Raw genomic sequence first — 115,343 nt, forward strand, 5'->3', positions numbered from 1 at the left:
CCAACGCAAACTCCTTTTTGCTCTTGCCCGATAGCAGCCACTCTTCGTAATGCTCTTGCATCTTTGAAGCGTCGTGTCTTTTCATCACGCAAGATTACAGGGTTTAGGCCAACTTTGAAATATGCGGTTCTTCGGATGGATACGTTTGTCTGAACACATTTCAGTTAAAGCTGATTTCCAGGTGCCAGATGATCTCTATCCCTGGGTTTGGAACCCTGAAACAGGAGAAAAGATGCTTTACCCAACCAGTGGAGGCAGAAGTGAACTTGATTTAGCACTTCCCCGGGCTACTTCAATAGTAATTGTTTTTGAAAGTAGCTCAATAGGAGAAAAATTTCAACCATTCGATTTCAAAAGGGAAGGAAAAGAATTATCAGGAGTATGGAAATTGCAACTTAATCATATCAACGGGGAGACAGAGCAAATAAAATTAGAAACTTTAACCGACCTGATCGAAAATAGCAAGACCAGGGATTTTGCCGGCGAGGTTATTTATGAAAAAACGCTAACCATTGACTCAAACAAATACCAATACCTCAATTTAGGAGATGTTCAAGGCATTTCAGAGCTTACTATAAATGGAGAGCACATTGGAACCAAATGGTATGGTGCACATATTTTTAATATTAAAAAGGCGCTGAAAGAAGGAGAAAACAAGCTTACCATCAAATTGACAACTATCACCGGTAATTATCTTAAAAGCCTGTCAGATAATAAGGTGGCACAAAATTGGACCCGACATCAGAAATATAATTCCATGGGAATTATCGGACCTGTCACAGTTATTTAAGATGGGTTTTAATGGCTGGCTTACATAAAAAAGGCATGGTAAACTGTCGAATATTAGTAGACTTCAATCACGGACTGAAATCCGGTCAAATGCCTACTCATTCATAATGCTTTCCATCCAGCCACCTTTTGAAAGCGGGAGATTTGGCCTTACTTATAATAACCTCTTCATTAAATGCCGGGTTCAGCTCTACTTTTAGCCGCTTGTTGAAGTACAAATGTATGGCCTGAATTGCATCGAGGTGTACCATTAATTGACGGTTAAGTCTAAAGAACACGGTAGGGTCAAGATTGCCTTCCAATTCTTCCAGGGTGTAATCGATCAGATATTGTCCACCGTCGTATTTCTGAAGCAGTACCATCTCATTGGTAGTATAAAAATAGGCGATCTCTTCTGTTCTAACTTTGAGCAGTTGGTCATTGTATTTCACCAGGAACCTGTCCTTATACTGTTTTTTCCCATCTTGCCTGAAGTTTTCAATTAAATCCTGCATACGAAAAAACTGGTCTTGAAGAGAAAAATCGGGGCGTAAGGTCTTATATTTTTCTATCGCAGTGCGCAGTTCCACCTGCTTGATAGGTTTCAGCAAATAATCCATTCCATTCAGCTTAAAGGCCCTGATGGCATATTGATCAAAAGAGGTGGTAAAAATGACAGGGGTCTTAATGCTGTTTTTTTCCAGTACTTCAAAGACCAATCCATCTGAAAGTTGTATGTCAGAGAAAATAAGATCGGGCATGGGATGGGTTTCAAACCATTGATTTGCTGCCGTGACAGAGCCGAGGATGGCTACCACATCAGATTCGGGAGCTACCAGTTCAACCAATTCCTGTAATCGCTCAGCAGCGGGATATTCGTCTTCAATGATCACGGTGCGCATATTTGTAAGTAGTTAGGGTGTTAAGGTAGAGACATCGGGTAATGGTGCAGGAAAAGCATCCCTATGAACAAAAGGCACTTTTACGGTAAAAGAATCTTCGGACTCTATTACCTGCAGAGGTTTACCGGTGGCCATTATACAGCGACGCTTGAGGTTTTTTAACCCCATACCCGTAGAAGGTTCTAATACAGATTTAGCCCTTTTGTTATTGGTGATCACCAAATGATCCGGGGTATCAGTCACCACGATCACCAAAGGGTTACCCGGAGAAATGGCGTTATGTTTAATTGCATTTTCAAGCATTAACTGGAGCGCGTATGGTGGTAGTTGCACATCATCATCCTTAGTGTTCAACATCACTTTATAAGCCAGATCGTCTCGAAACCTGCTTTTATTTAATGAAATATAAGCTTGTGCAAAGGTGAGTTCTTCCTTCAAAGAAATGAGATGTCTGGCACGGTGCTCCAACAAGTACCTGTAAACGTCAGCCAGTTGCTCTAAATAGGTGATAGCTTTCTTATTTTTCAGATCAATTAATGAGGAGAGTGTATTCAAACTGTTAAAAAGGAAATGTGGGTTAAGCTGGTCCCGCAAAGCGGATAGTTGTGCATCTACCAGTGCCAGCTGTATTTCTGACTTTTCCCTTGCCAGTTTTTCTGCCTTGGTAAGGTGTACTTTCCATCCCTGATAAAAATCAACCCCCTCATAAACAGCGATAATAAGATAGCTTACAAGAAGGCCGTATAAGAAATTGTCTTTGAATACACGGAATGAAATAGAAGGCATAACTTCAAAAAACCTAAAACCACCTAAGAATAACAGGCAAAATAGTAAGATAAATAAAGTGCAACTCAGCATCTGCCAAACTAACCGTCGAATGGTGAATTCAAACCCGGGTAGTCTTTTATTCCAAAAAGAACCTACATATCGATTACCTTCCCAAAGGATATAAATATATCCCATGGCAATCCAGGGCTCCCAATCAACAAAATCCGGATTCCAGTTCTGCAAACTCTTCTCATCCCGAAAAAGCAGGTATAATAACGGGATAAAGAACCATTGAGGGATGCGCTCACGCACATAGGAAATAATATACTTCAGTTTTGGTGTCATAAACCGACCGTCTTTGGTTATTGAAGTTAGCTCCGGCGGCTTTGGGAACCAACATTAAGGCTGGCTAATTGACCCCATTTGAGCTTGAAGAAGTCCCAAAGAGGTTTTAACTGACCCACCTTTGTTTCTACCCTTATCATACTTTTGAATTCCAGCTTGTTACAACCATTTCTCCTTGGTTTAGGCCCTCTTCACCCCATGTTTGGCCCCGGCTCGGTACCATCAGCTTTCTACGTACAGTTGTACTCTCCAAATTTGGCACATCAAACAACAAAAAACATATCAAACTCAATCATTTACATCTACTAATGTATTATTATATAAAAATCATATATACGACCATCTTACTTGGCTTTTCCTTTTGTATTCATGCTCAAACGGATTCTACCAAACAATATAATTGGGAAATAATTCCTTTGATCAGTGTAAGCCCTGAAGTAGGTTTGTTATTAGGGGTCAATCCTATATTCAACTTCAAGACAACCCCTGAAGACACACTATTACGCTCTTCTTTTCTCAGTCCGCAGGTGTTTGGTACGTTCCGCGAACAATATGGCATACAAATACCAGGCAACCTGTTTTTTAAACAAAACGACTATTCGCTTGACCTGATGATCAGCGGTGTTAACAGTGAATGGAGGTATTATGGAACAGGCAATAATGTGGACCTTGATAAATACGACAGATACCGCTTCCGGGCACTCTCCATCGATATAGCATTGCTGCGAAAAGTAATGAAGAACGTGTACGCAGGCGCCGGTTACCGGTTCAATCACCAGGACATTTTCACTCCTCCGGAAGGAGGTATTCTGGAGACGGACAGGCCGGTGGGCTACAGGGGTTTTACTGCGTCAGCGCCGGCACTGCTGTTAAGGTGGGAAAGCCGTGACAACATTTTAAATGCCTATCGGGGCACCTTTCTTAATTTGCGAGGAGAATTACACAGGAACGCCACCGGAAGCACCCACTCTTTTGAAGTTCTAACCGTAGATTTTCGTCATTATATACCCCTTTCAAAACGGCCTTATCATGTATTGGCCTTTCAACTGCTACACCAGGCCACCTTTGGGCGTGTTCCTTTTGCAGAGCTAGGTATGCAGGGGGGAAGTGCCATACAAAGAGGCTATTTTGCAGGAGCCTATCGTGACCGGTATTCATTGGCGTTTCAAATGGAATACCGTCAGATGCTGGGGGGAAAATTGGGAGCTGTATTCTTTGTCAGCACTGGAAATGTAATGCCGGCATATGACCGGTTAGACCTGAACGAAACTACATTTGCCGCTGGCATTGGATTGAGGTTTGCGTTGATCTCACAAAATCGGATTAACCTCCGGTACGATCATGCTTTCGGAAATAACAGCCAAGGGCAGTATTTCGGGATTGGCGAAGCTTTCTGAATAATTAATGAAACGGCAGTAACCAGTCATGCAAGCACATTGGACCTTATCTTCATGCGACATTTTTTTAGCGAATGCCCCATACAGGAAGTAATCTTCCCTTTCAATCTAAGAGATACTGGCTGAGGTTATTATTAAATACCATCGATCATTCCTGAAATATGTTCTTGCTGTCCTTCTCAAATCGTACAAATATGCTGATCCACAAAACTCTGGACCATCTGAAAGTCAAAGGCAGAAGTCCCACTACCACCAAAATGATCGCTACCATCATTTCCAATGCACCGACTTCATCAAAGAATATATAGGACAGCATCCAGACCCCCAAAAAGTAGGCCGCACTGAACCCGTAACTAATGAACATAGCGCCAAAATAATACCCGGGTTCCGGTTCAAAGGTCTGCCCGCAACAGGGACAGTTTTTATTCATATCCATGAACTTTTTAGGGTGATATAATGTGCCCCTGGCAAACATTCTGCCCTCACGGCATCGGGGACATCTAACGGTTAATATACTTTGCAGCAAGGAATTCATAATGCGCTTATCAATGGTATCCACAAAGAAACGTAACCGATAAAAGCAAAACTGAGACAAATCATCCTTTATATAGCACGATTTAGTGTTTGCTTAAACTGTTCCGGGTTTTCGCCTACATGCTTTTTAAAAAAACGAATGAAATAGGAAGCGGAAGAGAATTTTAATTGTTCGGAAACCTGGCTTACCGTTAGATCTGAATGTGCAAACAGACGCTTTGCCTCTAATATTAATCGGTCGGATATGAGATTAGTTAACGTTTGCCCCACATGCTTCTTGCATATACTATTTAAATAGGAAGGGGATATATGCAACAGGTCCGCATATTCGTTGGGTTTCTTCAGTTCAATGTAGTACTGATCGATCAACTGTTCCAGCTTTCTTAACTTTTGCGTAGACGCATTGGCAAACCTCTCCTGACCGTCCTTTGGGTAATACCGGGCCAACTTCAATAGAAGAAGATCCAGGTAACTTCTCAAAATTCGCAAATCGATAGCCCTGTCCGATTTTCTAAATTCTTCATGCATCTCCGTGACTATAAAATCAATGGCATGCAATTCGGAAGGTAATTGGATCAAAGGATTGGCATTTAGCGTATGAAAAAAAGGAAATTCGATCAGGTTATTACAGTTCAGGTTCATTTGATAAAATTCCCGAAGAAAAAAAATAATGTATCCATCTGTATCCGGTTCCAAACGCCATGAATGCACCTGGCCCGGGGTCATTAGAAAAAAACTTCCCGGTTTTACCGAATAATTTCTAAAGTCAATATTATGGGTTCCGCCTCCACTAGTAACATACAAAAGCAGGTAAAAATCATGGTTATGGGGTCGGCTGACAAATTTGTGTTTTGCAAGATGCGGCTTGAACTGTTCAATGTAAAATGAGTTGTTGGTTGCCTTCAGGCTAAAACTGTCCAGTTTATAGAGAGGTGGAAGGTCTGAGGAGAACGATTTTTTCATATACACTATGCTTACTTCCGGAATGGATATTTAACGTTAATCTAACTGGAATAAAAACAAAAGATAGTATTCAATGAAGTAAGAAGATCCCTTTTCAAGAAGTTGTTTTACTCATTTCACCTTTATCGAGCCCATTGAGATGTCATGCCGCAAATCCAGTTCAACATACCTAATGAACAACTAAAAGTTATAAAGAGGCAAAAAGGGTAATCAAAACATCACCTTTATAGTAGTCGAGGTGTCATCAGCAAATATGAAGCTGAAAAGAGAATAACATTGATCTTACGACAAATATTTCGCCTTATTTTTTATTCACCAGTACAACCCAGTCAGATTGCGGACTATGAGGCGGCGTTCCCAAAGCATGCTTATCTCCACCTTTAAGGGTTTTGATCTCCCCTTTTTGAAGTGCTCCTCCCTTTCGGGGATCGTACCAGCTTACCGAGTATTTACCATTGATCCCGGTAAGGTCCAGTGTGGTTTCACCCCCGGATTTCAGATATATAACATAAGTGTTACCGGGATACGTAAGGCAATAAGCATCCCCATAGGAAAGCAGACTGTTGTTAGGAGTCATCTGTGCTAAAGGAAGTTTTTGGAAGAACTCTGTAGCATAGGAAGTCATTCTCCAGATGCGGTCACGACTGTGCCAGTCTTCACAACTCAAGTCACTATGAGGGTATTTATATCCAAAGTAATGTTCTACTCCCGAACCTCCCGCCATGAGGTTGCCCCAGATCACCTCGCGTCGCACAGTATCCTGCTGGTCCGGATAATCATCAGGTAACACACCTCTTTGAGCAGGGCCAATCTCATCTACCCATATTACCCAGGGGCGCCCGGATTCTATAGATCTTTTGCGCCACTTCCTGGTCGTTTCGTAAGCCCACTCCAGCTTGTGTACCTGGAAAGATACCCCTTGTAACGGACTTTTACTCCCTAGCAGAGGAGCCATAGTGTTCTCGTGGTCTTCCAGCGAGGGTAACGTGTGGATCACAACAGGGTTTCCATAGGGTTCATGTTGTACCATATAGTCGATCATTTCCTTTCTAAGCTTATCGGTTTGACCGATAGGGCTCCATTTAGCAATCCCGTTTTCTTCTCCCATATTCCATACTATACCCGGGTGGTGCGCAAAGCGTGCCATCAGTTCTCTGTAGTAAAGCTTGCGTTGAATGCCCGTTTGCCCTATGTCCAGCAAGCATTCATTTTCCGTTTCCTGTGTGATCACGTGCTTTACAAGTCCTAACTTATCCAGATGAGTAAATACAATCTCCCACTGGTCAAGTTTGCTCACATCAAACCGGTAACGCTCATGTTCATCAGTCCAGGGCCATACGTTTTTACCATCTCCCATAACGTTCATAGTCAGGAAATAAACCGCATTGATACCTGTGGAAGCTAAGTAGTTAAGCGCTCCAACAATATTTTTACCCTTTCCACCTTTCCAGGTAGGGTCTCCGGGTTTCCATTCCATGGCGTGGGGTTCAAAACGATGTTTCAACGGTGTATCGTCAAATTCATAGTACCCAAGCAAATCTTCGGGGCTGTTGGCTCCCCCTTTGATAAACAACTCATCAGTACCGGTGAATTTAAAGTAAGGGCCGTTGTTATATGCCAGACGGCCTTTATATCGTAAGTCCCGCCCTTTTTTATCCGTTTTTTGGATAGAGAGCGATCCACTGGTTCCGTCCGGATTCATGGGTATTCCAGCATTTGGGTCATCACTAATAGAAATATTCTTACCCTTTCTAAAAGATACCTTATAATGCCATTCCCCGGCCGAAGGAGCTGCAAAACGTGCCTGCCATTTGTTCCCTGAACGACTGCCGGTTTCAGCTGCATTGCCATCCGCTGCATAGTACCCGGGTACAGTGAGTTGCGTATCCTCTTTCGTAAAAGTCACCTGTAGCCTGTAATTCAGAAATGGATTTAGCGTATCGTACTCACTGGTTTCCGGCCCATCTAAGGTTAACGTAACTGAATGCCAGGTTTTAAGCTCTCCGGTGATTTGCTGTGCAGACACAGCGTACATCGACATCGGCCCGATAAAAAGAGCCAGGTAAAGAATTCTATGCATATCCGTAATTTAGATCAAAAGATAAGATAGCAAATTGATTTAACAGATTGAAAAGGTTTGCCCAGGGTATAAAGTATTGTATTATTCCATCAGGCTTCATACTCACCACTTTACTTTCCTAAAGTTACTGAAGGCTTACTTCTTTCCAGTACAAAATCTGATCGTTACATCAACCTTTCGGACCAGATTGAAGGGTATATCATTATTCAATACCGGCGTGATGATATCCGGCTTGTCCATGTTCAAACTTTACAAATACCTGATACATGTGTCTTACCTTCTGGCCATTTGTATCATTTTTCACGCGTGGGAGCGCTTAATATCTTGTTTAGATGCTCTTCCATCTCTTTTACCAACGCTACATTTTCTTCAGCGATGTTATTTGTTTCTCCCGGATCTTTTTCCAGGTCGAATAACATCGGAATTGTACTAAAACCAGGATCTACAAATTTATTTTTGAGCCATCCGGGTATTTCATCTCGTTGTTTTGGTTGAATGTATTTGTACTTATCTTTCCTGAGTCCGTAAGCATAAGCCTGTTCAAAAAGCACTTTCCTACCTTCTTGCTCTTTCCCCAGCCAGGCATCCAAATGATCTTCACTGTCAGGTGCATCTCCCTTATTTAATTTTTCACCTACCAGGCGGGCCAAAGATGCATACAAATCAACTTGTGAAAGAAGGGCATGGCTGGTCCCCGGCCTGATTTCTCCGGGCCATGAAACAATGGTTGGCATCCGGGTCCCTGCTTCGTAAATGGAATATTTAGAACCCCTGTAAGGTCCGCCTGGTGTATGCCTTCCTACCAGTTCACGGGCGTAATCCAGATAGCCATCGTCAAGTATCGGACCATTATCACTGGTAAAGATCACTATGGTATTGTCTTCTATAGCCAGACTCTTTAATTTATTAGTTATCTCACCCACACACCAGTCCATTTGGGCTATAACGTCCCCCCTGGGGCCCATAGTACTGGTTTCAATGAACCTGACGTTTGCAATGCGTGGCTGGTGAATATCATGTAAAGAAAAGAAAAGGAAAAAAGGCTGCTGTTTGCTGGCCTCAATAAAGCGGACTGCCTTTTCTGAAAGTACAAATGGAATTTTTTCGTCTACCCACAGAGCGCTTTCCCCTCCTTTCATATAGCCTATCCTGCTGATTCCATTGGTCACTGCGCCAAGGTGTTGACCGTCCGCATATTGCTTTAATAATTCCGGGTGGTCCCGGCCCAAAGGGTAGCCATTATCAACAGGCGTTTTGTAATTGACTGAAATGGGGTCTTCAGTATCTAATCCGACCACCTTTTGATCTTCCAAAAAAACGGTAGGCACCCGGTCTCCCGTCGCCGGGATCAAAAAGCTGTAGTCAAAGCCCACCTCTTTTGGGCCCGGCTCTACTCTACCATTCCAATCCGTATTTCCATCGCCAAGACCCAAATGCCATTTGCCCACTACCCCAGTTGTATACCCTGCATCTTTCAACATATCCGGAAGTGTGCGCATTTCCGTGTCAATGATGAGCGGAGCATTCCCGTTTAAAATTCCGGCCCGGTTCCTAAAGGCATAACTTCCTGTAATAAGAGAATATCGGGAAGGTGTACAGGTAGCGGCAGAAGCATGGGCATCGGTAAAATTGATCCCATTGGAAGCCAACTTATCTACGTAGGGGGTTTTTACTCCTATTGCCCCATTAACCCCTATGTCACCATATCCCAGATCATCCACATAAATAATGATAATGTTAGGGTAGGTTTTTTGAGCTTTTGAATGGGTATAAAAGCAGAAAGTTATCAATGCAACCAGATAGAGAAATTGTCTTGTCCTTTTCATGCGTTCTATATTTTAGTTTTTGCAGGAATAGAGATCGTTATATGGAGGTGTCTTTCCAGCATCCGGTTACAAAATATCTAAACTGATCTATTTCTACATCCTGTATGTTATATCCGTTCAGCCGCCCCTCAACATTGGTGCGGCACCTTGCTTAATACTCGACATACATTGTTTTTAAGCCCATCGTATTCACCTGCTTAAAGAACATCTGTAAAAATAATACCTCAAACCCATAGGAATATAGACAAATTATACTCAAGTATGGATAATATTACTATCTAACAGGTTTTAAAAAGGTAAATAGAATAAGGGATTTGAACGCTTCTTTGTCCTTAATTCGAGTTCCTAAGACCACTGCTAATTAAAAATCAAATGCTTAACATCTCACATCGGCAAGTAACACGCCGAATAACTCAGAAATCAATATTTAATTAAAATTTCGCTTTAAGACAAAGGTACAATTTTAAAATTCAATTTCAAAAATGTACCTTTAAAAAATGATTAGTAGGAACCTCAAAGAGAAACTGCTTCAGCTCATTGAATTATTCCCCATTGTTTCGGTTACGGGACCTAGACAATCAGGGAAAACCACTTTGGTACGGAATACGTTTTCGCATCTGCCCTATGTTTCTTTGGAAAACCCGGATCACATGCAATTTGCACAGGATGATCCCAGAAAATTTCTAGCTAATTATCCTGAAGGGGCTGTTTTTGACGAAGTACAAAGGGTTCCGGAGATATTTTCCTATTTACAGGGAATTGTAGATGAGGAACAGTCAAAAAAATATGTTCTTTCCGGCTCACAGAATTTTTTACTTGCAGAACAAATCAGTCAGAGTCTTGCAGGAAGGGTTGGTATTCTAAAATTATTACCTTTTAGTATGGCCGAATTGAAGGATGCAGAGTTACTCGACCCATCATTTGAAAAAGTGGCCTATACTGGATTCTACCCCAGAATATTCGATCAAAATATTCAACCGAATGATTTTTATCCAAATTATGTTCAAACCTATGTTGAACGTGATGTTCGACAACTCACCCAGGTAAGTAATTTGAATACTTTTTCCACATTTTTAAAATTATGTGCCGGACGAGCAGGACAGTTACTCAACCTGTCTGAATTGTCTAACGATGTTGGTATATCTGTTAATACGGTAAAGTCATGGATCAACATACTGGAATCGAGCTATATCGTATTCAGGCTATACCCCCACTACAAAAACTTCAATAAGCGGCTAATAAAAATGCCCAAGCTGTACTTTTATGATACCGGATTGCTCAATTATTTATTAGGCATCCGGGAATATGCTCAAATACAAACTCATTTTGCAAAAGGGGCTATTTTTGAAAACCTGATCATTGCAGAATTATTTAAACAAAAGTATCACAGCGGAAAAGAGCCTAATCTATATTTCTGGCGAGATAATAAAGGAAAGGAAATTGATTTATTAATCGAACATGACCTGCAATTATTAATTCCTGTTGAAATCAAATCAGGTGCTACAAAATCAATGAGCTTTTTTGAAGGGTTAAAATATTGGAATCGGTTATCCGGAAATGAACCGGAAAATGCTTATGTCGTATACGGAGGTGACGAAGATCAATTGACTGGTCATGGCCACCTAATAGGTTGGAAGTCATTTATTGATCATTCATTTTAAACTGCTATTTTCTATCTCAGATCGTTTCCTGTACTTATTAAATAACGTGGGTTTCTCGTTTGAATAATTATAAAAATATTTCCCATTTGTCCATCGGAAATGAACATGACTAACATCTGGACCCATCCAAAGAATTGTATCAAATCATCGCAGATACTTTAAAAAAGGCAAAAAAATCTCCTTCCCTTGTTTGGGAATGGGCCATACATTATGAGTTAATGCAGAGATAGCACCAGCATTTCTGTTTCTGATAATGTGTAACTTAAGGCTATGGAATTAATCAGTGAACCTCAAGTAGCGGATGTTTTTAAAGGCTACGCTCCGGACATTCGCCAAAAAATACAGCATCTTCGTCAGGTCATTATTGACACCGCTTCTGAAACGGAAGGGTTGAAAAAACTAACAGAAACGTTAAAATGGGGAGAACCCAGTTATGTTACCAAAAGAGGCAGTCCCATTCGAATAGATTGGAAAAGGTCCAACCCTCAGTACTACGCCATGTACTTTATTTGCACCACTACCCTGGTGGAAACATTCAGGATGGTTTATGGAGATCTTTTCCAATACCAGGGTAATAGAGCGATCCTTTTCCACCTTGATGACAAGATTCCTGTTACGGAATTAAAACATTGCATTTCCCTGGCCTTAACGTATCGGCAAATCAAGCACCTTCCTATGTTGGGGGTTTAGGTAGGTCAATTTTGTATACCCGAAACATTGGAAAATCTATCCTTACTTCCTGATAAAAGTTTACCGCCACATCAGTACACCCCCTATCTCTTCAGAACTGAAAGAGTTGTACTTTAAAGTATTAGGTCGTGACAAAGCATAAAGCCAATCTTAATAACCGACCGTAGAGAAGCCATCTAAAACAGACTTAGCTAAAAGACAGACTTTCTTTGGCCCTCAAAAAAATTTGTATTTCTATTGTAGCATAATTTCTACATGTTTTAAGAAAAGGAATGCTGTAAAGTAGCTTAAACCTCGTCTCGGTGGGTAAAATCAACCTGGATCGATTTTTTAACTAGTGCTTAAGTAAAATAAACACTATGAATATGAAGGCTAAAAAATCATGGCTATATAGTATTTACACTTTGATCTTCCTCATCATTCTTTCAGGATGTTTCTCTAACGAAGAAAAAAGTCAAGATGAACCTCTCACGAAAACGGTCATACCTCAACAGCCGGACCACCTGACCATAACACAGTATGTAAAAGATGGTGTACGTTATGACAATAAGGATACTGTGGTTGCAAAAGAATTACCGGTGGACACAGCCCTCATTTTAAAATAATGCAACTAAAAGATCAGAAGTGTTGCTTATTGCTCGTCTATTCCCATTAACTTTCATCCAACAAACTAATCCATAGATGCTCAATTTCCCCCGTCGAAAAAAAGACGTTAATGTAGCTTCAGACAAACCCAAAGAAGTTCGTCAAATTTTAGATGAGCAAATAGAAGCGGGTCTCAATGAATTTAATCGCTCCAATCTGGGCTTGTTTATATCGGCTTTTGCAGCCGGATTGGAAGTAGGCTTTAGTGTTTTATTTATGTGTACTTTATATAGCCTGTTTGGTGGTACCATTAGCACTGAATCATTACATCTCTATCTCGCTCTGAGCTATCCTATCGGCTTCATTTTCGTAATTATAGGCCGTTCTGAGCTTTTTACTGAACACACTGCGTTGGCTATATTACCCGTATTGAGTGGATCTGTACGTTTGAAACAGCTATTCAAATTGTGGGGCACGGTTTACTCAGGTAATCTTATAGGTGGATACGTCTTTAGTTTCCTTATTTCGGAGATAGGCAATCAGGTTGGTTTTATAGAACCCTCTTCTTATGCTTACCTGGCCCATCATATGGTAGATTACGACTGGAAAACCATCTTACTGAGCGCACTATTGGCCGGATGGATGATGGGGCTGTTGGGATGGCTGGTAACCTCTGCACAGGAAACTCTCAGCCGTATTTTTGTAATCATACTTGTCACTTTTATCATTGGCGTGGCAGGCCTGCACCATTGCATTGTAGGTTCAATAGAAGTATTCCTTGGTGTGATCACAAGTGACGAGATAACGTTTACGGATTATTTGCGTTTCCAGGTTTGGGCTACCATTGGAAATGCCATTGGCGGCGCCGTCTTTGTGGCCATTTTAAAATACAGCCACGTTCGTCTGAACAAATAACCTCAGGGTATTATAAAGCTATATTTTCAGGAGGTTTTGTTTTCCCGTAACCTTCTTCCGTATGGAGTAAACTTAGGCCAAAGGTCAGGGCACCAATACGGCCTAAAAACATGAGCAAGATCACTACCAATTTCCCCATTACAGAAAGATCTCCGGTGATACCGGCGCTTAAACCCACCGTACCCAGCGCTGAAATAGCTTCAAAAATCAGGTGATATGCGTTACCGGTTTCTGTTAAAAGTAATAGAAAAATACCAACGCCTACAATAGCAAAATAAAAAAAGAAATTAGCCACAGCCATCCTGAGTCGTATGATAGGAATGCGTACTCCCATAAATGTAACATCGTTCTGGCCCTTTAATGTGCAACGCGTGATCGCAAACATCGCTGATATGGTGGTAGATTTAATTCCTCCTCCAGTACCGGCAGGTGAAGCGCCGGATAGCATCAGTATAGTAATAAAAAAGAGTGAAGCATTGGCCAGTTCGTCTATCGGCACTGTATTAAAACCGACCGTGGTCACTGCTGTCATAGTTTGAAAAAAAGCGAGTAGCCATTGTTGCTGGGTAGGATAATCGGACCAAGATGACTCTGAGATGAATAGAATGAACGTGGCAATTGTCAATATCCAAAAGGTGAACCGGAAAATGATCTTACTTGTAAACGTGATCGCTTTTGTGTTTTTAACTATTCTCTTATAAAGGTCCACAAATACAATAAATCCAATACACCCTGCCATAGATAATACAGTTATCGTGGCATTAAAAGCCAGATTATCTGAATACCGTACAAACCCATTAGTAAATAAGCTAAAACCCGCTGTACAATAAGCCGAGATACTATGAAAAAGGGAAAACCAAACCGGTTGGTCCAGGCCTGAGCTTTTAAAAATGAAATAGAGTACCAAAGCGCCAAGGACTTCTATGATCAGTGAAAACCAGAATACTATCCTCACAAAACTTCTGAGGTCATACTTTTCAGAAAGGTCAAACTCCGTTTTTAAGAGCCGTGTATTAAACTCGGAAAGTTTTTTCCTACCTCCTATTACAATAAATGAAGCTATCGACATATACCCTATGCCTCCAACCTGCATCATTACCATAATAATGAGCTGGCCAAACCAATTGTAATGATCAACAATACTAAAAGACGTCAGACCCGTTGTGGAAGTTGCAGACGTCACGATAAATAATGTATCAATTCCTGCCACATTTTCTTTCTGGGTAATGGATAGCGACAACAGGACAGATCCTATCAGCATAATACAGAGATACCCCAGGATCAGGATGGTAGAAGGCTGAAAACCCGAAATAGTGTTTTTGACTGCGGCTTTCATATTACGGAACTTATGGTCAGTTTTTCACTGTTGAAGCAGGTCACAATTTTAATTTCCGTTGCCTTCATAGGTTTGTTTTCTTTGCCTGTATAAAGCGTGTACTGGCTAGTTAAATGTCAGGATCAATCTGTAGTTTTTGTTATCATATTCCAAACATGGACGTAAAAGAGCTTGAATGTAGAGTTTATTCTACATTCTGTTTCCTGATTTACTCATAAACCTTTGTCCGTTTTCCCATCTTGAACAATGCAAGTATTGGAATGTTTTATGCTTATTCCAAGGTAACTAAAAAGATAATATAATATGGAAAACGCAACAGTAGAGAAAGCAATTGAGAAAAAAACCAAACCGTTTGTTAAACTTGGGTATTCAAAACTGGAAACTGCCGAGTTAGTCACCGTTATGAATGAATTACTGGCTAACTATAGTGTACATTATCAAAAACTCAGGAATTTTCATTGGAACGTCAAGGGCCCGGATTTTTTCGACATACATGAAAAGTTTGAGGACCAATATAATAAAGCAAAAGTAGCTATCGATGACATAGCCGAGCGTATCCGGGTGTTTGGTCAAACACCGTTGAGTACTATGAAAGACTACCTGGAAGTAGCTGTTATTAAAGAGTCAGACACTAACCTGCCGGCCATGGATATGGTAGCGGAAATACTAAACGACTACACGATTCTATTAGAACATATGTTTAACACAGTAGAAATGGCTATTGAACATGGCGACAGTGGCACCGAAGATATGGTGAAAGGTTTTATTAAAGAAATGGAAAAAGACCATTGGATGTTCACAGCCTTTTCTTCCAAGCAATAGACCCATTAGAACATTTGATAAAATCCTTGTAGGCGTCCCTGCAATCTACAAGGATTTTATTTTTACCTTTATGCTGCTTATATACTTAATACTATTTTTCGCACACTGTGGACATCATTGTTAACTACCTTCAACCACACATTATCCAGTTGTCTATTACCATAGGCCTGGTGTTATTCCTGATATTGGTTCGCTCGCTTACCCTTCGGCTGGTAAGAAAACATGGGAACAAGAACAGCGTAGCGGTATCACGTGAAGTATACGTTCGAAAACTCATTACCATTACACTTATTTTGCTTTTCGCCACCTTGATCGGAACGGTTTGGGAAGTATCGGTGAAAGGGTTATCTGTTTATTTTGCCTCCATTTTCACCATCGTAGGTGTGGCATTATTTGCTACCTGGTCTGTACTCAGTAATATGACCGCTTCCGTTATTTTGTTTTTCTTTTTCCCTTATCGTATTGGAAACACCATCAAAATAATCGACGGTGATAATTCTGTCGAAGGTATTATTTCAGATATCACCTTATTTTACATTGTAATTACCGACGAAGAAGGCAAGTCATATTCCTATCCTAATAACCTGGTCATTCAAAAACCAGTGAAGTTCGCATAAGTTTTATTTTCTCCCGCTCAATCGGGACGTAAGGACATTTACCACTTTAATCCAGACAGGACTCAATAGTAAAGTGAGTGATATAACGCATACGATCATCTGGTAGCCATATTCGTTGATGATCTGGTTAAAATAAGCCAGGTTTCCAAGTACAAAACTGAATTCTCCAATTTGAGAAAGTAGTGCTCCGGCATAAATGCTATCTCCCCAACTCATTTTAAAGCTTTTCATTATAGCCGAATTGATCAGATTATTCGCCAGAAAAATGACCAGAACCAGTGCAGCAATCAGTGCCCAGTTCTCTATCAGGAAATTCACATCGATCAACATGCCCACAGAGATAAAAAACAAGGCGACAAAGATGACTTTCAAGCTATAAAGACTATCATGAAACCATTCCGTAGATTTAGAAGTAGCTACCAGGATACCGGCGATGAATGACCCTAAAGCGGTCGACAACCCAAAAAAACCGGTAATCGCAGAAAAACCAAAACATAAACCAAAGGCAAAGAATACCTGTATTTCATGGTCTTTATTCAACAGGCGATGAAAAGGCATTTTAACTTCCTTTTTATACAATAAGTAGATGACAAACGCAGTGATAAGGACAGCGCCTACTACTTGCAAAATTACTTCTGAAGATGAGGTTGGGGCGCCCGAGATATAGCCCAACGTAATCAACATAGGGACAATCAGTATATCCTGGACGAGTAACACGCCCAATACATTTTGTCCCACCCGGTTTTCCATTTGTTGACTATCTTGTAATAACCTGACAATAACCGCCGTACTACTAATGCTGATTACAAAGCCTAAGGTTAAAACCCTGGTTAGTGGCCAGTCAAAAAACTGACCTATTACCCACACTACTAAAACACTCAATATGACCTGAAAAATAGTACCGATCACAGATACTCTCCAATTAGCCACCAATGATTGCAGGGAAATTTCCATCCCAATAAAAAACAGCAACAGGATAAGCCCTAAAGAACCCAAAGAACTGATCAATTCAGTATCCGGAACCAATTCTAAAACATACGGACCGATCAATACTCCTGTTAGAATATAAATAATGACGTGTGTCTGACGGATCATCCGAAGTAAAAACCCCATGATCACCACCCCAAAGGCTATGATCAGAAACTTCAGTAATATTGGGTTACTCTCAATAGCAGCTAGAATCATTTTAGTATTTAGTGTTAAAATGGTACGTCAGCACAGGACGATAGGTATGTTCATTCACTTCTTCTACTATAGACCCGCCACTTATCAATCTTCTAAAACCACTTTTTTCATTGATTCCCATGGCAATGAGGTCAGCATTTTTTTTATCTGCAAAGTAGACAATGCCATATTCCTCATCTTCATGGCTATAGCTATTCAGGGTATACCCTTTTAAATGGAATTTTTCTACCAGTTGCAACAGCTCTTCCTCAACGTCCAGGTCATTTTTAAAATTCTTCCTGGTATTGATCTTCACCAAATGGATAGTAGCATCAAATAATGTTTGAAAAGTAACCAGCAACGAAAGCAGTTGTTTGTGGTCTTTTTTTAAGTCTGTCGCATATACTATATGAGCAAACTGATCTTCACTTACTAATTCCTTGACCGTAATAACCGGCACAGGGACAGCTCTGACAATTTTATCCGTTAAGGATCCTAAAAAGAATTCTTCGGCATCCGTAATGCCTTTGGCTCCAATAATGACAAGGTCAGCCTGCACATGCCGGATGGCCTTTTTAATTTCTCTGTAAGCTACTCCTACTTTCAGGTCTGTTTTTACCTCGATTTGCCGGTCTTCACTCTCCCGCTTCAAATCCGCCATCTTACTATTAAGCAATTTTACCAGGTCCTCCATGTATCTTTTGTTAAGAGGATCATCCATGTCTTCCATGAAGTTATAGTTATTCCGGGGAGTTTCTATCACATGAATGATATGCAACGTGCTTCCGGCTTTTTTCGCAATGGTCCTGGCAAGCGCAAGGGCATTAAGTGACTTAATGGAAAAGTCTACCGGAACTAAAATATTCTGCATATACGGATGATGGTTTTGGCGGACGGAAAGTTCTTACAGATATCGATTTCATGGATTTCTTACAATGTGCTATCTTACCTTTCCAAAGCTTTAATATAGCAATTTCAAATACAAAAAACCCGCTATGAATAGTAATGACTTTACGCGGCCGGATAAACTGCTTCTGAAAAGCCTTCGTGCTTTAACAGGATTAAGCACTGACTTATTTGCCAATGAAAAAGCAGCTGCCAAAGCAAAGGCTGAACTCATCTACATCGGAGAAGAGAAAACGACTGAAGTGAGCAGCCAATGGCATCGTTATAATCAAACAGAATGCGCCGTAGAGGAAGAGATGGAAAACTTCCAGTTTTTAAGAAAGCTGGAACCGACTACCAATCATTGGGTTAACCTGCACGGTGTTCATGACGTAGAGCTCATCAGGGAAATTTCTGAAGCGGTGGATCTGGACCGAATGACCGTAAGGCAAGTATTAGATACCACCCAACGTCCACGCGTACAGGATTTCGATCATTATTTATTTTTTAATACCAGGTCAATCCTCAAAAAGGCTTTAGGTGACATAACCATTGAGCAGATCAGCTTTGTTTTAGGACCTAACTACATTTTATCCTTCCAGGAAGAACGTGGCGATCACTTTGACGGCATCCGGCATAAGTTAAGTGAAGGCATCGGATTTCTGAGGAAAAGGGGTAGTGACTATCTTTTATCTCAGCTCATAGATTCCATCCTGGATAACTACTTTGAATCGATCGATAACATAAACAAAGAAATTTCGGTAATAGAATCTAACGTGTTATCTAACCCTGACAAATCTGCACTCCTGCTGCTGGAAACCCAAAAACGTTCGGCGCAGTTAATAAAAAAATCGCTGAATCCGCTCAAAGAAGGTCTTCAAAGTGTTAATAATGGTCATTCACCTCTTATTGGTAAGCGTAACCTGAAATACTTCAAAGACCTCCTCAATTCCGTAATGGCCGCACTGGAAGAGGTGGATAGCACACTAAAAACACTGGAAGGCCTTACCAATATTTATTTTGCATCTCTGAGTCAAAAAATGAATGAAACCATGAAAGTTTTGACCACAGTGGCCACCATTTTTATACCCTTAACTTTTATCGCTGGCATTTATGGAATGAACTTCACTTATATGCCTGAATTACAATACAGGTATGGATATTACGCCATATGGGGTGTGATGCTTCTCATCGGGCTGATCATGCTGATATATTTTAAAAGAAAAAAATGGATCTAGCATTTGTCAATATACCGCTGAGTTATACTGATTTCTTTAACACTAGCATTGGATGAGTAAATGAGGTTGGTTATTATATATATGCTGTGGCGTTTGTTCTACACTTATTAAAAATAAACCGGGCTAAACATCATGCTGATGGCGCTTCTTCAGGTTGTTTAAGTTGGTAGCATATTTGATAAATGTGTGTTTGTCACACATTTTAAAATTTTAACTTTTATGCTAAAATCCAATACGCTCGGCAATCTCCTGCTTTTAAGTATCGCATTTATAGTAATGAATGCCTGCTCTCCTGATTATGGCCGACACTTCCCTTCTTCGGGCAAGTTTTATGAAAGCCATCCGTCACCTATTGACAAGGGTACCACGACTCTGACAGACACCTATGTGGCAATACCTACCCCAATAGTAACTGAAACCACATCGATAACAGGTAAACCTCGGCCTGAAAACTTGCTCGCAAGCAATGAAGAAAAATCAATACCAACTGTAAGGCCACCGGTGGCAGAGTTAATAGAGAAACATCGGGTCAGACTAGCGGATATGGAAGTTAAGCTGGCAGATAGCAAGGAAAAAGAGCGGACGATTAAACGTGAAACAAAACAAGCCAGGGAAGAAATACGAAAGCAGCTAAAAAAGGACGTCAAGGCACTGAAAAAAGCCAATGAAAGTGATGAATACATTCTGATGATGATACTGGCATTTATCATACCTCCCCTGGGTGTAGGACTAACATACGGCCTCACAAGTGAATTTTGGATTAGCCTGTTATTAACGATTTTATTCTGGTTACCCGGAGCTATTTATTCTCTGTTTGTAGTACACCAGCATTATAAAGGGTAATTCAACTATATTTTCCCAAGAAAACAGAGTGCCTTTACAGCAAACAGTAATTGCACTCTGTTTTTATATACTCAATTATCAAAATGAAAATTTTACCTTCCTGCTGCTGCAGGCTACTCCTGGTTGGTTGGTTATGTACGTTTACTACACCGGGAGAAGCGCAAAAGTCGTCCGGTTACAATCATGAAATACAATTTTCCAAGGACAATGATTTCTTTGTTTGGTATGCGAATTCTGATCGCTATTATACTTATGGAATGGAATTGACCTACCGTCATAATCCTAATGAAAGGGTCCGGCAAAAACACTTCATTAAAAAGCTGTTTAATAATTTAAAGGAGCTTCTGATCGATTACTCGATACAGATTCAGGCATTCACTCCAAGTAATTATGATTCCACGGACAGCAGATTTCGTTACGACAGGCCATTCGCCGGCTATCTTAACGGTCAATACAGTGTAAACGGCCGGCTTAAGGATGCTAACCTTAACATTGAATTTAATGCGGGTATTCTCGGCCCTGCCGTAAGAGCAGGTGAATTACAAAACGAGTTTCACAAAATCATTGGTGATGAAAAGATCGATGGCTGGGAAAATCAAATTGAGAACCAGGTGGGGCTTCACCTGGTCGTGGATTGGCGCAAACCGGTTCTTTCGTCAAAACTCTTCGGACTAATTTTAGAAAGTCGGGGATCGTTAGGTAATGTGTTTCTGGAAGGGTCACAATCCGCCCGATTGATCATAGGCAGGCATGCAACCGTCAATCACACCATTCTTTATGGTAATAGTTTACGATACACTTCATCGCCCGAATACTTCATTACCGTAGCAGGTGGCGCATCACTTGTAGGTTATAATGCCACTATTCAGGGTGGTATTTTCCAAGATCAGGTTTTACCTGCCCGCGATGTAAACCGTATCATTGGACACCTTCAATTTGGCGCCTGTTTTAGTTATCATTCCGTTGCTTTAACCTATCGTATTAATCATGTCAGAGGCGCTGTGGAACAGGCTTTTGATCATAAATATGGTCAGTTGATGTTTGTAAAAAGGTTTTAACATATTGCATCCCATCATCCTCTTAAAGCCCAGGCTCACTCCACTCCTATCGGGCTCGTGGTACGATGGGTCATCACTCATACCGCATTGGATTTCGCCTTCACAATGTCTCTCATCTTTATATTGAAATGGTTAAATGTGTAAAAACCATTTCCAATTAAGAAACAAAAAAAGCTGTTCCAACATACGAAACAGCTTATGGTGCTTTATTCTCTCTAAGTTATAAAGTTTAGGTCTTTCTAAAGACACTCATTACCAGCGAAATAACAAGCAGTACCAGGAAGATGAAGAAAATAATTTTAGCAATGGCAGCCGCTCCGGCAGCTATGCCTCCAAATCCAAAAAGAGCTGCTATTAAGGCGATTACAAGAAAAGTGATGGTCCAACGTAACATATATATAAGATTTTAATTAAACATTTTTATATTTTATTAATGAAAAACCTTGCCAAAGTCATATCGGGTCATATTACGAGTATAACTATGTTTGACAGTACATACTGTAGAATTATTTACCCTATTATGGGGGCTTAGATGCTCATAATATTACGTGTATCGCCGACAGTGGAAGTCGCCTTTTTAACCTGTCATTATTATCGTGGAGTCCCTTTCTTCGGCGTGCGCCCTGACTGGCGTATATGGCTCCCTGCAACAGAAAGCCGGCTATAAGCCCTTTAGAAGACCGTCTATTGAGTAAATAACTAGGTGTCATTAAGGTAATAGATAACATGAACATACTGCTTAAAAGAAGATAAACATCCGTTAAGATCAATCTTAGAAAATTCGAAGAACGACTTCAGATCAAAACAATCATTGAGCTCTGTATGTATGCCTCCAAACAATTGGTCGTAATTACTATCAGGGGAGTTTGACAGGGTGCCGTCAAATATGGAATAAGCATAGTACCATGTTTCTTATCAGCACGGAAGCGAATACATTCATGCTTAAAGCACTTCAAAATAAATAAAATTATCTATTAATTAATGACCTACTGAGAGTGAAATAAAATTTCGGTGTATTATGGTTTTATAGGAATTTACCCAGGGGCATCAAATAAACTTGTTACCGATATAGAATCCGATGTATCCTCAGATCATCAATTTTATTTTACAAACTATAAAGCCTGAGACTATTAACACAAAAGGAAAGGTAGCTTGACCGTAAACGTAGTTCCTTCACCTTCTTCACTTTCAACGTCTACCTGCCCGCCTAACTTACCTACGTTCCTTTTGATCAGATACAAACCGAATCCGTGACTGTTATTGCTGTTACTGAAATTCGCCTGGAAAGATCTATTAAAGATATTGGGCAGATCTTCTTTTCTTATGCCCAGTCCATTGTCGCTGACGGTTAAGGTAAGAACATTACCTGTTGCATGAACACTTACAATAATAATATTCATTGACACTTCAGTACGACGGTACTTTATAGCATTCTCAATTAAGTTATGCAACACAGAGTATAATACGATCGGATCTCCCTGATAATCGTCTTCCTGATTAATATTAATAATGAATTTGGTCCTGTCGAAACTGTCTAATGCCGAAAGAGATACTTTAATATCTTTTAGCATAGCATGGAAATCGATTTTTTCATAAGGAGCTGTGGTCTTGTCCATGGCTGAATTAAGGATTTGATCTACCTTTTTCCCCAAATCATCGCTGGACTGTAGCGCCATATCAATGATATTCAGCAGTTCCGGATCTAACCCTTTCAACTTGGCCAGTTGCAATAATGCATTGACCCTGCTTAAAGGACTTTTAATATCATGTGCCAATAGATGTATATCATCTGACGGATCATGAGAACTTTGGTTAGTCGAAGTTAATGGTGTGGTGTATGCTAACATATAGTCATCGTTTTGTACTACTATGTCAATTGCCATGCCATTTTGATAAACCTTTAACCTATAGAACCTTACAATATCAAAAAACTTATGGGTGTGTATTTTTTTTCTCAATCGCAGGAATAAAAATACACTACTGCGATACAACGCTATTCCGGGGGCAGTAAAAATACAAAGCTGGTACCTGTTCCTACCTGACTGGTGGCATGGATTGTTCCGCCATGACTGTTAATGATATTTTGTGCGGAGGTCAAACCCAGGCCCATTCCACCTTGTTTATTGGTAAAAAACGGATCGAAAAGCGTATGCAGGTGTTCTTCAGGTATTCCACTACCGTTATCGGTGATGGTCAGCTGGATCATACCCTTATAAAGCGAACTCTCAACGGTCAGTTCACCTTTACTCTCATCCATGGCCTCCACGGCATTCACCAGCACATTAATGATGGCTATTTTGAGTTTCTCAGCATCTACCCATACCGGCTCCAAACGCTCGTCATACTGTTTATGTAATTTCATTCCCTTGAGGGTAATACGGTCCCGTATGAGGTTGACTGCGTCGTCCAGCACTTCATTGATATTATACTTCTCCTTGTGTAACTCTTTCGGTTTGGAGGAGTTAAGCATTTCGGTAATCAGTTGACCAATACGCTTTGCATTCCTCTCAATGATTCCCATAAACATAGAAATGTCTTTATCACCTTTTGGCAGTTCGTCTTCAAGCTGGTCCAACGCCAAACCCAGGTTGGTAAGAGGATTACGTACTTCATGTGCAATACTCCTGGCAATTTTACCGGTCATAGCCAGTTTTTCCGCCATCAGCAACTCCCTTTCAGCTTTTATATGCAAGGTCATATCTCGTATAATTCCCTGATAACCAATTATTTTTCCACTAAAGTCGGTTCGTACGACCGAAGTTAGCTGGCATGCAAATGGTTGCTGATCATCCGGTTTAAGTGATGCCTGAAAATCTTTGACCTGACCATGCTCTTTTAAATCCTCTGAAAATCTTTCAAACTCATCGGCTTTCTCAAAATACTCTTTAAGACTTTTTAAACTTGTACGCTCTGAAGTGACTCCAAACAATTGACAAAAAGAAAGGTTGACATCCTTAAGTTCGTGATTTAAATCCGATATGTATATGGCATCAATTGAGCGTTGGAACAGCTGCCGAAATTTGTCCTCCCCTTCTTTCACCATTTGAAGCGCTCTACTGTGCTTGAGGGCATAACGAATACATCGTTCCATCATTTGGGGAGTCAACTCCGATTTGACAAGAAAATCGGCAGCACCCTGCTCCATGGCCTGTCGGTCTACTTTTCTATTTCCTTTACCCGTAAGCAAAACCATAGGCGCTGAAACACCTGCAGCGACCGACTCTTTTATAAGATCTATGCCATCCGCTTCTCCCAACCGATAATCAACAAAATAAATATCATGGTCCTGCTGCTTAATGCGGTCCAGGGCTGAGGAGAAACTTTTTTGCCATTCCAATTCAAATTCAAACTCTTCAATATCGTCCAAGATGTCCCTGGTGAGCACAAAATCATCTTCATCATCGTCTACAAGTAATATCTTAATTGATTTATTCACCATTTTTTTAGATCCTGTTATTTTTCATAGGACGGTAAAGCCACAATACCAAACCAATACCTACCAATCTCCCTGGTCACCTCAATAAGTTCATTAAAGCTCACCGGTTTGGAAATAAAAGAAGAAACCCCTAAATCATAACTCTTTATGATATCCTCTTCTGACTTACTTGTAGTTAAAATCACCACCGGGATACGCTTAAGCTCCGGGTCACTTTTTATTTCCTTCAAAGCGGACCGTCCGTCTTTTTTGGGCATATTCAAGTCTAATAGTATGAGTCCGGGTTTTGGCGCATTGTCTTTATTATACCCTTTTTCATGTCTAAGGTATTGCATGAGTTGTTCACCATCATTGACAAAAACCAAATGGTTTGCCATACGATTTTCTTCAAATGCCTCTTTGGCCATTAATTGATCATCAGGGTCATCATCGGCCATTAATATGGTGATAGGTTTTATTACTTGTGCATTCATTTCTTAAACTTTAGGTAAATAAAAAGTGACAGATGCTCCCTGGCCCGGTGTTCCTTCCGCTTCTATACTGCCATTGTGATTAGCCACTATCTTTTCACATATTGCCAGGCCTATGCCGGTGCCTGAATATTCGGTACGGCCATGTAATCGTTGAAACAGGTCAAAAATTTGTTCTTTGTATTTGGGATCAAAACCAATACCGTTGTCACTGATCGTAATTTTATGATATATTGCCTTCACCCCTAAATTAGGTTTTTCTATGGCATCTACAGAAATTATGATCTCAGGTTTTCGATCTTTTTTGGCATATTTCAAAGCATTGGAGATCAGATTTTGTAACAATTGAATCAGTTGTATTTCATCCCCCCAAATATGGGGCAACTCGGCCGTATGAAAGAACGCTTCTTTCTTTTTTATTTCTATCTCCAGGTTATCCAGTGCTTGAAGAAGGACCGCATTAAGGTCCACGTTTTTAAAAGTACGTTCTACTCTTGAAACACGTGAAAATTCCAGTAGATCATCAATCAATATCTGCATCCTCGAAGCTGCATTTTGCATCCTAACAATATAATCCTTCCCTCTTTCGCCCAGTTCTGAGCTATACAAAGCAGATAACCGATCTCCGAACGCGCGTACTTTACGTAGTGGTTCCTGTAAATCATGTGATGCGATGTAGGCGAACTGCTCGAGCTCAAAATTACTGGCCTTTAATTCCTCTTGTTTAGCTATAAGTTTTTTCTCATAACGCTTATTGGTGGTAACATCAGAAAATGTAACTACCAGACCATCCTCGTTTTTCACGGCACTGACATCGAACCAGGCGTCAATATCATCATAATTGTAATATAATGTTTTATGATAAGCTACTCCGGTTTCCACCACTTTTCTATAGGCATCAAAGAGACCTGCATCCCGGGTGCCGGGAACTATGTCCAACAACTTTTTACCTTCAAGATCACGTACATCCTGATTAAATACTTTGGAGCCTTCTTCATTGATAAGCTTAAAAACAAAGTTCTCAATACTGCCATTCCCATCCCGAAGTGCATCAAAAGCAATGATACCATGCTGCGAACTTTCAAAAATACTTTTTAACAACCTTTCCAATGTAGCCCTCTCATTGATCTCATAATTAAGCTCTTCCACTTTGACAGATTGGTCAAATGCCTTCTTCTTGTTTTGCCGGTATAGGCTGAATGTATTAATGAATAAAAAACAGATGATGCTCAAAGCGATAATAACCAGAGAAACCAGTGTGACAGGCGCCCACAGCTTTGACTTATTTACTTCCATCGACCAAGTCAGTAACAATTCGTTTTCATGCTCCCTCATACGTCTCATTTGCGTCACTATATCATCCACGAGGTATTCCTCCGTCAGCAAGACCTCTCTGGTTCGTTCCGAAAAGGCGTTTTCCACGGCCAACAAGTTCATCAATTCCAGGGCAATGATATTATGCTTTTCTAAAAGCGCCTTAAGTTCATTGAATGAAGCCTTTCTCGATGGGTCTTCACCAATCAGACTATCTAATTTGTGATTATGTCTTTGTATTCCTGTTTGTAACTGAGTTATTAGTGTCGTGTCACCGGGGCTATTGAGTACTACGGCATTTTGAATTTGTCTTGAAAAATTTCTGGGCTGGTCTGTTAAGTTCACCAACTCATTTTTGATATTTTGTATATATCCTATTTTCTGCGCGTTGACAGAAAAATCCTGTAAAGTATGATATGACACAAACCCCACAATGAGTAAAATAAGTATAGACGTAATGAAGGCAAGCTGAAAAGTTATCCTGTTCATTAAGAGAATGACTAAATACTTATGTCGTAAGCTTTCAGTTTATTGTATAAGGTTTTCCTATCGATGTTCAGCGCTTTGGCTGCTTTTGTCTTATTATAGCCTGCTTTTTTAAGCGCATCCAGGATCACCGCTCTCTGTGCATTTTTTGCGGCACCTTTCAGATTTTCATCTCCCTCATTTCTAACTGAGTCAGACACCGACATCTGCATGAATTCAGGATGCACTAATTCTTCCGGCAAATGCTCAGGTTTTATCACATCCTGGTCACAAAGTAACACCGCTCTTTTTATTACATTTTGTAGTTCCCTTAAGTTTCCATGCCAATAATACGAGGTCAGCTTATCCTGAGTTGCCTTACTAAAAGATTGAACATTTTTGTCCAATGAGTCATTAGCCACTTTCAAGAAATGTTCTGCAAAAACAAGGACATCCTCCGGGCGCTCTCTTAATGGGCTAAGTTCAATTTTAAACTCGTTCAGTCGATGATAAATATCTTCTCTGAATTTATGATCGCGTACCGCCTCCCGAAGATTTTCATTAGTAGCGACAATGACACGCACATCAATGGATATATCTTTATTACTTCCCAGTCTTTTAATTTTTCTTTCCTGTAAAACTCGTAATAATTTTATCTGATTGTCATAAGACAAATTACCGATCTCATCCAAAAATAAAGTGCCGCCATCAGCTACTTCAAAACTACCTTGTTTATCCGCCAGCGCACCGGTAAAGGCACCTTTCATATGCCCAAATAACTCAGACCCCGCCAGGTCTTTGGGGATGGCCCCACAATCAATCGCGACAAAAGGTTTGTCGGAACGTTTGCTCTTTTCATGGACTGCCTTGGCTATAAATTCCTTTCCCGTACCTGTTTCACCCATTATGATCACTGACATATCAGTAGGTGCGATCAGGTCCACATGTTTTTGAACCTGTTCAGCCTGAGGACTATGACCGTAGATAAATTTCTTTCTATTTGCCGTGTTTGGCCTTTTCTTTGTCTCTTTCGATTTGGCGATAATTACCTGCTCCGAATTAATGGCCTCTTTAATTTTCAAAAGAATTTCATCAGGATACAATGGCTTGGTTACGTAGTCATATGCTCCGTGGCGAAGCGCTTCAACGGCAATTTTAATATCGGAATATCCTGTAATGATAATGACCGCAGTATTGGGATTTAGGATTTTGATCTTACGCAAGAGCTCCACACCATTGGCATCCGGAAGCTTATAATCGGACAACACGAGATCATACTGATTCACCTTCAATAATTTTAAGGCTTCATCACCAGTAATGGCTGATTCCGCCTCAAAGCCGTTTTTGGTGAGAAATCTTACCAGTAAACGACATATATCCTTGTCATCGTCTATAATCAAAATTTTATTCATGCCGCTCAATTATCGTTAATTTAGATGTCCGTATCCATACTGTCTATTATCTCCTTGATCATTTTCTTGGAAAAAGGCTTTCCCAGAAATTGAAAGACCCCTAATTCGAAGGCCTTTTTATGCTCTGACTTAGTATCATAGGCACTAATCACCACTATTTTGACATGTTCATTTTTGGCCTTTAAAGTAGGAATGATCTCCAACCCGTTGCCATCAGGCAGATTGATATCTAAAAACACTATATTATGCTCATCCGGATTGAACATGTTCAATCCTTCGTAAAGCGAATGTGCTTTAAAAGATCTAATGCCTAATTTCTCCAATTGATAACTCAGCAACAAACAAATTTCTTTCTCATCGTCCACTATCAAGGCCTTCATAAACACTGGTTGTTTAGGTTTAACGGATTATGCGTTTCTTTCTAAGTTTATCATAGCGTTGCATAAATTGGGCAAGCCTTTCATCGTACATCTCGGAATCCACTTTAGTAAAGAAAAGTCCAAACAATATTCTTATTGTTAATAGGAAAACCATAAAAACAGTTATGGTGGTCGCACTCATTTTAAGTAAAGTTATTAATAAGTCCATGTGTTAATGTTTTACCTCTATCTATGGCATAATCATGCCAATACCCGTTTGTAGTCTTAAAAGTTACAAGATCTGAAAAAGTGTGGATTTTTTTCTACAATAATGTAGAATACTTAAAATATCAATCAACAATATTTTATGAGCAAAAGGCATTTAATGACGAATATTGAACGTTTTTGACTCAAAACCAAGCATCATCTACTGTTGGAGACTTCTTTGATATACTGGTGTAAAAAAACATGATACTATGAGCAATTTACTTTACTTGATCGCAGTAATATTAGTTATTGGCTGGTTACTTGGTTTCTTCTATTTCAGTGTGGGTGGAATTATACACGTGTTGTTGGTTATCGCTGTTATCGCTATCTTATTTCGCTTGATAAGTGGTAGAAAGATTTAGCGTACCTTATCAACCTTCCGCTAATCACCTGCCTGATGCACTTTGCGCCGGCAGGTTTTTTATTCCATTATCTTATCCAGTTTCTCTTCTGCTTCACGCTTATCTTCCTCCGAAAAATCATCGGTCTCTCCATTAGTCAGGTGACCAATTACCGGCTCAAGGCTTAACTCTATATACATTGGAAAATGGTCTGACCCAACATGTTGGGCGCGTTCAATGCGCTTGATCAAAAAGTGTGACGAATGGAACACATGGTCCAATGGCCATCGGAACAACCTGTATTTTGCATGAAAGGTATTAAAAAAACCACGACCTATACGCGGATCCAGCAATCCGCTTAATCGTTGAAAAAGTCGTGTAGTATGCGACCAGGCCACGTCATTCAGGTCTCCCGCCACGATCACCGGATAATTGGATTTGGCAGCTTCTTTTCCGATTAAGATCAACTCAACGTCCCTTTCGGTAGACCGGTGGTTTTCCGTGGGGCTTGGAGGTTCAGGGTGGACCACGTAGAGATGGATAAGTTGTCCATTTCGTAGTTTTAACTTCGCACTGATCGAAGGTATCTCGTCTGAGACTAAAAAGTCAATGGAATGCTCCACGATTTCCAGCCGGGTATAAAGCAACATTCCATAAGTATTATCTAAAGGATGTTTTATGGCATATGGATACATCTTTTCCAAAGATGACAGACCGTCCTCCCACTTCTTATCTGTTTCTAATGCAATCAGCACATCAGGATTATATTTTTTAACCTCTCGTATAAGACGGTCATATTCGGTATTATACATGTAAACATTAGCCTCCATAATGGCAATATGTTGCTCATTCTCCACACCTGACCAACTTTTCGACTGCTTCGCTGCCCATTTGGTGTAGGGATAAATGATAACGGCCTGATATATCAAGGTGATCATACCTAATACGGCTATAAACCATTCCTGCCATACTGACCAGGAATTGGTGGCTAATGTGCCCAACAAAAAGCATAAAGTAACTGCTGTCGTCTGAATGTGGGGAAAATCCGACATCCTTATCCACCAGTCGTCTTTGCGTATGAGCTGAAGCCCGGTAAAGGCTATAGCCACGATTAACCCACTCTGAAAAACAATATTAAGTACAAACATAACGGGGCATTATTATTGGGTAGGTATCATTATGAAATCGAAATTTAATATAGCCATTACATTGATAATAAGTCTTGTTTTAATAGGTCTTATTGCCTCTCTAAAGGCAGAATCGTTTTTAAAAGGTTATTTGTCTTCTCATATTCAAAAGCTGAGCCAGGATCATTATGAGTTGACCATCGACAAGCTTGACATCTCCCTGGTCCCATTAGGATTTAAAGCACATAATCTGATCCTTAGCTCAACAGACAGCACGTACCTATCATTAGACAGTGGCCTGCATGTAATGCCCACTATTGCATTTGGGGCGCTACATTTAAACAGGTTAAATTTATACGATATTTTATTCAGGAAAAAACTTACTGCTTCTGTACATGTAGCTCAAGCCCATTTCAATTTAGTAACTAGAAATCATGCTGAAAAAACCGTTTCGCTTCAAAAAAAAGACAATGATACACAGTTCCTCTTCCGCGTACTAACCATTGAAGATGCTGAAGTGGAATATCGTGATACTTCAGCCTTACTATCCGCAAAATTCGATCTGGATATCACGGATATTTCATCAAAGTATATCAACAGATCACTCAGAAGATCCCTGGCTCTTAAAGCCCGGCAGGTGGTCTATCACACCGGTAACGAGCTTTACAAAATCACTTGTGATACGATGACAGTGGATGCATACAAACGCACCATTGCGTTGAACCATTTCAGTCTGAAAAATAAGGCTGATAAATATGAGTTGGGTCAATTACTAGGACATGAGGCCGACTGGTATGACCTGAAAGTCGACAAAATAAGTATCACGAATGACAAGCCTTTTTTTCAAAAAGACTCCTTGCAAATTGACAGCCTCACCATTAAAGGATTATCAGCCAATATATTCAGAGATAAAAGACTGCAGTTCCCTTCAATACCAAACAAAGCGCTTCCGCATGAATTGATTGAAAATATTTCGATGCCTTTGATGGTGAACTCCGTTTTGATGTCGGAGAGTGATATTACCTATGAAGAACATGTCAAAGGTTCCCCTAAAGCAGGTAGCGTCAGCTTTAGTGATCTGTCTGTTAAAGGAGAAGGTATTACCAATTTTTACCCGGACTCCACTATTACATTAAATGCCTCCGCACTGCTAATGGGCAAAGGTTTGCTGGAGCTCCGTGTCAATATTCCCCAGGCCGGCGCCGGTCTGCCTTACGTTTTGTCCGGTTATATCCATGAACAACAAATGACTGCCCTGAACCCTATGCTGAATTACGTGGCTAAAGTAACATTGATTTCCGGCCAGCTTAAAACATCGAGGTTCAACTTTACCCATGATGCACATACCTCCTCAGGAGAAATGCACCTGTTATACGATAATTTAAAAATGAAATTCATCAACCCTGCAGGTAGTTCGACTTTGGGGAAGCTGGATGAATCCATCAAAACATTTGTTGCCAATACATTGATCATCAAAAAATCCAACCTCGATGATAAGGACATGCGGGTCGGGATCATTGAATACGAAAGGGACCCGAAAAAATCTCTTTTCAACTTTTGGTGGAAATCATTATTAAGCGGTATCAAATCAAGTACCGGAATAAAAGAAGCACAATAACTTTATTCTTTTTCTTCCAAACTAAAATTTAATGTGTCATCCGTTTTTTTATCGAAAGCCTGGATGAAAGCATTGGAAAAGATATTCCAAAGGGCAGGAAAAACCTTTGTTTTAGGGTCTGTCAAATCGCCTTTAAAAGGCACTTTAGTAGCGAACTGATCGTTTTTCTGATTCTCAAAGATTTCCAATATTAATCCCGCTACTGACTCCCAGATTAATTGCAAAGGTTCGTCTTTATCTTCTTTCCATTTTACTATTTTCAGATTACGGATAAGTGGTTTTACATACCCCGTTAACTGACTACTGTCTATAACGATCTCACTGTACAAATTAAACATACCCCTTTCCGCATCTAACTTACCATAAACCTGCAGGAAATCATTTAGAGCAGTAAGGTCAACCTGCTCAAATTTAACGTCAATGTCCATATCCGGCACTTTTTTTAATAGGTTCATTCGACCTTCGGCTGTAAGTTTTCCACTGCCAATAGAAGTAGCAGAAACTGTTAATTGAGAGGGTAAAGTTTCCTGATCAGCACTGGCATTGGTTAGGTTAGTCGCTTGCAACGCTAAGTTATTAAGGTACAAATCGACTTTCGGCCTGCTTTGAAAATTTTTGAAGAAAATTTCCCCATTATCAATTCCTAATCTGTTGATCTGTACCGGAATAAGCTCCTTGAGTGGTTTAGTCCAATCCACATCTTCTCCGTATTGAGATTGCGTCGTATCTTCTGCTTCAACAAAATTCAGTTGGGGATGGATCATGTCGATTTCTCCTACAATAGCACCATCAAATAATGCACTCCACTGGAGGGACAGATCGATTCTATCCGCAGCAAAAAAAGGGACCTGAACTGAACTGTCAGCTTTGATAATGTATAAACTATCAATGGAGTAAGCTCCTTTATATAAATGAAGATCAACATCCGTTATTGCACCGTTGTATTCGGGAAGGTCTTTAAGAACCTGGTTCACATATCTAATAATACCATACGGCAAATAGATCCGGATGGCAATCAAAAGCAGTATCACCCCAAGTATAATTTTATATGGTTTTTTCATTGTTATTCTATCTTAGTAACAGACTCATGTCCTTTTTCAATCTCCTGCACTTTTACAGCTACCGCACCGTCGTTTGGACGGATGCTTCTACCTTTCAACTGGTTATAAGTAAAGGTGAATTGAGCGCCATACAGCACTATAAGTACCGAATAATATACCCACGCCAATAAAGCTACCAACGAACCTGCCGCACCATAAGCATCTCCGAGATTGCTGGTGCTTAAATAGTAGCCGATCAGGTATTTTCCGGTTATAAATAAGGCAGTGGTGACAATAGCCCCTGTCCAAACATGCTTCCACCTCACTTCTGCATCCGGCAGCACTTTAAAGATCAATGCAAACACCAATGTGATCAAAACAAGTGAAATTCCTACGTTTATAATCCATACCAGGTAGTAGGATGACCCGGCCAGTATGCCGGACATCGCTTCTTTTAAAATAGCGATCATCGTGTCCGCCATGAGGGAAACCAATAACAAAAAACCAATGGAGGCCACCATGGCCAGTGAAAGCAATCGGTTGGTCACAAATTTTAGGATCTCTTTATCGGGCTTGGGTTTTATATTCCAAATGGTATTAACACTTTGCTGTAACGAAGCAAAAACGGTAGTAGCGCTGACCAGGAGTGTAACCACCCCTACCATTTTCATTACAAACGACTCTGCTGAGAAAAATGCTTTATTCATGAGCGTCTCGATCTGAGTAGCGCTGTTACTCCCCATCAGAAGCGTTACCTGGTTAAGTAACTCTGTTCTGACCGCCTCCCGCTCATAAAAACTCCCGGCTACCATTACTGCGATAATTGCAATGCCGGGCATTGAAAAAATAGTATAATATGCAATTGCTGCGCTATGCCTGAAGGGGTTGTTTTCAAAAAAAGCCTCAAATGACTTCCTGATAAGCTGCCAAACTTGTTTTATTGATAATTCCATACACGTTACCTCTTTCTACAGTTGCTTTTACATGACCTAATTCTTCGACTTACCCTGTGTCAGGCCATCCTGTTCATACAGGCTATTGCCCAGCAACATACTGACCGGTTTTAAGTCATCAAAATAGCCACAGATCACTTTGAGGATGGCCGTCATGGGCAGAAAAAGTATCATGCCTGCCACACCCCATAAGTAGCCACCTACAATCAGTGAAATAATAGCTGCCAATGCATTTATGTTCAGGTTGCCCCCCACTATTTTGGGGCTTAGATAATTACTTTCAATCAACTGTATGAACCAGAAAGCCAGCATTACTCCCAGCGGGATCCAATATGAACTATGTGTCATTAATGCATAAAGTACGGGTATAAGAGCCCCCAGTGTAGTTCCCACATAAGGTATAATAGCCAGCAATGCGGCCAAAAAGCCGAAAAAGAAGGCATGATCAATACCGAAAACAAGTAAAATAAGACTGTTAGCGGTGCCTAAAATACCGATCATTATGCTCATACCGACTAAATAATGTTGCCCCACCTTTTGGATCTCTCCCAGCATTTTAGCTGTTTTCTCCTGGTTTGGAAGACTCGCAGCACTGACAGCAACGTTTTTCAAACCACTCCGGTAAATTAATAGTAGAAAAGTATAGACCGTCACAGCCAGCACGCCGGATAGCAAGGCGGCAGTCCTGTTGAATGTGTTGGTCATGATATCCCCACCGGATTCTTCCACCCACTCCTGTGTACTATCTATGATGTCTGTGCTGTTTATATCAGGCACCAACGCTACCCTGTTATTAATAAAGTTGACAACACTCTCAAACAAGGTAACGAGCTTATGTTCAAAATCCGTAAACTCGCTCATCAGGGATATAATCTGAGTTGAGAATAAATAAAAGACCCCAAGAGTCAGCCCTATTATGGTTATCAAAGTAGCAAGAGCTGCCACTACACGGGACAGCCCCCACCTTTCCAGCCTGGAACAGATCGGGTATAAAATAAATGACGATAACAGCGCCATCGTCATGGTTATTAGTATAGGCTTACCCAGGTAGATCAGCGCCAACAAAGCCGCTACGCAGGCGAAGATATAAAAGGTTTTACGGAAGTGAATTTGCATGTGGTTATAAATAAAACTAAGAGCTGTAAGGAAAAAATCGATCCAAATCGAAAGTATTCTCAATTTGAGTATTCAGAGCATTTTCCATCAGGCAAGCCTGAGATTGTGGGGAATATTTTCTACACTTTTTATTATACAACTGTTGCTTTCCATTGTTGCTATGCTTGTTAGCTGGTTTTTTCCTCTGGCACAATGTTTATCTTTAAACCCATAATGAAAATGAGTCCGCGAGCCAGAGCTATTCTCAAATCCACTTTGAAAGTTTTCGCATGGGCCCTCGGAATTCCGCTGGCCTTGTTGGTCGTGGCTATCATTTTAATTCGGGTACCATTCATCCAGGATAAGATCATTGATCAAACCGAACATTACCTTGAGAATACACTCGATGCAGAGGTGAACATAGGTGGTGTATTTCTCAACTTTCCCAAAACGATTGAAATCTCTGACTTCTACCTGGAAGATCAAAAGGAAGACACTTTACTCTACTTCCGGTCTCTCCAGGTTGACGCGGATATGTGGGCCCTGACTGACAATACTGTAGAAATAAACGATTTAAAACTTATTGGAGCCATCGGTCGTGTACATCGTAAGGTAAACCGGTCAGATTTCAATTATCAGTTTATTATAGATGCTTTTGCACCTGCCGACACAACAATCCAGGAACGTTCCGATGCAAAACCCTGGACATTCAACCTGGAAGCCATCCAGGTAGGTCCTTTTGACTTCAGAATGGATGACGCGCAGAATACCTCTTCACTTTACGCTTACTGGAGTGACCTTCAACTGGATTTCAATGCATTTGACCTCGACCAATCCCGTATGGACATCAAAAGAATTGACCTGTCTTCTGCTAATATAGGTTATAAGATGCAGACGGTGCCGTCTGGTCAGTCCCGGCAGGCTGGTACGTCAGAAGGATTTGATCTGAAAGTTGGGGAGGTCCGCATTAATGATTCCGATGTCCATTTCACAGACCTTCACCAGAACGTTAATGCTTCCATACATGAGTTGGCCATCCTGGTGGAAGAGATGAATTTATCAGAATCGTTGATCGCACTTGAACAACTGGATCTGATCGAATCGAAAGTCAGCTATCAATCATTCCAAGGTGCTGATTCCACCAAGGAAAAAACTTCCGATACTCAAAACCCCTGGGAGTTATCTTTAAGAGAATTGAATTTCATAAAGAATGATGTCCGTATCGATTTAGATTCCAGCAAAACCAATTCGACTTATTTCGATCCAAACCATCTTCACGTTCAGCAGCTTACTGCTGACATTCACAACACATCTTACTCACAGAATGAAATCCATAGCGAAATAGCAAAGCTTTCTTTTATTACTGATGAACAATCTATGAAGCTGGAAGGTATGTTTCATATGGACAGCACACAATTGTCCGTGGCGAATGCTGCCATACACATGAATCAAACCAGCATACTGTCTGATTTTCAAGCCAAATACTCTTCTCAAAGTGATCTGGCAAATGCCTCTACCGAGCTTGACCTGCATCTAGGCTCTTCTGTCATTTACACAGAAGACCTGTCTTATTTCCTGGCCGATCCGGAGGCGATGGTATTTCCCGACAAACTAATGCTGGAAGCCCGCATAGATGGCCGGCTGGATGCTTTGAACATTAAAACATTGGCTGCCACTACCTCTGCCACAACGTTAGATCTTTCCGGTCACCTGTATGATCTCTTAAACCCGGACAGCCTGACCTATTCTCTGGAATCTTTCGAACTCAATACTACCCAGCAGGACATTCTCAACCATTTACCTGACTCCCTATTGCCACTACCCATACGACTGCCTAAAGACCTGAGGGTGGTTGCAAAAGGTAATGGGTCTTTAAATCACTTTAATGGCAACTTAGACTTATCCTCAGGTTATGGCCATCTAAGCTTACGGGCAGATACACTGGCCATACATAATAACATTCCGGTATATGCCATCTCGTTAAACTCCGGACATTTCGATGTCGGCAATCTTTTTCACCGGGACGACCTATTGGACAGCCTGGGATTAGACCTGGAGCTGAAAGGCAAAGGAATTGATCCAAAGACCATGGATATAACAGCTAAAGGAGTAATTACCAATATTTTGTTTAATCAACACACTTATGATAGCCTTCTCATTGACGCTACCTGGATGCGCTCAATACTTAATGGTACGTTGGCTATCTCAGACAATCACCTGGATCTCATTTTAAAAGGTGAGGTGGAAACGGGGACAGACTATTACCGCAATAACATTCAGCTAAACCTGGAAAAGGCAGACCTGGAAGCCATGAACTTTTCAAAAATGCCATTAACCATAAAAAGCAAATTTAAGGCTGATTTTGAAACAAAGGATTTCAGGCGGTTCAACGGTGATCTCGCTTTAAGGAAATTTCAGGCGGATAATGATATTGACATCTATAGAGTAGATTCCTTACTCGTAGCCAGTATTGACCAGGAAGGCAGCACGGAAATCAGTATAAATTCTGATATTATGGAGGGTGAATTTAAAGGGAACATCGATCTATTCACTGTGAGCACCGCTGTGATGCAACATATAAACCAATACTATGACCTCACAGAAATACCCAATGAAAATGTCCCGGAAACCAACTTCCAATTTGATTTTGACCTGAAAAATACGGATCTCATAACCGAGATTATCTTCCCGGACCTCAAAGAATTTAATCCCGGTCATTTCAAAGCGGTGTTTAACAGCACACAAGACCAACTGGATGTCAGCCTTACTATCCATCACCTTCTTTACAAAAACATAGGCATCGACAGTTTCTCGCTTACCAGCACATCACTAAATAAAACACTTCAGTCCAATTTTGATATAGAACGCATTTCATCATCTAATGCAGAGCTCAATAAGTTATCGCTTAATACCACCATGTCAAATAATACATTAGCCACGGCCCTGATCATACGCGATTCTCTTGAACACCGAAAGTATCTGATCCGAGGTTTGTTTGAAAGTATTGATAGCACCTATTCGTTCGTATTGAATAACGATTCTTTGATATTGGCTTATGACCGATGGCAGGTAGAACAAGAAAGGCCTTTTATAGTAAATGATCATGAGCATAGTGAAAGGACCTCGCTGCGATTATCGCATAAGGAACAGAGTATTACAATCGCCACCCGGGCTCCGGACTCATTATTGGTCATAGGTTTTGATCATTTTCAACTGGCGACATTGGGCAAAGCCCTCCAAAAAGATAAAGATCTCATTAATGGTCAACTCGACGGTGACATAAGGCTATTATTCGCCAACCAGGGGCCGGGCATACTAGCAGATATTACTATTGAGAAACTGGTGGTTTTGGATAAGAAGTGGGGTGATTTCAAACTCACCACTGAAAAACACAAAGAAAATCGTTATCAGGCTGACCTGAAGTTACTTTCCGCTAAGAATGATATTACGCTCCAGGCTAAATACGAGCTATCGGACCTGGATAATCTGAGCGCTGAGTTAGTCATTAATAAGTTTCAGCTGGCCACTTTATCACCTATTGTTAAAAGTGACGTAAAGAATTTATCCGGTAACCTCTCCGGTACCATTTCTTTATCCGGAGGTTTTGATCAACCTGCTATTAACGGCTCGGTTGAACTCACGAAGGTCAGCTTTAACCCTACGGTATTGAACAACACCCTTATGATTGACAATGAGGTCATTTCATTTAATGACTCGAAGATCCGTTTTGATCGTTTCAGGCTGATGGACCAACTTAATAATTCAGCCGTTATCAATGGTAATGTGGAAATGGTCGATCCGGCATTCTATCGCCTGGACCTGAAGATAAGTACGAATGACTTCTTAATCCTAAACACCACCCGAAAGGACAACAGTCTATTCTATGGCACTGTAAAAACAGATGGTGAGGCCATTATCACCGGCTCCAGCGCCCGCCCCAATGTCCGTCTTAATATGAAATTAACGGATGATAGTGAATTGACTTATTTAGTACCGGAAACACAATACACCTCGTTGAATAGCGAAAATGTAGTGCAATTCATTAATACGTCCGATGAAGAGATCGATCAACCAAAAGATATTCTCAGGGACAGCCTCAATTTCCAGGGCATGAACCTGACTACCACGCTTGAGATCGACAAGTCGGCCACTTTCAACATCATCATCGATCCGATCACCGAAGATCGGCTCACGGTGCAAGGTGCGGCTACTTTAAATCTGGCCATTGACCGCCAGGGTGACATTGAACTAAGTGGTAGATATACCGTTAAAAAAGGCGCTTATAATTTCAGCTTCTATAAACTATTAAAAAGAGAGTTCTCCATAGAGAAAGGGAGTTCCATTACGTGGTCAGGCGATCCTTATGAAGCACGCCTGGACATACGTGCCTACAACCGTGTGGAAGCCCCTCCAATTGATCTTATGATCAACCAGATCAGCAATGCTACAAATACAGACCTTGATCGTTATAAACAGCGTCTGCCCTTCCTGGTGTACCTGGACATTGAAGGTGAATTGATGAAGCCACAGATCCGTTTTGAGCTGGACATGCCACAGGACAAACGCAATGCCTTCGGAGGAAGCATCTACTCACGAATAACAGACTTAAATTCAAGAGAATCTGATCTTAATAAACAAGTGTTTGCGCTCCTCTTGCTACAGCGCTTTATTTCCGAAGATCCGCTGAAAAGTGAAGGTGGCTATGACATAGAGGATAAAGCAAGACGTAGCGTGAGTCGTATCCTGTCCGATCAGCTGAATCGCCTGACAGACAATATTAACGGCATTAACCTGAACCTGGACTTACAATCGTACCAGGATTATTCTCAAGGTACGGCGCAAAGTACCACACAACTCGAATTAGGAGTATCCAAAACCTTGTTCAACGACCAACTGGAAGTCAAGGTGTCGGGAAATGTCAACCTGGAGGGTGAACAACAACAAAACTTTTCGGATTATGTCGGCGACCTGGCTTTGGAGTACAAACTTACTGATGATGGCAGATTACGGATCACCGGCTTCAGAAGAAGTGATTTTGACGTCTTAAGCGGAGAAATTATAGAAACCGGTGCGGGAATTATCTATGTACGTGACTATAACACATTCAAGGAGCTATTTAAAAGTAGTGATGAGGAATAACCACCGATATATACTGTCCTTCTTTTTACTCGCTCTAATGTGCGGTTGTACAGGTACAAAGTTCTTAGCCGAAGGAGAACGTTTCTATTCAGGGGCCGAACTGGTGTTCATCCAAGACAGCGTCAAAGTAAATAATAAACCGCTTGCCAGGGACCTACAGGTCTTGATCCAACCTGCTCCCAATACAAAGATCCTGGGTTCACGACCGGCCGTGTGGTTTCATAACATTGCAGGTGAGCCCAAGAAAGAAAAAGGCTTTAAATACTGGGTGAAATACAAACTGGGCAAAGCGCCGGTATTGGCATCGGAAATTAAGGAGACATCAACGGCCGCAAGACTGACGAACTACCTTCATAATCATGGCTATTTCAGGGCTTCTGTCACCAGTGGGCTCAAATCAAGAACACATTCTACTAAAGCGATCTATACGATTCGTACAGGAGTCCCTTATACCCTTCGGAATCTCATCTATGAGGAAACTGATAGTATATATCTACCACACCAGCAATCTGTGATGAAAGAAAGTCTGCTGCAAGAAGGTGATCGCTATGAACTTGAAAAGCTGCAAGCCGAGCAAAGCCGTATCGAGAATTACCTGGAAGATCACGGCTTCTATTATTTTGATGATAATTATTTGTTATATAAGGCAGACAGCAGCGTTGGCGATCATCAGGTGGACCTCACATTAACACTGGCTGAAGACACACCGGAAAGAGCAAAAAAAATATTTACACTCAGTGATGTCATTATCCGACCGGATTATTCGGTTTCCAATGATACGATCAAACAAGTGGATAGTACTGAGGTCCATTATGGGTATACGTTCATTAATAATGACGACTACATTCGGCCTGATATTCTTACTGAAACCGTTGTTTTTAAACCCGGAGACAACTACTCACAGCAAGCCGAGTCAAGAACACGGGAGCGGCTGATGGCCCTGGGTACGTATAAATTCGTCAATATGAAATTTGACCGGTCTGATTCTTCGTCTCTCAATTCCTCGATCTATTTAACGCCATTACCAAAAAAATCGCTGCGACTGGAAGTACAGGCATTATCCAAGTCAAACAACTTCCTGGGTCCTGCCTTGTCATTAGCGTTTCAGAACAGGAATACCTTCAGAGGCGCAGAATTATTTGAGCTAAAGCTAAATACTTCTTATGAAGTTCAGGTTGGTGGTCAAAATAACCCTCCTCTAAATGCATACGAAATTAACCTGGAGGGCAACCTGACCATACCCCGGTTGATCACACCATTTTCTTTTAATTATCGGAGTCTTCGTTTTATTCCCAGTACCAGGATCAGCCTGGGCACCCGCTTGCAACGAAGGATAAACGTCTTTCAGATCAACTCATTTGAAGCAAAATACGGTTTCCTGTGGCAAGAGACCTACACCAAACGTCATGAGCTTTATCCTGTCAATTTATCTTTTGTTCAATTAAGTCAGACGTCCGGAGAGTTTGACCGGCGCCTGGAGACCGACCTTAACCTGGCCAGAAGCCTGGAAGATCAGTTTATCATAGGCGCACTGTATGAATATACATTCAATTCGAAAAATGCTAAAGACGCTGATGACAGGCGTCACCACTTTTTTTTCAATGGATTACTCGATATCTCAGGAAACCTTCTTAACCTGACTGAACGTGTCGTCAATCGGGAAAGATCCGGGCAGGATGATGGCGTATCATACTCACAATACACCAAAGTGCAATTGGATTTTCGCTATTTCCAAAAGCTGGGGAGTAAAAAAACACTTGCCACCCGGTTAATTCTTGGGGCTGCTCGTGCCTATGGAAATTCCCGTGAAGTCCCTTTTATAAAACAATTCTCTGCCGGGGGCTCTAACAGTATAAGAGCATTTCGGGCAAGATCACTCGGCCCCGGAACGTCCAATACCGACAACGACGAATCTTCCATCGTACTGGATGAAACCGGGGATTTGAAAATTGAAGCTAACCTGGAATACCGTTCGCCCCTGATAGGTGTTTTGGAAGGTGCATTATTTTTAGACGCAGGTAATATATGGCTTTGGGACAGTCGTACGGAAAAACCCGGGGCATCGTTTGACAGTAAGTTTATGCAGGATATGGCTGTTGGGGCCGGGGCCGGCTTACGTTTCAATTTCAGTTTTTTTATACTACGTTTTGACCTCGCTTTTCCCATAAGGCAGCCTGGCAAATGGGTATTGGACGAGGTAAATCCGTTGGAAAAAAATTGGCGAAAAGACAACCTGCTTTTGAATATTGCCATAGGCTACCCTTTCTAATTGTAGAAGTATTTACACACAACGAGGTCGTTAGTCGCCTGTTATTGATGAATACGGGTCCCTGTATCTTTCTTTACCTCCATTTTGTCGAATGGCATCTCATTTGTCTTTTATCATTTAGAATTTAATAATGATAAAAAAATGAAATCTACATTATATAAAAAATTACTACTCTGCTCACTCGTTGCATTCTCATTAATAGGATGTAATGCTACTAAAACACAAAAAGGTGCCGCCGTCGGTAGTGGTGGCGGCGCTGTCATTGGCGGGTTGATCGGCAAAGCAGCGGGAAATACCGCCGCAGGCGCCATTATAGGGGCAGCTGTTGGGGGTACGGCCGGAGCATTGATCGGAAGAAAAATGGATAAACAGGCCGAAGAGCTTAGGCGTGACCTGGAAGGAGCTGAAATTGAAAGAATTGGTGAAGGGATAAAAATCACCTTTGACTCAGGGCTTATGTTTGGTTTGGATTCTTATGATCTAACCAGCACCACCAGGCAAAACCTGAATGAGCTCTCCACCATACTTCAAAAATATGAGGATACGGAAATTCTTATAGAAGGTCATACAGACGCTACCGGTTCTGACAAATACAATCAGCGTCTATCAAAACGACGTGCACAAGCGGTAAAAACACATCTGACCAGCCATAATGTTGCCACAGAACGAATGACTGTGATCGGCTATGGAGAAGACCAGCCTGTTGCTGACAATGGAAGCGACTATGGAAGGCAAAAAAACCGACGTGTAGAGTTAGCCATCTATGCAAATGATAAGATGAAAAAAGCGGCTGAAAAAGGTGATCTATAAGCTTTAAACAGGAAACATATGATTAGAAAAGGTTCTAAAGTAACGTGGTCATGGGGTACAGGAACAGCAGAAGGAAAAGTACAGGAAACCTATACTAAAACTGTCCTCAAAACCATCAACGGTAATAAGGTAACACGCAACGGAGAGCCCGGTAACAAAGCTCTTTTTATACGACAGGAAGACGGCTCGGAAGTACTTAAGCTAGCGTCAGAAGTAAAACCGGCCAATTGATCTAACATAAGAAATCACACATGGATACATCAGATAAAAAACTTTTATTATACGGCATCGGCAGCATATTGGTAGGAACAGTCATCCGTGCGGCAGCCCGCCAACTATGGCAATCTACCAAAGGAACACCACCCCCTGAAGATCCTGGTGACCCGGAGGTGGATACTACTCAGGCAATGGCCTGGACCGTAGGTTTGGCTGTGGTAAGCGGAGTAGCTAAACTACTGTACAGGTCGGCTTTCTCAGATCAACTGAGTGATTTAAAAGAACAATCGCCCCTAAATGATGAGGAAAATGTCTAAGCCATTAAAACTATTTCTGGTGACTGCATTGGGTATTGTATCCATTGCTGCTATTCTGGGATTTACCCCTGAAGTATCTGCAAATACCACACTAAAAAAGGACAAATATACCCCTGGTTATTTCCAATTGAAAGATACGATCCTTCAGGTCATTGAAGTACATGCGCACGATGTACAGATGTATGATGATCTGATTATGGCATTTGATAGAGGTAAAGGATATGCACATACCGACAAATGCTATGCGCTGCGCCAGGGACTATACCGGCAAAAAGAAGACTTAAAACAAACACTCGCCATTTTCCATAATACCTCTTTGACTACATGGTCTGCTGACAGTACAACAATTTTGAAACGATTGACGCATCATAAAAAGCAACTTACAGACGCCAAAAATAGTATGGCTGATATGAGCATCACTAATGACTAATTTCTTGAATTTATGACACCAAAATTTCACGCACTTAAGGCATTATACATCAACTGCACACTCAAAAAAAGTCCTGACACGAGCAATACGAAAGGCCTCATGGATGTTTCTATGAATATTATGAAAGAGGAAGGAGTATCCACTGAGTACCTGCGTTTTGCAGATCATGATATCGCTACAGGCATACAACCGGACATGACTGAACACGGATGGGATAAAGATGAATGGCCTGCCATCTATAAAAAAATCATTGAAGCTGACATACTTATAATAGGTACGCCTATCTGGCTGGGTGAACGTTCGTCAGAATGCACAAAATTGATAGAACGAATGTATGCCATGAGTGGAGAGCAAAATGATAAGGGACAGTATATTTATTACGGAAAGGTTGGCAGTTGTGTAATAACCGGGAATGAAGATGGTGTAAAGCACTGTGCTCAGGGCATATTATACGCTATGCAACACCTGGGTTACACTATTCCGCCCCAGGCAGATTGCGGGTGGGTCGGTGAAGTAGGTCCGGGTCCAAGTTATCTGGACGAAGAGGCGAATGCCAGGGAAAATGAATTCACTAATCGTAACACTACTTTCATGACCTACAATTTGCTGCATTTAGCTAATTTACTGAAGGCCCAGGGTGGTTATCCTGAATATGGAAATTCGAGGAAGGACTGGGATAACGGTAAACGTTGGGCATTTGAAAACCCTGAGTACAGATAAGGATTATCTCATCTAAAACTCCATGCAAATAATAATTAATCCTCTTTTCTTTTTAAACCTAAATGCATAACATATGAATGTTTCCGAACAATTATTAGATATACTTATTACGGAAGGGGTACAACAAATTTTTGGAGTAGCCGGAGACGCCTTGAACCCTTTGGTATCGGCCATTGGTAAGCGTGAAGAAATTGAATGGGTACGTATGAAACATGAGGGTAATGCGGCCTACGCTGCCTATGCACAGGGAGAATTAAACGGTAATTTAGGCGTATGTGCCAGTACTGTTGGGCCAGGGGCGTTGCATTTGATCAATGGATTGTATAATGCTAAGAAAGAAAGGTCACCTGTACTGGCTATTACCGGTCAGATACCTGTAGAGCACATTGGAACAAGTTATCACCAGGAAGCTGATTTACAAAAGATCTATGACGACGTTTGCGAATACCAGGCAATTGTACGTTCACCGGAAGAAGCTCCCAGAGTTATGCTTCGGGCTTTACGTATTGCGATCAATGAAAAATGTGTATGCCGTATAGAGCTTCCGGCTGACATCGCACAGATGCCCGCAGCCAATGAAGCTTTCGTTCATAAAGTTTTTCGTTCGGACTCCACTATCCTACCCTCACTTTCCGGGCTGAAAGAGGCTGCCTCTCTCATTAATAGTGCAAAAACCATAGGCATTTTGGCCGGGGCTGGTTGTAGGAATGCAAGAGAAGAAGTATTGGAATTGTCGAAATTATTGAAAGCGCCCATTACCCATTCCTTGCGTGCAGCAGATATTTTCGATCATGATACCCTCAATGTTGTCGGATTATCCGGTCTCATCGGAAATCCGTCGGGTTATAAAGGAATAATGAAATCGCACCTTCTGATCCTGTTAGGGACAGATTTCCCCTATACTGACTTTTTACCGGATGACACTAAAACCATTCAGATAGACATCAGGCCGGAAAATATAGGCAATCGAACGCCTGTTACGTTAGGACTTCATGGAGATATTAAAACGACTGTAAATGAACTTATAGCTTTGTGTGACGTCAAAGAAGACGCTTTGTTTCTGAACGACCTTCAGGAGGAGTTTGACCAATGGAAAGCCACCAGAAAAGAAAAAGCTGATCCAAAACGTGACCTTCAACCACTTCATCCGCAAATTTTCACGAGTTTATTGAGTGATATTGCCAGTGAAGATGCCATTTTTGTCATTGATACGGGAACAGCAGCTATCTGGAGTTCCAATCATATGTCATTCAGAAATGACCGCAGGATACTTGGCTCCTTTAACCTTGGTTCTATGGCTGTAGGGTTACCCGCTGCTATCGGCGCTCAGATGCAGTATCCCGGACGCGAAGTTTGGGCCATTGTGGGTGACGGCTCTTTTAATATGACCTTGAATGATTACATGACAGCGGTTGAATATAAGCTGCCTATAAAAGTGATTGTATTGAATAACAGCCAGCTGGGTTTTGTGAAAATTGAAATGGAAGAAGCCGGTTTGGCGCCAAACCTGGATGCCCTCCATGTTGAAAACCTGAATTTCGCAGAATTTTCAGCTATGATTGGTGGTGGCGGTGCACGTGTGGATGAAAGCAAGGACATAGCTACTTCACTTGAAATAGCCAAACAGTCAAAACTACCCTTTGTCATCAATGCCATCGTAAATGACGGAGAACTCTCTCTACCCCCAAAAATAGGTATGGAAGAAGTGATAGGGTTCGGATCTTCCAAAGTCAAAGAGCTTGTGAAAGCTATGGGAGGAGACAGAAAGCAATGGCAAAACCTGAAAAGAGAGATAGAAGCTTACTTCGACTGAGAAAATCTATCATGTATATATCGTTATACTCCATCAGATAATGGCACCGTCCGGACAAGCCAGGCATACTCCCTTCTTATCCATAAGGGCCGTGGAAGCGCTTTCACGATTATTAGACACCAAATTTAAGTTTCCGGGAACTGACTTCAGGTTTGGATTGGACCCGATCATCAGCCTGGTTCCTGTAATCGGTGATGTGATTTCCTATGCCATTTCAGGACTATTAATAGTTACTATGTATCGGCATGGCGCCAGCGGTAAAGTGGTAAGACGTATGGTATTCAATGCCACCCTGGACGCGGTCATAGGTTCCATACCACTCATCGGAACTATTTTTGATTTTTACTTTAAGGCCAATCAAAGGAATGTACAGCTTTTGAAAGAACATTATGCCAGAGAAAATGCCAAAAAAACTATTCCTGCCATCAGTTAAAGCCGGATCATACATGCAATGATCAGTTACTAATCGAAGAGTTATTGGCAAACAGTGCATGGTAGGTAAATGATAGTTGCCGGCCTTACCAGGCCGAGGATACAGGAGTTTGTAGCCATATATTTTTAATTCCGATCGAACCCCTTAACCAGGATCACGAATCGACAAAGAAGTTTCCATCAATTTACGTATCTCTTTTTTATGGCTTTTAAATCCAATGCTACTGGATACCCCACTCGTGAATAATTTCGATAAATAGTTAAAAATGGACTTACCTTTATTTCGCTCGTAATATATATCTCCCTTTCTAAGTCTTATAATAGCGAGATTACGTCTTTTTACTAAAAAGGTATTGGCCACAAAAGAGGCCACAGATTCTTCAAACTTTTTTGTATCAGCGGTCTTCTTATCTACCAGCGCCACTTTGAAGTTATTGTATTGAAAATACATAGACCCAAACCCCTTGTCATCATCTGCAAACGCTGTAAACACTAAACTTTTGCATTTACCGCTTTTTATCTGAAGAAAAGCACCATCTTCTGTGAATGGGTTGAATAAAGTCATCTCATGGGGAAACACCTTACCGGAAAATTCAAATTTATTCAGTTCACTATTCAGGTGAAATTTAAAATCCGCGATCACCGGCGCCCTACCCATAACCTGGGTTTCGATATGCATCTTCATAACAGGTCTTTCCATAATACGATCGCTTACATTGGTAACATTCTTCACCGTAGCATTCATTTTTTCAAAACTGATCACCCCGGGAGACGCTCCTTCTTCAGGAACTTCAGCATAGGTAATAGCTGCATTATTAACCCTTACGGAATCAATGATTACGTCCATATCTAATTCTTTTAATAATGCCGCAGGAAGGTTTTTTCTTTCGGGAATGGGATCCACGCCGTTTTTATCACGATAGACGTACACTTCAGGATCGTTTACACTCACATATGAGGCGATAAAAGCACGTTCTCTCAAAAACCGACGATAGTTGAGTCCCTCTATGTTAATCGATGGGATGGTGGTTTCTATCCAATCTGTTTCAAATCCAACATTCTCAATGTACTGCTCTTGTCCATAAAGTGGCTTGATCTTTATACCGGAAATATTCACTCCGTTGTTCCGGTTGGTCAGGTTCAACTCTCCTAATATAATTTCATTTAACCCATCACCGGTCGTAAATTTCAAATCATAGGTGCTTAAATTAATACCACTTGCTGGTATGTATGTCGTAGTTAAATTGGTGAGAGAGTCATAGTAAAAATCATCCAATACCATATCCACCGGCTGCAGGTTGAATCGTTGATTGGTTTTGGTAACTACATCCAGCAAGGCATCGTTTACACGAACTTTAGCCAATGAAATAGTAGGCAGAATGGATTTGGCGGTGGATTGGACTGGGTTGAACCTGGCTTCTATGGTAGGTTTGGTAATAAGCAATTCATCTGCTTCGATGAAGTTGTCCTCTAAGAAACGATTAAATGCTACTTTTGTCAATTGTAAACTATCCACTTTCAGATCAATGTCATGGGCACTTTTGTCGTGATACTCTACTGAGCTGGCTGAAATCCCTGAATTAAGTAACACATTGGAAGCGGTAAAAACTTGTTGTCCCTTTTCATGAAGAATCCGCTCTACACTACCTTCTATTTGTTGCGCATAAAGCAACCCGTTGGGATTCGAATCTGCGAAGGAATTATTTGAAGTAAAATGAATATTTCGTAGCTCAAGGTTGATCTCTTCCAGTCTTTGACGGGTGGTGTTCACATCACTATTATAAAATGCATTGACCAATTTCACTTTATCAAGAGTTATCTCCGGCATTTCTTCAGGCCAGAAATTTATCAACGTAACGGGAGATCTTTGAAAGGTTTTACCTGATTTGCTGTAAACCAAATCCTCCAGTGTAAGCACTCCAAAATATAGGCTGGTATCGGCTACCGAAAGATGACGCACATCAAAACCTGACAATTCAGCTAATGCCACACTTCCTTTATTTACTATACTATCTGCTGAATGACTTAGTTGAACCTGTTCCACTCGTAATACTTTTTGGTCCGAACTGGTCATCATTTTGTCAATACCCAGGGACAGTGGCCCTTTTGTAAATTGAAAATCACTCATGCCCAGTTCATAGTGATCGGTAAAGAGATTCCCGGAATGATGATTTACCCCGGTTACCTGTACGACGTCCAGGTTAACTTCGAATTTATTCTGTAACCCATCTGAAAAACGTAACAAGCCATCTGAGGCTTGCATAGTGTCAACCAGGATGACAGGTAATCGTGAAGTTCTGTCGCCGGCCTGTTTTTTACGGACATCAATCACGTAGTCCTTGAAACCTAGAAATTGTAAATGCAGACTGTCCCTGACCGGAATTAACCAATTCTCTGAATTTATCAAAACCAACTGCTTTACATTGAATTCAGCGTTGGTATTGCGAAAAGCGAACTCATCAGATTTAATCATTCTTGTGTCAGATGAAGCGCTGACATTTCTCATTGTGAGCTTTTCTTTCTTGTCTTTTGAAGTCACTGTGAGCTCAGGCAGGTAGGTTTGGTAATACAGCGCAGTATCCAGGAAATGCACTGACTTATTATCGAAAAAAAAGTTTAACAGGGTAGCATTTCCATCTACCACCTGCATATTTCTACCCTCATGATCAAGGATAACATTTGCCTTTTCTATTATCACCTGGTCAATTTGTATGGGTTGACTTCCTTTATCAAAAGTGTTTTGAGGGGCTTGATCTGTATTTGTTTTTTGTCCAACATGCCTGATGTAAACCTCAGGGTGTTTTAATATAAGCTTACTTAGCACAACTTTTTGATCTGTAAAATCAGCGTCATTAAGTCCGTTGATTTCCAAAGCAGGAATTGAGATGTCCAGTATATTTCCTTTCTGTATGTAGCCCACACCTGACGGCCGTATGGAAAGTGAGTCCATCTTCATGCGCTGGTCAGACGTGGCATAGTTTATTTGAGCAACTGTCATTAGATGCAAACTATCTGAAGTGGCACCAGCCACTTTTTTCAGGTTAAAAGAAGCTTGTTTATAACTAAAAGCCCCTGTTTTTTCACCTCCAAAAGATAAATCACTCAGCTCAGCATCAAGTTGTTGAATAAAGAATGGCATTTTATCATCATTTATGGGTAGGTCAAAATTCATATCGCCCTGTAAGACAGTAAAATGATTGATAAAAAGACTGTCTATGACAGACGTGCTTGTTTTACCTTTTTGGATGGCTGTAGTTCCAAGCTTACTTCCCGACTTCCACACTATTTCAGGGTTTTTAAGTTCGACAGTATCAATACTCAAGATATTTTCCAGATATATTTTCTCAAGATCAATTCCACTAAGTACTAATTGGTTGAAGTGAAAATGGGATAAATCCCGGATAGCTGCCTCACTTAACGGCTCACCTTCGATCAATGGCCTGATGAGCACATCTCTGAGTATCAATCGATTCTGCTTTAGTGAATACTCCAGCTCCTCCAGTGTGATTTTGGCAGAAGAGTCGGGCAAGACAAATGTCTGGTCCTTTAGCTGAACATAAAACCCATCGCTCTTTACATCTTCCAGGGCATCATCAGTTTGCCAACTAAATTCTGTCAACTTTAATGAAAGGTCCTCTAAATGCAGTTTTTCTTCCCGGAGATTACCGTCTTTCCGGTAAAAATGGATATCCGCATGTTGTATTTGCAATTCATCAATTTTTAATACATTGAGATGCCTGTTCAATTCATTGATCAGGTCACCTACTTCGGTAGCAGGTTTACCTATCCGGCGTTTCTTTCGGAAAGTTATTTGTATCTCGGGCTTGTTAAGAATAGCGCGTTGCACGTCCAGGATATCATCCATCCATAACAGCCATAAACTAGTTACATCCAGTTGCAATGAAGCAACATGGGTTCTAAACGTCTTGTTATCTTCTGTGTCGCGTTGTTCTTTCTTCGCAATAGCCAACTCAAACTCTTTGATAAAAATCTTATTTCTCCACACGTCAATGGATACACTATCAAAGTCAACGACATATCTCCCTTGAGACTGTTTGGTCACCAGGTTTTGTATAGAGGTAGCTACTACATGATTTGCATAAGCCTCGATCAACTTGCTATAGGAAATGACCGAGGCTAATATGACCGTTATGATCAATAAAAGGATGACAATGATCCGGGATAAACGTGTTCTTCGTTGATGCCTAAGTTTAAAGTAAAATCTGGACTTCATTATACCAACACCTTATTATACAATCATGCCAATCTGCACTTATCCAACATCAAAAACCCAATATGGCAGAAAGCAAACTAATATCACAACTACTACGCCCTTAAGGTTCATTCGATTGGCATTATTGGGTTTTTAGCGCTTTAATCATAGTAAGGAACAATGGCAAACTCCGATCGATCGGGTAATTGCAATACCCAAATCGGGTAACAAATTACACATTTTTGTACCTAACACCACTTCTGTCAAGCCGTTTCAGTGATTTTTCATCTATGCATGGTCTTTGGATAACACCAACTAAACAAAACAGACTATGACGATTTTAGAAATTATACTCGCTCTTCTTATCCCTCCTGTGGCAGTAGCTTTACGCAAAGGGCTGTCAGGGGCTTTTTTATTAAACCTGATACTTACTTTATTAGGTATAGTTCCCGGAATAATTCATGCATTTTATGTTCTAACCAAATAATATCGTGAGCGACGGGAAAAGAGGGAAATTTGCCAGATTCGGAATCGCTACAAAAGGTTTTGTGTATTGCCTGATAGGAGGCTTAACGGCAATGACAGCTGTGGGTTGGGGCGGTGAAAAAACCGGAAGTAGCGGAGCGTTGGATTACCTTGTCCAACAGCCCTTTGGGCAGGTAATTTTAATCGTGACTGTAGCCGGACTGGCAGGGTTTGTTTTCTGGAGATTTTACCAGGCCTTTTTTGACCCGGAAGGGCGGGGAACGGATATCAAGGGTGTCTTGGCCCGGGCAGGCTTTTTTATTAGTGGAGCTTTTTATGGCTTCCTTGCCTATACTGCACTTTCTTTGTTACTAAACGCTTCATCATCAAGTGGTGGGAGTAGTAGAGAGTCTTACATTGCTGATCTGCTAAGCAAGCCTTATGGTCAAATACTAGTAGCTGTTGTAGGTTTATTATTTATGGGCAAGGCGATTTACCAATTTTACATTGCCTATTCAGGTAAATTCAAAGAAAAGATAGAAGAAGCAGGATTAGGTAAACCTGCCAAAGGTATACTCCTTAAAGCCGGTATCATAGGTCACACATCTCGTGGCATTATTATCTCTATCGTGAGTTATCTGACTTTTAAAGCAGCTTTTACCTCCAACTCTGACAAAGCCGGTGGTACGGGTGACGCTCTAGATTTTTTACAAAATGAATTTGGAACGTTTGTATTAGCTATAGTAGCATTAGGATTAATGGCTTATGGTTTATTCATGTTCCTCAAAGCTAAATATTGTGAAATAAGTTTTAACTAAATAAATAATGATGAAAATTTCGAATTACCTTATATGTGCTTCAGCGGCTGTAATGCTTAGCTGTTCAATAGAAAAGAAAGACTCAGGAGAACTTCCGGAAATAGATCTGGCCATAGAAACTGAAGCCGGAGAACTTCCGGAGTATGACGTTGATTGGGCTGATGTAAACGTTGGCACGCGGACTAAAACCATTAAGGTACCTAAAGTTGTGATTGTTATGGAAGAGGAAGAAGTAGAAGTACCTTTTCTTGACATAGACATGCCTGGCACCAAAGCAGATGTGGAAGAAAGAACCATAAAAGTAGAGGCTGAAGTATCACAATATATGCACAAAATTGATATTCAAAAGGTTTATGCAACGGGTAACAGGCTTATTGTAATCTCTGAAATCACAAAAGGTAAAGATACACTCAAGGACAACCGGGTTCGAATTTCGGACCAAATCGTCCTTAACGCTCCCGATGATCTCACAGTCAAACATTATATTATCGGGGACAAGCCAGAGGGCGGATTCAACAATGACTACAAGTACTTCAAAAATGAGTCCGACCTTTCAGGAAAAGTAGAAAATGCTAAATTAATTTATCAAGGCTAAGTTTTGGTTTGAAGTGTGAATACTGCATTTCATGCATAATGAAGTGCAGTTATTCATTTTATAATAAACGGTACTTCACAAATACTCTTTGACCCGCAATTTAAAATCTTTTACATCAAACGGTTTTTTGATACATCCGTCGGCTCCGACTTCCGCACATATTTCTTCTAATTTATCGGTTGCGGAAAACAACAAGACTGGTATCTGAGTGGTCTGCTCATTCGCCTTTAGCTCTCTCACAGCTTCTTTTCCACCTATATCCGGTATCCACAGATCCATGAGGATTAAATCCGGTTTTTCCATTAACACAAGACCTGTAATGTCTGTTATTCTATTGGAAGATGAAAAGCTGATCTTCATGGCCGAGATGATGATCTGCATCAATGTAGTGATATCACCATCATCGTCACATAGCAGTATTTTCTTCATCCGTTGTGTGGTTTAATGGTAGTGTAAAATAGAAAATAGATCCTTCTTTCAGCTTGCTTTCCACCCATACCTTTCCATGATGAAGATGAACAATTTCTTTGGAAATATTCAAGCCTATGCCCAGTCCGGATATTTTATTCTGATGTTCCGAAACCCTGTAAAATCGATCGAATACATTGTCTAAATCAGTCTCAGGAATACCAATACCAAAGTCCTGAACAGAGATCTCGACATAATCCATTTTCTTTTTTAATGAAATAATCACCTCCTTCGACTCAGGAGAATATTTGATGGCATTGTTGATCAAATTTACCAGTACCTGCTCAACCCGTGCCTGGTCAGCGTGAACAAATACATTTTGCCTGCCAATTTCAGTATTGATCTTATGAGACTTTGATGTAACCTGCAGGTTGTCCACCACATTTTTAATGAGTGCTGTTATTGACATCTGTGTTTTTTCCAGGGTAAGCTTACCCCTCTGTATCCTGGAGATATCCAGCAGATCAGAAACAAACTTCTCTAATTTCCGAACACTATTATTCGTTTTTTCCAGGTAATTGGAGGCAAGGTCATCACCTGAATTTTCCAAATGTTCCTGCAAAAGCTGTGTATACGCCTTTACACTGGTGAGTGGCGTTTTCAACTCATGACTAGCCACTCCCATGAAATCATCTTTATTTTTCTGAGATATCTTTTGTTCATTTATATCGGTGCATGAAACCACAAGTTTTGAAAAGACATCCTGGTCATCACGCATTGGAAGTGCATGGAGCATATGCCAGCAATACTCCCCATCCCAATTTTTAAATCGATATTCGCCTCTTACTCTTTTCCCTTCTGACAGCGCCAAAGCCATCCTTTTCCTGAAGTCATTTTTTTCTTCAGGGTGTACACTTTCCTCAATAAAACCTAATTTTTTCACGGCCTCAAGCCCATAAAACTTCAGTCCCGAATCATTCATAAATTCAATTTCACGTTGGGGCAACAATACCCATACATGCTGCGGAAGTGTCTCGGAGATCAGTCTCAAAAATTGCTCTTCTTCTTCTACTTTAAATCTCTTTTCAACCTGATTCGTCACATCTACTGCATGGGATATAATACTTTTAAACGGTTGGTCTTTTTCTATTATACTTCTGTAGGTGAAGTTGAAATACCGCGTCTCAACCTCTCCATTCCCTTTATAATCTATGACCGCAGCTACTTCTTTCCGGGTTATTCCCTTTCCGGTGGTTCGCACTTTGAGCATTAAGTCCAGGAACCCCTGTTCTTCCACCTCCGGGAGTACTTTTGCCAATTGCCTGCCTGAAAGTTCCCTCTTGGGGAACAAGTTCTTGAAGCTTTTATTTGCATATGAGATCTTAAAGTCCTCACCGGAAAATATAGCGATCAGTTCAGGGGAATCATCAAACACTTTTTTCCAAAGCTTGCTCTGATCTTCCGCCTGATCGTAAGCTTGCTTTAACGCTATTTCGTACCTTTTTTTATCGGTAATATCGATAAAACTCAATGATACGTTCTCAATGAACTTGTTATTATCGCTCTCCACCGGCGTGTAATTGAACGCCAGGTACCGTTGCTGCCCTTTATTATCAATGACTTCCTGTTCAAAGGAAGTCTGCTTACCTTTTAATGCCTCTTGAAATCTTTTATGAAATTTCTGCAAATATTCACTTGGGAGAATATCAATATAGATAACCCCCTCCGTTAACCTGACATTGAATAACTCTTTGTATAAACCAAAAGCATAATTATTGAATAACAGCACGTTATAATCTCGATTAATGAGAATAAAAGCCTGTTGTGTATTGTCTAATAAGCTTTTAAAATTATTTTGAGATTTTTTAAGTACTACACTTTGTTCCTCGATTTTATGTGTAGCTGAGCGTAACTCGTTGTAAGCCACATTCAGTTCCTCGTTGGTAGCCTGAAGTTCTTCATTAGAAGTCTCCAACTCTTCATTTGAAGCTTGTAATTCTTCATTTGAAGATTGTAGCTCTTCATTGAGAGACTGTAGTTCTTCGTTGGAAGTTTCCAATTCTTCCACCAGTGTATTCAGATGCTCCTTGGTAGTAGCCAGCTCATCTTCCAGTTCTGCAATAATAGGTCCGGCGTCCTTTGCGCTGTCTGACTCCATAGAATCACGATGTGTATGATCGTTTTGATCAGCATTTTCAAAGGAAACAATAAAATAAGGCGATTTCGGTTTTGAATAAAGTGTAGGTTGCACTTTAAGGCGCGTGTATCTGACCTCATTTTCACGCTCCAGCTTCCTGTAATTACCTTTTACCATAGCCAGCGAATTATGAGCCATTCCAACCAGCGTTCGCAGGTCCAACCTCAAGTCTTTATGGATCAATTTAATAGCATTGAAATTAGGCGTGCCATGTTGCAAAGTGAGGTAGAAGCTCACATCCTTATTGATCTCGACAATATTTAACCCATCATCCACAACGATATACGGATGCTCATACCCATTATAAAAAGTCTCCTTGACCATATCAGTGACGGTCATCACCTGGTTGAGGAGGTTTTTACTGGTTTTGGTCTTCCCAGAGCGCGCCATAGGTTGCAGCAGGGGAATATGTGAGACAGAAGAATCCGTTTGTCTTCGCCGGTAGATCTTATGCTTGAGATCCACGGTCTCATATAGATTTTTAAACCTGCCGACTGTTTCTGATTTACCTAAAAAAAGTATGCCATTGGGTTCTAGTGTATAGTGAAAAAGTGGTAAAATTTGATTTTGTAGGGCAGATTTAAAGTAGATCAACAGGTTTCTACAACTTACCATGTTTAACCTGAGGAAAGGTGGGTTAGAAGTAAGATCATGTTTTGAGAACAGGATATATTTTTTTATTTCCTGGGATACAATGTATTCGTCGTTATGCTTGGTGAAATAGGTATTTTTAAAATACTCCGGCATATTTTTCACACTATTTGCCGTGTATTTTCCAATTCTGGCTTTGTTCAGTGGTGTTTTGTCAATATCTGTGGCAAAAATCTGGACTTGTTGTGGTTTTGGGGAGCCATTCTTTATGAGGTCATCAATGACCATGGCAATGGTATAAGCTTCCTCACCGGTAGCGCACCCCGGGACCCACACTCTAAAGTTCAAATCTGAAGGGTGTTCGCTCAAACTTTGTTTAAGGACTTCAGTAAGGTTTTCAATGGAGTCAGGGTTCCTGAAAAACTGGGTCACTCCAATTAAAAGATATAAAAACAATTGATCCAGCTCTTCCGGATTATCCTTCACCTCCAAAGCATAGTCTTCCAGTGAGGTATACCGCTTATCGTGAATACGTTTTTCCAACCTGCGATGAATGGTAGAAGTTTTATACCCGCTGAAGTCTGTTCCTGTTTTCTGATGAAGTAAATTTAAAATGCGTCTGACCGATTGGACCTCGTCCTGTGAGGCACTATTGAGTTCGTTCTCATTCAAAATAGTGCTGCGATAATCATCATTCAGAAGCTTAGGTATCTCTTGCCCTATTTGGTCAGGACTAAGCACAAGATCGACCAGGTCTGATAAAATAGCTGAGTCAGGCATACCGGAGTAATTAGCCGTTTCCGGGTCCTGGGCTATGGTAAAGCCTCCATATTTTTTTATTTCCGAAATTCCCTGTGTGCCATCATGCCCTGTACCCGAAATGATAACACCTATCACACTGCTTTTATAAGCTTTGGCTAAAGAGTGAAAGAGTTTATCGACACTTGGTTTTGGTCCTATCAGGCTTGGTTTTGAAAATTTGAACTTTCCACCTATCAATTGTACGTCCGTATCAGCCGGGCAGGTATAAATGAAATTAGGTTCTATGGCTAGCCCGTGTTTTGCCTCCATTACATTCAGCCGGGTAGTTTTTTTTAACAGACTGACCAACATACTCTCATAGTTAGGACTGGTATGCTGTGCAATAATGATGGTAGTGTTACGAAGTGAATCAGGAAGCTCTTTCAGTATCGATTGCAAGGGTTCAAGTCCGCCGGCTGATGCCCCTATGGCCACAACTTGTTTCACCGCATATATACTTTTTGCCATAATATCTAATACTGGTTCTTTTTGAGATTGTCAGAAAAGGCAAATATAAGATTACTAATAAATATACACATTATTAGTATTACTAATAATTACATTACTTTCGGCTAGTATCACTGACTATAAAGTTAAGTTTAGTAGCTAGTTATCTAAACATTCAATCCAAAATAAAAACGTATAAGGCATCATTTAGCCCCACACTCTTCCCATCATCAGACCTGTAAATACCTTACCACCAAGTATATCTATATCATCAGGATCACCACTAACCTCTCGTAAAAAGTTGCCATTTATCAATGAGATTGATTGAGGCCATATTTCCACAAAATGTTGATAATAATAACCGCAATTCAACCTCAAGGACGGGTTAGGGTGGTTTTAGGGCTTCGGAATAGTTGTTGCCCTAAAAAGCAAAAAGAATTGAAATTAAACCCATAATAGTATGATACGGAAAATATTATCACTTCTATGCGGAGGGTTATGCTTTATCAGCTTACCTGGAATAGCACAAAATCCGTCCGCAAAACTAGACTCAAAACCTTTAAGAGTCTATGGCGATAGCATAAAATTTGAGGCACAGATAACTGTACCAAAACATAAAGTATTCAAGAAAGAGGGAACCTATGTGATCATGCCTGAGTTGGGGGATCATAAGTTTGAACCCATTCGAATCCCATCTTCCGAATTAAACAATGCAGCCGTTAATGGTATTGCTATCACTATCAACTCCAGTGCACCTTTTGATGAAGATATGATAGGAAACGACCTGGAAATTGAACATGAATATGAGTATAAAAATGGTCGTAAAAATGTGGAATTCAGGGACATGGACGATCTGGCCGAATGTTGTATCACTACCGGAACGCTGTTTTCTTTAAACGGACAATATGAACTCATGCAATTTGATTACCGTCCCGCTGTTCAGGTACCATTAAAGGTAGTAGCTCAAATTAATTTCCCGCTTGATGTAGCCAAATTTTCTTCCACAGAATCAACTGAGGCTGTTAATGAAATCGGTAGATACATAAAAAAATACCCTACCTCCAGCATAAAGATCAAAGGGTTTGCTTCTCCGGAAGGTACCATGGCAAGAAATAAAGAATTAGCAGGAGCCCGGGCTCAGGCCGTGAAAACCTGGTTAGTGGAAGAACTGGATAAAAAAGGCTATAGTCCCTACTTCAATGCCGATAACATAAAAGTAACAAGTGAGCAAGAAGACTGGAAAGGATTTGAATATGTATTAACTCAATCTGACTTAAGCCCGGAAAAACAAGAGGCTGTTATGGACGCCTTAAATTCTGATCTTTCAGCTGCCGATAAGGAAAAAGCTGTACTGGCCGCTTTAGGTGGTGCGGAAAATGCTGAAAAATACCTCATGCCCCTAAGACGAACCACTGTTGTTGTGTCCGATAAATATGCCAGTCGTTCAGGATATTCTCCATATGAAATAGACTCCATTAATTCAAAGTTCTCAAAAGGTGACCTGACCTTATCGGCTATGCGGGACATCTACACGCAGGAAGAAATGTTACAGGCTTCACAACGAACGAAAGCCAAAGCCGGTAAGTTGACCTTACTAAGTAGTTTTTATAAGACTTATCCGGCTGATGTAAGGGCCTACAGTAACCTGGGAGCATTAACTGCTGTAGACATGCATCGATTCGATGTGGTAGGTGGTGACGATGCACTCGTAGGGATAGGTTTTGATCGCGACATGGTAGACATTGACGAGGAAGTTGACCTGGATGAAGGTAAGTTAAAATACAAGTACAAATACAAAGAAGAAGATATAAAAAACGGTGAAAAATTGAAGTTTAAAATAAAAGAGGACCTGGCTGATGCTGAAGTGCTTCTAATGAAAGCATATCACAACGATACGGAAAACTTTGTAGCGCTTAACAACTTAGGCGCACACTACTTGACCGTAGGTGAGTACGCCAAAGCCAAAGAATATCTTGATAAATCCGCCCGATATCAGGACAGCGACGGTGTAAACTATAATCTGGGTGTTTACCACGCCAGAATGGGGAATTACAAAAAGGCGAGTGAACATTTCAGTAAAGCCTCTAAAGTTGAGAATATAGAATACAACAGAGGCTTGGCTAAATTGATGACCAACGATAACAAAGGCGCATTAAAAGACTTTCAAACTTTTTCTGAAAATAATTCGGAATATGCTCTGGGGCATTATCTGACAGCCGTTGCCGCAGCCCGGGTGGGTGATATTGAAGCAATGGTGTATGGATTAGAGTATGCCATGAACAGAAACCAGCGCTTAAGTGACATCGCATCTGAAGACTTGGAATTCCGGGATTATTGGAACGATAAACGTTTCAAGGATGCAGCGGATGACGACTTTACCGAAACCGCAAAAATAGAGGTTAAAGAATAAGAACCAGATACTGGCCAGGGGTCCGGAAAAAGTCCCTGGCTATATTAAAATCATACCCTACTGAAAAAAAAATCACATGAATATATTCGAGGCTATAAGAGAAGATCATGAGAAGCAACGCACGTTAGTCAATTTCTTAGTGAAAACTCATGGGGATACTGAAGAACGAAAAGAACTGTTCAATACGCTGAAATTTGCATTGAAAGATCATGCTGACGCTGAAGAAAAGTTTTTTTACGCACCACTGATCAAAAGTGACCTGACTCAGGACAAGGCAAGACATGGTATTGCGGAACATCATGAAATTGATGAAATACTGGCAGAATTGGATAAAACCGACATGAGTTCTCCACAATGGCTGACACTCGCGAAAAAATTAAAAAAAGAAGTCGAACACCATTTGGATGAAGAGGAACATGGGATCTTTCAAATGGCGGGAAAAGTACTCACGGATGATCAAAAGATATTACTTGCTGAGAAATTTAATAAAGCACGCAAACATACTTCTGACGTAGATTAACTGAAAATAACAACTGTTTAGAAATAAAAAATGAGCGGTCTTTTTCGCTGGAAAAGACCGCTCATTTTTATATTATACCTTCACCCGGGTTTTTCCTTCATTTGTCCTATTACTTAATACATCAAATTCTATTATTTTCTTACCCGCTTTAACGTATTCAGCAGGTACCTAGAAAATAATTTGATCATTACAGAAGTTGACATTTTTACGGCACTATTTCCTGTTGCTTTCGTTTTAAGTTGCGCATGATAATTTTATAACTGACCGTCTCGGGCACCTTCAATAACTAACGTTGAGTTACTGTGCCAAAGTTCCACGCAAAGTGGTGTTAATTCCACAATTCATAACTTATTGATAGGTAACGATTCTAAAAAAACTGCTCTTATGCTCAAATTTCAATGATCATTTCAAATCCATTCAATTGGCACAATTTGAGCATATACTTTTTGAGCTAACCCTTAATCCTATGAATACCCATCAAATTACCAAAGTTGATCACATTAATCGTATCCAACAGGCCATGGGCCATGGTCAAAGAGAAGATACACGGAAAGCCATCGGACGCGTAATGCACGTTCTTAGAGATATGCTCCCTGAAAAAGACGCATACACGCTCACGTACACCCTACCCTCAGACTTGTTGATCATTTACCTGTCCGCCTGGCCTTATAAAGGTGCCAATGAGGATATCAAACACCTTGATGAAATGGTCAGGAAAGTAAAAGAGAAAGACGCCCTGAAAACCAACAGCATTTTGCTTACTGAAATTGACGCCTTGCAGTGCACATTACTTGTGCTGGAAACCTTAGAGAAAGAGGTGGGTATTCTATCACTACTGCCCACTTCTATCCAGCTCGAAGTTCGACACGCCCTAATACACTCAGCCGCCTAATAATTCTGAAATGTTAAGGATCTACGATATGTCACAATTTAACCGACAGGTAAATAAGTTGCTGGACTTGCTTTACACCTCCGCTTATTCTTACAAAGAATGGAGCGTACATATGTCGAACCCAAAACTCATCACTACTTTTACTAACCTTTCTACGCGCCGAAAACTTCTGGCCCGGGAAATTGAACAGACACTTTCACAAGAAAGTATTCCGGTATGTAAGATCATAGAAAATACACCTCGTCACGCTTTTTTCAATAAACGAGAAGGTGAAGAGACAATACATCATTTCAGTATAATGGATTCAACCATCGCGAAGCAATACACCATTGTTAGTCGCAATAATAGCTGCTCAAAAGACTTACGTGTCCTCATCCATGAGCATCAAAGTAATCTGCTGGCCGATCAAAAAGAACTTAACAGCCAGGTATTCCAGAAAATATAGCGTTTAGCTATCTTATAATATCAGTCAGACGGCCAACGATAAATGTTCGTAACAGCAAGGTTAATTAGGAATACGTGTTTGTCCGTCTCTTTGGTCTCGAACCAGTTTCCGTTGTTTTCATTCCAGAGTTTAGCAGCCAGCTCATCATCTTCTTCCACTGATGCTTCCCCGGAAACCGCCAGAAAAAGTTCCTGTTCTGTATCTTGTACGGTAAGAACGAGGTTAGGTCTCCGCTCTAACTCACTCGCTATAACATTTTCCAGATAAGTAAATAACCTGATCTCTGAAGCCGATACGGATTGTATCATGGCTACACCCATGGTAAGACTGCCATCATCCGCCAGGTAGGTGATCATACCCATTTTGGACATGACCAATTGGATCCTTAATTCTTCATTCATAGTACCTAATTTAATAATGTAGGTAATGTTAAAATCGTGCCATAGCCTGTTTTTTTTTCTACTATAAGAGACAGGTATGTGAAAGTATAACCTATCCATGCCATCACGAAACAGGATAGAATGTTATGGAAAATAACACTACAAGTTGAGTATTTTTTTCTACGTGGCGACGTAGATCATTAAGGCAAATCACTGTATTATCCTTCATTTATCATTGGTACTTTATTTTCTTAAGGAAACTAAACCCCACATATTAACCATGAAAAGTTTTTATTTCAGGCTATTGCCGTTTGTTGTTATTATAGCAGCCTCATGCGCTTCTTCGGGAAGTGTGCAGTCCAAATTGACTTCCATTACGGATACAGTTGCTATAAAGCATATATCTCCACAGGTCATAAAACCGAGAAAGGTAAAATTGTTTTTCGTTCACCCCCATGCCACCCGGTTAACGGCTGCACTGTTTGTGCCTGGCAGGCCCGGGTCAGAACTCTATGAACAGATCTATAACGATTTGAAACGCTTGTACAGCTTTAGAAAATATAAACCGCTCTGGATACATGACCGAGGGCCGAAGCCTGTATTCAATGAACTGATAAGACAATGGAACATGGCCGAATCGCACGGAATGGACAAAGAAGATTACTACTTTTCCACACTTCTTGAACGTGTAGAGTCCTTATCATTCCTGGATGCATCGGTAGCAGAATTAATTCAATTGGACCTGGATATTACTGCCAACTATTTGCTTTTCAACTATCATATAGTGAACGGTCGTATTAGCCCGGATAAGCTAAACGGGCATTGGTTTTCGGATCGAAAACCAATTGACCTGGCGAAATGGTTATCCACCGTCAATAAGCCCTCCACTTCAACCCGGTACTTTAACCGTTTGCTCCCTAAACGAACCGAATACAAACAAATGGTTGCTTACCTGTCCTTTTACAGAAAGATAGAGAAACGGGGAGGATGGCCCGGCATACCCTATAAAATGCTAAAGTAATTGAGCCTGGCGGCTCCTATCCGTCAATACCGGCGATCCGTCGTCGTTTATTAATCACAGACCCTGTAAACAGATCTGTTTCAACAGATTCATTATTTTATGATGAGCAATTGGCCCGCGCCGTGAAACGGTTCCAGCAACGCCATGGATTAGAAGTAGACGGAAGAATCGGACGGTCCACGCTAAATGCCTTAAACATCTCCGTAAGTGATAAAATCAAAATGATCGAGTTAAACCTTGAAAGGTTGAGATGGTTACCCAAAAATTATGGACGGGAGTACCTACTGGTAAATATTCCGGAATATAAATTAAGGGCTTACCAGAAGTCTAAATTATCCCTGGTTATGGGGGTGATCGTTGGCAAAGAATACACCTCCACCCCGGTTTTCTGTGACACACTCCGATATCTCGTATTCAGTCCTACCTGGACGGTTCCTCACAGTATTAAGTCAGAGGAAATGCTACCACGTCTCCAACGAGACTCCAGCTACTATTCCGGTAAAAATTACAAGTTTTACAAAGGCTGGCACACAGATCAGGAAATTGAACCCAGTTTGGTAGACTGGTCCCAGTACTCCATCGACCACTTCCCTTTTAATGTAGTACAACAACCGGGACCTGGCAACGCATTAGGCCTGGTTAAATTTATTATGCCTAATAATCACAGTATTTACCTGCATGATACTCCTACGGATCATTTGTTTGAACGAACAGAAAGAGCATTGAGCCATGGCTGTATTCGTTTGGAAGAACCGGCATTACTGGCACAATACCTGTTACGCGACCAGAAGTCATGGGATATTAATAAAATACTGGCTGCCATGCATAAAGACGAACCGGAACGTGTCTATTTCAAAAAGAACTATCACGTTCAGCTCACTTATCTCACCTCTTTTGTGGATGAATTTGGACTGATCAATTTCAGGGATGACATATACGGACACGATAGAGCACAAATGACCGAGATAAATACGATCGCCTTGAAATAACACCATGATGAAATCACTTATTTTGATCTTGTTATGCTCTGCTCCTCTCCTGTCATATTTGAGAGGACAAGATATGGATGCAGGCTTCTTGGTAAAATTCAAAGACGAAGTGACCCCGCACCGAATTACTGGAGTATTTCTCACACCCGGCGAGCAAATGAAAATCGAAACCCTCTTTGAAGATAAAGACGAAACGTACCACCTGGTAACCAAATTTGGTACTAAAAGAACTGTTTCGAAAAACGTTTGGCAGTGGACCGCACCTGAAGAAAAAGGCATATATCCCATCGTCATAAAAGAAAGTAATGATCAGGACTCCATGTTATTAAACTGTATTGTCATGGTGCCTTTTGAACAAGTCACGGAAGGAAAGCTAAATGGATTTCGTATTGGAAGTTATCCTAAATCCACCAACGAGTTATATACCCTTCCTAAAGGATTTATTGAAGTGACAAGGGCAAATGAGCAAACACATATCTCGCCTCATTATACCCTCAAAGATTTCTTGTGTAAACAGCAGAGTGATTATCCTAAATACATTGTCCTGAAAGAACGCGGCATCTTGAAACTGGAAATGGTACAAAGCTATTTAAACAGCAGTGGATTAAGATTTAGTAAATTTCGATTCATCAGCGGCTACCGAACGCCTTTTTATAATCGATCTATTGGAAATGTTAAAAACAGCCGACACATATTCGGAGACGCCTACGATATCTATATTGATGAAAATAATGATGCACAAATGGATGACCTGAACGCGGATGGGGAAAAAGACAAAAAAGACGTACTGTACCTATACAACCGGGTCGATGAGCTATACCGGCACCCGTGGTTTAAACCTTTCATAGGCGGCTTGGGTTTATATAGAGCTAATAGCCGTCATACAGGTTTTATTCATATAGACAGCCGCGGGTATCGTGCACGCTGGGGAGAATAAAACATAAGTTGTATAAAATAGTACGACATGCCTTGTGGATATATCTCTACAAAAATTTGCCAGTAAGTGCTAAAATGAATCGCAGCTCATATGGTCGGGTTTTTGAGACAATAGTGATAAAACTGTAATTAAACCAATTAACTATGACACCCAGATTATTATCAGCAACTTCCATAGAAGGTACTCCTGTCAAAAACTCAGCAGGTGAACATATTGGAGAAATTAAAGAACTCATGATCGACTGGAGAAGCGGGACGGTAGCTTATGCTGCTTTATCTTTCGGTGGTATATTGGGCTTTGGAGCAAAGCTATTTGCCATACCGGTGGAAGCCTTCAATTTCGATGTTGACGATCCGGATGAAGGCATAATACTGGATATCAGCAAAGCCCAACTCGAAAAAGCGCCGGGATTTGATCATGATAACTGGCCGGAGCAGCCCAACTATGACTTTATAGATTCGGTGCATGTCTATTATGGTTATAAACCTTTCTCCAACAGATATTCGAAATTAGCGCCGGGAGATTAATCCATTCAATATCAAATATCATGTCCTAACCTCATCATAAATAGCCCGTTCTTTTTATACGCTCAGCATTTTGGAAGAGCGGGAAAAATCTAACGCGATTGAACTAATAAATAGGAATTATTAACCGGAAAGTAATTCTTTCTAATACATGGCGGTGTTGTTGATACTTTATTTGATGGTTTGCATTACTTCCAATCTATTGATGACCTGACGTCCCCTGATCAGTTGATCGGTCAGTAGTTTTTTTGCATCACCTGTCTCTGACAGATCACACTTCAACAATTTTTCATATTCATCCCGGGCGGCTTTTTCACCCCGAATGCATTCCCGGATAATAGCTGCTTCACTGCCTAATGAAATAGCCGTGTTCATGTCCATCCAAGTACTGTGTACTTTACCCTCATGAATAGACCTTATTCCCGAATCTTCGATTTGACGAGCCAATGTACTCATAAACTCAGATCGTTGGACAATCTGATCCTCCAGGAAGATTTTCAGTGACAGTGACCCAACGGCTTCTGCTGCCTTGTGGTAATCTCGGGTAGCATTATTGGTTTGCTTCAAAATACTATGTAAGGCATCCATTACCTCTTCATTCATGGTCATTTTGTATTTTCTTTTAACAGAACATATTCAAAACTATGCCAATGGCCCATCCGTTTGATGCTATTTGTTGTACACTATTCCTTGTCCAATCAATTCCCCAAAAAGTAGAATATTCTCCTTAGTCCTTTCTACAGCAAAGTGTTACACACAAGATTACTTCAATTTAAATCCTTGTTTTCAGCGCAGCATCCATAGGCATGAATTTTGAAAAAGGAAGTTGAACATATGAATAAAAACTTTGAAGTAGCCATTATAGGGGCCGGACCTATTGGCCTTGAAATGGCCATATCTCTTAAGTCCAGCCGTGTTTCTTACATCCATTTTGAAGCCTTTCAATTGGGGCATACCATTAATCAATGGCCGCAAGATGCATTTTCTCATAATTCCCCCGAACAAGTAACAATTGGAGGTATCCCTTTGCATTTGCCGGACCAGCAACTTTTGACCAAAGACACCTACCTCGCTTACCTGCGACAGGTGGTAGAACTATGTGCACTACATGTGAATACCTATGAGCGTGTTTTAGCGGTAAAAAAGTCAGAAACCGGCTATGAAATAAAAACGGACCGATCGATTCGTGACTACACAGTAAAGAAAATAATCCTGGCTACGGGTAACGTATATTCTCCAAACACCATCGATATCCCGGGAATACAATCCGACTACATTCGATATGACGCGGATAACATTCATCAATATTTCAAAACAAAGGTACTGATCGTGGGAGGTGGAAATGCCGCCTTAAAGGCCGCCCTGCAATGTTTTAGAATAGGAGCTTCCGTAACAATAAGTTATAGACAAAAATCCTTTGATGAGCACAAAATCAAACCTGAGGTACTGGTCGAAATCCACAGGTTGATATCGAAAAAATTGATCCGGTTCATTCCCGGATCGCATTTAGTAAAAACAATCAACCATGAAGTCTGGCTAAAGACGACCTATGGCGAAAAGAAATTATTTGCAAACTTTATACTGTTAAGAATTGGCCATCGGGCCAATATGGACTTCTTCAAAAAAATAGGCATAACACTGCAGGGTAAAGAAGAAAAGCCACAAATAGACCAGGATTCGATGGAAACTAATTTGCCCGAAGTATTTATTATAGGCAGTGTATTAAACGGTCATGAATACGGCCTGGAAATACATCAGTGTCATGATCATGTCGATAAGGTTTTAAAAGCGTTGCAACTACCCACCCCACCTGCTACAGATCTGGTTTCTCATAACCACACGTTTAGGCAGTAGTATCAAACCTATTTGAATTAAAGAATTTACTCAACAAAAATCAATGATGTTATAAGTCTGAGTGGCTATTTCTTTGGCTACTTAACCTTCTATTGCACAAGTTTGATCTTTGTACCTTTTACTACATTATCATTTAATTCCATACCATTTAAAATGGCCAGTTCTTGATAGCGACTTTTCTTAATTCCGTAGTTGGCCAACTGCTGTTGCAATAAGCGCGTACCGGACACCGTTTGTATCTTTATCCGTTCCGGTTGTCTTCTGAGTTTCGAACGGTCCGTCAGACGTTGAAAACTATTTGCGGCTACATTCAATACTGTACGGTTTTGGGCAAAATCACTTGCAGATGTAATGCCCAGAAACATATAAATACGTGAATCAAAGCTTACCAAATGAATGATACCTTTTATGGTTTGTTGTTCCTGAACCTGTTGCACATCGATCTTTATAGCAGGCATGCCATTGATAGTAGTATTGCTTTGTTTTAAACTCTCAAAATTATAATTGGTCAATACTTGTTCAGCCGCCCTGGAAAGGGTCTGTTGATTTGACAATGTAAAAATAGCCAACGAAGATCCGTCATCCGGCGCCATTTGGACCTGTTGTGGAGTATTTTGCAACTGCCAACCTTCGGGTATGTCAAAAACGAATTTGAGTTCAGGATGATAAAACTTTTCTCCTTCCACGAAACCCTGCCGGGGGTCTTCGCCGTATACCAGTCCATTTATTCTTTCCAGGTATTTATCTCTGTTAACCAGGTATGGCCCGGCTTTACTGCTCTGGCGTTTTGATGCCAGCCTGTGGACTGTTGCATAACGCTCTCCGGGTTGAGGGTGAGTAGATAAGAAATTGGGGACTGCCTGTCCGCTGTTTTCTGACATACGCTGAAGGGTCTTGAAAAAATCTGCCATTTCATGGGCGTCATATCCAATGGTAGTGGAATAAGATACCCCCAGCTTATCGGATTGACGCTCAGCGTCCCTTCCAAATTTAAGCGATAAAATACCTGTTCCTGATTGTGCCAGTTCTGAAAATTGTGCGAACCGTGGTGACAGTACGGACCCTAAGGTCAGCCCCACCTGTGTGACCATTGACCGGCTATATTGCTTGGCCGAATGTCTTGCGGTAATGTGTCCTATCTCGTGTCCTAAAACTCCTGCAAATTCAGCTTCATTATTAAAATGAGCCATGATGCCCCTGGTGAAGTAAACATATCCGCCAGGCACCGCAAAAGCATTGATCACAGGAGAATCGACAATTTTAAACTCATAGCCCAGCTCAGGACGGTGTGAAATGCTTGCCATTTCTTTGCCTTTGTCAGTAATAAAACGCTGCAAATCAGGATCATCATATAGTCCAAAATAGGCAATAATATCCGGGTCCGACGCTTTACCCATCTCCTTTTCCTGCGATTCTGACATCAACATAAAATCCCGCTTACCGGTAACGGGGTTAGTGGCACAGGACTGAAATAAAACAAAAATGATAAAGAATAAACAAGTATGTAAACGGTGATTCATGACGTAATAATTATGGTATTGCATTTAATGAGTGTCAAATGATTAACCTTTGCCAAAAATTGTTCCACCCCGGAAAAGGAAAGAGGTATGACTTTGAAAGACCCATGCCGCTCAGGGTATTGAGTAATAATCTCTACAACCTCCACAATTGTAGTATCTACAAAACACCCTATATCGCACCAGTCACCTTCACCCGATTTGGTGAGATTTTTGGGATTCTAGTATTAAACTAATCTTACGCTTATGATAATCTCAAAAAACACATCGACCATATTCTCTTATTTCATATTAGTCTTATGCTGTATGGGTCACTCTTTAGCAGTATCCGGCCAATCTGATAAGGCCCGGGATAAAGTCCAACATCTTTTTAAAAAGAAGTACCCGCAAGCAGAATCAATTCATTGGGAGAAAGATGATCATAACAACATTGAAGTTCAATTCGAACAGAATGACGAAAAGTACAGGGCAGATTTTGATCTAAACGGTAATTGGATAGAAACAGAAAAAAGCATCTCCTGGAAAGACCTCCCTAAAAAAGTAAAGGCAAGTGTTGAAAAAAAATATGATAAGGATGACATTGCAGAAATAGAATGGGTCCATCATAACAAAAAGGGGGTATTTTATGATGTAGAGTTCAAAAAGAAAGGAAAAAACAAAGATGTTGAATTCAATACTTCCGGAAAGCAGATCAATTAATCCCGGTTAATCGTTATAACCAGCAGTCTGTTGAGAATCAATTTGTATGGACAGTTTTACCAAGCATAATTACTTCGACGCGCTTTGCAATATTTTCTACATCTAACCTGGTATGTTGTTCATGACCATTCTTTTCTAACAGTGCATTGAAATGTCGTAGTAATATGGTTCTGTCATTTCCTTCCGCATCCTGAAGTAAAGTATCATAGAAGTCAAAGAGACTATCAATGATCATAGGCAATCCATCGGAAAAGTGATGGATAGGTGAAATGCAGGTATTTAATAGCTGATCTAAGGAGGGCATCGTATGGAAAACAAGTACTTTCCCCTTTTTATACTTTTCCACGTATAAGTTATTGTAAGGCAGCAAGTGAGCAAAAAGTATTGTTAATACCCGTATGGCGCGAACCGCAGTTCCCGGATCATTAATTCCCGGGCTCAGCGCTTTTACAGCGATTTCACTCGCTTTTTCCATTCCGGCACTGTAATTATCGGTGTCCGGCGGACGTTCGGTGTACTGCAGACAATTCTTAAAAATACTATTGTCCACAGATCCGTTTTCAAGATCCCATTGCAGAAGAGTACTTCCTTTTAAAACAAACTGTTCCGGCCAAATACATATTCTAAGTTTTACAGAATGCTTTTCCAAATACGTTAAAAGTTCCTGTGTTATGTTGAACTGGTAAAAACCGGGGTCTCTTGCAACAAAGCAGCTACGCCATTGAATTTGCTCATCAGCGGCTTCAGTTTTGTAATCTGTTTTAATTTTTTCTATACATGACCTGGTCTCCTTATAGATTCCTTTTAGAATGTTACCCACCTGAATGGACTGAGAGATAGCGTGTATGAAATAAATAAAGAGCCCAAGTGACCAAATAGCTGCAAGCATTGATACTAAAATCCCAAACGAAGGTACTCCCGACCCATTATCTATATTGATCATTAAGATCAACGAGTATACGATTGTACCCATGTAACAACCCAATACAAACTGGTGTGATTTCTGGGCTATTAATTGCGGAAGCACACGTGGAGATAATGAGGCCGTAGCACGGTTAAGCACCACCATCACCATGGAAAAACTGAATACGGTTAAGGATAAAATACCTCCTACTATGGTGGTAAGTACCATCCGGGCGTTTTCCGGCCCCTTGACCAAGGCGAACGCAATGGTATCATCAAACCAATGCGTATAATTATGCGTTTCGATGAACAACATACCCACGGCCAGAAAAAGGGCAGACACCCCCATAATGGTGGGAATGAAGGCAATATTGGAAATAAGCACTTTGTACAAACGTATCAATGGGGTTAGTCCTGTTTTCATGGTCTGATGATGGTTAGCATAATGTTTTCTATCTGTGATAAGCCGTTGACCTTCTCTTGCGCCTGCTCGATAAATAAGTTGGCTAGGGTGACAGGCTGGTTTTCAGTCAGGTATTGTAGTATCTCCGGATGTATGTAGTATTTGCGGCAAACGCTTACGGTATTTCCCATTTGCTTCGCGACACGCTTTACTAAAGTGGTCTCAAACTTCAACCTGCTATTCCCTTTAACGGCCTGAATGGTAGGCTCATACTCTTCCAGGGCCAACTTGGAGGCACCCCAGGTGCGGAAATCTTTAGCGCTGAATTTATCTCCTGCAAAAGTGTGCAGGTATTCATTGACGTCTGAAGAATCCATGTTCACATAGTTTCCGGAACCATTTTTATATCGAAATATTTCATATCCTGGTAATTCGGATATTTCCCGGATGAGTTTAGCCGCTTTGGCATCACCTATTTTGACCCGGCGAAGTTTCCCGCTTTTTGCCGTGTAAGCCAAAGAAAATGTGTCGTCATCAACGATCAGGTGTTTTCTTCTGAGGGTGGTAAGCCCGTAGGTTTGATTGCTTTCTGAATACTGTTTATTTCCTATCCTAAAATAATAATTGTCAAGCAGGTAAAGAATAAGAGAAATGACTTTATGCCGGGTCCATTTTTTTTCCTGCAAGCCGGCATGATAAGCTTTCCTTATTTTTGGTAGTCGTTCTCCAAAGTCTTTGAGCTTATCAAATTTAGCACTTTGGCGAAGTGCTGTCCAGTCCGGATGGTAAATGTATTGTTTTCTGTTCTTCAGGTCTTTTCCTGTACACTGCAAGTGGCCGTTTTCCAGTGGGCTGATCCAGACGTTATGCCAGGCAGGGGGAATAACGAGCGCTTTTATTCTGTCCAGGGAACCCGGATCTTTGAGAGGTACGGCATTGACATCAAGGTATCGGAACCCCCGGCCCCATCTTCTTCTTGTCCAGCCCGGATTGTCGTCGTTAAAAAAAGTAAGGCGCTGGGGGCATGTCATGAGCGCATAGTGTTTACGGCTTTGTTTTAGAGGGGTCAGAGCTAAGGGTCAAGGGAATAGGCTGTCCTTCCTGATACATTTTAAACTCGACAATATCTGCGGGTAAGCTGAAATTGTTTTTGATCAACTTAGTAACTACATTATTCATCACAGCCGTCTTTAATAGTGCAATAGACCCGGTAAAATCATAGGAATTGACCCAATAGAAAATACGGATATTGATCGTGCTGGTACTGAACTCATCCAGCTGAATGAAGGGGGACAGTTCTCCTTTGTGTTCAATGCGTTGTTCCTCTTCCAGGGCTTCCATGATCACTGCTCCGGCTTGGGTCACATCGTCTCCATAATCAATGCCAACCACAAAATCATGCCTGAGCAAACCATCTCTTGTATAGTTGATCAACGGATTTTTGATCAACATGGAGTTAGGGATAAAAATGTCTTTGCCGTCAAAGGTCCGTATATGTGTATTGCGGAAACTTAACGCCTTCACCACACCTTTCAGCCCTTCTACCTCCACAACATCTCCGATACCGAAGGGACGGCTGAACGCAAGAAAGAAACCCGCCAAAAAATTTTCTCCTATATCCTTAAATGCAAAACCAAGAATCAGCGCAGAGACTCCGGCCCCGGCCAATAAACCACCGGCAGTTTTACCCAGTCCTACCTGATTTAGAAAAACGACTATACCAATGACCAGCATGATCAGGAATACGATCCTGCCGATAAAATTGATCAGCAATTGATCGCTGATATTTTTGAGCAAGCGCCTTTTTGTGACTGATCTTAAAAGAGACCCGAGGAAGATGAAGGTTACCAATAACAAAACACCAATGGTTATGGAAGGTGTCTGAGCAATAACAGATTCCCAAAATTGTACAAAGGCCTCATTCAAATCGTTCAACATAGCGGCAAAGTTGTGTAAAACATGAAAGACCCATTTTCAGGGTCTTTCTTTCATTATCAGGTGGGTATAACAGTTTAGCCTTCTACAGCTTTTTCTATATCATCACCAATTTTTTTGATGTCACTTTTCAAATTCTCAAAACGTTTCTCAGCATCCTTTTTGAAGTCCGACCAATTGTCTTCCGTAGTGTTTTCCAATTCGTCTATATCCTTTTTTAAAGCCGCCCTTTTGTTTCTTAATTCGCCCAATGTTTCATTCCACTTTTCAGAAGCATCTTCAGAAGCGTTTTCAACTTTGCTTTCCACCTTCTCGATTTGACGGTCGATATCGTTGACAGTGTTATTCCAGTTTTTTTTGAATTCTGCCTTTTCTTCTTTCCATTCCTGTTTTACTTCATTTATCTCCGCCTCTGCGGAACGCTTAGTATTTCCATCACATTGAAAGAAAGTTATCGCTGCCATCCCTAGGAAAGCCGCAAAAAATAATCTGTTTGTCGTTTTCATAATGTTAGTCTATCCAGTTATGCTTTTGTCTTGAACCTCCACATCCAGGTCTACCGGGTATAAATTAAATGACGATGTGAGTATGAAAGTAGCTCCGCCTTTTTCCCGGACGATCGGTGTTTTTAGCAATTTTATATTTTTATGAAGCATTAATAATTGATCCTGTTCAGAAAGCGATTTAAACTGATCGGAATAGTCTTCTGACTTTGTATCAAATAATTCAGAAACACTCTTCCCGGCGCTTTCCGCCAGTTCTTTCAGTTGCTTTTCTGTGAGCGTATTATGTTTGAGATCGAGCTCATTGATTATGTAATTAGGCAATGCTTTGGCTGTAGCATAAGATGCACGATCTGTTTCATCATCGCTATTGTATATGAGTTGAATTTCTCTCTTTTTCATTGGGTTGATATTAAGCTTCTGCCTTACCTTCAGTTTGTCCCTCATTATCTTTTTGACCACTTCCATTTTGATGTACAGCCAGCTCCATGGCAGATAGGCTCTGTCCTCCCTTTATTCCAAAGTCCAGTGTACGAATCGGGAATGGAATAGTAATATCATTGTCATCAAAAGCTTTCTTGATGGCCTTGATGGCTTTCGTTTTCATATTAAAATAACCGGGTTGATCAGGATATTCGATCCAAAATCTTATGTTCAGATTGATAGAACTTGATCCGAACTCTTCGTAATCAAAGATGAGTTTGTCTTGATCGATAACACCCTCTATACCCAGAATCGTATCCCTCACCAGAGTTTCAACCGCCTCGAGATCATCTCCATAGGACACGCCTACGGCCAGGTCGATACGACGCTTTCCTAAAATAGTGTAATTGTAGATCGGACTTTGCAGTACGTCCTTGTTAGGAAAGTATACCTCCTGTCCCTGGAAAGTCTCGATCACGGTAACCCGCAGGTTAGTACGTGTGACTTTTCCCATGATATCTTTTACTTCCACAATATCTCCAATATGGAAAGGTCTGCGAAAAGCCAGGATAATACCTGAAACGAAATTGGCAGCGATATCCTGAAAAGCAAAACCAAGGGCTAAACCGACTACTCCTACCCCTGCGAGCAACGAAGTAACGGCTTTATCCAATTGAAGAATACCAAGTATGATGAAAAAACCTATTCCAAGTACAGAATAATATATGATGGTAGAAAATAGATTTTTTAAAGCTATGTTATCAGAAGCTCTATCGAATATCCTGGTTAATAAGCGTGAGGACAATTTGGCCACTACAAAAAATAGGATCATCAATATCAAAGAGACCATCATATTAGGTAGCATGGTCACTAATGCATCCAACCAATTTTCCAGCTTATCAAGAATTTTTTGTATCGGCCTGTCCAAATCTAATTCCATGGGCATAAAGATTAAACCCAGGTTGTAGTGGGCGCTATAACCTGGGATTGCATGTTATTTCTATTATAGGTTCTCTATTTCGCTTTTCAATTCCTCTTTTGTTTTACCTGTTTTCTTCTGTAATCTTCCAAGAAGTTCGTCAGATTTGCCTTCTGCGTAGGTTAGATCGTCGTCCGTGAGATCCCCATATTTTTGCTTCAGTTTACCTTTAACTTCGTTCCAGTTTCCTTTTATTTGTAAGTTGCTCATGTTTTAAAGTTTTATATTTTCGATTTTTTTATAAGTGATAAACAAGATTCCAGTTTAAGGAACCTTTTTTTCTCCCTGACTAATGTGTTTCTTGGCATTAGAAGCTACTTCGCTTACTACATCCTGATAAGATGATTTCAACGTTTGAAGCGAATCACCTACGGCCTGATTAATATTGCTCAAAAATTTTTGGGTTTCTCCATCCAGCTTTTTCCGTGTTTTTTTCCCGCTTTCAGGCGCTGTTAAAAGACCTACGACAGCACCAACGGCTGTTCCTAATAATAAACTTCCTATTATTTTTAAACCATTGTTTTCCATTGTATTATTTTTTAGAGTTTAAAACTTCATTATATGTACTCTTCTTTTAGGAAAAGTCATTCCAAAACTCAAATCACAGATTCTATAATTTATAAATTACTGACAATCAATTATTTAAAATCAAAAATTGGTAATGCAGACAGATTTACAACACTAATGGAGTGTAGAAGTTTTTCTACAATATGTGTAGCTGGCTACAAGGCAGTTTTACCAAGCGCCACCCGGTAAGAGTCTAATGTTAGGTAGTTTGGCCGATATAGTAGTGTTTAAAGGATGTTTCTGCCCATATTCGAGTTACTGGCATTGTATTCGTATGGTGTGAAGTAGTTCAATAGCTAAAGTCAAACAGTTTTAGGCTGATGATAGCATTGAGATGACTATGACTTTAAAATGACAAAAAAAATACCCTTCCTACATAAGTTAAGGGAGTTCACTCAAAACATTTAAAATTATGATCACTCTACTCATCGATATAGGTACAGCTACTTTGGCCATGCTAGCTATATCTTACTTACTCGTAAGAAACTTTAAACGTTTAATAAAAAAAAGACTGTAAACCATTAAACTATGAATGATACGCTTAAATGTATTACCGGATTTGTAGCCGGAGCGGCTATTGGATATTCGTTGAGCCTGTTAATAGCGCCCGAAGAAGGTGCACAATTACGCAAGCGCATACTTGATGAAGCTGAAGCTTTGGCAGAAGGATTAATAAACGAGGGAGCAGCGCTAACGAAACAGGCAAAGGAAACCATGAATAAAACTGCATCATGAATTGGATTAAGCCACTGGTAAGGACTCTGGCGTGGGCCGCACTTCCTGTCAAAATTATTGACAAAGGTTTAGATCATGCCAAAAGTGAGCTGAAAGAAGAAATTAAACATTATGAGGTACGTTTAAAATTATTGACCATTATAGGTTCTTCATTCCTTTTCTTCCTGCTCTTCGCGTCTGTATTAAGTGCCTTCCTGATCGGTAATTGGGTAGGGAGCCTTACAAATGGTTTCGCTGTGGTAACCGGAATTTACTTTCTGGTTTTCTTATCGCTTATCTTTGTATATAAAAATGATCTGTTGCATTGACTCCTAAAGTTCCGGACTGAATCTGTTAAGCGCTAAAATCAGGACGTTGAGATTGTGTCCGGTGAGAATACAATTATGCCTTTGGATATCAAGATCCTTTAAAATCATAGATCATCATAAATGGAAGAAGTTTAGTGGGAAGTCTTTATTTTTACTGGTAGTTCTATCGTGAATGATGTTCCCTCTCCGGGAATTGATTCTGCCCATATTTTACCTCCATGCCGCTCTATTATTTTACGACAAATGGCCAGTCCCAGCCCTGTACCTTCGTAGTCGCTTCTGCCGTGCAATCGTTCAAATAAACTAAATATTTTTTTCGAATACTGTGGGTCAAAGCCTATTCCATTGTCTTTCACTATTATGTGCACTACGTCTTTTTTTGACTCACTCCAAATCTTTATTTCAGGGCGTCTTTCAGGCGACGAAAATTTAAGCGCATTTTGGAGCAGGTTTAAAAATACGCGTTGTATTTGGTTTTCATCTCCGGAAATATGATTTAGTGTTTCTATACTGATAGATCCATTTTTCTGTTCAAAAAGTACTTGTAAATCCTGAACCACGTCCCGGAGCATTTTATCCAGATCAATAGTCACAAATGGTTGGGCTTTCGTGGTAATTCGAGAAAAACTCAATAAATTTTGGATCAGGACCTGCATACGGTTGGCCGCATTCATCATACGGGTAATATAATCGATAGAGCGATCATCCAGGCTCTTATTAATATGCTGAAGTCTTTCACCGAATGACTGGATTTTCCGAAGAGGCTCCTGCAAATCGTGAGAGGCTACATAGGCGAACTGCTCAAGTTCAGCATTGGAACGCTGCACTTCTATTAGCACTTTTTTTAGTCTTTTTTCAGCTTGAAGCCGGGTTTTCACTTCGCTGCTGAGTTCAGCTGTACGTAATGATACCATCTCTTCCAGTTGCCGGTTGATGGTCTTTAATCGCTCCGACTTGGCCAACACGTAGTTCATCAGAGAGTTTCTGAACTTAAGCGCTGTGGAGATCTCTACATGTTCCCATTTAAGAGATTGATGGTATACATTCTCTTTCCATAGCGCAAAGGAGCTTCTGGGCATCAGTCTGTGGCTGCCGTCATCCGTAAACTCAATTATCTTTTCAGGTTTACCTCCCCAGTTTTTGGTTTCTATCACTTCCGGCCTGAACCAGATGAGTATTAAATCTTCTGCCAACAATAAGGGCAGGGCCAAAATACCACTGGCCACCTCACCAAACACTTCAAATTTTTGATCCTCTTTTGGTAAACGATGGGTATGGTATTCAGAGGCATTTGCAGTTTTGTTTTTCAACCACTGAATGATCATTCGTGTTTGCGCCTCAGTAGGGGTTTTGCCAAATTGTTCCAGTTTTCCGGTTAGATTCCACGCCAGCCCTTCGGCTCTGACCATTTTTAAAAGTGTGGAGATCTCCTTCTTCAACCCTTCTTCAAAATCCAACTCATTTGCCATTCTTTCCACCAGGACCGCGTTGAGTGTTTGCAGTTCGCCTTCTACCTTTCCAAGGTCACTGCGTCTTCTCATGGTGATCAGGTAGGAGATCATTTGCCCCATAAATGTTGCTGCCTCCCTGATTTTGAAAGGAACCATATGCGGACTATAGTGATGGCATGCTATTAACCCCCACAGATGACCTTCCACTACAATACTGACAGACATAGAAGCACCTACGCCCATATTTTTCAGGTACTGTATATGTATAGGTGATACACTTCTTAAGGTACTGGTACTCAAGTCCAGTGCATTGGTATCCGGAATAATCGGACTTGGTACCGCATTCACATCGGCTATGATCCGGATAGGACTCTTCAGATATAGAGCCCGAGCCTGGGCTGGAATATCCGACTCCGGAAAGTGTTGACGCAAAAATGAATTGAGCCTTGGTATTTTACATTCGGCTACCACCTCACCATTGTATTCCTCGTCGAACCGGTACATCATTACCCTATCAAAGCCAGTGAGCCGTTGAATTTCCCTTACTGATTCATTGAAAATATCCTGCTCGGATTGAACATGGACCAGGTCAGCGATAAAGGTTTTTATTTTATTATCGAAGTTGGCAAAAAGTAGTTTTTCTTCACTCGCGGCTTCCAGATCCAGGATGATGAATTGTTCGTTTTCACTTACAATGACATTATAAGGTTGTGTTTCATTAATTACCACACGCAACGGATTACTCTGAATGAAAGATCTTCCACTATGTACTGCCATTAATTCTTCGGTGAAAATCTCTCCCAACAACTCAGCAATCGGGCGACCGGGTAAATCGCCCGGCAAAAGATTGGTGATATTTTGAACGTTCGCACTAACACGGCTGATCGAATAGTGTGACGGATCTAAAGCTATAAGAATCCCGTGCGGTTGTATGCTCCCGGGAATGTGGATCGGCTCTTCCGAACAATTATCCAGAGTTACATTGAATTTACCCATACCATCAGTCAAAAACTATATTCATATAACCGAAAGCAACACGGGCCCCTTTTAATATTTGCTGGTGTTCGCGGGGGTTATCTTCAGCGTATTGCATTACATAGTTGGTAAATTTTTTCCACATAACCCCACGTTGATCTCCGTAACTATTAAAAAAATTCAGACATTCTTCCCATACCATCCAATCTAATTTACGCAACCCGCCGACAATGTATTTTCCACCTAACGTTGCTCCTTCCATCACATACAACATTCCCAGAGCAATCCCATAGTTTTCAGCAGCAGCTAATTCATACAAGTCACTATCGGATAATTTCATACCGGTTATGCTTTCCATATAGCTTAAGTCTTTTTTTAGCAGCGGGATCTTGGTCCTGTCATTTAGTAAAAGCCTTATTTCCTGAACAGCATTAATAGAATGTTCTAATTGGCTGTAAGCATAGTAAAATTTTGCGATTAGTTGATGATATTCTGAAGGTAATAGATTTGGCTTGAAAAGTACTGCACCCAATTTTACCTCCAGGCTTTCATGAAACCCCGCGGTATAAGTCTTAATATGATCCAGGATCACTGATCTAATGGACTAAAGCTGCTTTTTCAAACCAATACCTCTTAATAATGCCTACCGTATCCACTAACTCTGAAAATAAACTGGGTTTGGTGATATAGGTATTGCCGCCTTCCTGGTACGCCAGTCTGATGTCTTCTTCAGCATTAGACGTAGTAAAAATGATAATAGGTATATGTTTTAGCAGGTTATTGGCTCTTATTTCTTTCAACGCCTCACGACCATCTTTTTTCGGCATATTTAAGTCCAGCATTATGATGTCTGGCAGTTCAACTCTGTCTTTTAGCAAGGTTAAAAGTTCATCTCCATCTCCTGCAAACGACGTTGTTAACAAACTAATCCCGTTTTCCTTGAAAGCATCTTCAATCAAAAGACGATCATCCAGATCATCCTCAGCTATCATTATTTGTATTGATCTAGATATCATAAAGCTTAGTTTTTAATAAAAATCACACTAAATTAGAACATTAACTAGTTAATGAGCCATTTAATTATGCGCCCAAATATAAGATTGCTAATATTAACATGCAAAAATTAGTATATTAATATCATGAAAAGTAATAACTTTGAAAAATCAAGACTGACAGTGTTGAGAGAAATGTTAGGTTTGTCTCAAAAGGATTTTGCTGACAATGTGGGCATTACGCAAGGTGCCTTGTCTCAATTGGAAACGGGTAAATCTCGTCTTTCTCTTGACTCGCTCCAGAAGATAAGCCTGGCTTTTAAAGCTAATTGTAATTGGTTAGTCAATGGTAAGGGTGATATTTTCATGAAAGAAATAACAAAAAATAAAGTACCGGTTCGTCAGTCCATTTTAACGGTGGACATAGAAGACACAGCTTTGGTACCGCTAGTGTTGGAAGAAGCATATGCAGGATATATAAATGGTTGCCAGGATACGGATTATTTAAGTACTTTGGATGTCTATAAAATTCCCGGCTATGAGAATGGCAATTACCGGCTCTTTGAAATCAACGGAGATAGTATGATCCCTACCATCTATCCAAGGGAAATTGTGGTGAGTGAATGCGTAGAAGACTGGGAAAACATTGAAAACGGCACATTAGCTATTGTTATCACCGAAGATGGGATAGTTGCTAAGCGGACTTATTTCTACGAAGAAGATCGTAACATGCTGATCTTAAAAAGTGATAACTCCAGTTATAAAACTTACAGTATTAACCTCGATGATGTGAGAGAAATCTGGACAGTACGTGCAAAAATTACCAACGTTTTCGCACAGGAGCAAACCATGGATGCCGGTAAACTGGAGACATTAGAGGCTGACCTCAAAGAGTTGAAAGCACAGATGAAAAGCCTTAATACCCATAAACGTAAGAATGGGAATTGATCCAACTTGTTTAACGTCCCACCTGAGTCAGCATGAACATCTCCTGACAGTCGTCAGAAGAACATCCCTGCCCTAAAATAGAAGTAGTTACCTTCCTCCGATATTCCCAGGCCTCCTGAGGTCATCAGGAACTTAAAAAAATTGACCCAAATACCCGGGCCGTATCCTCTGTGCCATTTTTTGCTGTCAAAAGCTGTATTGCCCGACCATACCCGTCCATGGTCTATGAACCCAAATACCCCCCAGTATCCGTTAAAGAGGTAATTTTTGACACGGCTTACCCCCATCCGTAGTTCGGTGTTTTGAAATACGGCCGTTTCTCCTGCAAATCGTTGCATCCGGTAGCCTCTTAAATTTGTGTTCCCACCCACAAAAGAAGACAAGTAGAACGGATAACTACCGCTGTTAGACTGTACTCCAAAACGTGTCGCTATCGTAAGATAAAAAGGTAAATTGGGAGTTAAATAAGCAGAGAAATCAGATTGTACACGTATGAACTCGTCAGAACCATTGGTATTGTTTAAGTAATTGACCTTATTGTTCCATTGAAGGCCATTTCTTGGATAAATACTATTATCCCGCTTATCAATATTGAAGTAGAATTCGCTACCTATAAACCGCCCCGGTGACAGGTCCGTTTCGGATGTAAAAATCTCACTATCAATAACATTACCGTCATTTTGAGCGGCATCGTAGTAATTAAAAGTAGGCCCTATTCCTATTTTTAACGCCTCTCCGATGCTTTTCTGGATATGTATTTTCTGAGAAAACCCACCCAGGTTTACGCGATAAAAATCAATATTTTCAGTCTTCACTGTTCCGTTACCGGTACCGAAATAGTTAAACACGTATTGCGGTGAATAATAATGTGTATTGATCATCAAGTCCCAATTATACCCTAACAGGTCCGGGAACTCACCTTCGTATGACACGTTATAGGCATCAATACTCGTCGCATAGTTGGCTATTAGCGTATGTGAAGATTTAAAAGGATCGCGCTGAAAGCCATACGTTTTCCAGTTAACCCCTCCCCCTAAGAATAATCCTGCGTCCTGATTGAATTGAACGGACAATCTCGGCCCCAGGTAATTGTACTTATATTCATCAGGAGTATATGTTGTAATATATTCCCTGTTGGATGCTTTAATTTTAATATTTTCCTCATCCGCTTCCAGCCCATTAAAAAATTTCTTTTTATACACAATGACATTCTTGGCGTCGCTTTCATTGGTTACAAGCTCTGTTTCAGGACCTGTGATAACCCTGATTTTGATCGCTCTGTTTTTTGCTCCTGTCACGTGTATCTCATCATTTCCCTCAAAGGTATATACCCTTATCTCTTTGGTTGTGGCAGGAGCAAAAGTCCGTTTGTATATTTCCTTGACCACATCACCTTCTTTTTTCATTTTATGAATGCTCACTATCACTTCACCGCCTGGCTGCCGTTCTATTTCAAATTTTTCATGCTTGTCTGTACCTAAGACATCCACATGTTTACTTAACGCGTCATACCATACAATGGCCGCACTCATGAGTTCATCTCTGCGGGACTTCAACTTGGCAATGATCTCTTCTCCGGAATGTGGATAAACTTCTTCAGGCAACTGAAGAATGGCCTTCTCTATCACTTCATCCGTCAATGAAGCCTGCAATTCTTTTACCGTCGTACGCCAATCATCGATCGATAATTCATTGAGCAATTGCCTGTCAAGTGGATTTCCTGACATTGCCAAACCTATGGGATCTTCATATTCATAACCAAAGTGGGTGACATTTCTAATAGCCCACTTTCTTGATGCCAACCAGGGAATAAACCCGTCATATTTAGTATACACCTGGTCTCTGTCTCTTGGAATAGGTTTAAAAATAACGCCTTTTCCCTCTTTTTCTACTTCTGACCAACGCCATTGGTCTTCATGCCTGTCCCAATCATTGATAATCAGATCAAACAGTCGTGATTTCAGATATAATAGTTCATCCACCTCGTTATCATTATCATCCTTTAAGTTTTCCAGCATCGTTGGAGTGCTTACAGCATTATGGGTACGGCCAAAACGTTTGAATTCACTCAAGTCCTCATCGGGTCGAATTTCAAACAATGCAGTCATACCGCCAAACGTATTCAAATATTCTCCGAGTATGGGAGAATAAGGAATATAAACCAGCTTAGGGTTTGTATGATATAAAGATGCTGCTTTGGCCATTGGAGCAATCGTGAAAGCTCCAAAGGGATGAGCCGACGAGATCTGGTCTTGTATCAGGTCCTGTGCAAAGGTGTTATGGAAAGGACTTGGTATAGCTCCTGACGGATTTTTATTGACCGATCTGAGGTTATACTGATTTCCGTCATCCCCCATCATACGCAAAGAGATAGTTTGCTGGCCGCCGCCCTGTTTGATAGGCCTTAAACCTCCGCCGACCTTATTTATATTAAGATAGTCAACACTGACCGGAGTGGTCCATTCATCGCGATAATGGTCTCCTAACAAAAACTTTCGAAACCCACTGGCTTTGTATCCCTTTCCTGCTATTATTATCTTTGTACTGTCAGCATAATCCACTGAAGCCACCTCTTCCTGAACTGAAGGAGTTGTAGTAGGGTCTAAAGCATACAGAGGGGCACGAAAAGTCAATTCGCCCTCCGGTGTATCACCAACGGCATAAAATGTCACCCATACCTCACCGTTTTCATAATAATCTATCTTCGAAAACCCTTGCGCACTTTGTACATAGGACGCTTTTAACCCTTCTCTTGCATAATTTACCTTCGAACCACTTCCACTGACTATGAAGTTTTTATCCTTGATCTGTGTGAGTTGAAGGTTATGATCATGCCCGGAGGCAAAGGTGACATTCTTTACATCTTCTACGGCAGTAAGCAAGCCTTCTTTCAGCTCCTGGTATCGTGAATTTGGTATATCTTGCCGGCTTATACCGTATCGCCTGAAAAGCGTGTAGAATGACCCCAGACCAGGCAATGGAATATACAGTTTATCATTGATCAGGGATAAGGGAAACAGGTTATCCTTTAGAGAAAAATAACCGCCATGGTTGCCATTGCTGTAAAGTGGGTGGTGCAGGGCCACCAGAATATGTTTACCTTCATTACGTTTGACAGCGCGCCTGAATTCGAAGAAGAAGTCCTGATCACTTTCTACGGTGCAATCGGGATATTTAGGTTTATAATGCTCATGGAGGTACCATTCGCTATCTAAAAATATGATGACCAAATCTTCTCCTACAGCCCTTTCAACGGGACCCGGGCATCCGTTTTTGGGAAAATACACTTCTTCTCGCTGCAAATAGTCTTCTATAAACCTTTGTTCCCGGACCACTGCCCTAAACCCACCAGGGTTGCTATGATTCCAATCATGGTTACCAGGAATATAGAAAATGTTACCCTTAAGATTTTTTATGGCGTCTAGCTGAATGGTAATGGCTTCCTCTGCCTGGGCCCTTTGAAAATCATCACGGGCAGGCAGGCCTTTTTCATAAATGTTATCACCTAAAAAGATAATACTATTGTCAGTAGAATCAGATGTCTGCTCTATTGATTTGAGATGGTAGTCCAGTAAGTTGAACAACGGGTCTTTCCCATCAGGCTTGGGCGCACCTGTATCACCTACCAGGAATACAGAACGCACAACCTTATTGTCTTTAGGGGTGATGGCCTGCTTCCACTTTCTATGTTGAAATGAATAAAATGGTGTCTTGGTACCACATCCTGATACTATAAAAATGAAAAATAGCGCGTGTAGAAATTGCTTAGACATAATTACCTCAAATGGATTTTTTAGCAATCCCTTCTCAAAAGCAATACTAGAATTTAAAAAGGGCCTTCCTTCTAAATATGATGCATATCGGGAATGTGCTAGGTCACATTTTTGTAGAAATAATTCCACAACTTACACACTACGGAATCAACGGACCATATCGTATGTGGTCATGGCAACGGCTTTGGGAAACTTTAGTGATTCCGGCATATCTATTGAAAAGAGCTCAATATGTATAACTGAAATCATTAATTACTATGGAAATCTTATTAATTGTATTGCTATATACTATTGTTCCTATTCTTCTTTTTATGGGAGTGATGTACCTGATCAGAAGAAAAAGAGAGGAAAAACTAAGCCGCAGACCCAGTCACAGAATAAACGATATTAAAGCCGAAGAAGTCAGCTCTTAATACATTTAAGATCCTACTGCAGATTAGTAATTAGGAATATAGAGAGGAAGCCAATGACACAAAGCGTAATCCCTATTATAAATGCCGTGTAGCTTATTGAAAGCAAGCGGTATTTTTCTTTAAGTACAAGCCCCAGGTTATAGATGTCTTTTGACATGCTGTCGTACAATTCCTTTTGATTGTTTTTAAGTTCTGTCAGATGCCTTGTAAACTCTTCTTGAGATACTTCCAGGAAGTTACCAAAGTACAACAGGGTCATATCTTTCCTTTTCATCTTTTTCCGGGTCACCTTTTTTTCAGTCACTTTTGGTCTTGCTGACATGACAGCGAAAAACACCGATACCAGCGAACCTAACAGCAAAGTGAAGATCGGAATAGTAAAACGTAAGCTTTCTAGCTGCAGCCCTTCAAAAACGGAAAAACTGGCTCCTGAAAGGGTAACGATCACCGAAATTAAGATCGTATTGATACTGATCATCATATTAGCCTTACCATCGGCAATGGCGCTAAAGTTAATATGGTTACGATAATTAGACCGGTACAAAGTATCTATACCACGGCCGAAGTCCTTTCCCGTTTGTAATCGACGGGTGATCTTTTCCGCATCCAGGATGTTATCTCTTTGTTTAAGTATATTTTTATTCCTTCTACTACCAAATGCTTTTTGAGCATAAGTAGTAATGAAAGTGTTATTGATTAAAAAGTCATATTGTTTTTTTTGCCACTCCAGTTCTGTAAACTCTTTATTTTCAATAGCTTCCAATTCTGCTCTTAACAACTCTCCTATCCTAAAAAAGCGCTTACGCCCGAGGTGTGACAGATCAGCGTCATGTAATATCTCTTCCAAAAGTGAAGAAGCTTCTTTTTTAATGTCTGTACTTAATATTAATTGGCTTACCTGCTCTATTTTCTCTTTGTCATAATGGCGCTCATTCAAGAACTCTTTAGCGATTGTCACACTCTCCGTTTCATGGCCTTCCCGGCATTTCACATAGCCGGTATCATGAAACCATGCGGCCAGTTCGAGTACCTCCAGCTCTGACTCTTCCAGCCTGGCCATACCTCCAAGCTCTACAGCCACTTCCGCTACATCTTTTGCATGATTATAATTGTGGAATAACCATTGACCGGAGGTTTTATTTTGCAAGAGCTTTTTAACAAAGCTTTTTGCTTCTTCGACTATATCAAGGTCAAGTTCGTTAGAAGTACTGGTTTTATCTGACATAAGTTCGGTATTTAAATCTATAAGTCCCTTTCCGGCAGGTATAACCCTGATGGCTATTCCATTAATTTTTGATGAAAGCTCCTAAGTTGAATGGCGCTAATATAATAATAAGGTAATTTACCAATATGTTTGTATTGATCAGAGCCATACGTCACCATTTGGTTGATTTCATCGATCGTGTTGGTATCTTCACGATATTGATCCATAAGCGCCTTGGTGATCAGCACATATTCGTCGAAAGGGATGTCATTTTTCAACAGACGATGCGCCACTATAACTTCTTCTCCCATTAATTTGAGATGTGTACCTACTTTTGCCATACCAATGGTCCCATAATGTACCACAATCTTAAGCCCCAAACGCTCTGTTAAGTCCTGAAAGTCTTCATTCTGCTGGTTTTGTTTTGAAAATTCATCCAGTTTACCGTGAAAGTCCTTAAAGAATTGCTGGCATTGTTTCAAAAGTTTACTGAGTGCAGGAGGTTGACCATTTCTAAAAAATAGTATGGCATCTCCTTCAATTTCAGACACTTTAAGATCTATGGTATTCGCATAGATGATCTCATTTAGCAGTGTGGGGATTATCTTCCTGCTGCTTTCCAATTTGGCTTCACTCATAAATTCAGTGAAACCGGTGATATCCGGTATACATATAAGTGCGGGTGTTCCATCCATGATGTTTTTTTTATTCCAGTGTGAAAACTGTGCCATGTCCATAAAGGACGGCAAAGCCTGTTAATAAGGTAAGAAAAACCAAAATTACGCTTAATTAACCTGATGTCACATTCTTTAATTCCCCCGGATTGTAGAATTTTTTACCCGGTTATTATGACAACCACAGGTATATCCGCTCTTGGAGCGCCACTCAAAATTGAAAAGTCTGTGTTCAATCTTAAAGTCTTATGCACATTATATTCACTACTGTGCAACCACACTTTCGTTTTAAACATATTTTACTCTTTCAACTTTTCCGCAGGCGAAGTTAACGATCTGATCTCCTCGTCCAGTTCATCCCAATCGTCAAAGGAAAGCTCATCTCTTTCTTCTATATCCTCCTTCTTAGCCATAAGCCCTCCTGACATAATAAAGCTGGAGGTCAAAATCACGATCAGAAGTATGGCAGGATTAAACTCCGGGTTTTGAAATTGTACAGGTATGGAAAAGAACAGCAAAACCGTGATCAGACCACGGGGAGCAATCCATAGCTGGGGCAAAATACTTTGCCCGGCAAATAGTTTAAGAAACAAATAGCGAATAACATAAGTAGCTACCAACACCCCTGTTGCTAAATAGAGTGAAGGCGGGTGCATGATCCCTGAAAAATCCAGGGTCATTCCAAAGATCACAAAGAAAAAAGTCCTTACGACAAAAGCGGTCTCCATAGTCACTACATGAAAGTCTTCCGTGATCTGTTTCAGAGAATCTGCCCGGACTAATTTCTTCATTTTACCCTTAAAGAACACTTGGTAGTTATTCAACACCAAACCAAACACCATAATGATCAGTAAGGACGACAAATGGAAAAGTTTACCCGTAGCGTAAAGCAACACAAGTACAGAAATGAGAAAAAACAACTTCACCTTCGACTGAAGCCTCGGCAGAAGAAGTACCAGTGTATAACTGATCACCAGCGAAAGTACTATGGTCAATAATATACTGCTACTCACGTCTATTACTATCTCAGAAGTACCTGTGGCGTCAGCGCCTCCTATCATAAAATAAAAGAACATGATCCCCAAAATATCGGAGAACGTGCTTTCATATATCATAAATTCCTTCTTACTGTCGATCAAACCGGCCACACTGGGAATTATAATAGCGCTGCTTAAAATGGAAAGGGGGATAGCATAAAGTAATGCGACATAAAAGTCCGGTATGAGAAAAGTGTGGAACAGGTAGGCAATAGCAAATGCGGTAACCAACAAAGACAATAACGCCACTAGAAATGATCTTACCAGCAGCGGTTTTTTCTCTTTCTTTAACTCCAGATCCAGCGCGGCCTCTAAAACAATCATTATCAGGCCTACTACCCCAAATAGCTCCAGGGCTTCCATGATATAGATTCCCAAATCAATCTCCGCACTTTTCAATAGCCGCTGCACACCTATACCTAAGCCTATCAGAAGTAATACACTGGGGATATTGGTTTTTTTAGCTACATAGCTAAAAAAATAAGAGATGATGATAATAGAAGAAATTGCTATCGCTTCGGTATATACGTTGAATATATCCATAACATTATGTCGGGTTTTTCTTTTAGTTTAGACCGGCCTTTGATGCTTTGACCACCTAAAAAACAAAAAAAATAGGTGACATTGCAAACATTACAATGTCCGAATATTTAAATTATCATTTTAACTTAACCATTTAATGGCGAAACAGAATAAGTTCGGCACTTTCGGAGGCGTTTTTGTTCCTTCGATACTCACCATTCTTGGTGTGATCATGTATCTCAGACTACCTATGATCGTCGGGGAGGCCGGGTTATGGGCTACAATAGGGATCATCATTGTGGCGCACATCATTTCCGCTACTACAGGCCTGAGTGTTTCGTCGATTGCCACAGACAAAAAGGTAGAGGCAGGCGGGACCTATTTTATGATATCCAGAAGCCTTGGTTTGCCCATCGGCGGCACGCTGGGCCTGGCCCTGTTTGTGGGTCTTTCTTTCAGCGTAAGTCTTTATTTAATTGGCTTTTCAGAGAGTTTCCTTAGCTACTGGGGATTTTCCACAGACATTAATAACATAAGGTTAACTGGCTCCATCGTATTGTTGGCCGTTACCACGCTCACCTTTATCAGCACATCGTTTGCCATTAAAACGCAGTACTTCATTATGGCCGCCATCGGACTGTCACTACTGTCTATTCTTTTTGGGAATCATGAACTAACACCTGCTGTACCGCACTTTATTAATTCCGAATCATCGGTTTCGTTAATGGTACTTTTTGGCATTTTCTTCCCTGCCGTGACGGGTTTCGAAGCAGGAGTTTCCATGTCCGGTGATCTGAAGGACCCTAAAAGGTCGATTCCGGGAGGTTCTATCATGGCCATAGTCGTTGGTTTAGCTGTATATATAGGTTTGTCTTTCTTCCTTGCTTATACCGTCAATAGTGAGTCACTGGCTGGCGACCCGAAAGTCCTGCTAAATATCGCGTGGGTCCCTGAACTGGTCATTGCCGGTATCTGGGGGGCCACATTATCATCCGCATTGGGAAGTATTTTAGGGGCCCCACGTATTTTGCAGGCTACCGCCTCAGACAGGATCACTCCTAAATTCTTCGCAAAAGGCTACGGGGCCACTAATGAACCACGTAACGCATTGTTACTGACTTTTGTGATCGCCGAGGCAGGAATTTTGATCGGAGAACTGGATGTAATCGCCCGGGTAGTATCGATTTTCTTTATTACTACTTACGGCTTTCTAAATATCAGCGCCGCTTTCGAAAAATGGACCAGTGCGGATTTCAGGCCTGAGTTTAAGGTATCAGGTTGGATCAGTTTATTGGGGGCCGCAGCCTGTATCCTGGTAATGATCCAATTGGATTTTATCGCTATGTTGGGAGCGATCATCATTTTGGGCCTCTTATTCCTTTATCTGAAACGGAAAGAACTTACCCTGGACTCGGGGGACGCATGGAGCGGCGTTTGGGCATCATTAGTAAAAACCGGGTTAACGAACCTAAAAAAGGACAAACTTCATAAGAGAAACTGGCGACCTAATACGATCATGTTTAGCGGTGATGCCAACACACGCACCTATATGGTGGAACTGGGAAAGGGTATTTCAGGTAAGCTTGGTATTTTATCAGCTTTTGAACTGGTAGAAAGTAATAACCGTATTCTCGCAAAAACATCTTCCGATCTCTCACAGGAAAAAGACACCGCTGGCTATTTCACCCATAAACTTTACTGCCGGGATGTGTATTCCGGTATGGATGAAATTGCACGGGTATATGGCTTTTCAGGGATAGAACCCAATACCATTCTGATGGGTTGGAGCCGAAACAGGAAAAATAAAGAGCAATTTATCACACTGCTGGACAGCTTTAAACATTACAACTACAACTCCCTTTTCCTGAATTACAATAAGGAAAAAGCCTTTGGCAACTACAAAACCATCGACATCTGGTGGAGTGGGTCCGGAAGGAACCTGGCCCTGGCACTCAATCTGGTCCGGCACATATCAACTTCTCCACGCTGGGAGCTGGCCAAAATCAGGTTGCTGATTATCAATCCTAAAAACGAAGAAGCTGAAAATGTGTATAAGGCCACAGCCGGTATACTCAGTAATTATCGTGACGACGCAGAGATCAGACTCGTCAACAACGAGATAGACCCTCTTACGGATAAAGAGATCATTACAGAAGAGTCAAAAGATACTGACCTGGTGATCATGGGACTTCCTGAGGAGAATTACCATCTTTTGGACAAACACTTCGACCAAATAACCCACATCAATGACAGTATTGGCAGTACATTGGTCATTAACGCTTCAAGTGATTTTGAATCTTATGAGGTAATTACACAGGCCAAAGGCAAAACCCTGTCTGCGCTGGAAGAAGAGCAAGCTTCCCTGGAACTACCGCTACTTGCACCTTCAAGATATGAAGAAATAGCAACAGATATCGTGAAAATAGATACAAACGGTCAAAAGGCGATCGAGTTGTTCTACAGGAAGACTTTCCGTCCCTTTATCCACAACCACCTCAATACACTGAGCGCATTTAAGGAAAAAATAGCCCTTATCCGTAAGGAAAAAGAAAAAATAGCCACCATCCCCGATGCTTATCGAAAGAGAAAGGCAATCGATAAATTAAAGAATGACATACTGTTCAAAGTAAACTCACTGTTAACGGAAAAGTTAAAAGATAATGAACTACCTGCTTTACTGGTCCAGCTAACGGATGGAATCAACTGGTATCAAAACAAACTCAGGGAAGACTTTAAGAGATATCCGCAAAAACTAAAGATCAAATATCATAAAAAGGATTTTGAGGTTTTTTCAAAAGACCGGTTTGCACTTAAAGTCCTTAAGCGCTACAAGAAGATCAAGCATTGGTTCGTTGGTCAACCCATGACACACAAGGTAGCATATCGAGAAGTGGCCCGATATTACCAGCTCAATAATCGGCAAGTGCTGCTCCATCAGTTTCTGACGCGTTTTGAAGAAGAAGAAATCGTGTTTTATAATGTCTTAAGGAAGATCACTAACGCGATGAACTCCTACCTGAACGAAGAAGAGCGCAGTATCTGGACGGGAGAAAACGGCAGGAATGATAAACTAAAGCTATCGGAAATCAGTGCGATAATTGAAAAGGAATATGATCATCAGAAAAACCTGGCCCAGCTTCGCGAAGGCAGGCTTAAACTGGAATTCAGAAAGAATGCTCGATTAATGAGCAATGACCTGGAAACGCTGGACATTAATCATAACATCAGGAAAAAAACACGCCCCGCTAAGTATTACAGGAAGCAATCATCACAGATCGCTGATTTTGGAGAAGAATATGAGCGAAAAGTCAAAACGCTACTCAATATGATCTTGATGGAATTATCAGTAAATGCCACAAGAAACAGAATTGAAGCGCTTCACGATGAATTTAACAGTAAATTAAGACAGACTGTAAGTCAAAAATACCTGAAAGACCTTGAGGCCACAGCAAAGAAGATAAAGAAAGCAGATGTCACCCTCGCTCTTTCGAAATTTAAAATAGATGAGAACCTGGAAGCAGAACTCCAGGAGGCATACAATGAAAGCCATGAAAGAATGCTGAACCTGGTGGAAGGCATGCCTGAGTCATTGGAAGTTTATTCCGTAAAAGCGGACAGCAAGGATGATAATGACACGGTTTCTATACCGGTAGCGCGTATGGCAGAATACTATCTGAAATCGCGCTATGAAGTTGCGGTAGAGGAAGAGTTTGAAAAGGTGCTGGATATTCTGAAACGGTCAGTCTATACCTTCAAAGACCTGCTTAATCTCACACAGTTTAACCTGGAAAATAGTCCTGCAGAAACAGACAACATAACCAAAAAAGAGGTATTAGCGGATTGTGCCTTAAAATTAGAACAGGAAAAGTCATCCATATTAGCTAAGATCGATCAGTTTGTAAGCTATTCAGATGAGCAGTTTGAAAATGTATTTGAACCTCTTTCATCTCTGAAAATTGAGGAAAGCGCCGGAGATTTCACCTCTGACCTCCGTAATTATCAGGGCCAACAAGTACTGACGGGCTTGAACCAGGTAACCGATAAGGTGGCTAAATTCACGCGTTCTATCGTTTCAAAAGTGCTCTACGGGAGAAGTGAAGGTATTTTATTCACTAAAAAATTCAATAAACCCAAAGAATTAAATTCTTCTAATAGCAAGCTGCTGGATATACGGGAAAAGGTAAACCCTTCAGAAGAGGTTATTGAGGCACTCCCCCCCTATTACGTTGCCCTGTTCAATGGCAGATCAAACATCAGTAATGATTTCTGGATACCACGATCTGAAGAAGAGCAAGCTTTTAACAAAGCGATAAAAAGATATCAGCAAGGTTTTCATGGGGGGATCTTAATATTAGGTGAAAGAAATTCAGGTAAAACGGCTTTTGGTAAATATGTTGTCCAGCGGTACTTAAAAGGGCACACTTCTTATGCTGTTTTCCCACCTACTCAGGGAACGGTTACCCTCGAAGGTTTTAATACAGCGCTCAGAAAAGCTACCCTCAAGAGCGGTGACACCGATCAAATTATGGGGCATCTGCCACAAGGTACCGTACTGGTAATCAATGATCTTGAATTATTCTGGGAGCGCACTGGTGAAGGCATGGAGGTGGTCCGGCTTATCGAACGGCTTATCGATGACTACGGAGAAAAGGTCCTTTTTATTGTTAACCTCAACCCACACGCTTTCAAACTGATCAATCAATTGACCGGTTTTGGCGTAAAATTCATCGAAAATATCAATTTCGCTCCTTTCAATGCAGAAGAACTCAGAGACCTGATCATGAAACGCCATCGGTCAAGTGGGTTGGCAATTGGTCTTAATGCAGTAGATGATTCACTGAACGAAGTGCAAATGGCACAGCTTTTTAATGGGTACTTCACGTATAGTGAAGGGGTACCGGGTACCGCTTTAAACGGCTGGTTATCTCATATCAAAAAGTCCACTGCACAGGGCTTGATCCTTCAAAAACCGGATTATCCTTCCATTTCGGGACTAAAAGAACTTCACGAGGACTGGATTATGTTATTAATGCAATTTGTACTGCATAAAAGACTTAATGCTGAAAAAATTGAGCGCATAACAAACTGGAGCAGCGCAACAGTTAAAGCCTTATTATTGGCTATGCTGCGAGCCGGTATCATCATTGATAAAGTCTCTGGTGTCTATCACTTAGACCCGTTCATACATCCGTTTGTGGTGAAGGCATTAAAAGAAAAGGATGTACTGTCATGAGGTTTCCAAGGATCGTTAATGTCTATCGTGACAAACTGAAAAACTTATGGGCTAAAACACCCATAATTGATGACGTAACTATTTCTTCCGGTACCCTTGAATATACCTTTTCCATTGACCAGGTAGAAAGAAAAAATATTTCCATCGACGCTATAAAACAAATTATTTTTAACAATCCCTGGAGCGCCGTTGCAAAGCCGCCTCATGTTACGTTTGAATCTACAGACACTCGCACCAGTATAATAATTCGTTTTATAGTATTAGGCGAAACTCAGGGAAAGATAATTGAAGAGAACATAAAAAAGTCCATCAAAAACGATGCCTCTGACTGAGCGGGTTATGCAATCAGACCTGGCCTATCTGTCGTAAGGTATTCAAACAAAAATGTTTTTATCATTAGAATTGAATGTCTGGTAATTTGCCCTACACACTCTTTCCGATTCTCTTGATCACTTTACTACACCAATATGCATGATGGCATCTCCCTGATGAATAATAGGATTGTTATTCAGGCCAATAACAAATCCCGAAGCCGGAGATTTAACCTGCACTTTAAAATCTCCAAACGGATCAGTAATGTGACCAACCAATTGATTTTTAGCCACTTTTTGACCGCTGGACACAGCCGTCTGGAACAACCCAGATATCTTTGCCCTTACCCAGGAAGAATTGGCAATAAGCTGATTTTGGTGTCCCGGAGTCTCCTCTTTATGAGAAGAAGTCATTCCAAGGTACCTCATCAATCGGACCGTACCATTGATCCCCTCCTGAATAGCGTGTTCATCAAACCTGGATGACTCCCCGCCTTCATAAACCAAGATTTTCTTCCCCAGTTTAGCTGCTGCCTGCCTCAGTGATTTTGGGCGATAATTAGAATGAAGTGAAAATGGAGCATGGAATGCCTGTGCCAGCTCTTTGTTCTTAGCGTCATTCAACATACTTCTTAGCTGAGGATAATTGGTACGATCTGCCCCACCGGTATGAAAATCAATACCATAATCAATTTTAGGGATAATGTCATGCATTAAATAATGAGCAACGCGCGAAGCCAGTGAGCCATTCTTATTCCCCGGAAATGAACGATTTACATCTTTTCCATCGGGTACATACCTGGAAAAATGTATAAATCCGTAGATGTTGATGATTGGGATACAAATGGTGGTTCCAATTTCGGGCACGTGTAACTTTTGTTCTATTATTCTGCGGACGATCTCTATGCCATTAATTTCGTCTCCATGTAGCCCACCCATGAGCAATAGTACCGGCCCTGGTTTCTCCGCTACGGAAATGGTAATGGAAATGTCAATGGCCGTATGAGATGGCAGCTTAGCAATATTTACTTCCACCCGTTTTGTTTGTCCAGGTTGTACTTCTATAGTATTGACAATCATTTCTCCGGCAACTTATGCTTGCACTTTACTTTTAGGTCTCCTTTTCTTTGAAAGCGATTGTTCGATATATTCTATTATTTTCTCTGCTATGTCTATTCCCGTAGCTTTTTCAATGCCCTCGAGTCCTGGCGATGAATTGACTTCCAGCACCATAGGTCCTCTTTTGGATTGCAGCATATCCACACCGGCTATGGCAAGCCCCATGGCCTTCGCAGCGCCTAATGCCGTGGTCTTTTCCTGCCGGCTCAGTTTGATCAGTTTGGCATGCCCGCCTCTGTGCAGATTAGACCGGAATTCACCTTCTTTACCTTGTCTCTTCATCGCACCGACTACTTCTCCGTTCACAATAAAAGCCCTCACATCAGCTCCTCCTGCTTCTTCAATAAATTCCTGAAGAATAACCCGGGTTTTAAGACTTTCAAATGCCTCTACCACAGATGTTGCCGCTTTATTGGTTTCTGCCAAAACTACCCCAAGGCCTTGCGTCCCTTCCAAAAGTTTAATCACTACAGGGGCCTCACCAATATGTTTAAGCACTTTATTTTCCTCTTTACTGAAATTAGTGAAGGCAGTTTTAGGCATATTCAGCCCTGACCTTGACAGGATCTGCAAACTTCTCAATTTATCTCTCGACCGGGTTATGGCTATTGAGTCTACCGCACTAAAGACGTCTTTCATTTCAAACTGCCTGACCACGGCAGTGCCATAAAAAGTAACCGACGCACCAATTCTGGGAATTACAGCATCAACATCGTCGAGTGGTTCACCTTCATAAAATATGGATGGTCCTTTATCATCCATTATAATATCACATTTCATATGGTCGATAACAACACCTTCATGCCCCCTTTGCTCTATAGCTTCAATAAGACGCCTGGTAGAATAGAGCCCTGTATTTCTTGATAATACCGCGATTTTCATGTTTTTTGCTTTTTTAGTTGGAAGGATAAATCCTTCAGTTTGACATCCACCAAAAACTGTTTTGACAGAAATTTTCTACCCAGTAAAATCGGGTATTTCATACTTCCTCTGTTTGTAAGCGAAAACTCAATGGTTATTTCTTCCCCAAAAACTATGGCTACCGTCCGTATAGTGTAACGATGTTCAATTTCTCCGCTTGAGCTTTTAACCTGTTTATCATTAAAGTTTTCAATATAGAATGTTTTATCTTCATATTCAGGATGAGAAGGATCAAGCACTTTAAATACTAAAACTTCCTCATCTCCACGCTCTACTATCTCTATGTAGTGACAGTGCAAAGCTGAACCGTAAGCTCCGGTATCTACTTTTGCCGGAATGTCAAACAGGTCAAACTCCGGCAGATCTATCCTATCTTTTCTCCCTATAACTATCATTTTTTCTTTTCAAAACGGTAAAATGGCGATGTCCATAAACACAGATCGGTTAAAGATCATATGAGGTCCGGCTTTCTCACGCTTATACTCTTCAATCAATGGTTAAAAACTATGCCTTATTCATTTTTAAACATCAAAACTTATCCGGTAAGACTGATACCTCTAAAATCAACTCGTTTAGATGAGCCTTCTTCCATATAACCCTTCCGTTATTGAGGAAAAAATTCCACAAATCGGTTAATCCTGAATGTAATATTCTGACTTACTCACCTAAAATAATCATGTATTCGGTTTCATGACTGTCAGGTATAAGATCCATTCCATTAAAAGTAGTTATTGAACATTCCATTACCTATTTTTTTTATTCACTATCATTATACCTTCATTAAATGAGCACAGAAATTATCACCAGCTATTTACAGTAATAGAAAGAATGTCTTATCTGAATTGTCTCAAGCTCCTATTTCGTAAACTGAACCCGATCATTATTTCCGCTTATGGAGGATATGCCAATGACAAAGATTTACATATTTATGCGCGTGTTTTGGCAGATAAAGGTATCTATGAAGCCGGCACAACGTCATTGTGGAAGAATGCACTGAATTTTTTCAAGCGCCTGGAGTCAGACGAAAAAAAGAACGTACCGGTATGGGTAAGCTGGCCTGGCAAAGCCATAGAATTACGTTCCGACCATGAAGGCTATCTCAATTACAGAGGTGAGCATGGAATGGATTTCAAGACGAACTCCGAACATCAGATCGTGGTTACTTATACAATAAAAAGTGGGGATGACATCATCTATCAGGTTAGCACAAATGTATTAAAACCCTTCTCTATGGCCCCTTTCGGAGTCATTAGTGATATGGATGACACCGTAATACAAACAGGGGTAAGTTCTTTTTTAAAATGGCGTTTGTTGATCAATTCTATTTTTAAGGATAGCCGTAAACGCCTGCCTTTAGAGGGAGCTAACTCTTTTTATCAACAATTGCATAAAGGCCCGTCCGGAAATGGCAAAGCTCCTTTCTTCTATCTTTCCAATAGTCCCTGGAATTTGCATGACTATTTACTGGACTTCCTGAAGACCTACCAATTTCCTCCGGGAGTGTTGCTACTTCGTGATATTGGGATACAAACCATGCGCCGGAAATCACTGGTTAAAAAAAATAAATATCTCATAATTAGCGAAATACTGAATATGTATCCCAGTTTACCTTTCCTGCTAATAGGTGATGCAGCTGAATTAGATGCAGACATCTACCTGGCCATTGCAAAAAAGTTTCCAAATCAGGTCTCAGCCATTTACATCCGGTCGGTAAACAAAGGTAAAAAAATGACTCGTTTAAAAAAGATCATCGAGACACATACCGACATCGACATAAAACTCATATACCACAGTGATGAAGCCACCGTACATGCACGAAATCAGGGATTTATAGTTTGATCCTTTTCATTGCCAGGATGGCATAGTTTTCGTGTCTTACGGATAAAGGTTTAGACAATATGGCCTTTAATGTGTTATTACATACAGTATGGTCCTGCCTGCAATGATAAAATCAATGCTTTACATGTCATTAATAGTCTCTGTTATGATACAGGCAAGGTACTTAAATGCACAAAGTTACCCGCTTATGAACGTACATTTTGAAAACATCACGAGTGAAAAGATCAAATCAGCATTTTTAGAGGTTGTTCAGCGGTATGACACGTTACATGATCATAAGATCAATCTGAAGCAACTACGGATAAAATCATCTACCATGCAGGCCCAACCTGTATTAAATTGGAATAGTCTGAAGGGGATAAAAAGCTACAAGGTCAAATTAGCCCTCCATGTCAGAGATAGTGATACATTATTGGTGGAGGATATGCCAAGAAATGTGCTCATCGGATGGTTTGCGCATGAGTTAGGACATTTAGTGGATTACGCACCTTTAAGTACCTGGCAAATGATCATCTATGGGATCCGTTACCTTACCTCTGGTAAATTTAAAAGAAAGGCCGAGTATAAGGCAGACTATATTGCCATTGATCACGGCTTCGACCAGGAGATTGTAGCTGCCAAAAAATACATATTTGAGAATGATCTAATGGATCAGCGCTACAAAGATAAAATCTCAAAATACTATATGTCCATCGACGAAGTATTGGTATGCGCAGAAGAAAAAATGATCGCCAGACCAACCACCGGCTTATGATCATTTGCCTTTTTCTAAAATTAAAATGGCCAACAGAACAGTCTGTTTGAATAAAACCGGTGACGGCCTCATAGATCAGCAAATACCCTATTCAAGCTGTTTACACACTCTTCTTTCAATGAATTTCAGATACTCCCGATCATGTGACTTCCAGTAATTGGCTCATCGCGTTGGCACTCATAACCTTGGGTGTTTTCACCTGACCGCCTTTCTTTTTCTTTTTTTCCAGAAAACTGTGATAGGTCGACTTGCTAATGACTTTTAGCTTTACATCTTTTAATGCCTTATTCCGGGCAACCCGATAGTTTTTATTTGATTCCTGTAGTGTATCATCCAGTGTATTTACAAACAGGGTAGTATCTATATTATCATCGGACACTATCACCCATTGGTGATAATACGTTTCATTATGCTCTTCTTTCAACGCGGCCACAATATATTCATTCACCTTTATACCCAATTGATCTGACGTGTCTACTATGGCTTTATCCATTTTTTCCTCAGACAGTTGGGACCCAACCGTATTTAAAAAGAACTTTGTTCTTCCGGTTATCCTGATCTCAACGGGATCCAGGCTGGTAAATTTAATCGTGTCACCAATCATATATCTCCAGGCACCGGCACAGGAGCTCACAATTAAAACATATTCCTGGCCCTCAATCACCTGGTCTAAGTTATGAGACTCAGGATGCTCCAATAATCCTCCCTGTTCATCCACCCCACGATGGTCAAAGGGTATGAACTCGTAAAAATACCCGTGATCAAGCGCAAGTTCCATGTCCATTGCACCCGGTCGCGCTGTGTATGCAAAAAAACCTTCTGAAGCCAGGTAAGTATCCATTATAGTGAGTGGCTTTCCCGAGATAGCTTCAAAATCTTTACGATAAGTATCAAAGGCCACGCCCCCACTGGCATACACCGTAAGGTTAGGCCATAGGTCATGAATATTTTTTAAACCGTGCGAGGCAATGATCTCTTTCAGCAAAAGTAATACCCACGAAGGTATACCCGCTATGGCACCAATGTTCCATTCCGGCGCTTCTTTAACAATACGCCTTACTCTTTCATCCCAATCGCTTATCGCCGCTATCTCCACACCCGGACGGTAAAAAAGGTCGTACCACCCGGGAAAGTTACTTACGTTAATTCCGCTTATTTCTCCTTCCTGGTGGCCATTTTCATGTTTACTCAAATTGGCGCTACTGCTTAGCATCAAGATTTCACTTTCAAAAAGCTCTTCCGGGAAGTTGAAATTGGGAAGGGCCTTTATCAAAGAAGTCCCTACTGCTCTCATACTTTGTAAGAAATCCGCCGTGATAGGAATTCGCTTACTGGATTTACCTGTAGTACCGCTACTCAAGGCAAAAAAGTCAGGCTTACCAGGCCAGGTGATATCCGGGAATTGTTGTTGCTGACTCCACCATCGTTCATTTAAATCGTCATAATCAAAAATGGGTACCCGTTCTTTGAATGATTTTACCAGGTCTTGTTCGTCCAGTAAAGAGGTGAAATCATAGTATTTTCCAAAAGCGGTATTCTGCGCTTTTTCCAAAAGCTTCTTAAGCTGTTTTTTTTGGAGGTTGGAAGGTGTATCACCCCCAAAGCTGAGCTTTTGATTGAGTTCTATACTTGTTTTGACTAAGGATCCTAATAAGGCCATATGATCTGTTTGTTTTGGTGAACTATTTTCTGATTTAAACAAATCTTATGCCTTGCCGCACAAAAATCTCAGGTTACTAATTTAGCCCGGATCATGCTTAGACTCGTTATAAAAGTTCAATATGCCATAAGACCATGTATTTCGGGTTATTTTGGCACAGAAGTGTTGTCGGTTATCATGATGAGTACCAAAATGTTCCGAAATACTTTATATTGAAGTTATTTGGGTTTGGAATAGTATCTTAATGAATGATCCGGGTGTAATCCATGTCCTGGTACTTCACAAGACGATATGTGGAATAAATTCTACACTCCAGTAGATATTATCACTATCTACAATGATCAAATATATACACTACGCAGGTGTTTTCTGAAAAAAGGCGGAAAGCAGGTATTCCCCCTGCTTAAGTGGCCTAAAACCGCACTAATAGTACATCCGATATACTTTAAGGCACGCCTTTCTTGTGTTAATTCATATTAAATGCCATGTATATCTGACCTGTGGCATTTCGAGCATTACCTAAAAGCGAATCTCCAAGGACACTGTCCGCTACTTCTTGTAGTCCGTAATTGTATCTTACACCTACTGAAATAGCTGTAAAATTAACCGCTAACCCACCGGAAATACCGTAGTCGAACGATTGGAAATTATCTCTGTCAAGATCTGTTTCCGTATTAAAGAAATTATCATCCGTTTCCAGGTTAGCTCTCACCAAATAACCAAAATACGGCCCTAAATGAATATCAACACCGTTTAATTTAAAGACAGCCAATAGCGGCATCTCTAGGTAGTTCAGATTAAAATCACCCTCTCCTTCATAGAATATTCCAAAATATTCAGCTCGGGTCCCTTTTGTAGTGTAGTTTAATTCAGGTTGAAAAACCACAGATCCTAATCCCATCTGTTTAAATACACCGATATGGAAGCCCAGTCTGGCGTTTTCATCTTTTACTTTATCAACAAATAAATTACTTGCATTAAGCCCGACTCTTATTCCCGATCTATTTTTTTTATTCTGTCCTTGCACTGTTAGCAGGCTAAAACAAGCTAAAATAACCAAACTGATTTTTATAAGTTTTGAGTTTTTCATAGGTATTCTTTTTGTGTAGTCTGATAAGTCAACAAAACTGTGCCAGCCACTCTGAACAGCGATAAATAGTAATTCATGACGAAGAATGGGTAATTCTTCACTCAAAGTGAGGAAAAAATATCACAAGTAATTAGTCATGAATGAATTACAGCACAATCCATGACTTCCTATGAAAGAGGATATCAGTAATAAAGAAATCCGATACAGTATAAAACTATCAAAGAAGTGATATTGACATCAACAAAGAAGGCGCACCTAAGTTACTTACTGCAAACCTACTTTTGAATACATGTAATTGTCAGAATCAGTCAAAACGTTAAAAACAAAGGTCCCGTGTGAGGGCCTTTGTTCGAAGTAAACTTCCATTATCTATTCCTCACAATCAATATGACTAATTTGAGTGTCAACATTTTGAGCCACCTCTCCACTTGCCGAGCTATGGAATAAAGCAAACCTGTCTATAGCATGAAAATCGGATCGCGGTGCTATTTCTATTTCATAAATACCTGCCTCGTCGAATGTAGCAAAAATGGTATGGAAATTATTGTCAAATGTACCGGCTACCCAGGTCCATTTGTCAATGATATTCATATATACCTTGAAGAACCCATTTCCATTTTCTCCGGCCGGGTTAGGCGTTTTTCCCGTTCCTTTAGGATACACGACACTTCCATCTGATTTTTTCGCGAAAAAATCATCCGCTCCGGCAATACGAAGCCAACTGTCGTTATGCTCGGTACCCGGTTTTTCAGGGTCTTTTTTCGCGATGTATGATCGCCACACAAACTGGTAAGTTCCGGTAGTTGAAATTTTGACCTTGTAAGTAAGTTTACCGGTTTTACCTATGTTTTCTATACCCTTCCAAAACTGAGCAGGCCCCTCCCATACAATATATCCTTCACCGGAATACTCGGGAAGCGAGGTATTCAGCTTCCAATGATCATCCGTCAGAACCACATTTTCAGCCTCTACAATGACGATACCATCTACCTCAACGGCAATATTATTACTTCTATCAGAGCAGTTTTCAAAAGACTTTGGATCAGGCTCTTCCGGTTCTTCTTTTGTAGGGGGATCAACAACCTCGGGCTCCGGTTCATCCTCGGAACCATTATCATCTTCACAACTGACCGACAGGAGTAACATGAGTATTCCAAATAGTAATAGTGTAGGTAAATATGATCTCATAATTATGGGGGTTAAAGTGTGGATAAGAAAGATAGATTATTTTGAGTAAATAACTGATTCAATCGATTGCCCAGCTAAAAATTAACCGGATCCTTACGCATTGAAAAATCAGCGTGAAGACTAAAGTATACGCTGGCTATAAAATACCAGAGCGGTACGGGTAAGTCGATTTAACATTAGCCATATCTTTTCACTGGTAAATTGGCAATTACGTTACACTCATTCATCAAAAACCGGCAATCAATTCCTCAAGTTGCTGCGTGTTTATATTGAGCTTTTTTCTGAGCCGGTAGCGCGACTTGTTGACACTTTCTGCAGAGATACCAAGCATGGCTGCGATTTCTTTGGTCTGAAGATTAAGTTTGGTCAGCGCCAGCAGTCGTTCTTCCGTTTCGGTTAGATCCTCATATGCCCGTCTCAAGGAAATAAAAAAACCAGGATGCACCTTGTTAAATAGTTTTTTATAGTGGACCCATTCATCATTTGTCAAAATAGTAGCCTGCATAAGGCGATGCAGTGCACCATCACAGCCCGGATATCCTGCTCCCGCCGGTATTGCTTCTTTCGCTCTGTCCAATTCCGTATTCAGCTGTTCAATGCGGGTGGCCCGTTCAATCAATTGAAGGGTATAATTGTCCAGTTCTTTTTGCACAGCACGAAGTTTTTTACTGGCTATCTGTTGTTCTTTTTTACTTAGCTGTTTGTTTTTACGAATCCGGCAGCGTAAGAGATAAACAATTAATGAGCCTAGTATCAAGGTCAGTATGAGCCCTGTGGCATATGTATTTCGCTTGATCTTTTCCGCCTTCCTCTCAAGTTCTAACGAAGCTATCTGGCGTTCTTTTTTATCTGATTCATAGGCCATTTTAGCAAACTCGAACTGCAGTGTTTTTTCCCTTGAAATGATACTATCTTTTACTTGTGTTAAAATTTTATTGTATTCATAAGCAGGTTTAAAGTCGCCTTGCTTTTCACTTATTTCAACTAAAACTCCATATACGGCTTTTTTAGCTTCTAAGTAATTATTCTCGTCCACAATTCCCTTCGCAATTTGAATATGGTAGATCGCAGAGTCGAGCTTTGACAGTTTCAGATAGGTCTTGCTCAAATGTCTGTGAGTCATAGCTATGTGTTCTTTCCAATTGGGTTTTTCCAAAAGAGGTAAAGCTCTTTTCAGATATATGATGGCACTGTCCAATGCATCGATCTCCTCAAATTTTTGTCCCAACTTTGCAAACGCAGGCCCTGCCCAACCAAAGGATCTATCCTTTTTATGGAATTTCACCGCATTTCTGTAATGCATGATACTCAAAGAATCTTCCTTTATGTGGCTATAGTAGTCGCCAATACTGTTATGTAAATACCCTGACATGCGGCCGTCTTTGATGGCATTACATATGTTCAGCGCCTTGTTTTGCATTTCAAAACCTTCCTTATACTTCCCATACCGGGTGTAAACTGCTCCTAAATTATGGTATCCTGCTGCAATGAAAAGACTATCATTGCCATACGTTTCGTATGCATCAACTTCCTTCAGCGTATATTCAAGTTGGTTGGCCAGATCGTCCTGAAGTTCTGCTATCAGGGCGTAAGCGCCGTAGATGGTACCATATAGGGTGATAACATCATGATCATGTGCCGTCTGGTCGGCCAATTTCAGATTTTGGATCGCTTCGTCCATATCACCTAACCGTCTACTGGTAACATATCTATGCAAATAAAGGCCTACCAAAGCGCTGTCATAACCTATTTGTTTCGCCAGTCGTATCCCCGGTCCGGAGTAATGGTAAGTACTGTCTACATTGTGTGAGGTAAATTCCCTGGCCAGGTAGGCGTATAACATCACTTTCTTACGCAGGTCAGTTACTTTATTCAATTCCCCGCGAAGGCTGTCCACCCTACCCATGTCCTGGGCCTCCACGTAAGAAGAGATTAGGATTGCGAACATATATCCCACTGTTAATAATTTTTTCATAGCCTGCTTTTTATCCGGTCCAACATTAATAGGTATTAGCCCCCGCTTTCTTTTTAGATTCTCCAACCTTAACACATCCTGTAAGGAAACATACTTTCTAAAACAGGCTCCCAACGATACCAACCAATGCGACTTCGTAAATAAAAAAATAGTTATATATCAAATACTCAAAGCTAAGGTTCAATACCTCAGGGCTTCACCAAAAAATCTGGACAATTCTCTGGACAATTGACTCACAGTTTGGAAACAATACCATCTATCTCATCAGAAGGCACATTTAGCTTTTTGGAAAGTCTATACCTGGATTTGTAAACGCTGTCCGTAGAAATTCCCAGCATAGAAGCCACTTCCTTATTGGTAAGGTTTAATTTAGTAAGGGCTAAAAATCGTTCCTCCGTCTCGGTCAGACCCGGATACTTACTTCTGACACCCCCTAAAAAACCAGGATACACTTGTGTGAAAAGTATCTTAAATTCTATCCATTCGTCAGAGGTGAGAATAGTAGACTGCATCAAGTGATCAAGAACACAGTGATACGATGTATCAGACACCACTGTTTCTTTTTGATCTTTTTTTGTAAGATGGTTAAGCCGCTCTTTAAAACCTTCAATCAGCTTGTTCTTTTCTTTAATGACGGATGCAAACCGGACCAATTGCTCATTATTCCTGACCAGTTCTTTTTCCTTTTCATGCAACAGCCGCATGGACCGTGTACGCTCCATACTAAGGATATAAAAGTTACCCAAAAGGAAGGTCATCATTTCTAACATATACCCTGCCATTGGGTAGATAAAGGATAAATGCTCCGGGTCTACTATTCTTAGGTACCAAAAGATCATACCACCCAAAAACAGGAAAAACACTCCTCCAAAAATGAAATACTTCCGCCTCCCACGTACACACACTATGGCAATAAGGGAAAAGATGGTAAACAGGATATTTGCTCTGTTGACCTGTCCTAAAAAGTGATAGTAGTTTTCACTTCCCGTGAGATAGAAATATAGCAGCAAAAGAATAGCGCCGGACAATAAAACTATATAACTATAAAAAAGTGTACCCTGAAGTTTAAGCCGGCGTAACTCCAGGAAATGGTACACAAATAAAAAATAGCTTAAGGAGGATAAAGGCAGAAAAAAGGTATAGGAAATGGGCCATTCTATGGGCAAAAAAAATTCAATCCCATAATACCCCGTAAAGAAAAAGAAGCAACAAATCCCATTGATAGCATAAAATACGCTTCTCCATTTCAATGATTTGATGAACAGAAAAAAGGTAGCTACGAAAATAAAAATAAAACACCCGCTAAAAGTACCAATGGCCCAGAGGTCTCTTTGTGCCTGTTTCGTAATGGTCCCCTGGTCCTGGATGGCTATGAAAAAAGAATCATTACGAAGGAAACCAGGAGTTTTGACAAAGTAAGTGACCGTGTCCTGTGCAGGCACTTCACTCAGCACACAACTGTTCCAATCTTCACCGATATAAATCTCAGTACCGGTATTCTTCGCCAGAATCCCATATCTACCTAAAAATGTGCGGCTACCGCTCACATCGGTCCAGACAGAAACATCCCAATCATTGAGAAAGAGAAGCAGCTTGCGAGGCGTTTCAGTGGTATTGGTGATGGAAAACTTCATCCAGAGGGTAGAAACACCGTCGTGTATGCTCTCCCGTTTTCCGGGTATAAAACTACCCTCAAAAGCCGGTTGGCTGACCTTATCAAAAGAAAGGAGTCCTGTGGTATCTTCAAAAGTAAAAACCTGATGGTCCTCCAGGTACATTTTTGTTTTCAACAACTCTTCCTTAAGCACAAAGTTTTGAGCATAACTAAGTGTCGGGCTAAGAATGAGTATGCTAATGACAAATCGTATCATCATTGAGGATAAGGTAATGGTTTAAAAAACCAGGTTGCTCAAATTAAGGACATGAACCTGTCAGAAAAACCATCATTTTCATGGGTGATTTTTTCCGCCGCTCTTACGGCATTGAAGTTTTGCCAAATCTTATCTATAGATTCTTACAAAGTAATAAAAACCTTGTTTTTCAATATAGATAGAGCAAATCTCATCGCTTCATTTAAGCAAAAAGCTTCCAGAAATCATACTTTTTCTTTGCTACCTCCGTCAACAAGATCCATCGGTCGATGCTAAACTGAAAGCCATTTTTATGCGTAAAGCAGTTACAACTTTAATGAAAATTTGTTACAAAATGTAACCAACAATCCCCTTCCTTTTAAAGAAAAAAACTGCTTTTTTCGCACTAAATGACATAATTAGTCTGTTTTACAGGTGATTACAATCATCCATTCTATGATTAAAAAAAACATTACCAATGAATGGTTTATGTCCTATATGACATCCGTTTTCCTTTTACACCTCCAGGATTGAGAACCGGTCATCAGAATACATTTAAATGCCGAACAAAAAAATAATTCAAGGATAAAATTATTTCATATTGGTTATGTACTTTTTTTATAAGATTTGTTTTATCTATAGGATGTTCCTAAGCAACTGCACATGTTTTTCAAGAGTAAAATGTGCCATGTGTAGCGTAACAGTTGCTATTTAAAGGCAGTGACGTCAGAGGTATTTTTTTATTTCCAAACGCCTTTGCGATGACGACGAAGGAGGAAGAAGCAATCTCACTATCGCGGGACGCAAACCAAATCGATTTATGCCAGACGATCAGGAGACTGTCGGCTTCTATGCCAAGTTCTTCTTCAAAGGCTATGACCGTCGGGGAAAGCTTTAGCGGCAGTATGCAGTCGTAAACCCCTTACAAGGATAAAATTCAGTTTTCACTAGGGGATCATTCCAATCAGGTTGTTTCTAATGTAAAACCACTATAAGTCTGTTAGTTATGCCGATATAATGTAGGATATGACATACTAAAAGTGCGACTGAAATAGTGGCTTTCACCCATTATACACTATAAAACCTCGATTGAAGTATGTTTTATATCAAAATGGCTGTTGTCATAGCCATCAGTTGCTTTATTGTATTTCGTTCTCAACATATTGACGTGGAAGCCAGGTCCCCTAGTTACGATGAACTTCAGTGGGCCAGCGCTTCGATCATGACCTATCATTTTTTCAAAGGCCGTACCACGGCTGAAATAGCCCATGACCCGTGGTTTTTGAAATATGCCTACAAACATAAATTGGATATATTCAAAAAAGGCACAAAAGATAACGTCCAACTTGACCTATCTAAAATATCTAAAAAGGAATATCGATGGTTTGATCGCATGCTTTGGACTTTTGGATGGAAAGCGCCGAACTTTTCCAAGGTCATTAAGGGGATGTACCTCACGGCAAGAGTCGGGCCTATGCGCTTTGACAGCTATTATGAAAAGGGCAAAGAAACGTTAAACGAACATCCCGACTTGTATTATAGCAGAATACCCGCCAAGTACATCGGGATCGCCAGAGAGGTTGAGGCTTTCTTCACGTTATGCAGCCTGGCCCTGGTATTTTTTATTGGATGCCACTTCTTTAATGACATCGTAGGTTTCGCAGCCTGGCTTTACCTGCTCTTTAATACCGCATTTATCCAGGTCAATACAGCAGTAGGCATGGACAGCACGTCTTTTTGCTTTAGCGCGCTGACCATTCTTTTTACTTTGATCTTAATCAAAGAAGTCAACAAAACTTCACCCTCTACCTGGAAAATAGTGGTCCATTCCATTGTCCTGGGGCTGTCTTTAGGACTGGCAGTATCTTCCAAGCTGAATAGTGCAGCATTATTTTTTGCTCTTTTATGGCTGGCTGTTGCTATTATATACACATTATGGAAACGCATACCACGGACCAATCGGGCTGAAGTTGAACCGCTAAAACTCAAGGCGAGGATCAAAAAGGAACAAAAGGTGAGAAGAGACCGAAACGTATATTTGAAAAAATGGGGAAAGCTATTCAGCATTTCTGCTGTTTGCATTTTAATCGTTTCATGCGGGACGTTTTTGTTATTGAACCCTCACATGAGAAGTGAGCCGGTAAAAAAAGTGAAGATCGTTCGGGAATCGGTGGATGAATACTTCAAAATAAGAGCTAATGTACTCGGTACAAGACATATTAAAGACTCCTGGTTTGAGTCTTTTAAACTGGTATTGAAAAGAAATTACCTATGCCTTACTAAAAACGATGGACAAAAATTTAAAGGCACTTTGGGGGCCATTATAAAGACTGACTGGAAGTTTATGGATATGTTATTGTTTCTTATCGGTTTTTATGTGCTTTTCCGCCAAGCAATACTATCCACGTTCAAAAAGCACACTATTTCATATCACCTCGTGGTGCTTGTGTACTTTATTGTCATCTGCTACATGAATATTGATTTTATCTGGACAGGTTATACACGATACTTCACTCCTTTATACCTGACCAGTAACATTATCATCGCCCTGGGATTTGAAATGATTGTGTTGTATCTCCTGCAAAACTTCCATTTTTTGAACAGGACCAGACTTGAGCATCTATACTTAATATGGCCAAAAAAGCAACCTTGACGTAATTCAACATCGGGTTACGTCAAGGTTGTAATGAAAAAGAACAGGTAATTTCAAAACACGCGGGGGATAGTTATTCCTTACTGTTCACGGATACTACGGGTTATGAAACACCTGAGGTGACAACGTCTTTGACTCAAGGGTTACTCAGGCGTACTATACCAGGCTCAACTTCTTCTGTTACCACTACTCCCGGCCTGCAGGAGTCATTGGGACCAGGGTTTGAAACAGGTGGTGTGGAGAGGCCCGCCATGCAGTTAGGAGAAACTTCCAGTGTGGCATAGTAGTAGGTACCATTGGCGGTATATTCATATAACATAAAACCGGCATCATTTGCCCAGCCGATGAATGCATAGGTACTACCGGAGGTATAAACCGTTCCTCCATATACCGTCCATGTATGCGTTCCTCCGGCCGGAGGTGATGCGGGTGAACCGGCATACTCCCATACCACGGAATACTCATAGCCACTGCCTGTACATATTTGATCCTCTCCCGTGATGTAAACATTGTAACCGTTTTGACCGAAAGCAGGAATAGCCATTATTCCCGTCAGCACCAAAAAAATAGTGAAAAGCTTACGCATGATTGATAGGGGTTTAAGTGATAAAAAAACAAAAAGTAAAGCCTTGTGACAGATGGTACTTCAAAAGGGAATTGATCCTTATAGGGAATTCCTTTGTCTCCGGATCACTCTATAGATATACTGGTATTTCTTTGAATGAAGTTACGAAAAATTGTCGATTTAAAGATGGGTATCAGGCTAAATTACAGTAACCAAACCTCGCAGAATAGTGAGCATAAGATGTGTATCCATTCGACCTTAAACAAAATCATAACAACCTGATCAGGCAAGTCCGATCAACATTTTGGCTACGACGTTCACACGTCAATAAAGTATAAGGATCTGCTAAAATCCGCTCCGAAAGTCCCGGGGAATGGCCTGTTCTTAGTGGTTTTTCATTCAGTTCAATCAGATTTAAAGTCTATTATTTTCATATCCTGTATATGGAATAACTCGTTTAGTTGCATCTTTATTCATGTGACTCTTTTTCTAAAGTGAATTATTTGAATATGAGATGTCTGATACCCCTTTTACTATGTATTGCCTGCGCTTCCGGCGCTATTGCACAGAAGAAAAAAGACTATTATAGCTCCAAATGGCTGGAAGTCTATCGAAATGAAGTCAATCAACTCCCTACATCGGCCTTAAGAATTGTTGATTCGATATACACCTATGCCAGGGCTGACCAAAATGAGGTACAATCCATAAAGGCCCTGGTATATCAATCAAAATTTGCCCTGATACTGGAAGAGGACGCCAAATTAAATGTAATCCAAAATTTTAAGACCCAAATACCTAATTATAGTACGGTGGGTCAGAGTATTCTCAAAAACTATATCGCCAACATGTATTTGCAGTACTATCAACAGAACAGGTGGAAGATCCACAACCGGACCAAGACCTTGACGAAGGTGGATAGTACTGATTTTCGTACCTGGGACGCACAGACCTTACTGCTGGAAATACACTCGTATTATCAGCAGTCATTAAAACATTGGCAGGGCCTCAGGAATAAAGACCAATCCTCATTTTATGCCCTGATAGATCGCCAATCTGATAAGGACACATACAGGCCTACATTATTAGATCTATTAGTACATGATGCCATAGGCTTTTACAAATCAGATCTTAAAAGTGTTGTCCCCGATAAAAACACCTTTGCACTGGACTCATCCTATTTCGGGCCGTTTGGAACGATCCAACTAGCGGACACCATTAAGCTGTCTGAAAAGTCAGAGGTAATGAAACTGTACCTGCGCCTACTCGGCTATCACGAGGAAAGAAAAGATATCCCGGCCCTGGTAGCCCTTGATCTTGAACGTCTTGAATATGTCTTACAGAATACGTCTGACTGTGATAGTATTTACATGCATCGTCTGGGGCAAATGGCATCCTTATACCAGGACCATCCTGCTTCTACCCTTATCGAATTTGATATGGCCTCCTATTACTTTTATCATGATAATAAAGCAAAAGCATTAAAGCTATGTATCAGCGCTGAAGCCAGATATCCCGAAAGTGATGGCGCTGCAAAGTGCAGAGAACTACAGGCCCATATCTTATCACCAACGTTGGACATAACCACAGAGCAATATATATTGCCGGACGCACCGTCGAAAATACGGGTACGTTATACCAATATTGATTCACTGTATTTTCGTGCTTATCGCTTATCTCAACCACAAAAAGAAAGGTTAGACACGATCCGGGGGGATCAAAAAAAAATAGCATTTATTAAATCTCTGGCATGGACTGATCAATGGTCGGCAGGGCTTTTGGACCTCTATGACTATAAAGAGCACGATACCGAGATCTTAGTACCCGCACTTGAGCGGGGCACTTACGTCATACATTGTTCTACAGACAAGACCTTCGAAAAAAATGATGTGCCCTCTGCCTATGGTGAAGTCACCGCTACTTCAGCAGCCCTGATCGAAGCTGCGGTCAACGGACGTCAAAGGTTCCATCTGGTAGATCGCGCTACCGGTAAACCCCTGGCCGGTGTACAGGTCCATATTCAGAACGAACGCAATGACGGAACGGGTCGTCAACTGCAAGAAATACTTACTACCGATGAAAACGGGTTTTGTTCTTTCCCTCTAACTCAAACCTCCGGCTACGCTGTGGCACAAGTGCTTTACAATGGGGACACAGTCCGTTTCGGCAACTACTACATCAACAGAACGTATGGTCAAAGCACAGGTAATAGTGATGACTACATCAGCGTCAAACCATTCCTTTTTACCGATAGAAGTATTTACAGGCCTGGACAAACCGTTTATTTTAAGGGCATACTTTTACAAAGAGTAAATGACAGGTCTTCCCTGGTTACCGGTAAGCATATTGAGGTCTATCTGGACGACGTCAATGACGAAGAAGTGGGTTTCCTGAGACTCAAAACAAATGAATTTGGCTCTTTCAAAGGCCAGTTCGAAATACCACAACAAGGCCTGAACGGCGAGTATACGCTTTATGCAGACCAGGATTATGAAGAGGACAGCACGTTCTATGAGGACGAGATCGATGATTTTGAATGGGCTGAATATACGTTATCCGTAGAGGAGTATAAGCGCCCCACTTTTGAGGTAACCATCGACCCGGTGAAAGAAACGTTCAGTATCAATGACAGTGTGAAAGTCTATGGAAAAGCAAGGTCGTTCAGCGGATCGAATATCAGTAATGCCAAAATAATTTACTCCGTCCAAAGGCAGACTCAATATCCCTATTGGTATTCCTATTTTAGTTCCAAACATTACGTATCACCGGAACAAATTGCTTCAGGAGAAAGCACAACAGACACCGAAGGTAATTTTTCCATATCGTTTAAAGCCGTTCCTGATCCTGAAGTTGATCCGGATAATCTCCCCGTTTTCACCTATGTTATTGAAACAGACGTATTAGATATCAGTGGAGAAACGCGGTCATCCTCCGGTAAAGTAAAAGTCGGCTATCATGACCTGTCAGCCTCTTTGGCCGTAAACGAGCAGATGGATATTCGAGCTAAAGAAGTTACATTGAATCATAAGATCACGAACCTCAATAACGAACCGATCGCAGCCAGCGGAAAGGTAGAAATATACCAGCTTTCAGGCCCGAAGACGCCTTTGCGTGAACGTCCCTGGCCCGCCCCCGATCTGCCTGTAATCACCGAAGCAACCTATGCCCGGTGGTTTCCTCATGAGCCTTATCAACAGCCTAAAGATTGGAAACAATGGGACAAGGGGGACTTACAAACTACCTATGTTTTTGATACCAACTCCGGTGATACACATACCATCAAGTTAGATGATAGATGGAAACCAGGAAGTTATGTCGCTGAATTAGTTGCTATTGATACTAACGGCAGTGAGGTAACTACAAAAGCGTTCTTCAGGATCTTTGATTCCATATCCAATAAGGTAAGTCATAATGAGTTGATCGATGTAAAGAAAGATAAAGCTTCTTACCGCATTGGCGACCAGGTAAAACTTAGCATAGGGACTGCTTCAAAAGACATGACGGTGGTCGTAGAGGTGGATAAAAACCATACCATCCGGGAAACCAAACTTATTCACTTGTCCGAAGAGGTAAAGGAAATATCCATAGAGGTAACAGGTGCAGACACCGAAGGTTTTGCCATTCAATATTATTACGTGAACTACAATAGTTTTGGGTCCGGCACCCTGAATATACCGGTGAATACTACCCGCAACAAACTGGAAATAGAAACCGTCACTTACCGGGACAAACTCATGCCAGGATCAGAAGAAACATGGAGCTTCAAAATTAAAGGGAAGAAAAAAGAACGTGCAGCAGTAGAGTTCCTGGCCTCGATGTATGATGCGTCTCTGGATCAATTTAGAGGTCATCGCTGGAAGTTTGAGCCTGATCCGGGAAATCGCTACTATTCTTACCGCCATAATACCGGTTCTAACGCTTTCGGAACAAAACGTTATACGGTAAAAAACCTCAATTACAGGTACTACAACCCACCCAGGTACTATTATAACAGGTTCAACTGGTTTGGGTTTGATCTGGGAAATAACAAATACAAAAACAGACGGTATGTGACCCGGCTTCAGCTCTATGACCTTGAAGAGTCTGTATCTACTACCAAAATAACGATAGATAAGAACAAGCCTTCGGGATATATTTATGGCACGGTTACCTCAACCGAAGACGGTTCTCCCCTGGCAGCCGTAAACGTCATTATCAAAGGTACCACTACAGGCGCTATTACTGATCTTGACGGTCATTATACCATTTCTGCCAAAGAAGGGGATACACTGGTTTTTAGTTTTATAGGTTTTTCATCGATAGAAGCCAACCCGGGAAACAGAAATGTCATAGATGTGCAATTGGCCCCGGATGTTCAGCAGCTTTCTGAAGTAGTGGTAACGGCTTACGGAGAGGTGTTAAAAAAACAGTCCGTTGGATACGCTGTTGCAAATGTTGAGGTGGTTGAAGAAGAAGCATTCAATCTGGCGGGCCGGGTAGCAGGGGTCCAAATTTTAAATGAGCCGGGAGCTTCTCCAAAGATAATGATCCGGGGTAATTCGGCCACCAATGGCAGTAACCCGCCAATGTATGTGGTAGACGGTAAAATCGTTTCAGAATCAACGTTATCATCTGCCGATGTGGTTTCTATGGAGGTATTACAAGCAGATGCTGCTACCGGACTTTACGGAGCGAGGGCTGCTAACGGTGTAGTGATCATCACTACCAGATCAGGGCAAAAGAAGATGGATGAAATGCTTGCTCAGGTCAAAGCCCGAAGCGACTTGCGGGAGACCGCTTTTTTCTATCCGCAGCTTAAGACCAATAAAAAGGGTGAAGTGTCATTCAATTTTGTTTCTCCCGAATCGCTCACCCGATGGAAACTACAGTTGCTGGCCCACTCCAAAGACCTTAGGGTAGGATACAAATCGCTCCAGACCGTCACTCAAAAAAAGTTGATGGTAGTACCCAATGCACCCAGGTTCGTTAGAAAAAAAGATCAGCTGGTACTTTCTGCCAAAATAGTGAACCTGACCAATGCCCCGGTACAGGCGCTGGCAAATGTCCAACTGTATGACGCTGACTCAGGAAAAGAAATCACCGGAGAACTCTTAGTCTTAGACCAGCATAAAAAGACCTGTAACATCCGTGAGCAGGGTAGTAATAAAGTGACCTGGCTCCTGAACATACCTGAGCGCTATGATGCAATTGAGTATAAGATAGTAGCAACAAATGGAGAATATAGCGACGGGGAACGAAATGTGATCCCTGTCCTTCCCAATAAGCAGTTAGTGACAGAAA

General features: G+C 40.8%; 95 protein-coding genes (1 of these 95 running past the window's edge). 45 read left to right on the forward strand and 50 right to left on the reverse strand.

Annotated elements, in window-relative coordinates:
• The first annotated feature begins 121 nt into the window (after nucleotides 1-121).
• Nucleotides 122-790 carry a glycosylhydrolase-like jelly roll fold domain-containing protein gene (locus FNH22_RS05280; RefSeq protein ID WP_143397302.1) on the forward strand — a complete coding sequence of 223 codons (669 nt, stop codon included), beginning with the start codon at nucleotides 122-124 and terminating at the stop codon, nucleotides 788-790.
• 97 nt (nucleotides 791-887) lie between these two features.
• Here FNH22_RS05280 and FNH22_RS05285 read toward each other — a convergent pair whose 3' ends face one another.
• Complete coding sequence (locus FNH22_RS05285) at nucleotides 888-1,670, reverse strand: LytTR family DNA-binding domain-containing protein (RefSeq protein WP_143397303.1); 783 nt, start codon at nucleotides 1,668-1,670, stop codon at nucleotides 888-890.
• A 12-nt stretch (nucleotides 1,671-1,682) separates the two neighbouring features.
• The gene (locus tag FNH22_RS05290; RefSeq protein ID WP_143397304.1) at nucleotides 1,683-2,783 is read right to left on the reverse strand and encodes a sensor histidine kinase; all 1,101 of its coding nucleotides are present in this window, start codon (nucleotides 2,781-2,783) and stop codon (nucleotides 1,683-1,685) included.
• A 308-nt stretch (nucleotides 2,784-3,091) separates the two neighbouring features.
• Between FNH22_RS05290 and FNH22_RS05295 the strand changes: the two genes are divergently transcribed.
• A complete protein-coding gene (locus FNH22_RS05295) occupies nucleotides 3,092-4,180 on the forward strand; it encodes a BamA/TamA family outer membrane protein (protein ID WP_143397305.1) in 1,089 nt (362 codons plus the stop codon).
• Between the two features lie 148 nt (nucleotides 4,181-4,328).
• On the opposite strand, the gene FNH22_RS05300 is transcribed toward FNH22_RS05295, so the two are convergent.
• The 4 genes from FNH22_RS05300 to FNH22_RS05315 form a co-directional block, all read right to left on the reverse strand.
• Nucleotides 4,329-4,715 (reverse strand): DUF983 domain-containing protein, encoded by a 387-nt coding sequence (locus FNH22_RS05300; RefSeq protein ID WP_370513168.1) that lies wholly within the window; start codon nucleotides 4,713-4,715, stop codon nucleotides 4,329-4,331.
• Between the two features lie 68 nt (nucleotides 4,716-4,783).
• Nucleotides 4,784-5,677, reverse strand: coding sequence for an AraC family transcriptional regulator (locus FNH22_RS05305; RefSeq protein ID WP_143397306.1), 894 nt, complete (start codon nucleotides 5,675-5,677; stop codon nucleotides 4,784-4,786).
• A gap of 301 nt (nucleotides 5,678-5,978) precedes the next feature.
• Nucleotides 5,979-7,757, reverse strand: a complete 1,779-nt coding sequence (locus tag FNH22_RS05310; protein WP_143397307.1) for a DUF5060 domain-containing protein — start codon at nucleotides 7,755-7,757, stop codon at nucleotides 5,979-5,981.
• 293 nt (nucleotides 7,758-8,050) lie between these two features.
• Nucleotides 8,051-9,583 carry an arylsulfatase gene (locus tag FNH22_RS05315; protein WP_143397308.1) on the reverse strand — a complete coding sequence of 511 codons (1,533 nt, stop codon included), beginning with the start codon at nucleotides 9,581-9,583 and terminating at the stop codon, nucleotides 8,051-8,053.
• 497 nt (nucleotides 9,584-10,080) lie between these two features.
• Between FNH22_RS05315 and FNH22_RS05320 the strand changes: the two genes are divergently transcribed.
• The 4 genes from FNH22_RS05320 to FNH22_RS05335 all read left to right on the forward strand — a co-directional run bounded on the left by FNH22_RS05320 (nucleotide 10,081) and on the right by FNH22_RS05335 (nucleotide 13,434).
• Entirely contained in the window at nucleotides 10,081-11,244 is a 1,164-nt protein-coding gene (locus FNH22_RS05320; RefSeq protein WP_143397309.1) for an ATP-binding protein, read from the forward strand.
• Nucleotides 11,245-11,514: 270 nt separating this feature from the next.
• Nucleotides 11,515-11,934 carry a DUF1801 domain-containing protein gene (locus FNH22_RS05325; protein ID WP_143397310.1) on the forward strand — a complete coding sequence of 140 codons (420 nt, stop codon included), beginning with the start codon at nucleotides 11,515-11,517 and terminating at the stop codon, nucleotides 11,932-11,934.
• A gap of 365 nt (nucleotides 11,935-12,299) precedes the next feature.
• The gene (locus FNH22_RS05330; RefSeq protein ID WP_143397311.1) at nucleotides 12,300-12,539 is read left to right on the forward strand and encodes a hypothetical protein; all 240 of its coding nucleotides are present in this window, start codon (nucleotides 12,300-12,302) and stop codon (nucleotides 12,537-12,539) included.
• Nucleotides 12,540-12,615: 76 nt separating this feature from the next.
• Entirely contained in the window at nucleotides 12,616-13,434 is an 819-nt protein-coding gene (locus tag FNH22_RS05335; protein WP_143397312.1) for a formate/nitrite transporter family protein, read from the forward strand.
• Between the two features lie 10 nt (nucleotides 13,435-13,444).
• Here FNH22_RS05335 and FNH22_RS05340 read toward each other — a convergent pair whose 3' ends face one another.
• Nucleotides 13,445-14,770 carry a TrkH family potassium uptake protein gene (locus tag FNH22_RS05340; RefSeq protein WP_143397313.1) on the reverse strand — a complete coding sequence of 442 codons (1,326 nt, stop codon included), beginning with the start codon at nucleotides 14,768-14,770 and terminating at the stop codon, nucleotides 13,445-13,447.
• Between the two features lie 303 nt (nucleotides 14,771-15,073).
• Between FNH22_RS05340 and FNH22_RS05345 the strand changes: the two genes are divergently transcribed.
• Together FNH22_RS05345 and FNH22_RS05350 are read left to right on the forward strand one after the other, a co-directional pair.
• Entirely contained in the window at nucleotides 15,074-15,592 is a 519-nt protein-coding gene (locus FNH22_RS05345) for a Dps family protein (RefSeq protein ID WP_143397314.1), read from the forward strand.
• 107 nt (nucleotides 15,593-15,699) lie between these two features.
• Entirely contained in the window at nucleotides 15,700-16,209 is a 510-nt protein-coding gene (locus tag FNH22_RS05350; protein WP_143397315.1) for a mechanosensitive ion channel domain-containing protein, read from the forward strand.
• A 3-nt stretch (nucleotides 16,210-16,212) separates the two neighbouring features.
• On the opposite strand, the gene FNH22_RS05355 is transcribed toward FNH22_RS05350, so the two are convergent.
• Together FNH22_RS05355 and FNH22_RS05360 are read right to left on the reverse strand one after the other, a co-directional pair.
• Nucleotides 16,213-17,394: a cation:proton antiporter gene (locus FNH22_RS05355; RefSeq protein ID WP_143397316.1), complete on the reverse strand. Its 1,182-nt coding sequence runs from the start codon at nucleotides 17,392-17,394 to the stop codon at nucleotides 16,213-16,215.
• A gap of 1 nt (nucleotide 17,395) precedes the next feature.
• Nucleotides 17,396-18,244: a universal stress protein gene (locus FNH22_RS05360; RefSeq protein WP_143397317.1), complete on the reverse strand. Its 849-nt coding sequence runs from the start codon at nucleotides 18,242-18,244 to the stop codon at nucleotides 17,396-17,398.
• A gap of 124 nt (nucleotides 18,245-18,368) precedes the next feature.
• Between FNH22_RS05360 and corA the strand changes: the two genes are divergently transcribed.
• The 3 genes from corA (at nucleotide 18,369) to FNH22_RS05375 (ending at nucleotide 21,397) form a co-directional block, all read left to right on the forward strand.
• The gene (gene corA, locus FNH22_RS05365) at nucleotides 18,369-19,496 is read left to right on the forward strand and encodes a magnesium/cobalt transporter CorA (RefSeq protein ID WP_143397318.1); all 1,128 of its coding nucleotides are present in this window, start codon (nucleotides 18,369-18,371) and stop codon (nucleotides 19,494-19,496) included.
• Between the two features lie 219 nt (nucleotides 19,497-19,715).
• Nucleotides 19,716-20,339 (forward strand): YqaE/Pmp3 family membrane protein, encoded by a 624-nt coding sequence (locus FNH22_RS32605; protein WP_255517993.1) that lies wholly within the window; start codon nucleotides 19,716-19,718, stop codon nucleotides 20,337-20,339.
• Between the two features lie 83 nt (nucleotides 20,340-20,422).
• Nucleotides 20,423-21,397, forward strand: a complete 975-nt coding sequence (locus tag FNH22_RS05375) for a lipid A deacylase LpxR family protein (RefSeq protein WP_143397319.1) — start codon at nucleotides 20,423-20,425, stop codon at nucleotides 21,395-21,397.
• Between the two features lie 229 nt (nucleotides 21,398-21,626).
• Here FNH22_RS05375 and FNH22_RS05380 read toward each other — a convergent pair whose 3' ends face one another.
• The 7 genes from FNH22_RS05380 to FNH22_RS05410 form a co-directional block, all read right to left on the reverse strand.
• Nucleotides 21,627-21,791, reverse strand: a complete 165-nt coding sequence (locus tag FNH22_RS05380) for a DUF1328 family protein (RefSeq protein ID WP_143397320.1) — start codon at nucleotides 21,789-21,791, stop codon at nucleotides 21,627-21,629.
• 736 nt (nucleotides 21,792-22,527) lie between these two features.
• Nucleotides 22,528-23,280, reverse strand: a complete 753-nt coding sequence (locus FNH22_RS05385) for a HAMP domain-containing sensor histidine kinase (protein WP_143397321.1) — start codon at nucleotides 23,278-23,280, stop codon at nucleotides 22,528-22,530.
• Between the two features lie 110 nt (nucleotides 23,281-23,390).
• Nucleotides 23,391-24,836, reverse strand: a complete 1,446-nt coding sequence (locus tag FNH22_RS05390; RefSeq protein WP_143397322.1) for an ATP-binding protein — start codon at nucleotides 24,834-24,836, stop codon at nucleotides 23,391-23,393.
• A gap of 14 nt (nucleotides 24,837-24,850) precedes the next feature.
• Nucleotides 24,851-25,306, reverse strand: a complete 456-nt coding sequence (locus FNH22_RS05395) for a response regulator (protein ID WP_143397323.1) — start codon at nucleotides 25,304-25,306, stop codon at nucleotides 24,851-24,853.
• 3 nt (nucleotides 25,307-25,309) lie between these two features.
• A complete protein-coding gene (locus FNH22_RS05400; protein WP_143397324.1) occupies nucleotides 25,310-27,106 on the reverse strand; it encodes an ATP-binding protein in 1,797 nt (598 codons plus the stop codon).
• A gap of 11 nt (nucleotides 27,107-27,117) precedes the next feature.
• On the reverse strand, nucleotides 27,118-28,494 hold the full coding sequence (locus FNH22_RS05405; protein ID WP_143397325.1) for a sigma-54 dependent transcriptional regulator: 1,377 nt from the start codon (nucleotides 28,492-28,494) through the stop codon (nucleotides 27,118-27,120).
• 20 nt (nucleotides 28,495-28,514) lie between these two features.
• A complete protein-coding gene (locus tag FNH22_RS05410; protein ID WP_143397326.1) occupies nucleotides 28,515-28,874 on the reverse strand; it encodes a response regulator in 360 nt (119 codons plus the stop codon).
• Nucleotides 28,875-29,329: 455 nt separating this feature from the next.
• Here FNH22_RS05410 and FNH22_RS05415 point away from each other — a divergent pair, with 455 nt between their 5' ends.
• Entirely contained in the window at nucleotides 29,330-29,482 is a 153-nt protein-coding gene (locus FNH22_RS05415) for a lmo0937 family membrane protein (RefSeq protein WP_143397327.1), read from the forward strand.
• A 59-nt stretch (nucleotides 29,483-29,541) separates the two neighbouring features.
• Here FNH22_RS05415 and FNH22_RS05420 read toward each other — a convergent pair whose 3' ends face one another.
• Nucleotides 29,542-30,609, reverse strand: coding sequence for an endonuclease/exonuclease/phosphatase family protein (locus FNH22_RS05420; RefSeq protein WP_143397328.1), 1,068 nt, complete (start codon nucleotides 30,607-30,609; stop codon nucleotides 29,542-29,544).
• 31 nt (nucleotides 30,610-30,640) lie between these two features.
• Here FNH22_RS05420 and FNH22_RS05425 point away from each other — a divergent pair, with 31 nt between their 5' ends.
• A complete protein-coding gene (locus tag FNH22_RS05425) occupies nucleotides 30,641-32,206 on the forward strand; it encodes a hypothetical protein (protein WP_143397329.1) in 1,566 nt (521 codons plus the stop codon).
• Nucleotides 32,207-32,208: 2 nt separating this feature from the next.
• Here the strand turns inward: FNH22_RS05425 and FNH22_RS05430 are convergent, their stop codons facing one another.
• Genes FNH22_RS05430 through FNH22_RS05440 form a run of 3 tightly spaced genes read right to left on the reverse strand, consistent with a single transcriptional unit; the run spans nucleotide 32,209 to nucleotide 35,315 of the window.
• Nucleotides 32,209-33,267: a DUF748 domain-containing protein gene (locus FNH22_RS05430; RefSeq protein ID WP_143397330.1), complete on the reverse strand. Its 1,059-nt coding sequence runs from the start codon at nucleotides 33,265-33,267 to the stop codon at nucleotides 32,209-32,211.
• 2 nt (nucleotides 33,268-33,269) lie between these two features.
• Nucleotides 33,270-34,199: a YihY/virulence factor BrkB family protein gene (locus FNH22_RS05435; protein ID WP_143397331.1), complete on the reverse strand. Its 930-nt coding sequence runs from the start codon at nucleotides 34,197-34,199 to the stop codon at nucleotides 33,270-33,272.
• 36 nt (nucleotides 34,200-34,235) lie between these two features.
• Nucleotides 34,236-35,315, reverse strand: coding sequence for an AI-2E family transporter (locus FNH22_RS05440; RefSeq protein WP_143397332.1), 1,080 nt, complete (start codon nucleotides 35,313-35,315; stop codon nucleotides 34,236-34,238).
• Between the two features lie 219 nt (nucleotides 35,316-35,534).
• Between FNH22_RS05440 and FNH22_RS05445 the strand changes: the two genes are divergently transcribed.
• The 9 genes from FNH22_RS05445 to FNH22_RS05485 all read left to right on the forward strand — a co-directional run bounded on the left by FNH22_RS05445 (nucleotide 35,535) and on the right by FNH22_RS05485 (nucleotide 47,441).
• Entirely contained in the window at nucleotides 35,535-40,433 is a 4,899-nt protein-coding gene (locus FNH22_RS05445) for a translocation/assembly module TamB (RefSeq protein ID WP_185154082.1), read from the forward strand.
• Nucleotides 40,423-42,702 (forward strand): BamA/TamA family outer membrane protein, encoded by a 2,280-nt coding sequence (locus FNH22_RS05450; RefSeq protein ID WP_185154083.1) that lies wholly within the window; start codon nucleotides 40,423-40,425, stop codon nucleotides 42,700-42,702. Before FNH22_RS05445 ends, FNH22_RS05450 begins: the two co-directional genes overlap by 11 nt.
• A 141-nt stretch (nucleotides 42,703-42,843) precedes the next feature.
• Nucleotides 42,844-43,512, forward strand: coding sequence for an OmpA family protein (locus FNH22_RS05455; RefSeq protein WP_143397335.1), 669 nt, complete (start codon nucleotides 42,844-42,846; stop codon nucleotides 43,510-43,512).
• 18 nt (nucleotides 43,513-43,530) lie between these two features.
• A complete protein-coding gene (locus tag FNH22_RS05460) occupies nucleotides 43,531-43,743 on the forward strand; it encodes a DUF2945 domain-containing protein (RefSeq protein WP_143397336.1) in 213 nt (70 codons plus the stop codon).
• Nucleotides 43,744-43,763: 20 nt separating this feature from the next.
• Entirely contained in the window at nucleotides 43,764-44,045 is a 282-nt protein-coding gene (locus FNH22_RS05465) for a DUF4235 domain-containing protein (RefSeq protein ID WP_143397337.1), read from the forward strand.
• The gene (locus FNH22_RS05470) at nucleotides 44,038-44,475 is read left to right on the forward strand and encodes a hypothetical protein (protein WP_143397338.1); all 438 of its coding nucleotides are present in this window, start codon (nucleotides 44,038-44,040) and stop codon (nucleotides 44,473-44,475) included. Before FNH22_RS05465 ends, FNH22_RS05470 begins: the two co-directional genes overlap by 8 nt.
• A 12-nt stretch (nucleotides 44,476-44,487) precedes the next feature.
• Nucleotides 44,488-45,195: a flavodoxin family protein gene (locus tag FNH22_RS05475; RefSeq protein ID WP_143397339.1), complete on the forward strand. Its 708-nt coding sequence runs from the start codon at nucleotides 44,488-44,490 to the stop codon at nucleotides 45,193-45,195.
• A gap of 73 nt (nucleotides 45,196-45,268) precedes the next feature.
• Nucleotides 45,269-47,008 (forward strand): thiamine pyrophosphate-dependent enzyme, encoded by a 1,740-nt coding sequence (locus FNH22_RS05480; protein ID WP_143397340.1) that lies wholly within the window; start codon nucleotides 45,269-45,271, stop codon nucleotides 47,006-47,008.
• Between the two features lie 40 nt (nucleotides 47,009-47,048).
• A complete protein-coding gene (locus tag FNH22_RS05485) occupies nucleotides 47,049-47,441 on the forward strand; it encodes a DUF4112 domain-containing protein (protein WP_143397341.1) in 393 nt (130 codons plus the stop codon).
• Nucleotides 47,442-47,585: 144 nt separating this feature from the next.
• Here FNH22_RS05485 and FNH22_RS05490 read toward each other — a convergent pair whose 3' ends face one another.
• Nucleotides 47,586-51,674, reverse strand: a complete 4,089-nt coding sequence (locus tag FNH22_RS05490; RefSeq protein WP_143397342.1) for a hypothetical protein — start codon at nucleotides 51,672-51,674, stop codon at nucleotides 47,586-47,588.
• Between the two features lie 310 nt (nucleotides 51,675-51,984).
• On the opposite strand from FNH22_RS05490, the gene FNH22_RS05495 reads away from it, so the two are divergent.
• Genes FNH22_RS05495 through FNH22_RS05505 form a run of 3 tightly spaced genes read left to right on the forward strand, consistent with a single transcriptional unit; the run spans nucleotide 51,985 to nucleotide 53,531 of the window.
• Nucleotides 51,985-52,140 carry a YqaE/Pmp3 family membrane protein gene (locus FNH22_RS05495; protein WP_143397343.1) on the forward strand — a complete coding sequence of 52 codons (156 nt, stop codon included), beginning with the start codon at nucleotides 51,985-51,987 and terminating at the stop codon, nucleotides 52,138-52,140.
• A 4-nt stretch (nucleotides 52,141-52,144) separates the two neighbouring features.
• The gene (locus FNH22_RS05500) at nucleotides 52,145-52,936 is read left to right on the forward strand and encodes a DUF1206 domain-containing protein (RefSeq protein WP_255517994.1); all 792 of its coding nucleotides are present in this window, start codon (nucleotides 52,145-52,147) and stop codon (nucleotides 52,934-52,936) included.
• Between the two features lie 7 nt (nucleotides 52,937-52,943).
• Complete coding sequence (locus FNH22_RS05505; RefSeq protein WP_221420218.1) at nucleotides 52,944-53,531, forward strand: hypothetical protein; 588 nt, start codon at nucleotides 52,944-52,946, stop codon at nucleotides 53,529-53,531.
• Nucleotides 53,532-53,606: 75 nt separating this feature from the next.
• Here the strand turns inward: FNH22_RS05505 and FNH22_RS05510 are convergent, their stop codons facing one another.
• The gene (locus FNH22_RS05510) at nucleotides 53,607-53,960 is read right to left on the reverse strand and encodes a PleD family two-component system response regulator (protein WP_143397344.1); all 354 of its coding nucleotides are present in this window, start codon (nucleotides 53,958-53,960) and stop codon (nucleotides 53,607-53,609) included.
• Complete coding sequence (locus FNH22_RS05515; protein ID WP_143397345.1) at nucleotides 53,938-57,996, reverse strand: chemotaxis protein CheB; 4,059 nt, start codon at nucleotides 57,994-57,996, stop codon at nucleotides 53,938-53,940. Before FNH22_RS05515 ends, FNH22_RS05510 begins: the two co-directional genes overlap by 23 nt.
• 439 nt (nucleotides 57,997-58,435) lie before the next feature.
• On the opposite strand from FNH22_RS05515, the gene FNH22_RS05520 reads away from it, so the two are divergent.
• From FNH22_RS05520 to FNH22_RS05535, 4 genes are all read left to right on the forward strand, one after another.
• Nucleotides 58,436-60,385, forward strand: coding sequence for an OmpA family protein (locus FNH22_RS05520; RefSeq protein ID WP_143397346.1), 1,950 nt, complete (start codon nucleotides 58,436-58,438; stop codon nucleotides 60,383-60,385).
• Nucleotides 60,386-60,461: 76 nt separating this feature from the next.
• Nucleotides 60,462-60,905 carry a hemerythrin domain-containing protein gene (locus FNH22_RS05525; RefSeq protein ID WP_143397347.1) on the forward strand — a complete coding sequence of 148 codons (444 nt, stop codon included), beginning with the start codon at nucleotides 60,462-60,464 and terminating at the stop codon, nucleotides 60,903-60,905.
• A 466-nt stretch (nucleotides 60,906-61,371) separates the two neighbouring features.
• Nucleotides 61,372-61,797, forward strand: coding sequence for a DUF2267 domain-containing protein (locus tag FNH22_RS05530; RefSeq protein ID WP_143397348.1), 426 nt, complete (start codon nucleotides 61,372-61,374; stop codon nucleotides 61,795-61,797).
• Nucleotides 61,798-61,807: 10 nt separating this feature from the next.
• A complete protein-coding gene (locus tag FNH22_RS05535; RefSeq protein WP_143397349.1) occupies nucleotides 61,808-62,242 on the forward strand; it encodes a hypothetical protein in 435 nt (144 codons plus the stop codon).
• A 20-nt stretch (nucleotides 62,243-62,262) separates the two neighbouring features.
• Here the strand turns inward: FNH22_RS05535 and FNH22_RS05540 are convergent, their stop codons facing one another.
• Complete coding sequence (locus tag FNH22_RS05540; protein WP_185154084.1) at nucleotides 62,263-62,643, reverse strand: pyridoxamine 5'-phosphate oxidase family protein; 381 nt, start codon at nucleotides 62,641-62,643, stop codon at nucleotides 62,263-62,265.
• Between the two features lie 259 nt (nucleotides 62,644-62,902).
• Between FNH22_RS05540 and FNH22_RS05545 the strand changes: the two genes are divergently transcribed.
• From FNH22_RS05545 to FNH22_RS05560, 4 genes are all read left to right on the forward strand, one after another.
• Complete coding sequence (locus tag FNH22_RS05545) at nucleotides 62,903-63,643, forward strand: hypothetical protein (protein WP_143397351.1); 741 nt, start codon at nucleotides 62,903-62,905, stop codon at nucleotides 63,641-63,643.
• A gap of 53 nt (nucleotides 63,644-63,696) precedes the next feature.
• Nucleotides 63,697-64,632 carry a murein L,D-transpeptidase gene (locus tag FNH22_RS05550; RefSeq protein ID WP_255518004.1) on the forward strand — a complete coding sequence of 312 codons (936 nt, stop codon included), beginning with the start codon at nucleotides 63,697-63,699 and terminating at the stop codon, nucleotides 64,630-64,632.
• A gap of 4 nt (nucleotides 64,633-64,636) precedes the next feature.
• Complete coding sequence (locus FNH22_RS05555; RefSeq protein WP_143397353.1) at nucleotides 64,637-65,569, forward strand: D-Ala-D-Ala carboxypeptidase family metallohydrolase; 933 nt, start codon at nucleotides 64,637-64,639, stop codon at nucleotides 65,567-65,569.
• A 143-nt stretch (nucleotides 65,570-65,712) separates the two neighbouring features.
• Nucleotides 65,713-66,096 carry a PRC-barrel domain-containing protein gene (locus tag FNH22_RS05560; protein ID WP_143397354.1) on the forward strand — a complete coding sequence of 128 codons (384 nt, stop codon included), beginning with the start codon at nucleotides 65,713-65,715 and terminating at the stop codon, nucleotides 66,094-66,096.
• Between the two features lie 168 nt (nucleotides 66,097-66,264).
• Here FNH22_RS05560 and FNH22_RS05565 read toward each other — a convergent pair whose 3' ends face one another.
• The gene (locus FNH22_RS05565; protein ID WP_185154085.1) at nucleotides 66,265-66,696 is read right to left on the reverse strand and encodes a DUF2383 domain-containing protein; all 432 of its coding nucleotides are present in this window, start codon (nucleotides 66,694-66,696) and stop codon (nucleotides 66,265-66,267) included.
• A gap of 231 nt (nucleotides 66,697-66,927) precedes the next feature.
• Between FNH22_RS05565 and FNH22_RS05570 the strand changes: the two genes are divergently transcribed.
• Nucleotides 66,928-67,947, forward strand: a complete 1,020-nt coding sequence (locus FNH22_RS05570; protein WP_143397356.1) for an NAD(P)-binding domain-containing protein — start codon at nucleotides 66,928-66,930, stop codon at nucleotides 67,945-67,947.
• An 89-nt stretch (nucleotides 67,948-68,036) separates the two neighbouring features.
• Here the strand turns inward: FNH22_RS05570 and FNH22_RS05575 are convergent, their stop codons facing one another.
• A complete protein-coding gene (locus tag FNH22_RS05575; protein ID WP_185154086.1) occupies nucleotides 68,037-69,467 on the reverse strand; it encodes a M48 family metalloprotease in 1,431 nt (476 codons plus the stop codon).
• A 303-nt stretch (nucleotides 69,468-69,770) separates the two neighbouring features.
• On the opposite strand from FNH22_RS05575, the gene FNH22_RS05580 reads away from it, so the two are divergent.
• Entirely contained in the window at nucleotides 69,771-70,163 is a 393-nt protein-coding gene (locus tag FNH22_RS05580) for a PepSY-like domain-containing protein (RefSeq protein ID WP_185154087.1), read from the forward strand.
• Between the two features lie 37 nt (nucleotides 70,164-70,200).
• On the opposite strand, the gene FNH22_RS05585 is transcribed toward FNH22_RS05580, so the two are convergent.
• From FNH22_RS05585 to FNH22_RS05620, 8 genes are all read right to left on the reverse strand, one after another.
• The gene (locus tag FNH22_RS05585) at nucleotides 70,201-71,490 is read right to left on the reverse strand and encodes a DUF2254 domain-containing protein (protein WP_143397358.1); all 1,290 of its coding nucleotides are present in this window, start codon (nucleotides 71,488-71,490) and stop codon (nucleotides 70,201-70,203) included.
• On the reverse strand, nucleotides 71,487-72,500 hold the full coding sequence (locus tag FNH22_RS05590) for a DNA topoisomerase IB (RefSeq protein ID WP_143397359.1): 1,014 nt from the start codon (nucleotides 72,498-72,500) through the stop codon (nucleotides 71,487-71,489). Before FNH22_RS05590 ends, FNH22_RS05585 begins: the two co-directional genes overlap by 4 nt.
• A gap of 13 nt (nucleotides 72,501-72,513) precedes the next feature.
• Nucleotides 72,514-73,407, reverse strand: coding sequence for a mechanosensitive ion channel family protein (locus FNH22_RS05595; RefSeq protein WP_143397360.1), 894 nt, complete (start codon nucleotides 73,405-73,407; stop codon nucleotides 72,514-72,516).
• 74 nt (nucleotides 73,408-73,481) lie between these two features.
• Nucleotides 73,482-73,910, reverse strand: coding sequence for a hypothetical protein (locus FNH22_RS05600; RefSeq protein WP_143397361.1), 429 nt, complete (start codon nucleotides 73,908-73,910; stop codon nucleotides 73,482-73,484).
• 9 nt (nucleotides 73,911-73,919) lie between these two features.
• The gene (locus FNH22_RS05605) at nucleotides 73,920-74,309 is read right to left on the reverse strand and encodes an arsenate reductase family protein (protein ID WP_143397362.1); all 390 of its coding nucleotides are present in this window, start codon (nucleotides 74,307-74,309) and stop codon (nucleotides 73,920-73,922) included.
• 10 nt (nucleotides 74,310-74,319) lie between these two features.
• On the reverse strand, nucleotides 74,320-75,270 hold the full coding sequence (locus tag FNH22_RS05610) for a mechanosensitive ion channel family protein (RefSeq protein ID WP_185154088.1): 951 nt from the start codon (nucleotides 75,268-75,270) through the stop codon (nucleotides 74,320-74,322).
• A gap of 63 nt (nucleotides 75,271-75,333) precedes the next feature.
• Nucleotides 75,334-75,519 carry a CsbD family protein gene (locus FNH22_RS05615; RefSeq protein ID WP_143397364.1) on the reverse strand — a complete coding sequence of 62 codons (186 nt, stop codon included), beginning with the start codon at nucleotides 75,517-75,519 and terminating at the stop codon, nucleotides 75,334-75,336.
• Nucleotides 75,520-75,573: 54 nt separating this feature from the next.
• Complete coding sequence (locus FNH22_RS05620) at nucleotides 75,574-75,837, reverse strand: YtxH domain-containing protein (RefSeq protein ID WP_143397365.1); 264 nt, start codon at nucleotides 75,835-75,837, stop codon at nucleotides 75,574-75,576.
• 567 nt (nucleotides 75,838-76,404) lie between these two features.
• Between FNH22_RS05620 and FNH22_RS05625 the strand changes: the two genes are divergently transcribed.
• Together FNH22_RS05625 and FNH22_RS05630 are read left to right on the forward strand one after the other, a co-directional pair.
• A complete protein-coding gene (locus FNH22_RS05625; protein ID WP_143397366.1) occupies nucleotides 76,405-76,611 on the forward strand; it encodes a YtxH domain-containing protein in 207 nt (68 codons plus the stop codon).
• Nucleotides 76,608-76,919 (forward strand): phage holin family protein, encoded by a 312-nt coding sequence (locus tag FNH22_RS05630; protein WP_143397367.1) that lies wholly within the window; start codon nucleotides 76,608-76,610, stop codon nucleotides 76,917-76,919. Before FNH22_RS05625 ends, FNH22_RS05630 begins: the two co-directional genes overlap by 4 nt.
• 131 nt (nucleotides 76,920-77,050) lie before the next feature.
• On the opposite strand, the gene FNH22_RS05635 is transcribed toward FNH22_RS05630, so the two are convergent.
• Genes FNH22_RS05635 through FNH22_RS05645 form a run of 3 tightly spaced genes read right to left on the reverse strand, consistent with a single transcriptional unit; the run spans nucleotide 77,051 to nucleotide 80,361 of the window.
• Entirely contained in the window at nucleotides 77,051-79,366 is a 2,316-nt protein-coding gene (locus tag FNH22_RS05635) for an ATP-binding protein (RefSeq protein WP_143397368.1), read from the reverse strand.
• 4 nt (nucleotides 79,367-79,370) lie between these two features.
• Nucleotides 79,371-79,937, reverse strand: coding sequence for a biliverdin-producing heme oxygenase (locus FNH22_RS05640; RefSeq protein WP_185154089.1), 567 nt, complete (start codon nucleotides 79,935-79,937; stop codon nucleotides 79,371-79,373).
• A 4-nt stretch (nucleotides 79,938-79,941) separates the two neighbouring features.
• Nucleotides 79,942-80,361, reverse strand: coding sequence for a response regulator (locus FNH22_RS05645; RefSeq protein ID WP_143397370.1), 420 nt, complete (start codon nucleotides 80,359-80,361; stop codon nucleotides 79,942-79,944).
• Nucleotides 80,362-80,484: 123 nt separating this feature from the next.
• Here FNH22_RS05645 and FNH22_RS05650 point away from each other — a divergent pair, with 123 nt between their 5' ends.
• Nucleotides 80,485-81,285, forward strand: a complete 801-nt coding sequence (locus tag FNH22_RS05650) for a LexA family transcriptional regulator (protein ID WP_143397371.1) — start codon at nucleotides 80,485-80,487, stop codon at nucleotides 81,283-81,285.
• Nucleotides 81,286-81,338: 53 nt separating this feature from the next.
• Here the strand turns inward: FNH22_RS05650 and FNH22_RS05655 are convergent, their stop codons facing one another.
• On the reverse strand, nucleotides 81,339-85,058 hold the full coding sequence (locus FNH22_RS05655) for a metallophosphoesterase (RefSeq protein WP_143397372.1): 3,720 nt from the start codon (nucleotides 85,056-85,058) through the stop codon (nucleotides 81,339-81,341).
• Between the two features lie 257 nt (nucleotides 85,059-85,315).
• On the opposite strand from FNH22_RS05655, the gene FNH22_RS31945 reads away from it, so the two are divergent.
• On the forward strand, nucleotides 85,316-85,471 hold the full coding sequence (locus tag FNH22_RS31945; protein WP_185154090.1) for a hypothetical protein: 156 nt from the start codon (nucleotides 85,316-85,318) through the stop codon (nucleotides 85,469-85,471).
• Nucleotides 85,472-85,484: 13 nt separating this feature from the next.
• Here the strand turns inward: FNH22_RS31945 and FNH22_RS05660 are convergent, their stop codons facing one another.
• The 3 genes from FNH22_RS05660 to FNH22_RS05670 form a co-directional block, all read right to left on the reverse strand.
• Nucleotides 85,485-86,696 (reverse strand): Pycsar system effector family protein, encoded by a 1,212-nt coding sequence (locus tag FNH22_RS05660; protein WP_143397373.1) that lies wholly within the window; start codon nucleotides 86,694-86,696, stop codon nucleotides 85,485-85,487.
• 53 nt (nucleotides 86,697-86,749) lie between these two features.
• Nucleotides 86,750-87,370, reverse strand: a complete 621-nt coding sequence (locus FNH22_RS05665) for a DUF2652 domain-containing protein (protein WP_185154091.1) — start codon at nucleotides 87,368-87,370, stop codon at nucleotides 86,750-86,752.
• Between the two features lie 278 nt (nucleotides 87,371-87,648).
• Complete coding sequence (locus FNH22_RS05670; protein ID WP_143397375.1) at nucleotides 87,649-88,929, reverse strand: cation:proton antiporter; 1,281 nt, start codon at nucleotides 88,927-88,929, stop codon at nucleotides 87,649-87,651.
• Between the two features lie 136 nt (nucleotides 88,930-89,065).
• Here FNH22_RS05670 and FNH22_RS05675 point away from each other — a divergent pair, with 136 nt between their 5' ends.
• Both FNH22_RS05675 and FNH22_RS05680 read left to right on the forward strand, forming a co-directional pair.
• Nucleotides 89,066-94,141, forward strand: coding sequence for an amino acid permease (locus tag FNH22_RS05675; protein WP_143397376.1), 5,076 nt, complete (start codon nucleotides 89,066-89,068; stop codon nucleotides 94,139-94,141).
• Complete coding sequence (locus tag FNH22_RS05680) at nucleotides 94,138-94,473, forward strand: hypothetical protein (protein ID WP_143397377.1); 336 nt, start codon at nucleotides 94,138-94,140, stop codon at nucleotides 94,471-94,473. The genes FNH22_RS05675 and FNH22_RS05680 overlap by 4 nt, the downstream gene beginning before the upstream one ends.
• Before the next feature lie 117 nt (nucleotides 94,474-94,590).
• Here FNH22_RS05680 and FNH22_RS05685 read toward each other — a convergent pair whose 3' ends face one another.
• Genes FNH22_RS05685 through FNH22_RS05695 form a run of 3 tightly spaced genes read right to left on the reverse strand, consistent with a single transcriptional unit; the run spans nucleotide 94,591 to nucleotide 96,887 of the window.
• Nucleotides 94,591-95,532, reverse strand: a complete 942-nt coding sequence (locus FNH22_RS05685; protein ID WP_143397378.1) for a succinylglutamate desuccinylase/aspartoacylase family protein — start codon at nucleotides 95,530-95,532, stop codon at nucleotides 94,591-94,593.
• A 12-nt stretch (nucleotides 95,533-95,544) separates the two neighbouring features.
• Nucleotides 95,545-96,453 (reverse strand): 30S ribosomal protein S6--L-glutamate ligase, encoded by a 909-nt coding sequence (gene rimK, locus FNH22_RS05690; RefSeq protein ID WP_143397379.1) that lies wholly within the window; start codon nucleotides 96,451-96,453, stop codon nucleotides 95,545-95,547.
• Nucleotides 96,450-96,887, reverse strand: coding sequence for a RimK/LysX family protein (locus tag FNH22_RS05695; RefSeq protein WP_143397380.1), 438 nt, complete (start codon nucleotides 96,885-96,887; stop codon nucleotides 96,450-96,452). The genes rimK and FNH22_RS05695 overlap by 4 nt, the downstream gene beginning before the upstream one ends.
• A gap of 433 nt (nucleotides 96,888-97,320) precedes the next feature.
• On the opposite strand from FNH22_RS05695, the gene FNH22_RS05700 reads away from it, so the two are divergent.
• Nucleotides 97,321-98,331, forward strand: coding sequence for an App1 family protein (locus tag FNH22_RS05700; protein WP_143397381.1), 1,011 nt, complete (start codon nucleotides 97,321-97,323; stop codon nucleotides 98,329-98,331).
• A 124-nt stretch (nucleotides 98,332-98,455) separates the two neighbouring features.
• Complete coding sequence (locus tag FNH22_RS05705; protein WP_255517995.1) at nucleotides 98,456-99,085, forward strand: hypothetical protein; 630 nt, start codon at nucleotides 98,456-98,458, stop codon at nucleotides 99,083-99,085.
• 139 nt (nucleotides 99,086-99,224) lie between these two features.
• Here the strand turns inward: FNH22_RS05705 and FNH22_RS05710 are convergent, their stop codons facing one another.
• The 5 genes from FNH22_RS05710 to FNH22_RS05730 form a co-directional block, all read right to left on the reverse strand.
• Nucleotides 99,225-100,745, reverse strand: coding sequence for a GH3 auxin-responsive promoter family protein (locus FNH22_RS05710; RefSeq protein ID WP_143397382.1), 1,521 nt, complete (start codon nucleotides 100,743-100,745; stop codon nucleotides 99,225-99,227).
• A 466-nt stretch (nucleotides 100,746-101,211) separates the two neighbouring features.
• Nucleotides 101,212-101,835, reverse strand: a complete 624-nt coding sequence (locus FNH22_RS05715; RefSeq protein ID WP_143397383.1) for a porin family protein — start codon at nucleotides 101,833-101,835, stop codon at nucleotides 101,212-101,214.
• Between the two features lie 369 nt (nucleotides 101,836-102,204).
• Nucleotides 102,205-103,023 (reverse strand): hypothetical protein, encoded by an 819-nt coding sequence (locus tag FNH22_RS05720; protein ID WP_143397384.1) that lies wholly within the window; start codon nucleotides 103,021-103,023, stop codon nucleotides 102,205-102,207.
• 226 nt (nucleotides 103,024-103,249) lie between these two features.
• Nucleotides 103,250-104,998, reverse strand: a complete 1,749-nt coding sequence (locus FNH22_RS05725; RefSeq protein ID WP_143397385.1) for a helix-turn-helix transcriptional regulator — start codon at nucleotides 104,996-104,998, stop codon at nucleotides 103,250-103,252.
• A gap of 233 nt (nucleotides 104,999-105,231) precedes the next feature.
• On the reverse strand, nucleotides 105,232-106,872 hold the full coding sequence (locus FNH22_RS05730) for a 7TM-DISM domain-containing protein (protein WP_143397386.1): 1,641 nt from the start codon (nucleotides 106,870-106,872) through the stop codon (nucleotides 105,232-105,234).
• 1,072 nt (nucleotides 106,873-107,944) lie between these two features.
• Here FNH22_RS05730 and FNH22_RS05735 point away from each other — a divergent pair.
• On the forward strand, nucleotides 107,945-109,501 hold the full coding sequence (locus FNH22_RS05735; protein WP_143397387.1) for a glycosyltransferase family 39 protein: 1,557 nt from the start codon (nucleotides 107,945-107,947) through the stop codon (nucleotides 109,499-109,501).
• A gap of 136 nt (nucleotides 109,502-109,637) precedes the next feature.
• Here FNH22_RS05735 and FNH22_RS05740 read toward each other — a convergent pair whose 3' ends face one another.
• Nucleotides 109,638-110,087: a hypothetical protein gene (locus tag FNH22_RS05740; RefSeq protein WP_143397388.1), complete on the reverse strand. Its 450-nt coding sequence runs from the start codon at nucleotides 110,085-110,087 to the stop codon at nucleotides 109,638-109,640.
• A 488-nt stretch (nucleotides 110,088-110,575) separates the two neighbouring features.
• Between FNH22_RS05740 and FNH22_RS05745 the strand changes: the two genes are divergently transcribed.
• Nucleotides 110,576-115,343 carry the 5' portion of an alpha-2-macroglobulin gene (locus FNH22_RS05745; protein ID WP_143397389.1) on the forward strand. It continues 1,811 nt past the right edge of the window, so 4,768 of the gene's 6,579 nt are visible here — the first part of the coding sequence; the start codon lies at nucleotides 110,576-110,578; its stop codon lies beyond the right edge, outside the window.

The sequence above is a fragment of the Fulvivirga sp. M361 genome, assembly GCF_007097395.1.
GTDB lineage: Bacteria > Bacteroidota > Bacteroidia > Cytophagales > Cyclobacteriaceae > Fulvivirga.

Excerpts from the sequence above, each read along its gene's own strand:
- FNH22_RS05280 (WP_143397302.1), top strand. The coding sequence starts at position 122 with ATGCGGTTCTTCGGATGGATACGTTTGTCTGAACACATTTCAGTTAAA.
- FNH22_RS05285 (WP_143397303.1), bottom strand. The coding sequence starts at position 1,670 with ATGCGCACCGTGATCATTGAAGACGAATATCCCGCTGCTGAGCGATTA.
- FNH22_RS05290 (WP_143397304.1), bottom strand. The coding sequence starts at position 2,783 with ATGACACCAAAACTGAAGTATATTATTTCCTATGTGCGTGAGCGCATC.
- FNH22_RS05295 (WP_143397305.1), top strand. The coding sequence starts at position 3,092 with ATGTATTATTATATAAAAATCATATATACGACCATCTTACTTGGCTTT.
- FNH22_RS05300 (WP_370513168.1), bottom strand. The coding sequence starts at position 4,715 with ATGAATTCCTTGCTGCAAAGTATATTAACCGTTAGATGTCCCCGATGC.
- FNH22_RS05305 (WP_143397306.1), bottom strand. The coding sequence starts at position 5,677 with ATGAAAAAATCGTTCTCCTCAGACCTTCCACCTCTCTATAAACTGGAC.
- FNH22_RS05310 (WP_143397307.1), bottom strand. The coding sequence starts at position 7,757 with ATGCATAGAATTCTTTACCTGGCTCTTTTTATCGGGCCGATGTCGATG.
- FNH22_RS05315 (WP_143397308.1), bottom strand. The coding sequence starts at position 9,583 with ATGAAAAGGACAAGACAATTTCTCTATCTGGTTGCATTGATAACTTTC.
- FNH22_RS05320 (WP_143397309.1), top strand. The coding sequence starts at position 10,081 with ATGATTAGTAGGAACCTCAAAGAGAAACTGCTTCAGCTCATTGAATTA.
- FNH22_RS05325 (WP_143397310.1), top strand. The coding sequence starts at position 11,515 with ATGGAATTAATCAGTGAACCTCAAGTAGCGGATGTTTTTAAAGGCTAC.
- FNH22_RS05330 (WP_143397311.1), top strand. The coding sequence starts at position 12,300 with ATGAAGGCTAAAAAATCATGGCTATATAGTATTTACACTTTGATCTTC.
- FNH22_RS05335 (WP_143397312.1), top strand. The coding sequence starts at position 12,616 with ATGCTCAATTTCCCCCGTCGAAAAAAAGACGTTAATGTAGCTTCAGAC.
- FNH22_RS05340 (WP_143397313.1), bottom strand. The coding sequence starts at position 14,770 with ATGAAAGCCGCAGTCAAAAACACTATTTCGGGTTTTCAGCCTTCTACC.
- FNH22_RS05345 (WP_143397314.1), top strand. The coding sequence starts at position 15,074 with ATGGAAAACGCAACAGTAGAGAAAGCAATTGAGAAAAAAACCAAACCG.
- FNH22_RS05355 (WP_143397316.1), bottom strand. The coding sequence starts at position 17,394 with ATGATTCTAGCTGCTATTGAGAGTAACCCAATATTACTGAAGTTTCTG.
- FNH22_RS05360 (WP_143397317.1), bottom strand. The coding sequence starts at position 18,244 with ATGCAGAATATTTTAGTTCCGGTAGACTTTTCCATTAAGTCACTTAAT.
- corA (WP_143397318.1), top strand. The coding sequence starts at position 18,369 with ATGAATAGTAATGACTTTACGCGGCCGGATAAACTGCTTCTGAAAAGC.
- FNH22_RS32605 (WP_255517993.1), top strand. The coding sequence starts at position 19,716 with ATGCTAAAATCCAATACGCTCGGCAATCTCCTGCTTTTAAGTATCGCA.
- FNH22_RS05375 (WP_143397319.1), top strand. The coding sequence starts at position 20,423 with ATGAAAATTTTACCTTCCTGCTGCTGCAGGCTACTCCTGGTTGGTTGG.
- FNH22_RS05380 (WP_143397320.1), bottom strand. The coding sequence starts at position 21,791 with ATGTTACGTTGGACCATCACTTTTCTTGTAATCGCCTTAATAGCAGCT.
- FNH22_RS05385 (WP_143397321.1), bottom strand. The coding sequence starts at position 23,280 with ATGGCAATTGACATAGTAGTACAAAACGATGACTATATGTTAGCATAC.
- FNH22_RS05390 (WP_143397322.1), bottom strand. The coding sequence starts at position 24,836 with ATGGTGAATAAATCAATTAAGATATTACTTGTAGACGATGATGAAGAT.
- FNH22_RS05395 (WP_143397323.1), bottom strand. The coding sequence starts at position 25,306 with ATGAATGCACAAGTAATAAAACCTATCACCATATTAATGGCCGATGAT.
- FNH22_RS05400 (WP_143397324.1), bottom strand. The coding sequence starts at position 27,106 with ATGAACAGGATAACTTTTCAGCTTGCCTTCATTACGTCTATACTTATT.
- FNH22_RS05405 (WP_143397325.1), bottom strand. The coding sequence starts at position 28,494 with ATGAATAAAATTTTGATTATAGACGATGACAAGGATATATGTCGTTTA.
- FNH22_RS05410 (WP_143397326.1), bottom strand. The coding sequence starts at position 28,874 with ATGAAGGCCTTGATAGTGGACGATGAGAAAGAAATTTGTTTGTTGCTG.
- FNH22_RS05415 (WP_143397327.1), top strand. The coding sequence starts at position 29,330 with ATGAGCAATTTACTTTACTTGATCGCAGTAATATTAGTTATTGGCTGG.
- FNH22_RS05420 (WP_143397328.1), bottom strand. The coding sequence starts at position 30,609 with ATGTTTGTACTTAATATTGTTTTTCAGAGTGGGTTAATCGTGGCTATA.
- FNH22_RS05425 (WP_143397329.1), top strand. The coding sequence starts at position 30,641 with ATGAAATCGAAATTTAATATAGCCATTACATTGATAATAAGTCTTGTT.
- FNH22_RS05430 (WP_143397330.1), bottom strand. The coding sequence starts at position 33,267 with ATGAAAAAACCATATAAAATTATACTTGGGGTGATACTGCTTTTGATT.
- FNH22_RS05435 (WP_143397331.1), bottom strand. The coding sequence starts at position 34,199 with ATGGAATTATCAATAAAACAAGTTTGGCAGCTTATCAGGAAGTCATTT.
- FNH22_RS05440 (WP_143397332.1), bottom strand. The coding sequence starts at position 35,315 with ATGCAAATTCACTTCCGTAAAACCTTTTATATCTTCGCCTGCGTAGCG.
- FNH22_RS05445 (WP_185154082.1), top strand. The coding sequence starts at position 35,535 with ATGAGTCCGCGAGCCAGAGCTATTCTCAAATCCACTTTGAAAGTTTTC.
- FNH22_RS05450 (WP_185154083.1), top strand. The coding sequence starts at position 40,423 with ATGAGGAATAACCACCGATATATACTGTCCTTCTTTTTACTCGCTCTA.
- FNH22_RS05455 (WP_143397335.1), top strand. The coding sequence starts at position 42,844 with ATGAAATCTACATTATATAAAAAATTACTACTCTGCTCACTCGTTGCA.
- FNH22_RS05460 (WP_143397336.1), top strand. The coding sequence starts at position 43,531 with ATGATTAGAAAAGGTTCTAAAGTAACGTGGTCATGGGGTACAGGAACA.
- FNH22_RS05465 (WP_143397337.1), top strand. The coding sequence starts at position 43,764 with ATGGATACATCAGATAAAAAACTTTTATTATACGGCATCGGCAGCATA.
- FNH22_RS05470 (WP_143397338.1), top strand. The coding sequence starts at position 44,038 with ATGTCTAAGCCATTAAAACTATTTCTGGTGACTGCATTGGGTATTGTA.
- FNH22_RS05475 (WP_143397339.1), top strand. The coding sequence starts at position 44,488 with ATGACACCAAAATTTCACGCACTTAAGGCATTATACATCAACTGCACA.
- FNH22_RS05480 (WP_143397340.1), top strand. The coding sequence starts at position 45,269 with ATGAATGTTTCCGAACAATTATTAGATATACTTATTACGGAAGGGGTA.
- FNH22_RS05485 (WP_143397341.1), top strand. The coding sequence starts at position 47,049 with ATGGCACCGTCCGGACAAGCCAGGCATACTCCCTTCTTATCCATAAGG.
- FNH22_RS05490 (WP_143397342.1), bottom strand. The coding sequence starts at position 51,674 with ATGAAGTCCAGATTTTACTTTAAACTTAGGCATCAACGAAGAACACGT.
- FNH22_RS05495 (WP_143397343.1), top strand. The coding sequence starts at position 51,985 with ATGACGATTTTAGAAATTATACTCGCTCTTCTTATCCCTCCTGTGGCA.
- FNH22_RS05505 (WP_221420218.1), top strand. The coding sequence starts at position 52,944 with ATGATGAAAATTTCGAATTACCTTATATGTGCTTCAGCGGCTGTAATG.
- FNH22_RS05510 (WP_143397344.1), bottom strand. The coding sequence starts at position 53,960 with ATGAAGAAAATACTGCTATGTGACGATGATGGTGATATCACTACATTG.
- FNH22_RS05515 (WP_143397345.1), bottom strand. The coding sequence starts at position 57,996 with ATGGCAAAAAGTATATATGCGGTGAAACAAGTTGTGGCCATAGGGGCA.
- FNH22_RS05520 (WP_143397346.1), top strand. The coding sequence starts at position 58,436 with ATGATACGGAAAATATTATCACTTCTATGCGGAGGGTTATGCTTTATC.
- FNH22_RS05525 (WP_143397347.1), top strand. The coding sequence starts at position 60,462 with ATGAATATATTCGAGGCTATAAGAGAAGATCATGAGAAGCAACGCACG.
- FNH22_RS05530 (WP_143397348.1), top strand. The coding sequence starts at position 61,372 with ATGAATACCCATCAAATTACCAAAGTTGATCACATTAATCGTATCCAA.
- FNH22_RS05535 (WP_143397349.1), top strand. The coding sequence starts at position 61,808 with ATGTTAAGGATCTACGATATGTCACAATTTAACCGACAGGTAAATAAG.
- FNH22_RS05540 (WP_185154084.1), bottom strand. The coding sequence starts at position 62,643 with ATGAATGAAGAATTAAGGATCCAATTGGTCATGTCCAAAATGGGTATG.
- FNH22_RS05545 (WP_143397351.1), top strand. The coding sequence starts at position 62,903 with ATGAAAAGTTTTTATTTCAGGCTATTGCCGTTTGTTGTTATTATAGCA.
- FNH22_RS05555 (WP_143397353.1), top strand. The coding sequence starts at position 64,637 with ATGATGAAATCACTTATTTTGATCTTGTTATGCTCTGCTCCTCTCCTG.
- FNH22_RS05560 (WP_143397354.1), top strand. The coding sequence starts at position 65,713 with ATGACACCCAGATTATTATCAGCAACTTCCATAGAAGGTACTCCTGTC.
- FNH22_RS05565 (WP_185154085.1), bottom strand. The coding sequence starts at position 66,696 with ATGAATGAAGAGGTAATGGATGCCTTACATAGTATTTTGAAGCAAACC.
- FNH22_RS05570 (WP_143397356.1), top strand. The coding sequence starts at position 66,928 with ATGAATAAAAACTTTGAAGTAGCCATTATAGGGGCCGGACCTATTGGC.
- FNH22_RS05575 (WP_185154086.1), bottom strand. The coding sequence starts at position 69,467 with ATGAATCACCGTTTACATACTTGTTTATTCTTTATCATTTTTGTTTTA.
- FNH22_RS05580 (WP_185154087.1), top strand. The coding sequence starts at position 69,771 with ATGGGTCACTCTTTAGCAGTATCCGGCCAATCTGATAAGGCCCGGGAT.
- FNH22_RS05585 (WP_143397358.1), bottom strand. The coding sequence starts at position 71,490 with ATGAAAACAGGACTAACCCCATTGATACGTTTGTACAAAGTGCTTATT.
- FNH22_RS05590 (WP_143397359.1), bottom strand. The coding sequence starts at position 72,500 with ATGACATGCCCCCAGCGCCTTACTTTTTTTAACGACGACAATCCGGGC.
- FNH22_RS05595 (WP_143397360.1), bottom strand. The coding sequence starts at position 73,407 with ATGTTGAACGATTTGAATGAGGCCTTTGTACAATTTTGGGAATCTGTT.
- FNH22_RS05600 (WP_143397361.1), bottom strand. The coding sequence starts at position 73,910 with ATGAAAACGACAAACAGATTATTTTTTGCGGCTTTCCTAGGGATGGCA.
- FNH22_RS05605 (WP_143397362.1), bottom strand. The coding sequence starts at position 74,309 with ATGAAAAAGAGAGAAATTCAACTCATATACAATAGCGATGATGAAACA.
- FNH22_RS05610 (WP_185154088.1), bottom strand. The coding sequence starts at position 75,270 with ATGGAATTAGATTTGGACAGGCCGATACAAAAAATTCTTGATAAGCTG.
- FNH22_RS05615 (WP_143397364.1), bottom strand. The coding sequence starts at position 75,519 with ATGAGCAACTTACAAATAAAAGGAAACTGGAACGAAGTTAAAGGTAAA.
- FNH22_RS05620 (WP_143397365.1), bottom strand. The coding sequence starts at position 75,837 with ATGGAAAACAATGGTTTAAAAATAATAGGAAGTTTATTATTAGGAACA.
- FNH22_RS05625 (WP_143397366.1), top strand. The coding sequence starts at position 76,405 with ATGAATGATACGCTTAAATGTATTACCGGATTTGTAGCCGGAGCGGCT.
- FNH22_RS05630 (WP_143397367.1), top strand. The coding sequence starts at position 76,608 with ATGAATTGGATTAAGCCACTGGTAAGGACTCTGGCGTGGGCCGCACTT.
- FNH22_RS05635 (WP_143397368.1), bottom strand. The coding sequence starts at position 79,366 with ATGGGTAAATTCAATGTAACTCTGGATAATTGTTCGGAAGAGCCGATC.
- FNH22_RS05645 (WP_143397370.1), bottom strand. The coding sequence starts at position 80,361 with ATGATATCTAGATCAATACAAATAATGATAGCTGAGGATGATCTGGAT.
- FNH22_RS05650 (WP_143397371.1), top strand. The coding sequence starts at position 80,485 with ATGAAAAGTAATAACTTTGAAAAATCAAGACTGACAGTGTTGAGAGAA.
- FNH22_RS05655 (WP_143397372.1), bottom strand. The coding sequence starts at position 85,058 with ATGTCTAAGCAATTTCTACACGCGCTATTTTTCATTTTTATAGTATCA.
- FNH22_RS31945 (WP_185154090.1), top strand. The coding sequence starts at position 85,316 with ATGGAAATCTTATTAATTGTATTGCTATATACTATTGTTCCTATTCTT.
- FNH22_RS05660 (WP_143397373.1), bottom strand. The coding sequence starts at position 86,696 with ATGTCAGATAAAACCAGTACTTCTAACGAACTTGACCTTGATATAGTC.
- FNH22_RS05665 (WP_185154091.1), bottom strand. The coding sequence starts at position 87,370 with ATGGATGGAACACCCGCACTTATATGTATACCGGATATCACCGGTTTC.
- FNH22_RS05670 (WP_143397375.1), bottom strand. The coding sequence starts at position 88,929 with ATGGATATATTCAACGTATATACCGAAGCGATAGCAATTTCTTCTATT.
- FNH22_RS05675 (WP_143397376.1), top strand. The coding sequence starts at position 89,066 with ATGGCGAAACAGAATAAGTTCGGCACTTTCGGAGGCGTTTTTGTTCCT.
- FNH22_RS05680 (WP_143397377.1), top strand. The coding sequence starts at position 94,138 with ATGAGGTTTCCAAGGATCGTTAATGTCTATCGTGACAAACTGAAAAAC.
- FNH22_RS05685 (WP_143397378.1), bottom strand. The coding sequence starts at position 95,532 with ATGATTGTCAATACTATAGAAGTACAACCTGGACAAACAAAACGGGTG.
- rimK (WP_143397379.1), bottom strand. The coding sequence starts at position 96,453 with ATGAAAATCGCGGTATTATCAAGAAATACAGGGCTCTATTCTACCAGG.
- FNH22_RS05695 (WP_143397380.1), bottom strand. The coding sequence starts at position 96,887 with ATGATAGTTATAGGGAGAAAAGATAGGATAGATCTGCCGGAGTTTGAC.
- FNH22_RS05700 (WP_143397381.1), top strand. The coding sequence starts at position 97,321 with ATGTCTTATCTGAATTGTCTCAAGCTCCTATTTCGTAAACTGAACCCG.
- FNH22_RS05705 (WP_255517995.1), top strand. The coding sequence starts at position 98,456 with ATGTCATTAATAGTCTCTGTTATGATACAGGCAAGGTACTTAAATGCA.
- FNH22_RS05710 (WP_143397382.1), bottom strand. The coding sequence starts at position 100,745 with ATGGCCTTATTAGGATCCTTAGTCAAAACAAGTATAGAACTCAATCAA.
- FNH22_RS05715 (WP_143397383.1), bottom strand. The coding sequence starts at position 101,835 with ATGAAAAACTCAAAACTTATAAAAATCAGTTTGGTTATTTTAGCTTGT.
- FNH22_RS05720 (WP_143397384.1), bottom strand. The coding sequence starts at position 103,023 with ATGAGATCATATTTACCTACACTATTACTATTTGGAATACTCATGTTA.
- FNH22_RS05725 (WP_143397385.1), bottom strand. The coding sequence starts at position 104,998 with ATGAAAAAATTATTAACAGTGGGATATATGTTCGCAATCCTAATCTCT.
- FNH22_RS05730 (WP_143397386.1), bottom strand. The coding sequence starts at position 106,872 with ATGATGATACGATTTGTCATTAGCATACTCATTCTTAGCCCGACACTT.
- FNH22_RS05735 (WP_143397387.1), top strand. The coding sequence starts at position 107,945 with ATGTTTTATATCAAAATGGCTGTTGTCATAGCCATCAGTTGCTTTATT.
- FNH22_RS05740 (WP_143397388.1), bottom strand. The coding sequence starts at position 110,087 with ATGCGTAAGCTTTTCACTATTTTTTTGGTGCTGACGGGAATAATGGCT.